The organism is Arsenicibacter rosenii (genome assembly GCF_001870735.1).
GTDB classification, from domain to species: Bacteria; Bacteroidota; Bacteroidia; order Cytophagales; family Spirosomataceae; genus Arsenicibacter; species Arsenicibacter rosenii.
In genome coordinates this window covers 57,672-173,014 of the sequence record NZ_MORL01000003.1, presented here as the reverse complement: position 1 = coordinate 173,014, position 115,343 = coordinate 57,672, and the positions used below count along the sequence as shown (strand labels likewise).

96 protein-coding genes (2 of these 96 cut by a window edge) are annotated in these 115,343 nt (G+C 52.4%); 40 read left to right on the top strand and 56 right to left on the bottom strand.

Annotated elements, in window-relative coordinates; all coding sequences use genetic code 11:
• A protein-coding gene (locus tag BLX24_RS07385) for a fibronectin type III domain-containing protein (RefSeq protein ID WP_083421848.1) crosses the window boundary here: on the bottom strand, window positions 1-6,141 show its 5' portion. It extends 27 nt beyond the left edge of the window; 6,141 of the gene's 6,168 nt are visible here — the first part of the coding sequence; the start codon lies at window positions 6,139-6,141; the stop codon falls past the left edge of the window.
• A gap of 265 nt (window positions 6,142-6,406) precedes the next feature.
• Here BLX24_RS07385 and BLX24_RS07380 point away from each other — a divergent pair, with 265 nt between their 5' ends.
• Window positions 6,407-8,500: a TonB-dependent receptor gene (locus BLX24_RS07380; RefSeq protein ID WP_071502475.1), complete on the top strand. Its 2,094-nt coding sequence runs from the start codon at window positions 6,407-6,409 to the stop codon at window positions 8,498-8,500.
• 146 nt (window positions 8,501-8,646) lie between these two features.
• The gene (locus BLX24_RS07375; protein ID WP_071502474.1) at window positions 8,647-11,373 is read left to right on the top strand and encodes a sialate O-acetylesterase; all 2,727 of its coding nucleotides are present in this window, start codon (window positions 8,647-8,649) and stop codon (window positions 11,371-11,373) included.
• A gap of 59 nt (window positions 11,374-11,432) precedes the next feature.
• Here the strand turns inward: BLX24_RS07375 and BLX24_RS07370 are convergent, their stop codons facing one another.
• The gene (locus BLX24_RS07370; RefSeq protein WP_083421875.1) at window positions 11,433-13,493 is read right to left on the bottom strand and encodes a ComEA family DNA-binding protein; all 2,061 of its coding nucleotides are present in this window, start codon (window positions 13,491-13,493) and stop codon (window positions 11,433-11,435) included.
• Window positions 13,494-13,689: 196 nt separating this feature from the next.
• The gene (locus tag BLX24_RS07365; RefSeq protein WP_071502784.1) at window positions 13,690-14,904 is read right to left on the bottom strand and encodes a DUF8457 domain-containing protein; all 1,215 of its coding nucleotides are present in this window, start codon (window positions 14,902-14,904) and stop codon (window positions 13,690-13,692) included.
• 346 nt (window positions 14,905-15,250) lie between these two features.
• On the opposite strand from BLX24_RS07365, the gene BLX24_RS07360 reads away from it, so the two are divergent.
• Together BLX24_RS07360 and porZ are read left to right on the top strand one after the other, a co-directional pair.
• Window positions 15,251-15,871, top strand: coding sequence for a thymidine kinase (locus BLX24_RS07360; protein ID WP_071502472.1), 621 nt, complete (start codon window positions 15,251-15,253; stop codon window positions 15,869-15,871).
• Window positions 15,855-18,092 carry a type IX secretion system anionic LPS delivery protein PorZ gene (gene porZ, locus BLX24_RS07355; protein WP_071502471.1) on the top strand — a complete coding sequence of 746 codons (2,238 nt, stop codon included), beginning with the start codon at window positions 15,855-15,857 and terminating at the stop codon, window positions 18,090-18,092. The genes BLX24_RS07360 and porZ overlap by 17 nt, the downstream gene beginning before the upstream one ends.
• Window positions 18,093-18,217: 125 nt before the next feature.
• Here porZ and BLX24_RS07350 read toward each other — a convergent pair whose 3' ends face one another.
• The 3 genes from BLX24_RS07350 to BLX24_RS07340 all read right to left on the bottom strand — a co-directional run bounded on the left by BLX24_RS07350 (window position 18,218) and on the right by BLX24_RS07340 (window position 23,162).
• Complete coding sequence (locus BLX24_RS07350; protein WP_071502470.1) at window positions 18,218-19,189, bottom strand: glycosyltransferase family 2 protein; 972 nt, start codon at window positions 19,187-19,189, stop codon at window positions 18,218-18,220.
• Between the two features lie 123 nt (window positions 19,190-19,312).
• Window positions 19,313-20,023 (bottom strand): tRNA1(Val) (adenine(37)-N6)-methyltransferase, encoded by a 711-nt coding sequence (locus BLX24_RS07345; protein WP_262482979.1) that lies wholly within the window; start codon window positions 20,021-20,023, stop codon window positions 19,313-19,315.
• Between the two features lie 166 nt (window positions 20,024-20,189).
• A complete protein-coding gene (locus BLX24_RS07340) occupies window positions 20,190-23,162 on the bottom strand; it encodes a M16 family metallopeptidase (RefSeq protein WP_083421847.1) in 2,973 nt (990 codons plus the stop codon).
• Between the two features lie 194 nt (window positions 23,163-23,356).
• Between BLX24_RS07340 and BLX24_RS07335 the strand changes: the two genes are divergently transcribed.
• The gene (locus BLX24_RS07335; protein ID WP_071502469.1) at window positions 23,357-23,689 is read left to right on the top strand and encodes a YegP family protein; all 333 of its coding nucleotides are present in this window, start codon (window positions 23,357-23,359) and stop codon (window positions 23,687-23,689) included.
• Window positions 23,690-23,741: 52 nt separating this feature from the next.
• On the opposite strand, the gene BLX24_RS07330 is transcribed toward BLX24_RS07335, so the two are convergent.
• Complete coding sequence (locus BLX24_RS07330) at window positions 23,742-26,171, bottom strand: alpha/beta fold hydrolase (RefSeq protein WP_071502468.1); 2,430 nt, start codon at window positions 26,169-26,171, stop codon at window positions 23,742-23,744.
• Window positions 26,172-26,412: 241 nt separating this feature from the next.
• Here BLX24_RS07330 and BLX24_RS07325 point away from each other — a divergent pair, with 241 nt between their 5' ends.
• Genes BLX24_RS07325 through BLX24_RS07310 form a run of 4 tightly spaced genes read left to right on the top strand, consistent with a single transcriptional unit; the run spans window position 26,413 to window position 28,949 of the window.
• Window positions 26,413-26,700 carry a YciI family protein gene (locus BLX24_RS07325; RefSeq protein WP_071502467.1) on the top strand — a complete coding sequence of 96 codons (288 nt, stop codon included), beginning with the start codon at window positions 26,413-26,415 and terminating at the stop codon, window positions 26,698-26,700.
• A 26-nt stretch (window positions 26,701-26,726) separates the two neighbouring features.
• The gene (locus BLX24_RS07320) at window positions 26,727-27,464 is read left to right on the top strand and encodes a hypothetical protein (protein ID WP_071502466.1); all 738 of its coding nucleotides are present in this window, start codon (window positions 26,727-26,729) and stop codon (window positions 27,462-27,464) included.
• 2 nt (window positions 27,465-27,466) lie between these two features.
• The gene (hxpB, locus tag BLX24_RS07315; protein WP_071502465.1) at window positions 27,467-28,141 is read left to right on the top strand and encodes a hexitol phosphatase HxpB; all 675 of its coding nucleotides are present in this window, start codon (window positions 27,467-27,469) and stop codon (window positions 28,139-28,141) included.
• 19 nt (window positions 28,142-28,160) lie between these two features.
• Complete coding sequence (locus BLX24_RS07310) at window positions 28,161-28,949, top strand: PhzF family protein (protein ID WP_071502464.1); 789 nt, start codon at window positions 28,161-28,163, stop codon at window positions 28,947-28,949.
• Between the two features lie 57 nt (window positions 28,950-29,006).
• Here the strand turns inward: BLX24_RS07310 and BLX24_RS07305 are convergent, their stop codons facing one another.
• Window positions 29,007-30,116 carry an N-acetylmuramoyl-L-alanine amidase gene (locus tag BLX24_RS07305; RefSeq protein ID WP_229201730.1) on the bottom strand — a complete coding sequence of 370 codons (1,110 nt, stop codon included), beginning with the start codon at window positions 30,114-30,116 and terminating at the stop codon, window positions 29,007-29,009.
• A 106-nt stretch (window positions 30,117-30,222) separates the two neighbouring features.
• The gene (locus BLX24_RS07300; protein ID WP_071502462.1) at window positions 30,223-30,636 is read right to left on the bottom strand and encodes a DoxX family protein; all 414 of its coding nucleotides are present in this window, start codon (window positions 30,634-30,636) and stop codon (window positions 30,223-30,225) included.
• Window positions 30,637-30,997: 361 nt separating this feature from the next.
• Between BLX24_RS07300 and BLX24_RS07295 the strand changes: the two genes are divergently transcribed.
• Genes BLX24_RS07295 through mtgA form a run of 3 tightly spaced genes read left to right on the top strand, consistent with a single transcriptional unit; the run spans window position 30,998 to window position 33,491 of the window.
• The gene (locus BLX24_RS07295; RefSeq protein ID WP_229201729.1) at window positions 30,998-31,474 is read left to right on the top strand and encodes a GNAT family N-acetyltransferase; all 477 of its coding nucleotides are present in this window, start codon (window positions 30,998-31,000) and stop codon (window positions 31,472-31,474) included.
• Window positions 31,474-32,583, top strand: a complete 1,110-nt coding sequence (hemW, locus tag BLX24_RS07290) for a radical SAM family heme chaperone HemW (RefSeq protein ID WP_071502460.1) — start codon at window positions 31,474-31,476, stop codon at window positions 32,581-32,583. The genes BLX24_RS07295 and hemW overlap by 1 nt, the downstream gene beginning before the upstream one ends.
• Before the next feature lie 29 nt (window positions 32,584-32,612).
• Window positions 32,613-33,491 (top strand): monofunctional biosynthetic peptidoglycan transglycosylase, encoded by an 879-nt coding sequence (gene mtgA / locus BLX24_RS07285; RefSeq protein WP_310590772.1) that lies wholly within the window; start codon window positions 32,613-32,615, stop codon window positions 33,489-33,491.
• Here mtgA and BLX24_RS07280 read toward each other — a convergent pair.
• The 5 genes from BLX24_RS07280 to dtd all read right to left on the bottom strand — a co-directional run bounded on the left by BLX24_RS07280 (window position 33,488) and on the right by dtd (window position 37,928).
• Window positions 33,488-33,862, bottom strand: coding sequence for an MGMT family protein (locus BLX24_RS07280; protein WP_071502459.1), 375 nt, complete (start codon window positions 33,860-33,862; stop codon window positions 33,488-33,490). The two genes, mtgA and BLX24_RS07280, sit on opposite strands and share 4 nt — an antisense overlap.
• On the bottom strand, window positions 33,863-34,429 hold the full coding sequence (locus BLX24_RS07275; RefSeq protein WP_071502458.1) for a DUF3109 family protein: 567 nt from the start codon (window positions 34,427-34,429) through the stop codon (window positions 33,863-33,865). It abuts the gene before it with no gap.
• Entirely contained in the window at window positions 34,426-36,735 is a 2,310-nt protein-coding gene (locus tag BLX24_RS07270) for a lytic transglycosylase domain-containing protein (RefSeq protein WP_071502457.1), read from the bottom strand. The genes BLX24_RS07275 and BLX24_RS07270 overlap by 4 nt, the downstream gene beginning before the upstream one ends.
• A 36-nt stretch (window positions 36,736-36,771) precedes the next feature.
• Window positions 36,772-37,413 carry an O-methyltransferase gene (locus BLX24_RS07265; RefSeq protein WP_071502456.1) on the bottom strand — a complete coding sequence of 214 codons (642 nt, stop codon included), beginning with the start codon at window positions 37,411-37,413 and terminating at the stop codon, window positions 36,772-36,774.
• A 62-nt stretch (window positions 37,414-37,475) separates the two neighbouring features.
• Complete coding sequence (dtd, locus tag BLX24_RS07260; protein ID WP_071502455.1) at window positions 37,476-37,928, bottom strand: D-aminoacyl-tRNA deacylase; 453 nt, start codon at window positions 37,926-37,928, stop codon at window positions 37,476-37,478.
• 123 nt (window positions 37,929-38,051) lie between these two features.
• On the opposite strand from dtd, the gene BLX24_RS33830 reads away from it, so the two are divergent.
• Window positions 38,052-38,177, top strand: a complete 126-nt coding sequence (locus BLX24_RS33830) for a hypothetical protein (protein ID WP_262482978.1) — start codon at window positions 38,052-38,054, stop codon at window positions 38,175-38,177.
• Window positions 38,178-38,221: 44 nt separating this feature from the next.
• Here BLX24_RS33830 and BLX24_RS07255 read toward each other — a convergent pair whose 3' ends face one another.
• The 5 genes from BLX24_RS07255 to prmC all read right to left on the bottom strand — a co-directional run bounded on the left by BLX24_RS07255 (window position 38,222) and on the right by prmC (window position 42,979).
• Window positions 38,222-38,671: a hypothetical protein gene (locus BLX24_RS07255; RefSeq protein ID WP_083421845.1), complete on the bottom strand. Its 450-nt coding sequence runs from the start codon at window positions 38,669-38,671 to the stop codon at window positions 38,222-38,224.
• A 60-nt stretch (window positions 38,672-38,731) separates the two neighbouring features.
• Complete coding sequence (gene mgtE, locus BLX24_RS07250; protein ID WP_071502454.1) at window positions 38,732-40,084, bottom strand: magnesium transporter; 1,353 nt, start codon at window positions 40,082-40,084, stop codon at window positions 38,732-38,734.
• Window positions 40,085-40,163: 79 nt separating this feature from the next.
• Complete coding sequence (gene rsmA / locus BLX24_RS07245; protein WP_071502453.1) at window positions 40,164-40,979, bottom strand: 16S rRNA (adenine(1518)-N(6)/adenine(1519)-N(6))-dimethyltransferase RsmA; 816 nt, start codon at window positions 40,977-40,979, stop codon at window positions 40,164-40,166.
• Window positions 40,980-41,070: 91 nt separating this feature from the next.
• On the bottom strand, window positions 41,071-42,045 hold the full coding sequence (locus BLX24_RS07240) for an AAA family ATPase (protein WP_071502452.1): 975 nt from the start codon (window positions 42,043-42,045) through the stop codon (window positions 41,071-41,073).
• Between the two features lie 67 nt (window positions 42,046-42,112).
• Entirely contained in the window at window positions 42,113-42,979 is an 867-nt protein-coding gene (gene prmC, locus BLX24_RS07235; RefSeq protein ID WP_071502451.1) for a peptide chain release factor N(5)-glutamine methyltransferase, read from the bottom strand.
• A gap of 217 nt (window positions 42,980-43,196) precedes the next feature.
• Between prmC and ggt the strand changes: the two genes are divergently transcribed.
• Complete coding sequence (gene ggt, locus BLX24_RS07230; RefSeq protein ID WP_071502450.1) at window positions 43,197-45,017, top strand: gamma-glutamyltransferase; 1,821 nt, start codon at window positions 43,197-43,199, stop codon at window positions 45,015-45,017.
• 97 nt (window positions 45,018-45,114) lie between these two features.
• Here the strand turns inward: ggt and BLX24_RS07225 are convergent, their stop codons facing one another.
• The 7 genes from BLX24_RS07225 to BLX24_RS07195 all read right to left on the bottom strand — a co-directional run bounded on the left by BLX24_RS07225 (window position 45,115) and on the right by BLX24_RS07195 (window position 51,475).
• A complete protein-coding gene (locus BLX24_RS07225; RefSeq protein ID WP_071502449.1) occupies window positions 45,115-45,477 on the bottom strand; it encodes a DUF1801 domain-containing protein in 363 nt (120 codons plus the stop codon).
• 108 nt (window positions 45,478-45,585) lie between these two features.
• The gene (locus BLX24_RS07220) at window positions 45,586-46,476 is read right to left on the bottom strand and encodes a flavin reductase family protein (RefSeq protein ID WP_071502448.1); all 891 of its coding nucleotides are present in this window, start codon (window positions 46,474-46,476) and stop codon (window positions 45,586-45,588) included.
• Window positions 46,477-46,542: 66 nt separating this feature from the next.
• Complete coding sequence (gene fahA, locus BLX24_RS07215; RefSeq protein ID WP_071502447.1) at window positions 46,543-47,736, bottom strand: fumarylacetoacetase; 1,194 nt, start codon at window positions 47,734-47,736, stop codon at window positions 46,543-46,545.
• Window positions 47,737-47,792: 56 nt separating this feature from the next.
• Window positions 47,793-48,230, bottom strand: a complete 438-nt coding sequence (locus BLX24_RS07210; RefSeq protein WP_071502446.1) for a MarR family winged helix-turn-helix transcriptional regulator — start codon at window positions 48,228-48,230, stop codon at window positions 47,793-47,795.
• 170 nt (window positions 48,231-48,400) lie between these two features.
• Window positions 48,401-49,138 (bottom strand): phenylalanine 4-monooxygenase, encoded by a 738-nt coding sequence (phhA, locus tag BLX24_RS07205; RefSeq protein WP_071502445.1) that lies wholly within the window; start codon window positions 49,136-49,138, stop codon window positions 48,401-48,403.
• A gap of 24 nt (window positions 49,139-49,162) precedes the next feature.
• A complete protein-coding gene (hppD, locus tag BLX24_RS07200) occupies window positions 49,163-50,299 on the bottom strand; it encodes a 4-hydroxyphenylpyruvate dioxygenase (protein WP_071502444.1) in 1,137 nt (378 codons plus the stop codon).
• Between the two features lie 21 nt (window positions 50,300-50,320).
• Entirely contained in the window at window positions 50,321-51,475 is a 1,155-nt protein-coding gene (locus BLX24_RS07195) for a homogentisate 1,2-dioxygenase (RefSeq protein ID WP_071502443.1), read from the bottom strand.
• 246 nt (window positions 51,476-51,721) lie between these two features.
• Between BLX24_RS07195 and BLX24_RS07190 the strand changes: the two genes are divergently transcribed.
• Window positions 51,722-52,618 carry a nucleotidyltransferase family protein gene (locus tag BLX24_RS07190; RefSeq protein ID WP_071502442.1) on the top strand — a complete coding sequence of 299 codons (897 nt, stop codon included), beginning with the start codon at window positions 51,722-51,724 and terminating at the stop codon, window positions 52,616-52,618.
• Between the two features lie 92 nt (window positions 52,619-52,710).
• Here BLX24_RS07190 and BLX24_RS07185 read toward each other — a convergent pair whose 3' ends face one another.
• The 6 genes from BLX24_RS07185 to BLX24_RS07160 all read right to left on the bottom strand — a co-directional run bounded on the left by BLX24_RS07185 (window position 52,711) and on the right by BLX24_RS07160 (window position 59,572).
• A complete protein-coding gene (locus BLX24_RS07185; protein WP_071502441.1) occupies window positions 52,711-52,896 on the bottom strand; it encodes a hypothetical protein in 186 nt (61 codons plus the stop codon).
• A gap of 130 nt (window positions 52,897-53,026) precedes the next feature.
• Window positions 53,027-54,451, bottom strand: coding sequence for a phosphoglucosamine mutase (glmM, locus tag BLX24_RS07180; RefSeq protein ID WP_071502440.1), 1,425 nt, complete (start codon window positions 54,449-54,451; stop codon window positions 53,027-53,029).
• A gap of 110 nt (window positions 54,452-54,561) precedes the next feature.
• Window positions 54,562-55,395, bottom strand: a complete 834-nt coding sequence (locus tag BLX24_RS07175; protein WP_071502439.1) for a transglutaminase family protein — start codon at window positions 55,393-55,395, stop codon at window positions 54,562-54,564.
• The gene (locus BLX24_RS07170) at window positions 55,392-56,135 is read right to left on the bottom strand and encodes a proteasome-type protease (protein ID WP_071502438.1); all 744 of its coding nucleotides are present in this window, start codon (window positions 56,133-56,135) and stop codon (window positions 55,392-55,394) included. Before BLX24_RS07170 ends, BLX24_RS07175 begins: the two co-directional genes overlap by 4 nt.
• Before the next feature lie 102 nt (window positions 56,136-56,237).
• A complete protein-coding gene (locus BLX24_RS07165) occupies window positions 56,238-58,943 on the bottom strand; it encodes a DUF11 domain-containing protein (RefSeq protein ID WP_071502437.1) in 2,706 nt (901 codons plus the stop codon).
• A 170-nt stretch (window positions 58,944-59,113) separates the two neighbouring features.
• Window positions 59,114-59,572 (bottom strand): DUF2721 domain-containing protein, encoded by a 459-nt coding sequence (locus BLX24_RS07160; RefSeq protein WP_071502436.1) that lies wholly within the window; start codon window positions 59,570-59,572, stop codon window positions 59,114-59,116.
• A gap of 67 nt (window positions 59,573-59,639) precedes the next feature.
• Between BLX24_RS07160 and BLX24_RS07155 the strand changes: the two genes are divergently transcribed.
• On the top strand, window positions 59,640-60,128 hold the full coding sequence (locus BLX24_RS07155; RefSeq protein ID WP_071502435.1) for a hypothetical protein: 489 nt from the start codon (window positions 59,640-59,642) through the stop codon (window positions 60,126-60,128).
• Here BLX24_RS07155 and BLX24_RS07150 read toward each other — a convergent pair.
• Both BLX24_RS07150 and BLX24_RS07145 read right to left on the bottom strand, forming a co-directional pair.
• Window positions 60,122-61,213 (bottom strand): glycoside hydrolase family 18 protein, encoded by a 1,092-nt coding sequence (locus BLX24_RS07150; protein ID WP_071502434.1) that lies wholly within the window; start codon window positions 61,211-61,213, stop codon window positions 60,122-60,124. The genes BLX24_RS07155 and BLX24_RS07150 overlap by 7 nt on opposite strands.
• A 148-nt stretch (window positions 61,214-61,361) precedes the next feature.
• Complete coding sequence (locus BLX24_RS07145; protein ID WP_071502433.1) at window positions 61,362-62,117, bottom strand: proline and serine-rich protein 1 family protein; 756 nt, start codon at window positions 62,115-62,117, stop codon at window positions 61,362-61,364.
• Between the two features lie 156 nt (window positions 62,118-62,273).
• Between BLX24_RS07145 and BLX24_RS07140 the strand changes: the two genes are divergently transcribed.
• On the top strand, window positions 62,274-63,122 hold the full coding sequence (locus BLX24_RS07140) for a phosphodiester glycosidase family protein (RefSeq protein WP_071502432.1): 849 nt from the start codon (window positions 62,274-62,276) through the stop codon (window positions 63,120-63,122).
• Window positions 63,123-63,201: 79 nt separating this feature from the next.
• On the opposite strand, the gene BLX24_RS07135 is transcribed toward BLX24_RS07140, so the two are convergent.
• A complete protein-coding gene (locus BLX24_RS07135; RefSeq protein ID WP_071502431.1) occupies window positions 63,202-63,534 on the bottom strand; it encodes an arsenosugar biosynthesis-associated peroxidase-like protein in 333 nt (110 codons plus the stop codon).
• 314 nt (window positions 63,535-63,848) lie between these two features.
• Between BLX24_RS07135 and BLX24_RS07130 the strand changes: the two genes are divergently transcribed.
• Both BLX24_RS07130 and BLX24_RS07125 read left to right on the top strand, forming a co-directional pair.
• Window positions 63,849-64,613, top strand: a complete 765-nt coding sequence (locus BLX24_RS07130; RefSeq protein WP_071502430.1) for an HpcH/HpaI aldolase family protein — start codon at window positions 63,849-63,851, stop codon at window positions 64,611-64,613.
• Window positions 64,614-65,273: 660 nt separating this feature from the next.
• Window positions 65,274-67,232, top strand: a complete 1,959-nt coding sequence (locus BLX24_RS07125; RefSeq protein ID WP_229201728.1) for a hypothetical protein — start codon at window positions 65,274-65,276, stop codon at window positions 67,230-67,232.
• Between the two features lie 193 nt (window positions 67,233-67,425).
• Here BLX24_RS07125 and BLX24_RS07120 read toward each other — a convergent pair whose 3' ends face one another.
• Window positions 67,426-68,442: a transglutaminase domain-containing protein gene (locus BLX24_RS07120; protein WP_071502429.1), complete on the bottom strand. Its 1,017-nt coding sequence runs from the start codon at window positions 68,440-68,442 to the stop codon at window positions 67,426-67,428.
• A 79-nt stretch (window positions 68,443-68,521) separates the two neighbouring features.
• Here BLX24_RS07120 and BLX24_RS07115 point away from each other — a divergent pair, with 79 nt between their 5' ends.
• Entirely contained in the window at window positions 68,522-68,962 is a 441-nt protein-coding gene (locus BLX24_RS07115; protein WP_229201727.1) for a PPC domain-containing DNA-binding protein, read from the top strand.
• Between the two features lie 131 nt (window positions 68,963-69,093).
• Here the strand turns inward: BLX24_RS07115 and BLX24_RS07110 are convergent, their stop codons facing one another.
• Together BLX24_RS07110 and BLX24_RS07105 are read right to left on the bottom strand one after the other, a co-directional pair.
• Complete coding sequence (locus BLX24_RS07110) at window positions 69,094-69,474, bottom strand: DUF779 domain-containing protein (RefSeq protein ID WP_071502428.1); 381 nt, start codon at window positions 69,472-69,474, stop codon at window positions 69,094-69,096.
• A 102-nt stretch (window positions 69,475-69,576) separates the two neighbouring features.
• Entirely contained in the window at window positions 69,577-71,058 is a 1,482-nt protein-coding gene (locus BLX24_RS07105) for an aldehyde dehydrogenase family protein (RefSeq protein WP_374754998.1), read from the bottom strand.
• A 338-nt stretch (window positions 71,059-71,396) separates the two neighbouring features.
• On the opposite strand from BLX24_RS07105, the gene BLX24_RS07100 reads away from it, so the two are divergent.
• Complete coding sequence (locus tag BLX24_RS07100; RefSeq protein ID WP_229201726.1) at window positions 71,397-72,326, top strand: AraC family transcriptional regulator; 930 nt, start codon at window positions 71,397-71,399, stop codon at window positions 72,324-72,326.
• Here BLX24_RS07100 and BLX24_RS07095 read toward each other — a convergent pair.
• Window positions 72,323-73,321, bottom strand: a complete 999-nt coding sequence (locus tag BLX24_RS07095; RefSeq protein WP_143092596.1) for an endonuclease/exonuclease/phosphatase family protein — start codon at window positions 73,319-73,321, stop codon at window positions 72,323-72,325. The two genes, BLX24_RS07100 and BLX24_RS07095, sit on opposite strands and share 4 nt — an antisense overlap.
• Window positions 73,322-73,514: 193 nt before the next feature.
• Between BLX24_RS07095 and BLX24_RS07090 the strand changes: the two genes are divergently transcribed.
• Window positions 73,515-74,810 carry an aminopeptidase P N-terminal domain-containing protein gene (locus BLX24_RS07090; RefSeq protein ID WP_071502424.1) on the top strand — a complete coding sequence of 432 codons (1,296 nt, stop codon included), beginning with the start codon at window positions 73,515-73,517 and terminating at the stop codon, window positions 74,808-74,810.
• 58 nt (window positions 74,811-74,868) lie between these two features.
• Here the strand turns inward: BLX24_RS07090 and BLX24_RS07085 are convergent, their stop codons facing one another.
• Together BLX24_RS07085 and BLX24_RS07080 are read right to left on the bottom strand one after the other, a co-directional pair.
• Window positions 74,869-75,516, bottom strand: coding sequence for a TetR/AcrR family transcriptional regulator (locus tag BLX24_RS07085; protein WP_229201725.1), 648 nt, complete (start codon window positions 75,514-75,516; stop codon window positions 74,869-74,871).
• Between the two features lie 317 nt (window positions 75,517-75,833).
• Window positions 75,834-76,265 (bottom strand): WapI family immunity protein, encoded by a 432-nt coding sequence (locus BLX24_RS07080; RefSeq protein WP_071502422.1) that lies wholly within the window; start codon window positions 76,263-76,265, stop codon window positions 75,834-75,836.
• Between the two features lie 166 nt (window positions 76,266-76,431).
• Between BLX24_RS07080 and BLX24_RS07075 the strand changes: the two genes are divergently transcribed.
• Window positions 76,432-77,640, top strand: coding sequence for a saccharopine dehydrogenase family protein (locus BLX24_RS07075; RefSeq protein WP_071502421.1), 1,209 nt, complete (start codon window positions 76,432-76,434; stop codon window positions 77,638-77,640).
• A gap of 264 nt (window positions 77,641-77,904) precedes the next feature.
• On the opposite strand, the gene BLX24_RS07070 is transcribed toward BLX24_RS07075, so the two are convergent.
• From BLX24_RS07070 to BLX24_RS07040, 7 genes are all read right to left on the bottom strand, one after another.
• The gene (locus BLX24_RS07070; protein ID WP_071502420.1) at window positions 77,905-79,482 is read right to left on the bottom strand and encodes a M20/M25/M40 family metallo-hydrolase; all 1,578 of its coding nucleotides are present in this window, start codon (window positions 79,480-79,482) and stop codon (window positions 77,905-77,907) included.
• Window positions 79,483-79,671: 189 nt separating this feature from the next.
• Window positions 79,672-80,301, bottom strand: coding sequence for an HmuY family protein (locus BLX24_RS07065; protein WP_071502419.1), 630 nt, complete (start codon window positions 80,299-80,301; stop codon window positions 79,672-79,674).
• Between the two features lie 28 nt (window positions 80,302-80,329).
• Window positions 80,330-82,471, bottom strand: a complete 2,142-nt coding sequence (locus BLX24_RS07060) for a TonB-dependent receptor plug domain-containing protein (protein WP_083421842.1) — start codon at window positions 82,469-82,471, stop codon at window positions 80,330-80,332.
• Window positions 82,472-82,475: 4 nt separating this feature from the next.
• Window positions 82,476-83,510 carry a hemin-degrading factor gene (locus BLX24_RS07055; RefSeq protein WP_071502418.1) on the bottom strand — a complete coding sequence of 345 codons (1,035 nt, stop codon included), beginning with the start codon at window positions 83,508-83,510 and terminating at the stop codon, window positions 82,476-82,478.
• 5 nt (window positions 83,511-83,515) lie between these two features.
• Window positions 83,516-84,352 (bottom strand): heme ABC transporter ATP-binding protein, encoded by an 837-nt coding sequence (locus tag BLX24_RS07050; RefSeq protein ID WP_071502417.1) that lies wholly within the window; start codon window positions 84,350-84,352, stop codon window positions 83,516-83,518.
• Complete coding sequence (locus tag BLX24_RS07045; RefSeq protein WP_083421841.1) at window positions 84,349-85,458, bottom strand: FecCD family ABC transporter permease; 1,110 nt, start codon at window positions 85,456-85,458, stop codon at window positions 84,349-84,351. Before BLX24_RS07045 ends, BLX24_RS07050 begins: the two co-directional genes overlap by 4 nt.
• 5 nt (window positions 85,459-85,463) lie before the next feature.
• Window positions 85,464-86,336, bottom strand: a complete 873-nt coding sequence (locus tag BLX24_RS07040; protein WP_071502416.1) for a heme/hemin ABC transporter substrate-binding protein — start codon at window positions 86,334-86,336, stop codon at window positions 85,464-85,466.
• Window positions 86,337-86,381: 45 nt separating this feature from the next.
• Between BLX24_RS07040 and BLX24_RS07035 the strand changes: the two genes are divergently transcribed.
• From BLX24_RS07035 to BLX24_RS06960, 16 genes are all read left to right on the top strand, one after another.
• The gene (locus BLX24_RS07035; protein WP_071502415.1) at window positions 86,382-87,497 is read left to right on the top strand and encodes a helix-turn-helix transcriptional regulator; all 1,116 of its coding nucleotides are present in this window, start codon (window positions 86,382-86,384) and stop codon (window positions 87,495-87,497) included.
• 121 nt (window positions 87,498-87,618) lie between these two features.
• Window positions 87,619-88,503, top strand: a complete 885-nt coding sequence (locus BLX24_RS07030) for a sugar phosphate isomerase/epimerase family protein (protein ID WP_071502414.1) — start codon at window positions 87,619-87,621, stop codon at window positions 88,501-88,503.
• Between the two features lie 22 nt (window positions 88,504-88,525).
• Window positions 88,526-89,692: a mandelate racemase/muconate lactonizing enzyme family protein gene (locus BLX24_RS07025; protein WP_071502413.1), complete on the top strand. Its 1,167-nt coding sequence runs from the start codon at window positions 88,526-88,528 to the stop codon at window positions 89,690-89,692.
• Window positions 89,693-89,725: 33 nt separating this feature from the next.
• On the top strand, window positions 89,726-90,211 hold the full coding sequence (locus tag BLX24_RS07020) for a VOC family protein (RefSeq protein ID WP_071502412.1): 486 nt from the start codon (window positions 89,726-89,728) through the stop codon (window positions 90,209-90,211).
• 2 nt (window positions 90,212-90,213) lie between these two features.
• Window positions 90,214-91,170, top strand: a complete 957-nt coding sequence (locus BLX24_RS07015) for a 2-hydroxyacid dehydrogenase (protein ID WP_071502411.1) — start codon at window positions 90,214-90,216, stop codon at window positions 91,168-91,170.
• A gap of 40 nt (window positions 91,171-91,210) precedes the next feature.
• Window positions 91,211-93,907 (top strand): c-type cytochrome, encoded by a 2,697-nt coding sequence (locus BLX24_RS07010; RefSeq protein ID WP_071502410.1) that lies wholly within the window; start codon window positions 91,211-91,213, stop codon window positions 93,905-93,907.
• A 22-nt stretch (window positions 93,908-93,929) separates the two neighbouring features.
• On the top strand, window positions 93,930-94,817 hold the full coding sequence (locus tag BLX24_RS07005; protein WP_177225795.1) for a hydroxypyruvate isomerase family protein: 888 nt from the start codon (window positions 93,930-93,932) through the stop codon (window positions 94,815-94,817).
• A gap of 253 nt (window positions 94,818-95,070) precedes the next feature.
• Complete coding sequence (nspC, locus tag BLX24_RS07000) at window positions 95,071-96,231, top strand: carboxynorspermidine decarboxylase (protein ID WP_071502409.1); 1,161 nt, start codon at window positions 95,071-95,073, stop codon at window positions 96,229-96,231.
• A gap of 94 nt (window positions 96,232-96,325) precedes the next feature.
• Window positions 96,326-98,206, top strand: coding sequence for a glycoside hydrolase family 127 protein (locus BLX24_RS06995; RefSeq protein ID WP_071502408.1), 1,881 nt, complete (start codon window positions 96,326-96,328; stop codon window positions 98,204-98,206).
• A gap of 67 nt (window positions 98,207-98,273) precedes the next feature.
• The gene (locus BLX24_RS06990; RefSeq protein ID WP_071502407.1) at window positions 98,274-99,848 is read left to right on the top strand and encodes a serine hydrolase; all 1,575 of its coding nucleotides are present in this window, start codon (window positions 98,274-98,276) and stop codon (window positions 99,846-99,848) included.
• Between the two features lie 261 nt (window positions 99,849-100,109).
• Window positions 100,110-101,789: a CTP synthase gene (pyrG, locus tag BLX24_RS06985; RefSeq protein WP_071502406.1), complete on the top strand. Its 1,680-nt coding sequence runs from the start codon at window positions 100,110-100,112 to the stop codon at window positions 101,787-101,789.
• A 233-nt stretch (window positions 101,790-102,022) separates the two neighbouring features.
• Entirely contained in the window at window positions 102,023-103,882 is a 1,860-nt protein-coding gene (yidC, locus tag BLX24_RS06980) for a membrane protein insertase YidC (RefSeq protein WP_071502405.1), read from the top strand.
• A gap of 123 nt (window positions 103,883-104,005) precedes the next feature.
• On the top strand, window positions 104,006-105,814 hold the full coding sequence (locus BLX24_RS06975; RefSeq protein ID WP_071502404.1) for an ABC transporter substrate-binding protein: 1,809 nt from the start codon (window positions 104,006-104,008) through the stop codon (window positions 105,812-105,814).
• A gap of 116 nt (window positions 105,815-105,930) precedes the next feature.
• Window positions 105,931-107,214 carry a glutamate-1-semialdehyde 2,1-aminomutase gene (hemL, locus tag BLX24_RS06970; RefSeq protein WP_071502403.1) on the top strand — a complete coding sequence of 428 codons (1,284 nt, stop codon included), beginning with the start codon at window positions 105,931-105,933 and terminating at the stop codon, window positions 107,212-107,214.
• Window positions 107,215-107,226: 12 nt separating this feature from the next.
• The gene (locus BLX24_RS06965) at window positions 107,227-108,183 is read left to right on the top strand and encodes a glycosyltransferase family 2 protein (protein ID WP_071502402.1); all 957 of its coding nucleotides are present in this window, start codon (window positions 107,227-107,229) and stop codon (window positions 108,181-108,183) included.
• Between the two features lie 129 nt (window positions 108,184-108,312).
• On the top strand, window positions 108,313-108,666 hold the full coding sequence (locus BLX24_RS06960; protein WP_071502401.1) for a hypothetical protein: 354 nt from the start codon (window positions 108,313-108,315) through the stop codon (window positions 108,664-108,666).
• A gap of 135 nt (window positions 108,667-108,801) precedes the next feature.
• Here the strand turns inward: BLX24_RS06960 and BLX24_RS32630 are convergent, their stop codons facing one another.
• Entirely contained in the window at window positions 108,802-108,957 is a 156-nt protein-coding gene (locus tag BLX24_RS32630; protein WP_177225794.1) for a hypothetical protein, read from the bottom strand.
• Between the two features lie 244 nt (window positions 108,958-109,201).
• On the opposite strand from BLX24_RS32630, the gene hisS reads away from it, so the two are divergent.
• Window positions 109,202-110,560 carry a histidine--tRNA ligase gene (gene hisS / locus BLX24_RS06955; protein WP_071502400.1) on the top strand — a complete coding sequence of 453 codons (1,359 nt, stop codon included), beginning with the start codon at window positions 109,202-109,204 and terminating at the stop codon, window positions 110,558-110,560.
• Window positions 110,561-110,610: 50 nt separating this feature from the next.
• On the opposite strand, the gene BLX24_RS06950 is transcribed toward hisS, so the two are convergent.
• The 7 genes from BLX24_RS06950 to thiE form a co-directional block, all read right to left on the bottom strand.
• Window positions 110,611-111,714: a DNA alkylation repair protein gene (locus BLX24_RS06950; RefSeq protein ID WP_071502399.1), complete on the bottom strand. Its 1,104-nt coding sequence runs from the start codon at window positions 111,712-111,714 to the stop codon at window positions 110,611-110,613.
• A gap of 83 nt (window positions 111,715-111,797) precedes the next feature.
• Window positions 111,798-112,184 (bottom strand): VOC family protein, encoded by a 387-nt coding sequence (locus BLX24_RS06945; RefSeq protein ID WP_071502398.1) that lies wholly within the window; start codon window positions 112,182-112,184, stop codon window positions 111,798-111,800.
• 12 nt (window positions 112,185-112,196) lie between these two features.
• Entirely contained in the window at window positions 112,197-112,616 is a 420-nt protein-coding gene (locus BLX24_RS06940; protein WP_071502397.1) for a helix-turn-helix domain-containing protein, read from the bottom strand.
• Window positions 112,613-113,356 (bottom strand): carbon-nitrogen hydrolase family protein, encoded by a 744-nt coding sequence (locus BLX24_RS06935; protein ID WP_071502396.1) that lies wholly within the window; start codon window positions 113,354-113,356, stop codon window positions 112,613-112,615. Before BLX24_RS06935 ends, BLX24_RS06940 begins: the two co-directional genes overlap by 4 nt.
• A 154-nt stretch (window positions 113,357-113,510) precedes the next feature.
• A complete protein-coding gene (gene tenA, locus BLX24_RS06930; protein WP_071502395.1) occupies window positions 113,511-114,161 on the bottom strand; it encodes a thiaminase II in 651 nt (216 codons plus the stop codon).
• Complete coding sequence (thiD, locus tag BLX24_RS06925) at window positions 114,148-114,981, bottom strand: bifunctional hydroxymethylpyrimidine kinase/phosphomethylpyrimidine kinase (RefSeq protein ID WP_071502394.1); 834 nt, start codon at window positions 114,979-114,981, stop codon at window positions 114,148-114,150. The genes tenA and thiD overlap by 14 nt, the downstream gene beginning before the upstream one ends.
• Window positions 114,978-115,343 carry the 3' portion of a thiamine phosphate synthase gene (gene thiE / locus BLX24_RS06920; protein WP_071502393.1) on the bottom strand. Its footprint extends 276 nt past the window's final position, so 366 of the gene's 642 nt are visible here — the last part of the coding sequence; its start codon lies beyond the right edge, outside the window; the stop codon is at window positions 114,978-114,980. The genes thiD and thiE overlap by 4 nt, the downstream gene beginning before the upstream one ends.

The window sequence follows — 115,343 nt, the reverse complement described above, 5'->3', positions numbered from 1 at the left end:
GCTGCCGGTGCTGATCCGGCCCTCGGGCCGGTAGATGATTCGTTTGCCGTAGCCGGTTGTGTTGGCCGGGACGGTCACACTATGCCGGATTTCGAGCACATCGCTGCTGTTTGGTACCCGCCGCTCTGACCACGTATCTGGGTTATCCCAGTTGCCGGAGGTGACGGTGTACATGGTGTAGGTAGCTGGCGGGGTGATGATATAAATATTGGAGCTACCCGCATATCCCGGCAGACAACCGGACGCCGGGATACTGATAGTATAGAACGTATTAGGTTGAAGGTCGTTCAAAGTTAAAACAGAATTGTTACCTATCATTGCCTGTTTATAGAGGCTTTCACTCAGAGGTTTATAATAAAGTTCTGTAAAAACCGTCTGAGGTTTGTCTGATTCATAACTCAACCGTAATGTAATACTCTCCGGTGTTAATTTGCTTACAAGCAAACCAGTATTTATGAAAGTACAACTATTGCTGGTTTGTATGTTAAATGTATACGACCAGGGGGCGGCATCACAAATAAATCTGACCTGAAATTCATACGTTGTGCCTGATAGTAAGTTTGACACCACATAGTGATTAGTCGTCGCTGTTGCATTACCTGCCCAGGTTGTCGTTCCCGACGGACGCCACCGGATTTCGTACTGTGCTCCCTGTGCAGGCCCTCCCCAAACCAGATCTATGGCAGTTGTACCAGTCCATAACTGATTTACAAAGCCGACAGTACCGCATTGCGTTGTGAATACCCGTGATGATGAATAGCCTGAAAGAGTTCCGTCTGAACAAATCACCTGTATTTGCCATTCGTACGCTGCGCCGGTTGTTAACGAAGGCAGGGTGTAAAACATATATCCGTGGATGGATGAGATGGGAGCAGACGATGTTATCCAGGAGGATGTCCCGACTCGTCTCCACCGGAGTTGATATTGTACGCCAACCTGACTATACCAGTATATTTCTGCCTGCGTAGGATTTATGTATGTTTCTCCCCTGGAAATATTACTATTGCAGAATGTAGTAAAGGTATTTATTGGGGAGAAAGGGGCCGTGAAGTCTACACTACAATTATTCTGCACCCGCCATTCGTACGTTGACCCGGAGGAAAGCCCTATAATCTGATATTTGCTTTGGGTAGTCGTAAAGCTTGTCCATTCTGAGATTCCAAGTGGGCGCCATTGTACGGTGTAAAACAAGGAAGTATTACCATAGTACCATTCCAGGACAGCCGATCCGCCCTCAAGACTATATAGAGACATGCTGTTCGAATTCACAGGGGGGCAGGTGCCTGTCGTAAAGCTGTAAACCGATGACCATGGGGATTCGCTGCCGGGGCTACAGAGTGTCCGTACCTGCCATTCATAGCCGGTTTGTTGCGTCAGCCCGGTCAGGCTTGCTGTATTTGACGTCACGGTGAGACTATAAGGCCAGGTACTTGAGCCTTTGGGTCTGTATTGTACCGTATAGGTTATATTTGTCCCCAATGATTCCCAATAGATACCGCCAAATGAATTATTGGTACCGCCATAGGTTGGTGCAGTGCAGGTAATGGTAAATGTTCTTGGAGAAGAAAGAGATGCCGTAATCCCGTCGGGACAAATCGTTTGTACCTGAGCGGTATAAACCTCCCCGTTTGTTAGTCCTGTCAACGAATAGGGAGACCCTGTTAAGCTGCTTATCGTTGTAGACGTTGGTGAGGAGATATTCCGGTAGATAAGCCGGTATTGTGTACCATTTCCATATGTGTTCCAGTACAATGTGGCCCGATTACCAGCGGTTAAGACATTGTATATGTAGGACGACGAACAATAAGTAGTGAAACTATTCGTGACCGAAAAAGGTGAACTGTCCTGTGCGGAGCATATTTTCTGCACCTGCCATTCGTACGTTGTATTGCCTGATAACCCGGTCAGGTTGTAGGAACTTCCGGTAATACCCGTGACAGCTGTCCAGGTACTGCTACCGCGAACCCGGTAGCGGACGCTATAATTGACTCCCGACGGCCCATTCCAGGAAACAGTTATTCCTGTTGATGTACCACTTCCCCAGCTCAGGCCATCAGGAACACCACAGGTAGCTGTAAACTGACGGGGAGCAGTAAAGGCAGATGTGCTGCCGTCGGCGCAGATGGTCTGAATCTGCCATTCATACGTTTGTTCTTTCGTCAGGTTCTGCAGCGTATACGAGCTGCAGCATATATTCGTTAGCGACGTCCAGGTGGTAGCACCAACAGCCCGCCAACGGATATTGTAGGTAAGCGAATTGCCGGCAGGTGTAGAGAGATAACTCCAATAAAGCGTCGCTTTATCAGCGGCTAGTTGTTCAGACTGATTAAATGGTACCGGGCAGACCATGGTAAATGTCCGTTCTGCCGACCATTCGGATAAAGCGCCGTCCGGGCAAACGGAGCGAATCCGCCATTGATAGGTTTTGCCGTTTTGCAGGTTGTTCAGGTAGTAGGATGAACAGCAGTGATTGCCTGACTCGTTCCAGGTGGACGCGCCGGTTTCCCGCCATTGGATCCGGTAATTGTTGCCGGAGACATAGGCCCACCCTAAGTAAATCGATGCATAGGTTTGGTTTGACTCGGTCAGGCTGGCAGGAGTTGTGCAGGGAACAGAAACGGGTAAACTCCCTGCGGTTTCCATGACGCCGCAACGGTTCGTGGCATTACCAATGGTATAGGTCGCTGATTGATACGTTGTCGAGGTAAATGTGTAGGGAGACGTGCTCATCCCTACAAAGGTCCACCAGGAAGAACCATTGCGGTAAACTGTAAAATTCCACGGGGATTGCCCGGTTAAGGAAACCGAAACAGGAAAGGTTTGGCCGGCTGTCAGGCTAAGCGGAGTCGAAGAAATCGTAGCCATTCCACAGTAGGGGGTCCGGAATGTGGCCGGAACCGCCCATTCGGAGGACTGGTTATTCGCACAGTTTGTCTGCACCTGCCACTCATAGGTTTGATTACCGCTCAGGCCGGTAAGTATATACTGCGTGTCGGTTACCGATACCGGGGATGACCAGGCCGAACTCCCCTGAATCCGCCACCGTACCAGAAAACTGTTGACCGTAGCGTCACATTGCCAGGTAAGCTGATACTGGCTACCAACAATAGAATTGGTTGCAGACGTTAAGCCCGTTGGCACCGGACAGCTACACGTCGATTCAATCGTCAGCGGTGTTGCCGGTGTATCGGTCAGCGCCGGACTGGACGAAACAACGCGCAGTTGATAATCAGCACTGGCCGGTATGCTGGCCGGAACCGTAACCGTTAATGACCCGCCACTGGTCCCCGTAACCGAACCTAGATTGGTAGGCGAGGTGAACGAGCCGTTATTGTCAGATAATTGCAGGGAAAAGACATTATCCTGGCTAAATGGAATGGTGGTCGCAAAACTGACCACCAACGGTGCATTATAACAGACCGGCTGCGTGCGTTGGGTAATCTGGACGGTATTGGTGCTGTATACATTCAGCAAAAAATCTTCCGTTTCACTATAAGTATAGTTGCCACACGGATCATAGGGTATTGTGCCAAAAGCGACAACGACGCGCATTGGTAGCGGCCCTGCCGTTGTAGACGCCGGGATAGTCAGGCTGCCGGAAAAAGAGGTAGTTACCGGCGAAGGGGTAGCAAAAACACGTTCGCTGGTTTCATAAATTCCGTTCCGGTTAACGTCCAGCCAGATGCAGATTCCTTCATAGTATGATGAACTGAGCAACGTTCCGCTGAATGAATAAGGGCGTCCGGCTGTAACGGGTACATTGATTCGTGTATTGGTGCGATAGCCGGCAGGCGAACAGCCCTGGCTTTGGGTGATTGCCTGATTATTAAACGTAAAGCTGTTAAGCCCGTCATTATCAGAACAACCATACGTTGTAATGGGGCGGCAGGTCCCTTGTGTATAAAAACTAACCGGACCCACGTACGTCTGGCTTCCGGTAGGTGTACACAGGCTGCGCACCTGCCATACATAACCTATTCCCTCGCGCAGGCCCGTCAATGAATAGGTATTGGTGGTCAGTCCGTCAACCAGATTCCAGGTACCGCTGCTCTCGGGTCGCCACGCCAGATCATACGTACGGCCTTCGCCGGCAGACGACCAGCTCAGCATGGCCGATGATGCCGTAATCTGGCTGGTAGTCAGAGAGGTGGGAGCAGGGCAGACCGTTGCAAAAGCAGAACCGGCATACACCGATGTCCCGTTGGCACAGACTGCCCTGACCTGCCACTGATAACCGGTGCCGGCTGTAAGGTTAGTAAGCTGAAAACGGGTTGCCGATAAACCGGATACGATTGTCCAATCGCTGGCATCCTGTGTTTTCCAGCGGAGTTCATACGAAAACGCTTCTGAGGTCGCATTCCAGCTCAGCTGCGCCGATGATGTCGTAAGACTGGTGGTGTTAAGTCCGGTTATAGTTGGGCAGGCATTCGCCGGAGCGACTTGTATCGTGTAATCTTCGGTCTCGCCGTAGGTGTAGGTATCACAACCGGCAGAAGGGAAATACCCTCTCACGCCGGCAATGCGTATGGCAAGTGGCCCCGCTGCCAGACCGGCCGGTATCGTAAAGCTGGCTGAGAAGTTTCCTGTTCCGCCGGTTCCGACCAGGCGCTCGTTGCTCCCGAACTGTCCGTCGCGGTTCAGATCGAACCAGATCGCTACGCCTGTGAACAACAATCCATTCAAAAATTGCCCGGTAATCGAACAGGTTTGTCCGGGCACCACCGAAACAGAGGTGGTCGGGAACTCCTGATACGCATTGGGCGAACAACCTGATTGAACACTCAACGTAGCCCCGTTAAGCTGGATGCTGTTGAGGCCATCGCCGAGCGCACAGCCAATACCGGGAGTCAGTGTGCAGGCAGGGGCCGCGCTGATAGTGGTAACAGCTACGTTGCTCAGGGCCCCGAGGGTGGTATTCGACGGGCGGACACGGTAGTAATAGGTGCCTGCACGGCCGGTTCGGGCATCGGTGAAGCTGGTCACGTTCGGGGCGGTTCCGCCGATCTGGATAAACGGCCCTTCCGGAGATGAGGCGCGTTCGACAAAAAAGCCCATTTCGTTGGTGCTGTTATCCCGCCAGCTCAGGATAACGTTTCCGGTCATACCTGCGAGAGCGGTCAGCTGATTCGGGGCGGCGACCGGCGACGGCGGAAAGTCGAGCGTATAGGCAGAATGGCTGAGCCGCAAGGCCAACCCTGCTTCCATGCGGTCGTATTGCCCCTGCGTGAAATCATGCGTACAGGAGTTGTAATACGACATGATGTTGGTCATCGACGGAGAATACGTCATGCCTTTCGGATCAGTAGCGGTACCGGTATAAACCAGACAGTCGTTTTGATAACTGATGTTGGAGCCTGAGCGGCCATATGGATCTGCCGGCGTATCGCACAATAAATCACCGGCAGTCGTACAGTTGGCACTATCGCCTCTGGTCACAAGCTCGGGTGTAGAACCGGTGCTGCCCTGAAAGGTATGATACAGGTTAAAATTATGGCCTAACTCGTGCGGAATCAGGAAATTCCCCAGCGTGTTCTCGGTTGTCGGCGTGGCCAGAATAAACGAACGCGTTGTCCCGAGGGTGTTATCCGGAAAATAGGCATACCCCTGCAGGCCACCAGTGGTAAAGGCGTTGACAAAATACATGTTCAGGGCGTTGGTCGCATCCCGCCCGTCGACACCACCTTCGTTGAAGTCGGTAAAGACCTGAAACATGGCATCGTTGTCGATATAATCCGGGGAGGTACCGGCCAGATAGAACTGGATGCCCACACCATTTTTCTGGTAATAGCTGTTTGTCAGGGCAATGGCATTGTTCATCCGGCCGAGGTCGAAACCGCCCTGGCCCGCTGCCGTGCGGAAAATATGCGGCCGGATCGGTACGTAATGAATACCGGTAAACGCTTTATCAGTGGATTTCCTAAGCTGAAAGGCTAGTTTAGCCATTTTGTCAAGCTCCTTTCGCTGAAACTCGCTCAGGTCCGGCGAGGCACAAAATGTACTGTCTTTCGCTTTGGTGATACGAAGCTGGGCAACCCCTGGCGTGATGCACCCAACAAAGAACAACAGACAGCTAAAAACGGAAACAAAAAAAGGAGTAGCACAACGGAAAAACCGTTTGCGCAAACAGGTAGACGTGGGCATGTATAGTGGATGAGTAGAGGTGTATAATCAAATTAACTGAATGGTAACGACTGGTCTGGATAGCTGGAAGTATCTGAACGTCTGATATGATGTAATAAAGTTAAACGGTAGTTGATGGTACCTGCATGGTGTAAAGGGTAGTTCTGGTACATAGTTTACAGGGGGCAATTTCTGAAAAGTAGCGGAATAAATCAACCGGAGGGTAATCCCGATCACAATTTCAGGAGTTATACATAAACTAATCGTTTGCGTCTATTTTTGTCTCATGATCCTAGTCCGTTTTACCTGCTTCCGGAGCTTGCTGTTACCGGCTACCTGCCTGCTGGCGTCATCACTCGCTGCCCAGACCTCTCTTGATTCGACCCGTCAGCTGAATGAGGTGACGGTACGGGGCTACGAATCAAACCGGTCGGTTATGGAAACGGCCGCGTCGGTTGGCCTCCTGACCAGCCGCGAGCTGAATCAACGATTTAACCTGCCGACACTCGTCCCGGCCATGAATACCCTGCCCGGCGTGCGGATGGATGAGCGGTCGCCGGGCAGTTACCGGCTGTCGATCCGGGGGAGTCTGATCCGGTCGCCGTTCGGGGTCCGCAACGTAAAAACCTACTGGAATGAAATCCCGCTGACCGATGCCGGAGGGAATACGCCGCTGAATGCGCTGGATGTCCGCTCGCTGGGGCGTGTCGAAGTCCTGAAAGGTCCGTCGGGTAGCCTGTACGGGGCCAATACCGGCGGAACCGTCCTGTTCAGCGGTCTGTCGGTACCCGCCGGTAAAAATGCGGTGGAGGCTTCCGCGTTCGCAGGGAGTTACGGGGCGCTCGGATATGCCCTGACGGCGCAGACAGGAAAAAATAATGCGGCTATGTCGGTTAGTTATAACCACCAGCAAAGCAACGGTTACCGCGTAAACAGCGGAATGGGCCGGGATAACCTGAGCCTGGTCAGCACGTTTCAGGTGAGTCCGAAACGATCGGTATCGGTGCTGGGGTTTTATTCCGACCTGCATTACCAGACGCCTGGTGGCTTGAACGCGACGCAGTTTAAAGCCGACCCGCGTCAGGCACGTCCTGCTACCCCCACGCTGCCGGGCAGTGTTGAGCAAAAGGCCGCTATCTACCAGAAAACCGGTTTTCTGGGTATTTCACAGCAGTATCGCTTCAATGAAAACTGGCAGAATACAACGGTCCTGTACGGATCACTGACTGACTTTGCCAACCCGTTTATCTCAAACTACGAAAAACGCGCCGATCAGGGAATCGGTGGCCGGACGATAACCCGCTGGCGGCATGGCTCCGATCGGGTCGCTATGAACCTGACCTTTGGCGGCGAATACCAGCAGAACTTTACCGTCGACCGGAACTGGGGCAATAAACGCGGCGTGCCCGATACCTTGCAGACCGATGACGAGCTGCGTGCCCGGCAGTCGGTCCTGTTTGTGCAGGAAGAGATTGCGCTGCCTTCCGGACTGATTATTACCCTGGGCATCAGCCGCAACGATATGCGCTACGGTTTTACCCGCTTTTCGAGCCGCCCGGTTGTGAACCAGAAACGGAACTTTACACCGGTCTGGCTTCCCCGCGTTGCCATCCTGCAAAAGCTGAGCGATCAGTTTTCGGCATTCGGCAGCATCAGCACCGGCTATTCGGCTCCGACCACGCAGGAAGTACGGCCTTCGGAGGCCACGTTTAATACAACGCTCAATCCGGAAAGGGGCATCAGTTACGAAATCGGGCTGAAAGGACGGTTCCTGCAAAACCGCCTTCAGGCGGATGTATCGGCCTATCAGTTCAACCTGCGGGAGACTATAGTCCGGCGCTCGGCAGCCAGCGGGGCAGAGTACTTTGTGAATGCCGGCCGGACAAATCAGCGGGGTATCGAAACGTATCTGGCCTATGACCTGCCGCTTAAGATAGCCGATGTCAGGCTTTATAACAGCCTGACGATGACGAAGTACCGTTACCTTGATTACAAGCAGGGGACCGTTGATGTATCCGGAAAGAAAGTGCCCGGCGTAGCGCCGGTGACTAATGTCAGCGGTGTTGACTTTCAGACGCGGTTCGGGCTGTACCTGAACGCTAATTTCCAGTTTCTGACCCCGTTTGCGCTGGACGATGCCAATGCCGTAAAATCAATGCCTACCCGCATCCTGGCCGGAACGCTGGGGTACCGCAAAACGCTTGGCAAGGAAATTGCGAAGACCAGGCTACTGCTGGATGCTTACCTGAGCGGCGATAATCTACTCAACCAGGCATATAGTCTTGGTTATGATCTGAATGCATTTGGCGGACGGTATTATAATGTTGCGCCGGGCAGGTCAATATTATTTGGTATTAAACTACAAGTGGTAATAAATTAGGCATACTTTTTGATCGTGTTTACCCAATAAAACCGGATAATCCAAACCGGTATACACAATACCTTTTTTAATCGGGACATAGGTAAACAAAGTGGCGAGTGACGTGAGAGGAGAACCTACCTATTCCTACCCATAACGGATGTTATATGAATAGGTTTTTACTCGTCATTGGTTTATTATTTGGTGCGGTATCGTCGTTGTGGGCACAGGTAAGTATTATGTCACCTCAGGCGCGCATGGTGTTTCAGCGCAATCTGCAGAATGAAGCCAGTGTCCCGATTTCGGGCCTTTGCCCCGCTAACGCTACACGGGTAGAGGCCCGTTTTGAGATTATTCCGGGTGGTGGCGGAACGTCAACAAACTGGATTCAGATTGACGGGAACCCGCAAAATGGTACATTCCAGGGAAATCTGACTGCTCGTGGTGGTTGGTACCGGCTGTTTGTCCGGGTGTTGGCCGGGAATGCCAATATCGGGGAAGCCGTGCTGGACCGCGTCGGGGTTGGCGAAGTATTTATCATAGCCGGCCAGTCCAATGCTTCCGGTGGTTTGCAACCTACTCCCGGAGCCTCCGATGACCGCGTGTCTGTTGTTGACTATGCGGATGGTGATCTGACCGAATCAAGATTTCCCCTGGTCTTCAGTAAAGCCGATGCCGGGCGCTCTGTCGGGCCGTTTAATCCGTTGTATATCTGGGGTATGCTGGGCGACCGGCTGGTAAAACGCCTGAATGTTCCGGTGCTTTTTTACGGAGCTGCCTACGGCGGCACCAATAGCGAAGTATGGAAAATCTCGGCAAACGGTCAGAATCCCGGCGGTCAGCCCGGAGAACTCCTGATGCCCTACCGGTGTATCGGGGCGGTGCTGGAGCATTACACCCGCCGGACCGGCGTTCGTGCTGTACTGTGGCATCAGGGCGAATCAGACAACGGCTACCGTGGCGAACAGGCATACTTCGATAATGTAAAAACGGTTATTGATAAAAGCCGTCAGGAAAGTGGCTTCAGCCGGTTGCCGTGGGTGGTCTCCCGCGTGTCGTACATCGGCGGAACAACCGATCAGAATATCATCAACGGCCAGAACAAGCTGATCCGCGAAGTAGATCAGGTCTGGCCAGGACCGGAAACCGATCCGCTGATTGGTCCGGATAACCGCTTCGATGGCCTGCACTTCGGCGGGCAGGGCCTGATCCGGCTGACTGACTTATGGGAAAAATGCCTGACCGAAAACTTCTTTGCTCAGTCGGCACCGGGTACCGTAAGCGGTGCCCCTGCTGTCATTACCACCGGTTATGTTCTGCCCCTGAATCAGCAGCAGGCAGGGCAGGCTATCTCAGTGCCCTATCTGCGGAGCAACATCGGTTTCCGCGATGGTAACCAGTTTAGCGTGCAGTTACTGAAAGACGGTGGTCTGGTGCAGGAACTTGGTACCGGCACCGGCAACCCGCTTAGAGTAAACTTACCCGGCAATATCCAGACAGGTCAGTATCAGGTACGGGTACTGTCTACCAATCCGGCTTACACCGGTTCGGTCAGCCCGCTTTTTTCTGCCAATGGCGTTGCTCCCAATACGGGTGGAGGCGGAAGCACCACTACGGGTCAGATTCAGCAGATAAGCTATAAGTACGACGCGCCAACCCATGGGTTTGACGTATTTGTGCAGGCCGATGGCTCAACTGAAGTTAAACTCGAACGGCTCGACGGAGCCTTCAGCGCTTCGGGCTGGTTCCCGATGGTAAGCGGCAGTTATAGCGGCGGTTTCAACTACACCCGTTTTTATGCACCTGCTGCTGTGGGTGTCGGTGGGGTAGAGTCGGGGCAGTACCGGCTGACGGTACAGCGCACCGGCCAAAGCTCAACGGCGCAGTCCTTTGTGTTTTCACCGGCTAATGGCACCTGGAAACTATACCCGACCACAGATACCGGTACCGGATCAACCGGTGGGTCAACCACGACACCGCCTTCGTCGACTACGACCACGGTACCCAATAATGTAGAGACTGTAGCTATCCGTAAAATCGGCTATAAATACGATGTGCCGACACACGGTTTTCAGTTGCTGGTCGATGCCTCGACGGCCGTTGAAGTCCGTTTAGAGCGCCTCGACGGGACGTTTTCGCCCTCCGATTGGGGAACGGCGCAGAGCTACACGAATGAATCAGGTTATGGATACCAGCGGTTTTATGCGCCGGTAGCACCGGGTGTAGGCGGGGTCGAAGCCGGTCGTTACCGGCTGAGTGCGCGGATTGCCGGTCAGCCATCGACGGCCGTTGGCGTAGAAGTGGTGCTGCAATACGGCATTTTTCCGGTTTATACGTCAGCGGGTTCTTCAGGAACAACCTCGTCTGGCGGGGGCTCAACGACAACACCACCCACGACAACACCACCCACGACAACCACTACCACCCCGCCTACTACCGTAGCCGGTATCCGGAAACTGGGGTATAAATACGATGCACCGACTAACGGTTTGCAGGTATTGGTTGATGCAGATGGAAACGTGCAGATTAAAATTGAGCGCCTCGACGGGACGTTTTCGCCCTCCGATTGGGGAACGGCGCAGAGCTACACCAATGAATCAGGTTATAACCTGCAGCGGTTCTACCCGCCGGTTTCACCGGGTGTAGGGGGAGCTGTGTCGGGGCGTTATCGGTTAAGTGCCCGGTTGGCCGACAATCCATCAACTGAAGTGTCGGTAGAGGTTGCATTGCAGTGGGGCGTCTTCGGGATTTATCCGGTACCGACCGTTGCCAAATCGAACACAATAGACAGTGAAACCATTCAGCGACAGTTTTATATTCCGACTTTTGTGATCCCGGGTAATCAGTTGGGGTGCAGCGGATGTATTCCGCTGGATGTGCAGCGAATCAGATAGGCTAACAAACGTGGGGAGCGGGGTGGTATCTGTGTATATAGATACCACCCTTTTTTTGTTCAGAACCGCCAGCGCATCTGGACTTTAATTTCCGTTTTGTGCGGATGAGGAATCTGGTCGAGGTCTGAGCCAACCGTTGGCTGATTGGTCAGGCCGGTCCGGGCCCACCGGAACCAGACATCCATGTGCCGGTTAACGGTGTATTGTGCCAGCAGATAGTGCCGGATGCCGTTGTAGAAATAAGCCGGAAAGGAAAAGGCTGTCAGCACATCCTGTTCATAGGTGTATAACCGGCTGTCGTAGTCGTCGGTATTAAACAGCGCGAGCCGCCCGCTGAGCTGCCACCGTTTGTGTTGCCAGGATGCATCCTGAGCAAACGATATGCCTTGCGACGGCGGCAAACCAACATACCGGAACCGGCTGCCCTGCACCCTTGACCGGAATGAAAACCGGTTCCGGGTATACTCGGCCTGGACAACCAGCTGATTTGTCCGGGTCCCGACAAGTTCCCTGGGTGTTGTTTTACTGCCTGGCAGATTCTTCTGTTTATGCTCGCGATGGACAATTACGGAGAACGTGGTCTTACGGTTAGGCGTGTAGGTTGCCTGTGTCAGATAATCGACCCCCCCGGATGTTCCGTCGACCAGATAGCGCCACCACGGGAAGCGGAAAAAATCCAGATAGCCGCCTATTTTAAGCCGCCGGTAGAGGCTGTACTTAGCCCCCAGATAAACGCCTGTCTCATTGATAGTCCGTGAATTTTCACTGAATCCGTTGGCATAAAAGCTATGAAAATTACGGTCATAGTGCCGGAAGACGATCCCAACGTCTGTTTTCCGGCTCAGACTGGCCATAACGCCGCCGATCAGGCCGATGCCGCCGCTATAGGTAGCCGAACCACTGCTGCGGGCAAATTCCCCGAAAGCATTCCAGTTCTGCCGGCTATAAGTCCCGTGGCAGCCCAGCACGAGGTTTTGCGTACCGCTAAACTCAAACTGGTTATAGGTGAGTGCCCGTTTTTGTACCGGATGATCAAATATGGTTTTCAATCCTGTTGCACCCAGCTGAAAGTGCTTGCTGAGCTGAAAAAGAATGTGTGCGCCCAGATTGATTTCCGTTACGCTGTAGCGGTCGGCTAATTCGGATTCTGTGCGGTTAAGCCCGGAGGTAATAAAGGATGTAATCACAGATTCACCCGCGGGGGATGCCGCCAGATTGGCCGACCGGCGGTTTCGTGCGCCGAATACCGTCAGATCAATAACAGGTGTCAGGGCATAGGTGGTGGCCAGGCCCCGGAAAAAGCCGGATTCGGTCAGGGAGGTGTAGGCCCGGGCTCCCAGCGTCGGGCGGCGAATGGTTAAGATGGTTTCCGAATTTTTGCCCATCACAAATCCGGCTGAGCAGATAAGGCTTTGCCCGAGCTGGAGCTGATAATCACCGGCAATCAGGTTTTTTAGTTTGCCCTGATTCCGGATCTGAACGTGGAAGGAGACATAATCAGGCCCGTATTGCCGTCTGGCAGGTATCCAGCTGATGCGTTCACCCGGGTCTTTTTCTGCCGTAAAGCCAAAACTGAATGCATTCGGGCGGGAATAGCGGTACCTGATAAACCATTGCTGTGCATTGCCGGTATATCGGTTCGGGAGGTTGCCGTTTTTGTCAGGAACGGCTTCTGAAAAACCTTTCTGTTGTTCCAGCACCTGTTCAAAACGGAGCAGGAAATAATGATCGGTGGGCGTTGGCAATTTGTTTAACGGATCGGCCACCAGCACAAAAGGCAACAACCGCCGGATAGTGGGGGGATCAAACTCCGGTATGGCTTGTAACTCGTAGAGCGACAGCAGCGAACCATACGTCTCCCGGTAACGTAACAGGCTTTCCCGTTGTCGTTCGGAGAGGAGAAACAAGCTGACCAGCTCATCGCGGGAGGCGGTATTGAGATTTAACGGATTTTGCTGAAGCTGCGCCAGATTATCGGCTACCTGCTGCAAATCGACCCCATCCGGCTGGATCGGGAAGATGTCTTTCAGGGCTTCATTCAGGTTGATGGCCGGTCGTTGAGGATGTAGTGCTGTCGTTTGTGCCCGACTCTTGGGTACGGCCAGACAGAGCCAAAGCATCAGTATGTATATCAACCGGCATTTCATAGCCGGTATATGACGGTAAATGAATGGGTGGTGTCACCTGCCGGAAGGTATAAAAAGTAGAGACGCAATATCTTGCGTCTCAGACTGACGTATGATGTCAGCTACCGGCAGACAATAAAAAAGGCAGCACACCCGGTGTGCTGCCTGTGAAGACTATAAGGGATAGTGTTTACGCAAACCGGCGCTTTAAGATTTCAACGAGTTCACCGACTTCATCACTGCTCATGTCCCACATAAACTGGGACGCATAGCGGTACGAAATCAGGTCGAGGGCCTGGCCGTAATTACCTACTTTATCCAGCTCATTAATGGCTTGTTCGTAAGCGCTTGTCTGACCATTAAACAGTTGGTTGATAAACCGGAACTTCTGGTTGAGGGAAATACTTTTGGCAATGCTTTCGATAGGGGACCGGTGAAACGCTTCGGCAACCGACGTTGGCTCTGCCGACTCATTCTTCACGATAGCCGGAACATCGGAAGGATAGCCTGACTCTGACAACGGCGAAGGCTGCATAACCGGCGAGGACGGTTCGACCGGCCGGAACGACAGATCATTATCGCCGTTTAAGAGTGGTTCACTGTCATACGATGGCTGGAAAAGCGACGTCCCCAATGGAATACCGTTATTATATGGCAGCGGAGAAACCGACTCCTTTTCCACCGGCTCATAACTCGATGAAGGCGGAATGTGCGTTTCTTCGGCGGCCTCGAAAAATGACCGCGATGGCTGGCCCAGCAACGGGCTGTCCGGATCGTAGCTCCGGATGAGCGTAGCAAGGTCAACCGGCACTTTTTCGGAGAGCGCGGCAATGTATTTTTCGGGCTTTTCGAGTTCATGACCACGCTGCGCCAGCACCTCATCCAGGTGCATCAGGGCCTGATTGACATAGACAAAGTCTTTGCCGTTCATGCGTTGCTCAAGTGTAGCGGGCACAAACTTATTGATCTGGGTATAGCGTGTCAACTGACGGGCCGCGTCAATGGTAAGCCGGAAATCAGGCTGGCTGCGAAGCAGATCGTCAAAATAGTTACGCGGATCAAAGATCAGTACCAGCGTTTTTTTGACCGCATCGGCCAGCATCGGTTCCAGGTGTTCCCGACGGACCGCAATGTGCTGCGAAACAACATTCATGAAGAGCCGCAGCGCTTCTTCAACTTCAGGATGGCTGAAATCGAAATAAGGACTACGGAATTTTTCGGCATCTGCTTTCCATTTATCGAACAAACTACTTACAACCAATAAGTTTATTTGACTAATTGGGGTCAGATTAAGAATCTGCTTTCCATTAATAACGTTGTGCGCACTATAAAAATCAGCCGAAACACGGCGCGCGTAGGAGCGGCTGTACTCGGTCAGGGCATTTTGGTGGAACTTGTTCGACATTAGTAAAAGTCTTTGCTTGGTAAATATATTGCTTTCAAAATAAAGCTGTTTTTTCCCGCGAAAAAAAAGCGATAAAATTGATGCAATGCGAACGGACTCGGCCGTTTCGCCATGTTCTGTTACTTTAAAATGCTTAGTCGATAAGCCATCCTGGAAGTACATGTTCGGCATATCAGCTACCTTTGTTAGGTGGATACCCAATTGGTTTCAAAAAAATAAGAAAAATCAAGGACCCTTTCAAGGTGTATGATTACTTATTTTTGCCAATTAGCCACATTTTGTTGACATCAATTTTAATCAGGCAGCGTTTTTGTATCGACAACTGCCCAAACAACGTTACAAACCAATGTTTATTGAGCCAACACAAAGGCGTGAATCTCCTCATTTACGAACGGGCTGGATTGAAGTGATCAGTGGGTCTATGTTTTCCGGAAAAACCGAAGAATTAATCCGTCGGCTAAACCGGGCCCGTATTGCCCGTTTAAAAGTCGCTATCTTCAAGCCAGCCATTGATACGCGGTATCACGACCAAAATATTGTCTCTCATAATTCGTTGGCAATTCACTCAACCCCAGTGCAAAAAGCCGGCCAAATTCCGGCACTGGCCGAGGGATTTGATGTGGTAGGGATCGACGAAGCCCAGTTTTTTGATGCTGAAATAGCCGATGTATGCACAAAACTGGCTAATCAGGGGCAACGCGTTATTGTGGCAGGGCTGGATATGGATTTTGCCGGTAAGCCGTTTGGCTGTATGCCGCAACTCATGGCTATTGCTGAATATGTCACCAAAGTTCATGCCATTTGTGTTGTATGCGGCGATATGGCGCATCATTCTTTTCGCCTGCTTCCTTCGCAGGAACGGGTTTTATTAGGCGAAACCGACAACTATGAAGCCCGCTGTCGCCGCTGCTTTGTCTTAGGTAACGATGCCGGCTCAAAAGAATGGGTCTATGTGGACGATAAATAGGAAAATACTCCTCTTTGCCCTTTGCCCGCTGCTCTCTGCCCATAGTCAGCCGGTCGGGACGTGGCAGGCCTATGCCAGTTACCGGTCGGCAGGGGCCGTTGACGTCGTTGGCGGGCAGGTCTATGCGGCAACACGCTATGGTCTCTTTTACTACAATAAAGCTACCGGCGAAACCGCACCGCTCTCGAAAGTTAATGGCCTGAGCGATGTAGGGGTAAGCCGGTTGTTCTACGATACTCCGTCAAAAAAGCTGCTGATTTATTACCGGAGCGGCATGATTGATTTGCTTTCGGTCAATGAACAGGGCGAACCAACGGGTGAAATTCAGCCGGTTGATGCGATCAGAAATGCAACGCAGCTACCGGCCGGCCGGCAGGCCAATCAGGCGTATATCCCGGGTGCCGGCCGGAATGTATACGTGAGTACCAATTTCGGAATTGTGGTTTTTGATCCGGCACAGGCAGGCATCCGGGATACGTACCGGAATATAGCTCCCGGCGGAGCCGACGTAGCGGTACAGGCAACGGCGCTGAGCCAGGATACGTTGTACGCGCTGACGAACCGCGGTCTGCTGGCGGCTCCGTTTTCAGATAAGGTCAATCTGGCCTATTTCGGAAACTGGCGCCCCCTTGCTACACCCGAAGGACAGGCGATAACGGCCCTGGGGAGCGTTGGTGGCCGGCTTCGGGCCGCAGTCGACGGTATCGGGGTGTATGAACGGCAGCAGGGCCGGTGGGTATCCATACTGGCAACGGCTACCACGCCGGTGCGTTTTTTTCCGACGCCGAGAGCGGCTGCTACACCGGCCGACATCAACCAGCTGGTCAGTATCGGTACGCGGCTGACCAATGCTGCCGGTGTGGTTTTTCAGGGTAATTTGCTGGCGAAACCGCAGGATGCCGTTGCCGATGGTGCAGGAGTCTGGGTGGCCGATGCACAAAACGGTCTGCTGCAAGGGCAGAATAGTACGTTTCAGGCCATTGTTCCCGAAGGCCCGCCCTCCGATCAGTTTCCGCGGTTATTTGCCTACAGCCAGCAATTGGTAGCCCTGGGGGGAGATAACCCGGATACGCCAGCAGGGCTGGATGCCGACCGGCAGTCGGGGAAACTGGCAGTAGCGGAGGGACGCTGGCAGGCGTATCCGGCTACCCGCTTTCCATTTAACGCGGCGGCCTATGTGGTAGCCGGTCAGCAACTGTTTCTGGGCAGCTATGGCGGCGGCCTCTGGTCCCAGACAGAAGGCGGCAATCCGGTTGCTATACCGTTGCCGTCAACGATCAGTCCGTATATCACAGCGCTCGCCACAGACTATGATGGCAACCTCTGGATCGCAACGGCCCCTACCGGCACCCAGCCAACGAGCTTACACGTGCGCCGGGCAAACGGGCAGTTTGAATCCTTCCGGACTGTGTCGCAGCAAAACATAGTGCAGATTGTCCCCGACGATAACGGCAATATATGGCTTCGGCTCAGTTACAGCAGCATTCTGGTCGTTAATCCGCAAACCTCCCAAACGCGGTATCTGTATGCGACGGCCAATGAGGGCGGACTGCCGGATAATGTCGTACGTACGCTGGTAAAGGATAAAAACGGCCTGATCTGGGCCGGTACGGATCTCGGTGTTGCTGTCTTCGATGATCCTTACACTGTTTTTACGGGCGCGGTCAATGCAAATATCCCTATTCTGAACCGGCGGCGGCTACTCGCTAATGAGTCGGTAACGGCTATGGCAGTAGATGGCAGTAACCGGAAATGGATTGCTACCAAAAGCGGGTTGTACCGCGTAGCCGCCGACGGTACCGAATTGTTTGAGACCTTTACTACCGCCAACAGCCCTCTGCCATCGGGCCAGATTCTGGATATGGCGGTTGAGCCGGTGAGTGGTAATGTCTTTGTGGCCACCGCAGCGGGTTTGGTATCGTATCGGGGCACGGCGACAGAACCGGCCGGTGCGCTGAGTAAGGTGACGGTCTTTCCCAATCCGGTGCGGCCGGACTTCAGCGGTGTAGTGGCGATAAACGGGCTTATCGATCAGGCGACGGTAAAAATTCTGGATGCGGCCGGTCAGCTGGTCTATGAGACAAAGGCACAGGGGGGCACCGCCACCTGGAACCTGCTTGATTATCGGGGTCGCTCTGCCCGGACAGGGATTTACCTGGTGGTGGTGATTTCGGCAAACGGCGGGGAAGGCGTGGCCGGTAAGCTGGCCGTTGTCCGGTAAAGGAAACACTACAGCAGGAGGTCTTTAAAAAAGACAAAGCGCGTTACGGGTAAAAAACAGGAAGGACCTGAGGGAGACTAACTACGTAGTGCTCCCTCAGGTCCTTTGCTTTTTAATGGGTTATATTAATCGCCGACCCGCTCAGCGATCTGGAAGTCAGTTGTTTTAGGGGCAAACTGCCGGATCAGCAATTCGCCGATAAAGCCGGCCAGAAAGAGCTGCACACCCAGTATAATGGCGACTAAGCCGAAGAAAAACATCGGGTTATCGGTCACATTCCGGTAGCGGACGCCCTGCGAAATCCGGTATAGTTTCTCGCCGATCAGGTAAAGGGCAATCAGGGTACCGACAAAAAAGGAAAGCGTCCCAAAGCCGCCGAAGAAGTGCATCGGCCGTTTGCCGAACTTCTGCATGAACGCAATAACCAGCAAATCGAGGAACCCGTTGATAAACCGGTCGAGGCCGAATTTGGTCGAGCCATATTTGCGGGGACGGTGTTGCACTACCTTTTCCCCGATTTTCGGAAACCCGTTCCATTTGGCCACAATCGGCAAATTCCGGTGCATCTCGCCGTAGAGGTTAAACGTTTTGACCACTTTCCCCCGGTAGGCTTTCAGCCCGCAGTTGAAATCGTGAAGCTTAACGCCGGACACCATCCGTGACACACCGTTAAACAGCTTGGTTGGCAGGGTTTTACTGATCGGGTCATACCGTTTCTTTTTCCAGCCCGATACCAGATCATAGCCGTCTTCAGTGATCATCCGGTAAAGTTCAGGAATCTCATCCGGGCTGTCCTGTAAATCAGCGTCCATCGTGATCACGACATTGCCCCGGCAGGCCTGAAAGCCAACCTGTAAGGCAGCGGTTTTGCCGTAGTTCCGGCCAAACCGGATACCCCGCACGTGCGGATTACGGGCCGACAAGGCCTCAACGACCTCCCAGGAATGATCGGAGCTGCCATCATCGACAAAAAGAATTTCGTAGGAAAACTGGTGCTCTGTCACTACCCGAACAATCCAGTCGTGGAGTTCGGCCAGTGATTCATCCTCGTTAAAAAGAGGAATCAGGACAGAAAGCTGTAATGGAATATGTGTCATTCAGTTGATAATCCGCTATTGCTACGTGGGTACCGATGCCTTACTGCTTAATCGTATCCCCCTGTTTGGGAAACAGTAGCCGCTCCCGAAAAAATTCCGGCTGAGACAAAGGTACGACCTTGGCTAAAATATCAGATAAAAGTCTTGCAATAAGCTGCGGAAGGTGGCTGTATAGGTCCGGCCATCGGTTTCGTAAATGGCCAGGGTGCTGTCTGTCCCTGGCTGACTGGTAAACGAAAATCCGGTGATGTGCCTGAAAAAGGGCTTATTAGCATGGTGCTGCACCTGAAGCCGTTGAAAAGGGGTAAGGCCGAAGCGAACGGCTTGCTGCGTCAGCTGATCCATCTCGTAGGGAGGAAGCAACACCCACCATTGCCCCTGACGGTGTAAAAGACGGTCAACGGCAGTCAGTAAATCGCCGAAAGGCAGGTCATCGGTATGCAGCGCACGGTTGACAGCGGCGTCCGGTGATCGCAGGTGATTGGTGTAAAACGGCGGATTAGTCAGGATACGGTCGTAGGAAGCAGGGGCAGTATTGAATTGCTGAACCGGTGTATGCCAGATCGTTATGCGGTCTGAAAACGGGCTGGCTTCTGCATTTTCCGTAGCCTGTCGGGCGGCATCGGTGTCAATTTCGACTGCGTCGATCCGGGCTGTCGGGTTACGTTGGGCAGCCATTAAAGCCAGAAGACCCGTGCCGGTGCCAATGTCAAGTAGGCGGGGGGCAGCTTGCTGGTTGGCTACGTCGGCGTATGCGCCTAACAGGCAGGCATCGGTACAGACCTTCATCGCGGCCCGTTCCTGCCGCACCGTAAATTGTTTAAAGCGAAACAAAATGAATGTATTATGGTAAAAACCACAGAGTGACACTGAGTTTAATCACACAGCGAATCACTGAGTAAAAAAGAAAACTCTGTGATTCGCTGTGCAAAACTTAGTGTTACTCTGTGGTTAAAAGAACGCTGACTGATATGCTAAAAGAGTCCGGACAAAATCAGACTTAATACCCGAAAATCTCTTCCAGCGACAGTTTTTTCACTGTCCCGTACTTCGCAAGATCTTCCGGCGTCACCCGCTTTTCAGACGCAACGACGCAATACGTATAAGGCTTATTGGCCAGATTTTGTTCCGTAAACGCCTTCAGGTCAGCATACGACAGCTTGTCGAGCGCTTCGTATGTTTTCTGACGGGTGTCGTAATCCAGCCCTTTTTCCTGAGCGTCGAGATAGCTGTAAATGATGCCATCCTGCCGGATACGTTCTGTCTGCATGGTTTTCTTCATGCTGGTCTTTGCCGTTTCGAGCAGTTTCGGCGATTCCGGCAGTACGTTCAGCAGTTCATTCATACCGGCAACCGCTTCGTGGAATTTATCGGCCTGACTGCCGATGTACGCGCTGATCGAATACTGCTCGTCTTTGCGCTCCGGCGTATCATAGTTCGCATACGTCGAATAGGCCAGGGCCTTTGATTCGCGCAGGGTCTGGAACACGACGGAGGCCATATTACCGCCAAAATAGTTGTTGAACAGATTGATCGTTGGCAGGGCCGCCGGGTCGAATGCACCGGTATTCCGTACCCAGAAAATTTCTGACTGTACCATGTCATAATCAGCAAACAGCACCTGATTCTGATTCTGAGCGACCTGCGTAAACGCCTGCCGGTTGGCTACCGGACGGAACTGCGCCGGCATCTGGTGCTGGCTGGCAATCTCCTGACTGAACTCGCCGATTGATTTTGGCCCGTAGTAAATGATCTGCTGCGGGTAATCAAACAGAGAATGGAGCACATCCAGCAACTGAGCCGATGTCAGGGCTTTCAGTTCGTCGTTGGTCAGCTGATTATTGAAGGGGTTTTTCGGGCCATACTGCGCGTAATTGATCAGGCCCTGCATGATGGTACCCTTGTTAAGCTTGTTGTCTGCACGCGACTTCAGCAGGCGTCCTTTGAGCGATTCCAGCGCTTCTTCGTTGGGTTTACAGTTCCGCAGCAGGTGATCGAGGAGTTTTACGCTCTTGTCGAAGTTTTCCTGAAGACCCGACAACCGGACTGTCGTGTAATCGCCTGACGAATAGATGTTATAGGCGCACGCCAGGTCAAAAAAAGCCTTGCTGATTTCCTCGGCTGAATATTTATCCGTGCTCAGGAACTGCAGATACTGCGTAGCAATCGGCAGCACCTTGCTGTGGTAGGTACCCATCGGAATCCGGTAGCCAAGCCGGAACAGGTCATTGTCGGTATTCTGTACATAGAGTACCTCCGCCGCACCGGCTTTACCGCGCTGAATGTCCTTTTTATAGTCCAGCCAAACCGGTTGTACATCGGCCATCGGCATGTTGTTGACCTGTTGCAGGAACGGCGATTGGGCCTCACGGTTTACCTCAACCGGTGTAATGGCAGGCTTGTCTACTTTCTTGATATTTTTGTCTTCGCCTTTCCGTTTGTAAACAACAACGTAGTTGTCTTTCAGGTATTTATTAGCGAAATCAATGACCTGCTGCCTGGTTACCTTTGCCATGTCGTCGATCAGGCGGGACTGATCCGGGTAATTATCCCCACGGGCTAAAACAAAGGTTTCCAGTAGTTTATCGGCACGGCCGTAGTTGTTCTCGTATTCTTCGATCTGCCGTTTCTTGTAGTTGCTGACAATCGACTGAATTACTTTATCATCGAAATTGCCGCGCTTTAGTTTCTCTACTTCGCTCAGCAGCAGGTTTTTCACCTCGTCGAGGCTTTGTCCTTGTTTGGGCCGGCCAAACATCGTCCAGACACCGTAATCTTTCATCCATTCCGGCGAACTGCCGCCACCGAGCACTTTCTGGGCTTTCACCAGATTCAGGTCAATCAGACCGGCGGCTGAGTTCGACATCAGTTCATCCACGATGACGCCAACCGGTTTTTCCTTTGAAACGGCGCTCGGGAACCGGTAGCCGATCCGGACGGATTCAGGCGTCGGGCCGAATACGTCGCGGGTGATCACCGATGTGAGCGGTTTTTCGGGAGCCGGATTGTAGAGCTGCACCGGTTTGGCCTGCATGTAGCCCATTTTCTGGTCAATTTTTTTAATCACTTCATCCGGGTTGAAATCACCGGCCATGATCACGGCCATGTTATTGGGCACGTAATACTTATTGAAGTAATTGCGGATTTCGATCAGCGACGGGTTTTTCAGGTGTTCGACCGTACCGATGGTGGTTTGCTGCCCGTAGTTGTGGGTCGGAAACAGCGCGGCGAGTAAGGTTTCCTGAACCTTCCAGCCGTCGTTGTCAAGGGAGCGGTTTTTCTCTTCGTAAACGGCTTCGAGTTCTGTATGGAAAATCCGCAGCACCGGTTTCCGGAAGCGCTCAGCCTGAACGGCTAAAAAGCGGTCAACGGCATTCGACGGAATATCTTCCATGTATACCGTCTGCTCATACGAGGTAAAGGCGTTGGAGCCCTGTGCCCCCATACCTGCCATCAGTTTGTCGTATTCGTTGGCAATGGCATACTTGGCTGCCTCGCCCGAAACGCGGTCGATTTCCTTGTAAATCGCCTTACGCTGCGCCTCGTCCTTAGTCTTGTTGTACTTTTCGTACAGCGCGTCGATCTGGTCGAGAAGCGGCTTCTCTTTGGCCCAGTTCAGGCTGCCAAACTTGTCGGTGCCTTTGAAGAGCATGTGCTCCAGATAGTGGGCCAGGCCGGTGTTGGTTCGGGGATCGGTGTTTGAGCCTGCCCGGGTCGGGATAAACGTAAAGATCCGTGGCTCTTTTTTGTTTACGCTCAGGATAACCGTCAGGCCGTTTTTCAGGGTGTAAAAGCGTGCCTGCATCGGATCATTAGTGAGATAACGGTATGTAAACCCACCTGATGAAGCTGTTTTCCATTCGTATTTGCCGGGGGCTTCGGCTACATAGTGGCCCGGAATATGGGCTTCTACTACCGAAAGGGCTCCAAGCGCGAGTGTGCCGGCAAGGAGTGCATGTTTGATAAATTGCATAGGGGTGTATAGAAAAAAACGAATTGCCCAATTTACACCACGAATCGTAGAGACGCAACATCTTGCGTCTCAATCGCAGGCATAAGCAGAAAGACAACTACCATTGGTACAAAGAGACGCAAGATATTGCGTCTCTACAAAATACGATTGTATATTGCCAACCGTATTTCTAACCAATAAACCACCACGTACAAATGGGTAAATTTGTTATCAAAACCCGCAAAAACGGGGAATATCAGTTTAATCTGAAAGCCACAAACGGCCAGGTTATTCTGGCAAGTGAAGGCTACACTACCAGGGCTGCCTGCGAAAACGGAATTGAATCCGTAAAGAAAAATGCCCCGGACGACGATCGTTTTGACCGGAAAGAATCGTCAAACGGTAAGTTCTATTTTAATCTGAAGGCAGGCAACGGGCAGGTCATCGGTTCCAGCGAAATGTATGAGACCGTAGCCAGCCGCGACAACGGCATTGAGTCAGTGAAGAAAAACGCACCGGAAGCCACGGTCGTTGATGAAACGGAATAAATAGCGGTTGTAAACAAAAAGGGGCAGCTTTCTGAAAGCTGCCCCTTTTTGTTTACAACCGCTCGTCAAACAGTTTCAGAATCCGCTTGTATTCATCCATCCAGCTGGTTGGCTCCACAAAGCCGTGGTCTTCCATCGGGTAGGCGGCAAGCTCCCAGTTTTCTTTCTTGAGCTCAATCAGCCGCTGTGATAGCCGGACAACGTCCTGAAAATGAACGTTTACGTCGACCATGCCGTGGCAAATCAGCAGGTGTCCTTTCAGGCCATTGGCAAAATAAATCGGCGAGGAACGTTTGTAGGCTACTGAATCGGCCTGTGGCTCGTTCAGAATGTTGTTGGTATACGGGTGATTGTAAGCGGCCCAATCGGTTACAGGGCGCAGGGCTGCTCCGGCGGCGAACGCATCCGGAGTGGTAAACATGGCCATCAGGGTAATAAAACCACCGTAAGACCCCCCATACAAGCCCACCCGCTTCGGATCGACCCCGTGATTTTTTACCAGCCATTCAACGGCATCAACGTGGTCGGTCAGGTCTTTGCCGCCCATATGCCGGTAAATACCCGTACGCCAGTCGCGGCCATAACCTGCACTCCCGCGGTAGTCGATGTCCAGTACTGTATAGCCTTTGTCGGTCAGCAGGTTATGAAACATATACTCGCGGAAATACTGGCTCCACCACTTGTGGGCATTTTGCAGATAGCCGGCACCGTGTACGAATACAACCGTTTTGCCGGATGGCTTTTCCGGCTTATACAGGCGTCCGTAAATGGTTTGCCCGTCGCGGGCAGGGATAGTCACCACCGCCGGATCACGCCACGGGTAGGCCTTAAATTCGTCGGAAAGGGAACTGGTCAGCTTTGTCGCGGCCGGAACATCTTTTGCCGAGGCCAGCAGTAAACCGCCTTTCTTATCGGTTTTCAGCTCAGTCAGGTACAACTCCCACGGCTGGTTGCTGTATGAATAGCGGATAGCCAGTTTGGTCTCATCCGGCGATAGGGCTACATCGTTGGCGCCCGTCATCGTCGTTAATTTTATCCGCTCACCACCGGCCACCGGCATGCGGTAAAAATGCTGCTCGCCGGGATGAACCTCGTTGGTAGTCAGGAAGAAATACTGCTTGTTTTTAGACAGAACCACCTGTTGCACCTCAAACTTACCGCTGGTCAGCTGCTTCTTAACTCCCGTTGCTACATTGATCGTATACAAATGCGAATAGCCGTCGGCCTCCGACTGAAAGTACAGCGTCTGGTTGTCGGCCAGGAAGCCAAGGGTACCGCCCCCAAAGCCCGACCCAATCCCCGGACCGGCAATCCAGGCTTCGTCGCGCTGACGGTCAAGAAGTTTCAGCTGGCGGGTGGCAGGGTCGAGCAGGAGCAGCCAGCGGTCTTTGTTGTCGGCCGCGCGGAGAGTAATAACAGCATACTTGCCGTCTTCCGACCAAACCGGTGCGCCGTACGAGACCGCCCGCAGCGGGCTGGCCTTTGCTTTTCCGGCTTTGCTGGTGTCGGTTGCCGCTTTAGCACCGGCAACTCCTTTTTTGAAGTCCGGCAGATCGGTAATACCCGGTACATCCTTGATCGACACCGACTGAACCGTATCGCGCTGGATGTCATAGACGAAGAACTCAAACGTTGAGCCGGGCGCACCGACTTTGGTCCGTGCCGGAATATCTTCGGTAAAGCCTGATTCGGTAACGTAGTTCGGCACGTTGGCGGTTTTGGCGCCTGCCGCTTGTTTCATCAGCGTAAACGTCACAAAGCGGCCGTCCGGACTAAGGCGCGGGTTCATCACCTGACGTCCGTCGGTATAAAACTGTTTGGGGCGTTTCGGCTGATCGGCTTTTGTGATTTTTTCGCCTTCGTCGCGTTTGGCTTTGCGTTCGCGCAGAATATCAAACAGGCTGAGCTGATCTTTCTTCAGCCAGGTTTCCTGCTCGTTTGGCTTTGGTTCCGTACGCTTAGTTCCGGGATCAAATTGGGTTACCTGTGCCAATTCTCCCGTATTAAGGTGCATAGTATATAGATTACTGTTTCTGGCAAAGACAATACGTTGTTCGTCTCCGCTGAAAACAGGGTTGCTTTCACGGTCAACCGTGTTGGTGAGCTGCCGGACAGCAAACGTTTTGCAATCGAGCAGAAAAAGGTCACCGTTTTTGTCGTATACCTTAAGTGAGTGAGCGCGGTTATACACGCCGCCGTTGTCTGGTGGCAGGGCGCGGCGTTCAACCGGTGATACCTTAACCGGTTTGCGGTCGCCGGCGAGCGAAATTTTGTAAAGGGAGTCGGCTTTGGCTTTGTCCGGATTCCAGTTGAAGTAGATGGTTCTGGCATCTTCTGACCAGAAAACACCGGAAGGCGCGGTGCCGATCCAGGTTTTCGGGTCCTGCATAATTTTTTCGACGGTGAGTGCCGGCCTGGTTTGAGCAACGCCCTTAAAGGCACTCAAACCGGCTAAAAGGAGAAAAGTAAAGGTTTTGTTCATAGAGAAGTGGTTCAAAACAAAACCGTGAAGTTAACGAAAAGAGCATATGCTATATATTAGTTCGCCTATTCTGTATTGGTAAAAAACGACTTTTAAAAAAGAAAGCATCGGGCAATATGGTATTCCCAATAGAATACAGTACACTTTTGGGAAAATAGGTATCTTCGCCCGACTGTAAAAATATCGTTATCCGGGCCGTAAGCACGGTCCGGCCCCTAAAACGTAACAAATACAAACCACTATGTTGTACGTCATTCACGCATACGACTTTACAGATGCCGAAGCCCTGAATCGCCGCATGGCCGTACGGCCGGATCATCTGGAAGGGGTAAAAAAATTAAAAGCCGGTAATAACTACGTCCTTGGCGGGGCACTGCTGAATCCCGAAGGCCAGATGTTCGGCTCGATGATGGTCGTTGATTTTGACACCGAGGAGGCGATGCAGCAATGGCTTCAGAACGATCCTTATGTTACCGGACAGGTCTGGGAAAAAATTGACGTTAAGCCTTTTCGCCAGGCGGTTGTCTAACCAAAGTCTGTTTTACGTAACCTTCCATGAAACAATTGTTTTTAACGGCTTTGATGGCCGGCATCTGTCTGGCTGGTTGCCAGAAAAAAACAGACGGGCAGACGACCGGCAAACCAACAGACACAACGGCCGCTTTTGACCAGGTTCCGGAACATGCGTCGGATCAGCTGTATTCGCCCGACAACTTTGTGATTATTCCGGGCGAACAGGTCGGTAATATCCGGGGGACCTCGACGCAGGCCGAACTGATTGAACGGCTGGGTAAGGAAAATGTAACGGCTGATGATACCATCTACGTTGCCGAAGGCGAAACCGCGATCGGCACGACGCTCTTTAAGGGCACACCCGATGAAGTTCAGATTCTGTGGCTTTATCAAAAAAAGGCGGCGAAACCGGATGCCGTCATACTGCGCCCCGCCTCCGATAAACCCGGAACAGGCGGTATGCAGACACAGTGGGTGACCGACAACGGGCTTAAGATCGGTTCAACGCTCAAAGAAGTTGAAAAACTGAACGGAAAACCGTTTAAACTGTATGGCTTTGGCTGGGACTACGGCGGATCGGCGAGTAGCTGGGAAGGCGGAAAGCTGGAAGGAAAAGGCGGAAAAACGTACCTGAGTATAGTGTTTGGCTACGGAGACCTCTCCGCCGAGCAGGAAAAAATAGTAGACAAAGTGTCGGGCGACGGTGAGTTTATGTCATCGGATCCGGGCATGCAACAACTGAATCCGGTCGTGCAGACGATGACGGTTCGGTTTAAGTAAACATGATCAAAGCAGCTATCCTGGATATGGACGGGCTGCTGGTGGATTCTGAACCCCACTGGCGGCACGTTGAAATAGACGTATTTAAAACTGTCGGTCTGGAACTGACGGAAGAACAATGCCTGAAAACCACCGGTTTACCAATCGGAGTGGTCATTCAATACTGGTTTGAACGCCATCCATGGCAGGGGCGTACCCTAGCCGAACTGGAAGAAGAAATGCTGACAAAGGTGTATGACCGGATTGCCAATGCAGCCGAAGCGATGCCGGGAGCTGTTGAATTGCTGCAGTTTTTTCATAGCCGTAACATTCCGCTGGCCATTGCGTCGGCTTCACCGATGAACCTGATTGAGCTGGTTATCGGCCGGCTCGGGATTCAGCATTACTTTACTACCTGGCACTCTGCCACGCTCGAAGCGCGGAATAAGCCCGCTCCCGATGTATATCTGGGAACGGCACGGAAACTCGGGGTTTTGCCCCATGAATGTATTGCCTTTGAGGATTCGGGCAATGGCCTGAAATCGGCTGTCGCGGCTGGTATGATCGCTGTATCCGTACCGGCAGAGTTTGAATATAATGATGCTAAATTTGACATTGCCACAGTAAAAATTCCGTCTCTGCATCATTTTACAGAAAGCCTTTTTCACGACTTAGAAGCCAGCGTTCCGAAACCATAAACCTATAAAAGCCTGATTCATGCGCCTGTATCAACTAGATGCGTTTACTGACCGTTTGTTTGCCGGAAATCCGGCGGCGGTTATTCCTTTAACAGAATGGCTTCCTGATGAGCAAATGCAGCGTATTGCTGCTGAAAATAACCTGGCCGAAACCGCGTTCTATGTAGCCACCGGCGAACCCGGACACTATCATATCCGCTGGTTTACGCCAACCGTTGAAGTCGACCTGTGTGGCCATGCCACGCTTGCCACAGCTTATGTGGTATTCTATCTGGAGCAAAAGCCGGATGCTGACCGGATTACATTTGATTCGCGCAGCGGCCCGCTCAATGTGTGCCGCGAAGAAGAGGGGTGGCTGGTACTGGACTTCCCGGTCGATACAGTACAGAAAGCAACCTTACTGCCGCCAGCTCTGCTAACGGCTTTTGACGAAAAGCCGGTGGCAATTCTCAAGGGTAAAACCGATTATATGCTGGTCTACGAAACGCAGGAGCAGATCGAACAGCTGACGCCTGATTTCCGCGAACTGGTGACCGTACCGGCCCGCGGGGTGATTGTTACCGCTCCCGGCAAGGACGTTGATTTTGTATCCCGCTTTTTTGGGCCGCAATCCGGTATCGACGAAGATCCGGTGACGGGCTCGGCTCATACGACCCTGATTCCTTACTGGGCCGAAAAGCTTGGTAAAACGTCACTTAAGGCCCAGCAGTTGTCGGCACGCGGAGGCTCGCTGATGTGTAAGCTTTCGGGAGAGCGTGTCGAAATTGCCGGTCAGGTGCAGCTTTACCTGAAAGGCGAAATCCTGTAGAAGACATGAAGGTATAAACACCTGAGCGTGAACCAAACCAGATTCACGCTCAGGATGTTATTGGCTCTTTTTTACCCAGTTTTTCAGGCCTTTCCGGATGGCTTTCGCCATATTTTGCCGGAATCGTTCTTCCAGAATCAGGTTTTCGTCGGCCGGGTTGCTCAGGAAGGGGCCTTCGACTAAGACATTAGGGTAGTCGGTCGGGGCGTTAAAGAAAAAGTTAAAATGGCCGACATTGCCGAACTCATGCGGGTCTACTTTCAGCAATTCCTGCAAGACGGCCTGGCTTAGCGACCGGAAGCCGAGGTGTTTGTAATACGTACTGAAACCACGAACGCTGGCCGTACCCGAGGCGTTGAAGTGAATGCTGACCAACAGGTCGGGCAGTAATTGCCGCATGGCCCTGATCCGGTCGGTCGGGCCGATATTGGTGTCTTTGCTGCGGGTAAGCACCACCAGGGCACCGGACCGTTCGAGCTCTTTTTTGAGTTTCTGCGCCACATCCAGTGTAAACTCCTTTTCCAGTCGTTTTGACTGCTCGCCGCGCGCTCCCGTATTGCTGCCGCCATGTCCTGCATCAACCGCAATAAGTAAACCCTTCAGTTTTCCGGAATCCGGACGGCGGCGAATGCGGGTGATAAGCGCATTGCGCTGATAATAAACAGAATATCCCCAGTGAGTTGATTGATTCAGTTCAATATATACCCGTAGCTGTTCATCGGCAACCTGCTCAAACCAGACGTTTTTAATGCCTTTCGTCGTGCGCATCTGCGTTATCCAGTTGGTGTTGCTGGTAGCTCCGAAGATGTCGAGTACAATGCGGTTCGGGTCTACTTCCTGCCGGCTGCGGTAGGGGAGCCGGGCTGGTAACGCCACCGACAGATAATCAAAACGCCCCGGGATGGGGCCATTGGTGGTATCGCCCCAGGTGCGCCAGGAGCCGGTAAGCGCGTGGGCAGGAAACCGAAGCAGCGTATCGACCTGTACTTGCTCGACCGGCACATAGGCCGATAGCGAAGGAGCCAGCCGCACACGCCAGTATCTGCGGGTCGTATCCAGACCGGAAATCCGGAGGACAATGGCCGAATCCAGGGTTTCCATCCGTGCGCCACCGAGCCGGTCAGTACCTAAGCCGTAATAAAGCGGGGTGAGTTTACTGCGGGTCAAACCGGTGAGGGTTGTATCGGTGACAGACTGACTTTGGGCAAAAAAGGGAAAAAGGAGAAAAAATAAAAGGGAAAAATGTTTCACGTTACGCGTTACTGGTTGATGATCAGATACCTTCGTCAATTGACGGTTTTCCCGGACCATGGATCCCTAAAAACAGGCTTGTGGCCAACAGGATCAGGGCCGGAAATGTATTTGTAAAACTATCACCGATTGCCCAATGTCCGGCTATCACTGCAAGGATAAAGTTTATCACTAATGGTATACAAAACCACCTCGTTTTCCAGCCAAGCAACAGGCTGATGGCGCCCAGAAATTCGGTATAGGCCGAGAGCGTAGCGGCAACGACCGGAAACGGGAAGTGCAGAGTCGAGAGCCAGTCGGCATACCCGGGAATACCTTCAGCCGGATGTAGGGCCGTATGCCCGGCAGCATCATACAGTTTCCAGGCGCAGACAACCCGTAACAGAAAGGGTGCATAATCCTTAAGTCGTTGTAAGTGATCAGGTTTTGGCAGCATGTCTTAAGAATAGGGTTCGGGAAAACAGCGTAGGGGAAAGATACTAAAAAAAGCGGTTGCCGCTTTGATCACAGTAAAAGCGTTGGTAATTGATGATAATTTATTTGGATTAATTATAAATAGATAGTAGGTTTGTAGAAAGAATTCATGAAATGGAGCAGGAAGGAACGTTGGTAGTGAGCATCTCTGAAGGAATTATGCCTCTCAGCATCATGGAAAAACCACGACTGATGGATGAGTGTGTACTGAAAAAATGCTGCAAAAAATACAAGAAGGGCAAGCGTTGTAAAAAGTGCCCTGACTGATAAGCGATAAACGGCATCGGATTTGACCGTACTTTTGCGGGATAAACTGCAATCCTGTGAACAATAGCGTTACACATTATTCTGCAACGATACACTATGAGATGGTAACCGGGTTGCCATCGGCTCCGCTGTTACAATCACTCCTGGATTTACACCTGACGGTGTTTCCGAATCAGTTGCGGGAGGAGGTACTGGCTGAAATGCGCTACTACCAAAACCGGCGGCTGACGGTTTGGCTGGCGCGTTGTCATGATCGTGTCATTGGCTACAAAATGGGCTATGAGCGAAAGGAAGGCCATTTTTACAGCTGGCTGGGTTGTGTCGAGCCAGACTACCGGGGGCATGGTGTGGCTACAAGGCTCATGACTGAGCAGCATGAGTGGTGCCGTCATAATGGCTATCGGGCGGTACGTACCCAGACTTATAACCAGTGGCGTTCGATGCTGCTGCTGAATATCCGGCAAGGCTTCGATATCATCGGTACCCAGCAAGGAACATACGGGCTGGTCATTGTGTTGGAAAAGAAACTGTAATGCATCTTTACCTACACATCCCCTTCTGCAAGCAGGCCTGCCACTATTGCGACTTTCACTTCAGTACCAGCCTGAAGCAGAAACCGGCGATGGTCGATGCCATCTGTCAGGAAATCGGGTTGCAAAATGACTATCTGCCTGCCCGGCCGCTTGAGACCATTTATTTCGGCGGCGGCACCCCTTCTCTGCTTAATCAGGGCGAACTGGAGCAGATTTTCGGGACAATTTATCAGCACTTCTCCGTTATTGCCGATCCGGAAATTACACTGGAAGCGAATCCGGACGATCTTACCGCTGCAAATCTACAACTCTTCCGCCGGTTTGTAAATCGGTTAAGTGTTGGTATCCAGACATTTGACGAAGAAACGCTTCGCTGGATGAACCGGGCCCATACTGCGGCTGAAGCAGAACATTGCGTACAGCTGGCCCGTGATCTTGGTTTTGACAACATCAGCATTGATCTGATTTACGGTATAAAACCGGAGGTATGGGAGCGCGATCTGACCAGTGCGCTTGCCTTACAGGTGCCGCATCTATCTGCCTATGCGCTGACGATTGAGCCGGATACGGCATTCGGGCGGTGGCAGCAGAAAGGGAAATTAACACCCGTTGACGAAGCGCTGGCGGCCGGGCAGTTTGAACAACTTGTTGCGGGGTTGACCGGGGCGGGGTATGTGCATTACGAAATCTCCAACTTTGCACTGCCCGGCCAGTTTGCCCGGCATAATTCGGCTTATTGGAAACGACGCCCTTATCTGGGTATCGGACCGAGTGCGCACTCGTATAATGGCCGCGAACGGCAATGGAATGTAGCCAACAACAGCCGGTATATCCGGGCTTTGGCCGAACACACTATTCCCGCTACAACTGAGGTACTGTCGGTGGCGGATCAGGTCAATGAATACCTGCTGACCGGTTTGCGGACCATCTGGGGCTGCTCCATTCCGGAACTTAACAGGCTGCTCCAGGCAGATTTTATAGCGCTACAACATAAACCGTTGGCTCAATTACAGGCGGCTGGTTGGGTAACTATTCAGGGCGATGTGTTAATATTAACAGAAGCTGGTAAACTTTTCGCCGACCGGGTCGCTTCCGAATTGTTTGCGTAGTTGTATTTTCGCACTGAAGTCAGCCACCTATGCAACCAAATAACCAGAATATTCCGCGTAATACGTTTCGTAACCGCCCCCGGCAAACGGTTGAAAACCGTCCGGCAGATGGCTCTGGCCATAAGTCTGCGGGGAATTATACCCGCCCTGAACCGTCAGAGAAAGAAACACCGGACCTGCTGCGGCAAATCCGGACAGCGATCCGTCAGTATCCGATTCTGAATACGGTCTATCTGTACACCATCCGGATCTTTATCTGGCTGTTTCTTGGATCCATTGGTTGGGTAATTGTCCTGAAGTACATTCCGGTTTGGGTAACGCCGCTGGTGGTGAGTCGTAAGCTGGACGCCATGGGCGACGATAAATCGGCTAAGGTTTACAAAAAATGGCGTTCGCTGGATGAAATCAGCAGGGAGGCAGCTCTGGCGGTTGTGGCGTCGGAAGACCAGCAGTTTCCGGTTCACTGGGGATTTGATTTTGATGAGATCCAGGATGCTATCAAAGAAAATAAAACCCGGAAACGCCCGCGCGGTGCCAGTACGATCTCTCAGCAGGTGGCTAAAAACGTTTTTCTCTGGAACGGGCGGAGCTATATCCGCAAAGGGCTGGAGGTCTATTTTACGGTGCTGATCGAACTGATCTGGGGCAAAAAGCGCATCCTCGAAGTATATCTGAACGTGGCCGAAACCGGTCCGCTGACTTTTGGCGTGGAAGCCGCCTCTCAGCGCTACTACGGGCATACTGCTAAGCTGCTGTCGCGCGATGAAGCGGCCCGTATTGCGGCGGTATTACCAAATCCGATTAAGTTTTCTATCCAGAATCCGTCAGCTTATATTCTCAGACGAACCCGTCAGATCTCGCGGCAGATGCGGGCACTGGGCGGGCAGAAGTACCTTAAAAATCTTTAGACGGTCAGCTCTGACGCCGGATCCCAGAGTACGCTGGTAAAATCAACGATCTGATCATTTTCAACGCGGATGCCTTCGGCTTCCAGGCGTTCCTGCATGGCTGTAGGGGAGCCAAAAAAGTGTTTGCCTGACAGTATGCCCAGCCGGTTGACAACACGGTGAGCCGGTATATCGGGTTGGGTATGCGAGCCGTTCATGGCCCAGCCCACCATACGGGCCCCCGCCCGCAGGCTCAGATAGCGGGCAATCGCTCCGTACGTAGTGACCCTGCCTGCCGGAATCTGCCGGACTACATCATACACATCCTGAAAATAATCACGCATGGGCTTAACGGGCAAAAGCCCCTTCCGGAGCTTTTGCGTTGTTGACATCTATTCTTTGGTCTCGATCGCGGCGACCAGTTTGTCGTACCATTCCTGTCCGTAGGCGCGGACGAGCGCTTCACGAACAAACTTGTAGACCGGCACCTGTAACTGTTCGCCAAAACTACAGGCCGGACTACAGATCGGCCAGCGGTCGTAGTTAAGGGCATGGTAAGCCTCATATTTGGTTACGCGGATCGGGTACAAGTGGCAGGAAACCGGTTTTTTCCAGTCGACCACGCCGTCGTTATATGCCTCTTCGATGCCGCACTTCAAGATACCTCTGTCGTCATAAATAGCATACACGCATTCGCGGCCGCCAACGGTCGTCGTTACATAGTCGCCATCTACATCCTGCTCGTAAAGGCCTTGTTCTTCAATGGCTTTTATACCGGCAGGAGAGAGGTATGATTTGATTTTCGGATAAATCTTCTTCAGCATTTCAGGCTCGCCGGCTTCCAGAGGGGCGCCCATATCGCCTTCTACGCAGCAGGCACCTTTGCATTTGTCCAGATTACAGACAAAAAACTTGTCGGCAACGTCGTCGCTGATGCAGGTGTTGTCGATTAATATCATAGTTGCTTGATGATCTTTATTTTCTGACCTTCTTTCACCGCTACATCCGACAGCGCGTTCCATTGCTGGATTTGCTCCACGCTAACGTTGTATTGTTTCGAAATCCGGAACATCGTTTCGCCTTTTTGTACGGTATGATAAACAACATCTTCTTTAGGCTGACTGCTTGCCGTTGACGGCCGTACTTCCTGTCCGACGGGGAACCCTGCCGGTACATTCCGGATGTTAAGCTGCTGACCTACAGAAAGTCTGTCTTCCAGCGTCAGGCTATTCCAAGCCAGCAGATCGTCGATCGAGACGCCGTAGATTTTTGAAATGCTGTAGTAGGTTTGTCCGCCCTGCACGGTATGGGTCATTGCGCGCCCGCCTTTCGACGCCGTTGCCGCTGCCGGTGTTTTGGCCGGTGGCGTTACCGGTTCGGTTTTGGGCGCACTGCTGGCCGATGGCGTAAACGGTTTGGCTTTGGTACCAGTTGCACGCCCCGCGCCCGAAGGGTTGCCGGTTACCTCAAAACCGCCGTTGCCGGATGGTTTGGTTGGTACATTAATCGGTGGTTTGTCGTCGGTCGGAATACTGCTTTCGTCAATACCCGCCGGTTGGCGTGTCGGATTTGACGGAGTGCCGACCGGTGTTGTGGTGGTTGAGGTTCCGCTTCCGTCCCGGACAATGACCACACGCTGCGTACCTGCCGGATTATCCGCTGACCGCGATGGCGCCGGTGCGGTACGGGTCGGGGTATTTACCGGTGCCGGATTGGCAGGAATCGGGGCCGGCGTTGTGGGTGCCGGTTTGGTAGCGGGCTCGTCGACCGGTGTACCGGCCAGTTTCGGTGTGTATACCTTGCGGTCGGCGGCCGTTTTCGGGTAGTCATTACTGCGTGTCGGGTTACCATCGGCCGGCTGCTCAGAAGGCGTTGAGGCAATGGCCCGGTTTACACCCGGCTGGTTCGACGGGATCGACGGCGTACGGTCATATACCGGCGGTGTCGGTGCGTTTATCACTTCAACAGGGCGGTCTCTTGGCCGTTTTTCACGCAGCCACATCACCCGGCCAACCTGTAGTTTCTGGACGCGGTCGAGCCGGTTGTAGCGCATGATAAACTTAGTCCGGATGCCATAGCGGTGTGCAATGCTCCGGATCGTTTCGTCTTCCCGGACCGTATGATACGGTACCAGCGCTTTCTTCCGCTTTTTGGCCAGGTAATACACTTCGCCCGGCACAATCGGGTCCAGTTCGCCTAGCTCGTTATACCGAAGGAAACTCGACAGGCTAACACGTGCTTTACGGGCCAGCGAACCGGCATTATCGCCTGCCTGGGCCTGAATGCCGGGCAGCCCGTTAATTTCATACAGAATCGGATCGTTTTTGCTCTGAACGCCTGTCGTGATTTTACGAAGCACCGGGAAACCAATATCGTTCTGACTAAAATCGGCGGTTGGCCGGTCGGTTGCCTGCCCGATTTTTTGCCGTACATCGTTAATCTGGTTGTTCGGCGTCGGAATCATGAGCGAATACGCCTTGTCATTCGGGATATTTTCGGCTAATACCCAGCGGTTGTATTTGCGGAGTTCCGTTGGTTCTACCCCCGTTTCTTCGGCCACCTGGTTCAGGGTTTTACCGCTTGCTTTGGGATACTCAACCAGGGCAATGGTATTGGCGGTCTGGTGGCTGGCAATCGCGCTCTCAATCGCAATTTTGTGGGCGAAGAAACGGAGCATATACCGGTCGGCCTGCCCGTCCAGGTAAATTTCCTTTGCATAGGCCCAGTCCGGAGAAATCAGTTTGCTGATGCCGCCGGTGCCGAGGTAGTAGGAGTAAAGGGCCGATACCCAGTTGTTGTAAATGCCATTGCTGCGTTTGAGGTATTTAGCCGCCCCGTGTGTTGAGGCCGTGATGCTCCGGCGCTCGTCAACCTCACCGTCGACCCGCATGCCGTGATCGATGGCTGTCCCTTCTTTAAACTGCCAGAATCCAACCGCCTGCGACGACGAAACCGCGTCGGGAAGGAGCGAACTCTCCTGGACGGCCAGGTATTTAAAATCGGTCGGGACCTCTTCGTCGGTCAGGATGGCTTCAATCGTCGGGAAGTAAAGTACAACGCGGTCGAGCTTGGCCTGCCAGAACTGGCGGTTCGACAGTAACGCCCTGACATCCTGTTGAATGATGCTACGGGCACCATCATCAAAATTCACAGAGATGCCGGCAAAATTGACCTGAGCCGGAATGGGTGGAGTTGGTACAGGCTGGGCCAGTGTCAACCAGCTGATGAGCAGGAAGAGGCAGGTCAGGGTGTACGGTCTATTCATGGGTTATTCGTTAACAGTGTTAGTCAATACAGGAAATCACTTCTTGCGCATCATCATCAACCCGTCACGGATCGGCAGTAATATATTCTCAACGCGCGGATCGGCATTTATTTTATCATTAAAGGCTAAAACCGCGTGTGTATCCTTATCCGACGCTTTAACCGGCCCCACCACCTTACCGCTCCACAGCACGTTATCGGCCAGAATGATGCCACCCGGCCGTACTTTATCAATCACCAGATCAAAGTACGTTCCGTTATTGCGTTTATCGGCATCGATGAAAACAAGGTCAAATTCCTCTTCCAGGCTGTTGATAATCTGAGCCGCATCGCCCAGCCGGAAATCAATTTTACCGGCATAGGGAGTTTGCTGCCAATAGGAGCGGGCAAAATCTTCCAGCTCTTCGTTGTTGTCGATTGTAATCAGCAGCCCGTCGTCAGCCAGCCCTTCGGCCAGGCATAAAGCGGAATAACCGGTATAGGTACCCAGTTCGAGAATGCGCCGTGGACGAAGCATGTGCGACAGCATAGACAGCAAACGTCCCTGTAAATGCCCTGACAGCATGCGCGGGCGAAGGACGTGAGCGTGTGTATTGCGGTTAAGCCGTTCTAAAACGTCACTTTCGGGCGACGTGTGGCTTTCAACGTAATCAGTTAATTCGGCCGGAAAAAAATCCATTCAGTTTACAGCCTGCGTGCTAATGAGCAGGGGGAGTCTGGTAAAATTAACGTAAAAGAGAGTTAAATACGATTTTTGGTATCAATAATTATCGTTACCGGCCCGTCGTTAAGCAGCGAAACATGCATGTCGGCCCCGAACTCCCCGGTCTGGACAGGGTGGCCCAGATCTGCCGAAAGCTGCGAAATCATTTGTTCGTAAAGCGGAATGGCGATGTCTGGTTTGGCCGCTTCGAGGAAGCTGGGACGGTTGCCTTTTTTCGTGGAAGCATGGAGCGTAAACTGACTGATGAGCAGGATGCTGCCGCCAACCGCTTTCAGATCGAGGTTCATTTTTCCTTCGTCATCGTTGAAGATGCGCATGCCCACGATCTTTTTGCTGAGCCAGTCAATATCTTCTTTGGTATCGGCATGGGTAATCCCGAGCAGGATCATAAACCCGGTACCGATTTCTCCTTTTACTTGTCCGCTGATGGTCACGGAGGCTTGCGAAACACGCTGAATTACGGCGATCATAAAGTCTCTTTAGGCAAATGAGGGCCAAAAATACCCAAAACTTACCAGATGCCGAGAGGGAGGGAGAAGAGCAGCGTATATTTAACGCTTGTGTAAATTGTAGCTTAACGTTTAAATCACGCTATGACAACTATTGAGAAGCAAGCGGAGATAAAAGCAAAAGGGTTGTTCGGTCTGGCAAAAACGCATGAAAGCGTACTGGTTTATAAAAAGAAAAAAGCCAGATCTGTTAACCCTCAGAGGCAATAAAATTGTCCGCATAAAAATGCAGGGCGTTCCTGGTTTTCAAGGTCCTACCTGCACGACTCTTTTTTCAGCCGGATGCCTTCGGTGAAACTGATGGTAGCCTTGTCGGTAAACACAAATTTACCGTTCTGATCCTCCATATCGCTATACCCCTCAACCAGTTCATCTCCTTGCCGCAGAAAGGCTACCTCCCGGATTGACTGGGTACCTTCTGACTGAAAGGTATAATTGGCCAGCAGCGTGTCACCGTGGAATGTGCCGGTGAAGGTACCCTGGTTGCGGTCTTTCTCATAAAAATTATAGGTAAGCGCCCCTTCGGCGTCACTGCCTTTGGTGGTCAACTGCATGGATACGGTATCCTGACCGGTCACCAGCCGGTAGCAGGTGGTTGCCGGTTTCTGAGTATCTGCTGTATCGGTCTGCTGTTTTTTATCGGCTTGCTGGCAGCCATAGGAAAAAACAAGTACCGGTAAAAGAAGCGTTGCGTATCGGATCATAACGGTGTAAGTAGCTGGTAAAATGTGTGCTAATGTAACGAAAGTAGCGCAAAAAAGCACTTATACCTCCGCAAGGAGCAGTTCGGCAATGGTAAAATATACCCCGATACCGATCAGATCATTAGCGGTGGTGATAAAAGGCCCTGAGGCCACTGCCGGATTGATGCCGATGCGGTTGAGCAGCAGCGGAGTGATTGTCCCCATAAACGACGCCAGCATCACGACCGCCAGCAACGATAGTCCCACAACCCAGAACAGACGGGGTTCGCCAATCAGAAAGGTGTAGGTACCGGCCATCAGCCCGACTACCAGGCCGTTGATAATCGCCACCAGAAAGGCGCGTAACAACCGTTGCGACAAGGTTGTACTTAGTCCCGATGTGTCGGCCAGGCTCTGTACAATCAGCGAGGCGGTCTGAATGCCGACATTGCCGCCCGTAGAGCCAATAATCGGAATGAAGGCCGCCAGTGCGGCAATTTTGCTCAGCTGGCTTTGAAAACCGTTGATGACTGTGGCCGCCAGCAAACTACCCACTGCCCCGGCAACCAGCCACGGGAGCTGCACCCGCGAGCGGGCCCAGATATTATCATCTTCTTCGACCTCACCCGACAGACCCGAGATCGCCTGAATATCTTCATCGGCCTGTTCGGTAATGACGTCGACCACGTCGTCGATGGTGATTTGTCCCAGCAGACGTCCCTGCACATTTACGACCGGAATGGCATCAAGGTCATAGCGCTGCATGATCTCGGCCACTTCCTCAACCGGCCGGTAGGTCTCCACAAACAGAATGTCCCGGGTGTAAATGTCGGCGATTTTGGCATTCCGGCGGGCAAGTACAATCCGCTTCAGGGATACCAGCCCCAGCAGCACATCCGCATCGTCAACGACATAGACGGAGTAAACCTTCTCAACATCTTCGGTCTGATCACGGATTTCCTCGATACAGGCGTTTACGGTCAGGTTTACGTTGATCTTCACTAACTCCTTCTGCATCAGCCCGCCCGCCACATCCTCGTCGTAATGGAGCAGGTCGAGGATAAAGCGGGCTTGTTCGCGGTCTTCGAGCAACGCAATGACTTCTTCACGAATGCGGATAGGCTGTTCGTTCAGAATGTCAACGGCGTCGTCGGAGTCCATTTCGTTAATGAGCGGAGCGAGCTCAGCCGACGAAAAGGTTTCGAGCAGGTCTAACCGGACGGCAGGGTCAAGGTTAGCCAGAATGTCGGCACCCACCTGCTGGTCGAGTAAGTTAAGCAGGTAATGGGCCCGGTCGGGTTCGAGTTCATACAGGATACTTGAAATATCGGCCGGATACAGTTCCGCCATATCAGCTCTGAGCGTCGTTTCGTCGCGCTCTTCAATTGCCAGCTGAATATGTTCAAGGTATTCTTTGGTAAGCTCGAAAGTCATTAGTCAGTACAGTACGATTGCTATGCAGGTAGAACGGTTGGCCACGTCTGTTTGTTAGACGGGTCGTTACGTCTGCGGTTTATTCAGTGGCCGGAGCCTTGCCGGATTTGTCGCTCATCAGCAGTGTAAGCTCGATAAATTCGGCGACACTCAACTGCTCGGCGCGTTTGTCCATGAAGTGGCTGGCGGCGGCGGCTTCGGTAATGCCAAGCGGTTTGAGCGCATTCCGGAGTGTTTTGCGGCGCTGGTTAAAGCCTGCTTTGACAACCTGCGTAAATTTCCGTTCGTCGCAACCCAGTTCCGTTACCTTATTGCGTTTCAGCCGGATAACACCCGAATGCACTTTCGGCGGCGGGATAAAAACGTCCGGATCTACCGTAAACTCATACGTAATGTCGTACCAGGCCTGCAGGAACACACTCAGCAAACCGTAATCTTTCTTGCCGGCCGGCGCTGCCAGCCGCTGGGCTACCTCCCGCTGCAGCATACAGACCACTTCCGGTACGCGGTCTTTGATTTCCAGAATCTTAAAGAAAATCTGCGACGAAATATTGTACGGAAAGTTGCCGATAACGGCAAACGGAGGTTCACTTCCTTCCTGCCCGAAGGTAAACACAGCGGGATCCATCGTCAGAAAATCGCCTTCGAAGATACGGCCCTTGAGTGGCAGAAAGTATTTTTTCAGATACGTAACCGACTCCGTGTCAATTTCAACTACATAAGTCTCGTATTCTGATTTTGGCAGCAGGTATTGAGTCAGGACGCCGGTTCCGGGGCCAATTTCGAGTACATACCTGTACCCGTCATGCCCCGTCAGCAGATCGGCTATCTTCTGGGCAATGCGCTGATCATCAAGGAAATGCTGCCCGAGGTGTTTCTTTGGTTTTACGTACATAAGCTGGCAATGCGTGATTGGGTGAGTGAGCGATTGAGTGAATTCTGCGTTAATTCACTCAATCGCTCACTCACCCAATCACGCAATAAATTTATCGTCCAATCGCGACTTTGCGGAGGATGGAGTCGATGACCTGCAGGGTATTGACCCCGTCGGCCTCGGCTTCGTAGTTAAGCATAATCCGGTGATTGAACACGTCCGGCATTACCTCTTTGATGTCTTCCGGCAACACATAGTCGCGCTGGTCGAAGTAGGCAATGGCTTTGGCGGCCAGATTCAGGTTGATACTGGCCCGTGGCGACACCCCGAACTGAATATAACGGGCTTCATCGCGCAGGTTATATTCCAGCGGACGGCGGGTTGCAAACACCAGCTCAATGATGTACTGCTCCAGCGACTCGGATATATTTACGTTGTTGATCTCATTCCGGATGGCCGTAATGTCGTCGGTTTCCAGAATTGGCTGCACTTCGTAGTTGAAGTTCATATTCGACATCCGCCGCATTACCTGTAGTTCGTCTTCCTTACTCAGGTAATCGACGAACACCTTCATCATGAACCGGTCCACCTGGGCTTCCGGCAACGGATAGGTACCTTCCTGTTCGACAGGGTTTTGCGTAGCCAGAACAAGAAAAGGCGGATTGAGAATAAACGTCTCTTCGCCGATGGTCACCTGCTTTTCCTGCATGGCTTCCAGCAGGGCAGACTGCACCTTTGCCGGAGAGCGGTTAATCTCGTCGGCCAGAATCAGGTTGGCAAAAATCGGACCTTGCTTAACCTCAAAATCCCCCGTTTTCTGATTATAGATCATCGTCCCGATCAGATCGGCGGGGAGCAGGTCAGGCGTAAACTGAATGCGCTGAAAATCAAGCTGAAGTACTTTAGCCAGCGTATTGATCGTCAGGGTCTTTGCCAGACCGGGAACGCCTTCCAGCAGAATATGCCCGCCGGTAAACAGCCCGACCAGCAGCCGGTCTATGAGGCGGTCCTGCCCGACAACGATCTTGCCGATTTCAGACGTAACTTCTTTTATTTTAGCGTGATAGGTAAACGACGTTGCTTGCATAATGGTTGATGAGGGCTTGTGGTTAGTGACAGCCGAACCAGCCCTGTTCACTAACCCTTAGCGGCCGTTAAAACGTAGCCCGGATACTGCGGTCTTTACCATGAATGTCTCTGTAGACCTGAATCTGGCGGAAGCCACGCTCTTCGAACACCTGACGGGTGGCTTCTCCAAACCGCTCGTTGATTTCGACGTAGCAGGCACCGTCGGCATTGAGGTGCGCCTTGCTGTAATCGGCTACGGCCTTGTAAAAAATAAGCGGATCGCTGTCTTCGACAAAAAGCGCCACATCCGGCTCGTAATCAAGCACATTCCGGTCCATCTGAGCCGCTTCTGAGCGCGTAACATACGGCGGATTGCTCACGATACAGTCGAATTTGCGGGTGTCGGTCGCCGGAATACTGAGCAAATCCTGATTTTCAAAAGTAACCTCTGCATGCAGATTTTCGGCATTGCGCCGGGCCATCGACAGGGCTTTTTCCGACACGTCCCAGGCCGTTACGATCGACGTTGGCAGAAAACGGGCCAGCGTAACGGCCAGACAGCCGCTGCCGGTGCCCATATCCAGCACCTGAACCGGACCGGCCTCTATCGGGTCGGCACGGTCGGCAAAGTCGTGCATGATCAGCCGGACAAGGTCTTCCGTTTCCGGACGGGGGATCAGCACATCCGGTGATACTTCAAACTCCAGTCCGCAAAAAATCGTCGTACCGATCACGTGCTGAATCGGTTCCTGATTGTTCAGCCGGCTGATGATCTGATTCCAGTCCGGCTCAGTACGGTTGGCGGGCAGGGATTTATCAGACAAGACATCGGCCTTCCGCAGGCCAAAGTAATGGTCAAGTAACATAAAGGCCATCTCCCGGGCTTCTTCGGGAGCATAGGCGGTAATTTGCTGAGAGAGGTGTTTATATAGAGGCTTTGCTGTCATTGCCATATGTTAGTAAGTCAAAACGGGCCATTGTGTGATTTCCCGTACCGGAAATCGGCAAGCGGAGCAGGCCGGATTCTATTTTTCTGTAAAACTGGCAAAAATGGGGGAGAAATAGAAACCTTTAAAGCAGGAAGCTCCGTGTTTGTTTACCGGGTGCGGTTACCGAATCCGGGTTTTATTTGTAGATTAGTGGATTCAACAACTACCTGCCTCCTGAATCATGCTGAAAAAAGTTCTACACGCGAATGCGTATGCGCTGCTTTTTGCATTGGCATTTGCGGCCTGCAAAACCAGCAAACCTGTATCATCTACCACGCAGCAACAACCCGGCCTTGCCAAAAGCCAGGGTGTCTATCAGTATTCCAATGAAGACCCGACGGTCAAACCATTTTACTCCGACCGGCAGGGGGTTATTGCACGGAATGGGGTGGTGGCGTCGGCACATCCGGATGCTAGCCGTGTCGGCACAGAGATTATGAAGGCCGGTGGTAATGCGGTAGACGCGGCAGTGGCAGTGCAGTTTGCCTTAGCGGTGGTCTATCCGGCAGCAGGCAACATCGGCGGCGGGGGCTTTATGGTGTTCCGCGATGCAAAGGGCAATGCCTATACGCTCGATTTCCGCGAAAAAGCACCGGGCAAGGCCCATCAGAATATGTACCTCGATGCGTCGGGTAATGTGATGCAGGGGCTGAGTATCAGCGGGCACCTGGCGAGTGGCGTACCCGGGTCGGTTGATGGTATGGTTGAAGCACACAAACGGTTCGGAAAGCTGAGCTGGGCACAGGTCCTTCAGCCGGCAATCGATCTGGCCGAAAAGGGAGTGGTGCTGACGGAGCGCGAAGCCAACGGACTGAACCGTGTGAAAAAAGACCTGATGCGGATCAACCCCGGAAAAAGCTATTTCATGAAAGCCAGCCAGACCCCCGGCGATACGACGGCCTGGGCCAAAGGCGATGTACTGATTCAGAAAGATCTCGCGGCCGTGCTGCGCCGGATTCAGGATAAAGGACGTGCCGGATTTTATGAGGGCGAGACGGCCCGGTTGCTGGTGTCTGAAATGGAGCAGGGCAACGGGCTGATTTCGGCCGAAGATCTGAAAAACTACCACTCGGTCTGGCGTGATCCGATTAAGGCGTCGTACAAGGAATTTTCGATCATTACCATGCCCCCAACGTCGAGCGGTGGGGTAGCCTTGCTGCAGCTGCTGCGTTTTGTGGAGCCTTATCCGCTGCGCCGCTGGGGCTGGAACCGTGACTCAACGGTGCAGGTGATGATTGAAGCCGAACGCCGCGTGTATGCCGACCGTGCTAAATTTCTGGGTGATCCGGACTTCGTAAAAGTCCCTGTCGGGCAGCTTATTGATCGTGCCTATCTGAAACACCGCTGGACTGATTTCTCATTTGCGAAAGCGACCGACAGTAAAGCCGTTAAGGGCGGGACAATCCCGGGCTACGAAAGCCTTGAAACAACGCACTTTTCGATTGTCGACAGGGAGGGCAATGCTGTTTCAATCACGACAACGCTGAATGGTGGCTACGGTAGCCGTGTCGTAATCGGTGGCGGCGGGTTCTTTATGAACAACGAAATGGATGACTTCAGCATTAAGCCGGGTGTACCGAACATGTTCGGGCTGATCGGCAATCAGGCCAACGCCATTGCGCCGGGCAAACGGATGCTCTCGTCGATGACGCCAACCATTATCGAAAAAGACGGTAAGCTATTTATGGTCGTCGGTACGCCGGGTGGCTCAACCATTATTACATCGGTATTTCAGACGATTCTGAACGTAATTGAGCATGGCATGACCATGCAGCAGTCAGTAAATGCCCTGAAGTTCCACCACCAGTGGCTACCCGACAAAACAACCTTCGAAAACGGGGCATTTACGGATCAAACCATCAGGGCTTTACAAGGCCGGGGATATATTCTGGAGCAATTGACCAATACACTCGGCCGGATGGATTGTGTTCTGGTACGGCCGGATGGCTCTTACGAGGGTGCCTCCGACCCGAGAGCGGATAATACAGCAATTGGGTTTTAAAAATGAATAATTGTTAATGAGTAATGTACAATGAATAATGTGAAGTAGCAGGCTTGTGACTCATTATCTATTATTCATTGTACATTATCCATTTATATTAAAAGTTTCCGTGGGTTTTGGCGGCGGTCAGGATAGCACGGATAGCAGGGGTATCTACTTCTGTTTCACCTTCAAACTTGATATGCCGCATCAGTTTTCCCGTTCCTTTCAGTAATCCTTCCGGATCCGGTAACTTTGTTCCATAGGGGAAACCAAGATTTACACTGGTCGTTAAAGGAGCTATGTAGCAGATTTCATCAGACATGTGTGGACCTGCTCCATAGATAATGGTCTTATAGGCCGGATTGACCGTTTCACTGGTATCATGTAAGACATCGCGGACGACATCGCGTATGCGTAAGGCTAAATCCCGGACTTCAGGTTTGTACGATTCTAAAAAGGCTTCAGTAGAAAGGGTCATGGTAAGTCTGTGGTTTTGGAACTGGGCGAATATAGTAATTCCATTGATTATTCACATAATACCAAGCGTATGTACAAAAAAAGTACCGAAAAAATGTGAATTCCTGGTTTAGGTGAGGCTCGTTTGTAACAGAACCAGCCAGGCTTCGTTTACCTGGCTGGCCTGAAGCAGGTGTTTGGCACGGCTGTGCAGCAAATCAGGCAGGTAAGCGCAGCCTGCCTCTGCTTCTTCGAACAATGCCGTTACCTTTCCCGATTGCCGGTAGGCCAGTACCTCTTCTGCCGCCGGTAATTCCAGTACGGCGGCCAGTTTACCCAGGTCATTTCCGGAGAGAATGCGGCTTTCCCGCACACTGAGCGGAAGCTGATCGAAACCGATGCCCCGTTGTGGGCGGGCTACTTCAAACAAAGCCTCCCCGTTGGCCCGTGCATACCAGTTGCCGCCCATCCGGCCGATGAGGTCAATTTTAGCCGGGTCGATGGTGCCGTGTTCATCCAGAATCTCCTCCTTAACGTGGGCCAGCACAATTTCGGCCACAATCAGATGACTGCTGCCTGCCCCCTCCCCAATCGGGATAAGTTGCGTAACGCGGCACTCAAACGCCACCGGCGATTCGGCAACGCGGGGCGGAAGCACCAGGGTAGAGGCTACCGGCGTAAATCCGGCCTTCTCAAACTCACTGACACCGCGCTCAAATTCGGCGCTTGAGAGCGACATCTGCTCTACCATCGCGTAGTTAACAATGTTAATGACCACTTCCGGTACGGCTTCGATATTCAGCAACGTATGTTTTTTCTGGAGATGCCGGTTGATGGTTGTTGCAAAAACGACGGTTGGCGGTTTAGAGCCCATCATGTTGAAAAAACTGAACGGACTCAGGTTAACGGCTCCCGAACCATCGATGGTGCTGGCAAAGGCAATCGGCCGGGGGCCAATGGCTCCGATCATAAGCCGGTGAAAGTCGGGATGAGGAATGTCGGCAGGTTTAATGGTTTTCATAAAGTAGCAATTACAGTACACCGGAATAACAAAAGTTGTCCGGATAAAGGTCAGTAAAATGTATCGTTAGCCAACGATCTGCCCGCGTGCTTCTCCCAGTTCAAGCCGGCCGGTGGCGGTTTCTATCCAGCCGCGCAGCGTAATGGTATCGCCGTCATGCAGATAGGTTCGGGTGCTGCCATCCGGAAGCGTAACGGGTTTTTGACCACCCCACGACAATTCAAGCAAAGAGCCAAAGGTGCCTGTACCAGCCGGACTGTTTTCTGCGGCGGGGGCCGAAATGGTGCCGGATGCCAGTACATCGCCGATGTTGAGGTTACAGCCATTTATGGTATGGTGGGCAATCATCTGGGCAAAATTCCAGTACAGATGCCGTGCATTGGACTGGCTGAGCAGGACTTCATCGCCGTTGGCAGGCTGTAAAAATACCTCCAGATGAATATCAAAATGACCGGGCTGACGGGTTTGCAGATAAGGCAGCGGAGTGGGTTCCTGTGCCGGCCCTGCGATTCTGGCCGCTTCCAGCTGGTAAAAGGGCAGTACCCATGCCGACATGGTGGAGGCAAAGTTTTTGGCCAGAAACGGGCCGAGCGGCTGATATTCCCACCGCTGAATGTCGCGGGCCGACCAGTCGTTGAAAAGCACAACGCCAAAGATGCAGTCTTCTGCTTCGTCGGTCGGTACGGGTGTTCCCTGCGGGGTTTTCCTGCCGATAATCAGCCCCAGCTCCAGTTCAAAATCAAGTGCTTCTGTCGGGCCGAAAACGGGCTGGTCATGGCGCAGAAACTGACCGTCAGGGCGTTTGACCGGTGTGCCGGAAACCACAATGGACGAGGCACGGCCATGATACGCAACCGGCAGATGGCGGTAATTCGGGAGCAGCGGATCGCCGTTGGGGCGGAACATCAGGCCGACATTCCGGGCATGCTCTATACCGGCATAAAAATCGGTGTAGTCGCCGATCTGAACGGGCAGGTGCATTGTCACTCCGGACAGATCAATAAACACCTGATCGTGGATAGAAGCCAGAGGCTGTTCAGGATCGTTGAGGAGGGATTGGATCCGATCCTGAACAGCCACCCAGGCAGTGTTGCCAAGGGCAATAAAATTGTTTAAGGCAGGTTGAGCAAATACGGCCGGATCGACGGACAGGTCGCGGAAAAAACCGAGCAGGCCGACCACTTCGAGGTCTAAAACGTAGTCACCTGTTTTGTAGCCAACCCGTGGGCTGGCAATGCCGTAGCTGAAAATACCAAACATAGCTGGAGAAAGTTGTCCGGCCTGCGTTAACCAGACACACCAACCTGTCTGGCCAATCAGTCGTTAAAGTTATTGTAGATAGAATCCATAATTCTGACGAAGTGATGGTAATCGTCTTCGTTCAGGTTTCCCCATCCTTTCCGGCGGATTGCCGCCACGGTAGGTAACATTTCGCTGTATTTCTGTTGCCCGTTTTTAGTCGGATAAATCAGAAACTTCCGGCGATCATCTTCCGCCATCCGGCGCTCAACGAGGCTTTTTTTGGCGAGAAGGTCGATAATCCGGGTCACCGTCGGGGCGTCCTTGGCCGTCAGGTCGGCCAGGAGATTCTGACTGATGCCCGGATTTCTGGCAATGTGGTCGAGTACCACCCATTGATCAACCGTCAGGTCAAACCCTGCATCATTAAACTGCTTCTGGAGGGCATTCCTGATTTTTTTAATGGTTGTGTCAATTTTGAAAAAGTAAGCACGCGAATCAGAAGGATGCGTCATGTTGTAAAGATCAGATAACGGAAATTGGTTAATAGCAATTATTAAAATTATTACAAATGTAATTAAATACGCTATTTGGGCACTTTCTGTTACGGAGTATATTGTTGTTTTGCAGAACTTGTTAATAATATTCTGCTAGCAATCAATATAATTCAATTTTGTTCTGATCTCTACAGATGTACGGAATTTGTCAGCAGCAACTCCAGATTACGGGCAATAGCCGGTACCGAATGGTACAGTTCTTCGTACGAACGGATCACGAAATACCGGTCCTGGTAGCGGTCGATGATATAGGGTGTCATCAGCAGGGTAGACACCTCATACGGCAACCGGTGCGGTGTCGGGTCATACAGGCTATAGGTAGTTTCACCAGGCGACGATAAAATACCGCCTCCGTAAATGCGAAGCCCCTCCGGTTCCTGAATTAATCCAAATTCGACCGTATACCAGTAAAGCCGCGAAATCATGTCGATGGCTTCTTCGCTCTGAATATGGTCAAGGGCGAGCTGACTGAGCGATGCCAGAAAATTACAAAACGCCTGATTCGACAGCAATGGAACATGCCCGAACGTATCGTGGAACATATCCGGCTCCTGCAGGTAGTCGAGCTGATCGGCGCGGCGCAGCCAGGTCGTTGCCGGAAACTGCCGGTTCGCCATGAGCGTAAAAAACGTCCGGTTGTCAATCAGCCCGGGGACCGCTACAACCTGCCAGCCGGTCAGGGCGAGCAGCCGGGGGTTAATCTCCCGGTCAAAGTCAGGAATATGGTCCGCAACAAAACCGGTCGTTGCGATTCCATCCAAATAGGCCTTACTGGCCTTGCCGGGAAGCTGGGCTATCTGCCGTTCGTACAGCCGTCTCCAGACGGCCTGCTCCGACGCTGTATATTGGTCATATCGCTGGTGCATGGTCTCTGATCGTCAGGGTTTTCGCTAGAGTGTGCCGCGCAGTTCCTGTTCGCGTTCAATGGCTTCGAACAGCGCCTTAAAGTTTCCTTTTCCGAATGATCGGGCCCCTTTCCGCTGAATGATTTCAAAAAACAAGGTCGGGCGCGGGCATACCGGTTTGGTGAAAATCTGCAGCAGATAGCCCTCATCGTCGCGGTCAACCAGAATACCGAGCTCACGGAGCTGCTCAATCTCTTCGTCAATCTCGCCGATCCGCAGTTTCAGCTCTTCATAATAGGTGTCCGGCACGCGCAGAAACTCAACGCCCCGGTCGCGGAGGGCCGTCACGGTATCGATGATATGGTCGGTCGCAACAGCAATGTGTTGTACGCCGGGCCCGCCGTAAAAATCGAGGTATTCCTCCACCTGTGATTTTTTCTTACCTTCTGCCGGTTCGTTGATCGGAAATTTAATCCGGCCGTTCCCGTTACTCATGACCTTACTCATCAGGGCCGTGTAATCGGTCGAAATATCTTTATCGTCGAATGAGACCAGCTGCGCAAACCCCATCACGTTTGCGTAAAAATTAACCCACGTATTCATCTCGTTCCAGCCTACATTACCTACCATGTGGTCAACATATCGGAGGCCGACCGGAGTTGGCTGGTAATGGGGTTGCCAGGGTTTGAATCCCGGCAGGAAAACGCCGTGGTAGTCGTTGCGCTCTACGAAAATATGCACGGTATCGCCGTATGACCGGATACCCGACCGGACTACATAGCCTGCATCATCCTGCTCATGAGTAGGTTCCAGAGCCAGAACTGCTCCCCGGCGGGTTGTTTCGGTAAAGGCGCTGGTGGCATCATCCACCCAGAGGGCAACCACGCGGACACCGTCGCCATGCCGGTTGATATGCTGACTGATTTCGCCGCCTTCATGGAGCGGTGAGGTCAGAACCAGCCGGATTTTATCCTGGACAACTACGTATGACTCACGGTCTTTCAAACCCGTTTCAAGTCCGGCATAAGCCAGTGGCTGAAAACCGAACGCTGTCTGAAAGTAGTGGGCTGCCTGCCGTGCATTGCCGACATAAAGTTCCAGGTAGTCAGTACCGTTAAGCGGCAGAAAATCGCCGGTATGCGTATTCGACGGCATGGCCGTCAGGTTGTCTGTTCGTTTCATAGTTTGTTGAAGATGAAGTGTTTATAGCCATGACCGGAAGTATTTCCCGTCATCGAGCTGCATAGCCTGTTCGGTCAGCGTCAGCGGCTGAAAGGTATCGACCATTACGGCATATTCCCGGGTTTCGGTTTTGCCGATACTGCGTTCCATGGCGCCGGGATGCGGACCGTGAGGAATGCCGCCCGGGTGTAGTGTCAGGTGGCCGGCAGCAATGTCGTTGCGGCTCATAAAATCACCGTCGACGTAGTAGATAACTTCGTCGGAGTCGATATTCGAGTGGTTATAAGGAGCCGGAATTGCCTTGGGGTGGTAGTCGTAGAGACGCGGGCAGAACGAACAGACAACAAACGCGTCGGTCTGAAACGTCTGGTGGACGGGTGGTGGCTGATGGATGCGGCCGGTGATGGGCTCAAAATTAAAAATGCTGAAGGCATACGGGAAATTATAGCCATCCCAGCCAATAACATCAAACGGGTGGGTTGCATAGACCAGCGCATGGAGCGTACCCTGTTTTTTGATCTTAATGATGAAATCGCCTGTCTCGTCATGTGTCTCCAGCTCCTGCGGCCGGCGGATATCGCGTTCGCAGAAGGGGGCGTGTTCCTGCAACTGACCAAAAAAATTCCGGTAGCGCTTAGGGGTATAGATCGGCGAACCTGACTCTACATAGAGTATGCGGTTCTGAGCGCTGTCAAACTCAATCTGGTAAATCATGCCGCGCGGAATGACGAGGTAGTCGCCATAGCCAAACGGAATCGTACCGAGCAGTGTCCGGAGCCGGCCGCTGCCCTGATGGATGAACAGCAGCTCGTCGGCATCGGCATTTTTGTAGAAATAACCGGTCATTGATTGCCGGGGGGCTGCCAACCCGATAATCGTTTGATGGTTAACCATGAGCGGTGTGCGGCTGTCGAGGTAGTCATCGGCCGGAGGCAGATCAAAGCCGATGAGTTTTCGGGACAGGATGTTGCGGTTAATACTGATTTTCGGCGTCATGTCAACGCTGCCCAGATCGGCTTTGACCATGGTTGGACGTTGCAGATGGTAGAGCAGCGAAGACATGCCGTCGAAGCCGATGGTGCCAAATAACTGCTCATAGTAGAACCCGCCGTCTGGTTTTTCAAACTGCGTGTGCCGTTTCGGCGGAATCGTTCCGAGTGCGTGGTAAAAAGGCATACCGGCTGCGTTAAAGTTGATGAAGTGTAATTTGTTGCTTAGGCAACTATTGTTAAGCGCAAAGTTAAAAGAACAAATTTAATTTATAACAATTAAGAGAAAGAATTTCCTCATTTCGTGATTGAATGGATTTGCATGGGATAATCCGCATTTGCTGACCTGCGTATCAGGTTTTCTGTAAATTTGCGCGGCAAAACATGTAATCGTCATTCTTTCCTAAGCCGGAATGACTAAACTAAGTAGATAATGCAACCAACCTTGTTGATTTTGGCGGCCGGAATGGGGAGCCGCTATGGTGGGATTAAGCAGCTTGATCAGTTCGGGCCTAACGGTGAAACAATCATCGACTACTCCCTTTTTGACGCTATCCGGGCAGGATTCGGCAAAGTCGTGTTTATCATCCGTGAAGAATTACGGGCTGATTTTGAGGAGATATTTTTGCCAAAACTGGCCGGTAAAATGGAAGTAGATTTTGCCATTCAGGCCTTAGGATCGTACGTGCCGGCCGACCTTGGAGCCGTAACACGCTCAAAACCATGGGGCACGGGCCATGCCATGTTGTGTGCCCGGGAGCAGACGGATACGGCCTTTGCCGTAATCAATGCCGATGATTTTTATGGTCCGGAAGCGTTTCAGATTCTGGCCGATTTCCTGAAAAACGATACCAACGATGAGCTGCATGCGCTGGTCGGATACGAAGTAAAAAATACCCTCTCAGAATTCGGTTCTGTTTCGCGGGGTGTCTGTACACCGGATGCCAGTGGGAATCTGGTATCGGTTATTGAGCGGACAAAGATTTACGAAAAAGACGGCGAAATCGTTTTTGAGGAAGGGGATACCCTGACGCCGCTCGCGCCGGAAACCCCGGTTTCGATGAACTTCTGGGGCTTCAAAAACGCCGTTTTTCCATACGTTCAGGCGCAGTTTGAAGCGTATGCCCGCGCCAACTTTGATGCGCCAAAGGCCGAATTTTATATCCCGACCGTAATGACCAACCTGATCGAACAGCATCAGGGGCAGTGCAAGGTTTTCAGAAGCCAGTCTGCCTGGTTTGGGGTTACCTATCCGGAAGACAAGCCGATGGTACAAGCTTCGTTGAAGCAGTTACACGATGAAGGAAAATACCCCGAAAAACTCTGGTAGTTATTAATGGATAATGAACAATGGGGCTGACGGGCGTTTTCAGGAGGCTGGTGTAAGCTCATTATCCATTGTTCATTATCCTTTTATCTCATTCACACCACTTTGTCTCTTGTGTTCTGCAGTAGTTTGATGCCGGCAAAAAAGAAAATTACACCCAGAAGCAGGTAAACAAACGAGGCACGGGCTACGCCGCCCGATGACAGATCCATGCCGCCGTATATCAAACCGGCCATACCGGCCAGAGTCAGCACAATACCGAATATTTTTTTAGCGCTCATATCGTTGAGTCATGTATGATTGTACCATACAAACTCCAGACGACTTCCGGCGTTTAAAACCCTATCCAGCGGCAATAACAAGGGCAGCCTTGCCTGAACAAAGCTGCCCTTCGGGTTCGCAGAAGTACGTTTACTGACGCTCCGTGATTACTTCCTTAATGTCAGAAATAATCTTTTTGGCCAGGTGATCGGCTGTCGACAGGGTATCCGACTCCGAATAAATCCGGATAATCGGCTCGGTGTTTGATTTCCGCAGGTGTACCCACTCTTTACCGAATTCGATCTTAACGCCGTCGATGGTATTTATCGGATGCTTGGCATATTTAGCCGTAATGCGATCAAGTACATTATCAACGTCGATGGTTGGTGTCAGTTCAATTTTGTTTTTCGAGATGTAGTAGCTCGGGTATGTCCGGCGCAGTACGGATGCTGATTTGCCAAACTTTGCCAGATGGCTCAGAAACAGGGCAACGCCTGCAAGTGCGTCGCGGCCATAGTGCAGTTCCGGATAGATAATGCCGCCATTGCCTTCGCCGCCGATGACTGCATTGGTTTCTTTCATCAGCTCAACCACGTTTACCTCGCCAACGGCTGACGCAAAATGCTGACCCTGTGCCTTTTCGGTAACATCGCGCAAGGCAATGGTCGAAGACAGGTTCGACACCGTATTTTTTACGTAACCGTTGCCCGGCTCGTGTTTGAGCACATAATCCGATACGGCCACCAGCGTATATTCTTCGCCGAAAGGGGTACCGTCTTCACAGATCAGCGCCAGGCGGTCGACATCCGGGTCAACGACGATCCCTAAGTCGTAACTACCTTTTTCGAGCTCCTTGATGATATCGCCGAGGTTTTCGGGCAGCGGTTCCGGGTTATGGGCAAAATGGCCGGTTGGTTCGCCGTGCAGCGATTTAATCTGCTCAACGCCAAGGGCTTCCAGTAGAAGCGGCAGAGCAAGGCCACCTGTCGAGTTGACGGAATCAATAACCACTCGGAATTTTTTATGCGCAATGGCTTCCCGGTCTACCAGCGGCAGGGCCAGGATCTGGTCGATATGCCGGCGGAGCCAGGTATCGTCTGTACGATACGTGCCCAGCTTCTTTACTTCGGCAAACTCAAATGTTTCTGCTTCGGCAATGGCCAATAGTTCGGCACCATCCCGGGCAGAGATAAACTCACCTTTTTCGTTGAGAAGCTTCAGTGCATTCCACTGAATCGGATTATGACTGGCAGTCAGAATAATTCCACCGTCAGCCTGCTCGCCGGGAACGGCGACTTCTACCGTTGGGGTAGTTGATAAGCCCAGATCAATGACGTTGACACCCATGCCCTGCAAGGTAGCGGCCACCAGGCGGGATACCATATCGCCCGATAGCCGGGCATCGCGCCCGATGACTACTGTAGCCGGAGCGGTATTGCCGGCGGCCTGCCGGCGCTGGCGTAACCATTGCGCATAGGCAGCTGCAAACTTGACTACATCTAAAGGGGTCAGCCCTTCTCCACTGCGCCCCCCAATCGTTCCGCGAATACCGGAGATAGACTTAATTAATGCCACGTTAATGGTGATAAAGATTAATTAATAGACAAAGATAGTGCCTTAAACGGGTATTGGTTAAACAACGATGAATCAGACAAAAAAATGAGGGGTAAACCAGGAATATTTTGTCAGTAAATCTCCATTTCGGCCCGGAAGGTTGATTTCGCCGTCCCTCTGTATGATCCTGAGATTGGCGCTGCCAGCTCGGGCCGGGCTGTTGAGGTCAGAAAGATATGATGATTGCTGACCACTGAGCCTTCGGTCGGGTCGAACCCACGCCAGCCTGCACCCGGTAAATACACCTCTGCCCAGGCATGCAGCTCGTGCTCCTGTTGCGGATTGCCAAAGAGGTATCCGCTCACAAACCGTGCGGCCAGTCCCAGACTCCGGCAGGCGGCCATAAACAGGGTGGTATAATCCCGGCAGGAGCCTTTGCGGTCGCTGAGTGTCTGGGCAGGTGACAGGGGCGGGCCATATTCTCTGATCTCGTAAGAAAACTGCCGGATTGTCTGGTTCAGCGTGGTCAGGAAAGGCACGGTTTCCCAGTTGGCACTCGCCGCAATACGGCGTGCCCACAGCTCCACGTCTGCCGTAACGCCGACCCGTTCCAGGTAGGGGTGCAACATGCTTTCCACAGCTGCGGGATATTTGAACCCCGCCAGGTGTTTGGTCTCAAACGGAAACAGAACAAAGTCAAACGAATTAAAGCTGTCTGACTTCAATTCAATATTCACCGATACCTGAAGCCGGTTTGTTGATCCTGTAAAATAGACTACCTGCTGCACATTTCCCTCAACGTCGACATTGCGGACAACCTTCGACGGCGTCGGCTCTATCGTCAGATCATACCCCAGCAAACGCTGATACGGGTACATGCGCGGATACAGGTAGAGTATGTGTGGAGAGAGGGTGACTATATCGTCGTAGTCATAGTACGACGAATGCCGTACATGAATGATCATATCGACGGTGGTGATACGTTAGTTTTTTCGAAAATAGGATCCATCCAGTACGATGGCAGTTTACGGACTGAATTATTCAGCAAGGCACTCCACTGATGCGAAATTTCTTCCATATCTTCTTTCTCTAACCGGTGTTCTATCATATGGAAAGTGTTTTCCCTGTAAATAACCACATCAAGCGGATAGTCTACATCATTGGCGCTGACCCGTGTGGCATCAAACGCCAGAAAACCGATTTTCAGGGCTTCCTGCAGACTCGTTTCGTAGGTCAGATTCCTGAACAGCAGCGGTTTACCGTAACCGGAATTGCCGATGATTTTAAACAGAGAGCCACTATCGACTTCGACCCAGTTGCCTTCCGGATAAATCATAAACAGCTTATGCTCTTTGTCATCTTCCAGCTGGCCGCCTACAATCGCATTCAGGTTAAAATTCAGACCACTGGCTGCCAGTGATTCTTTATCTTCCGTTGCTACCCGTTTTACCATCTGGCCAAACGCATTGGCCGCTTTATAGAGCTTGTTGAAAGAGCGGTCCCGCTCATCAATGACCTCCTGAAAGTAGGTTATCGCTTTGTCCCGAACCGACCGCAGGCCGGAGGTCATAATGAATAAGGAATGATTTTCGACTTCGTGAACAGTGATTTTACGGTTACGGGAAACTTCAGTTCCTGAAGTCAGGCGGGTATCGGCAATGGCAACCAAACCAGAGCGAACCTTAATGCCCAGACAGTACGTCATGCTTTCAGTGGGTCAGGTTATGGGAGCAAATATAGTGTTTTTAAGTTTGTAGAATGCTGACAAAGGCATTTAGAACGTTACTAAATCTTCATACATGCCTTATTAAATGCTCCTTATATCAATATTAGCCGTATCATCTTCGCCGTTCTGTGAGCCGTTGTTTGGTGTGCTGTCGGGGTCAGGCTGGCTGCATCCCGTTACTTGTGCCCGCTGAATCAACTGCCCTGTGGATGTGACCGTTGCCGTAAACGAAAACCACGTACTTTGCCCGGCAGGTAGTTGGCTGATGTTGGCGGTAAGCAACCCGTTCTGGAAGGTCATGAGGTTGGGGGAAGCTAAAAACTGCAAACCGGCCGGAAATTCGTTGCCGATGGCAATGTTTGTTGCCGTCAGCCCCCCGTCATTAGATACAATGATCGTAAATGAAACCGTTTGGCCCACTGAAACGGTCCGGGTGCCGGAGACCATCCGCAGGCTTAAATCAGCTCCTGTTGAACTGCTCGCCGGTTGGTTGGATTGTACAGGGGGCAGCGAAACCTGATTGGGGTTCGGGGAAGCGTAAACGGCGTCGGCTACCGGTAAGCGGGTGCGTAAGTCGGCGGTTGCAGCATCGTCCTGACCATCGCCGGTACCTGAGCCGGGCTGGCTGTTGGGGTCGGGGTTGGTAGACCCCATGATTTCGGCTGCATTCTGATAGCTGCCTGCTGCGGTGACACGGGCCTGGAAACTGTGAGATGCCGTACTGCCAGCCGCCAGGTTAGAAAGTAAACCGCTCACGGTTCCGTTGGCAAAACTGAGTGTCGGTGAGGAGACAAAGTTGAGGTTAGCCGGTAACCGGTCTTCAAAACTAACGGTAGTGGCGCTGCCGGGGCCTGAATTCCTGATACTAATGGTATAGGTGACCACATCATTAACTTGCGGTGTCCGGTTGTTTACAGTCATAAGCAACGATAGGTCGGCTGCGAGAACTGTGTTGCTGGTAGGTACATAAATAGTGACCGATGTGGTGGCAACGCAGGTGCTTGTGCTCCAGCAGCTCAGCGAATAGGTGGTCGTAACGGTTGGATTGACGATGATAAAGCTGGCGGTCGCTCCGGTAGACCATCGCTGCTGAGCGCCCGTACACCCCGATGCCGTCAGCGTTGTATTCTGGCCGCTGCTCAGCGTAGAGCTTGACGGCGAAATTACGGGTGTAAACGCCGCGCCAGCCGTAACGGTTGCCGTAGCTGGTGCCGACAGGCACCCGTAAACCGGATTGACGGCCTGAACGCTATACTGACCGGCCCCGCTGACAACGATGCTTTGGCTGGTCGCTCCCGTGCTCCACAGGTTTTTCACCGCATTGCCCGATGTCAGGGTAAGGCTTTGCACATCGCAAAGGGTTGCGCTTGAGGGCATGACTACGGGTGTGGCTACAGTAACATTAGCCGGTACGACCACGGCCGGCGGGAAGTAATACTGGTTCTGCGTGTTCCGGATACGGGCACTATAGGTACCCTGACCGGCCGTAATGGCTTGAGTTGTCGGGCCATTATCCCACAGGTAGCGATTGTAGTTTGCGGGCTGACTGATCGTCAGCTGATTGCCGGTTGCGCAGTTGATCGACGTAACCGGTTGTAATTGACCGGTGTAAGGGGTAGTGACGGCGAAAAAGTTGGTTGTCAGCAGCGCATTAGCCCAGGCAACGCCTACCTTTTGCTGACCAGTAGAAGAGAAGTGAATCTGATCGGGCCGGTCGGTATCTGAATTGATCTGGCTTAAATCCGGCCCCTGATAAACGTTGTAGTTGGCTGTGTTGATAACGTTTTGCTGAGCTGTTTTCACATTAGCCCAGTCGGCTCCGGCAGCATAGGATGAAATAGCCATGCTCCAGGCGAGGTTAGGCATGCTGAACTCAGTGCGTACCTTATCAATCACCCCGACGTTATACATCTGAATTGAAGCAGCATCCAGTGAGCGGTCATTTTCACCATGTTGCAGCAACACCCCACGGATACCGGTTGTCGGTATATACAGGTTCATGATGTTGCGCATGTTAACGTAAGGCATACGCAGATCATACCGGATAAAGCCATGTTCAAACGGGATGTCATAGGCTGATTTATAGGTATGCTCCATGTTTGAACCGCCAAAACCGGCGTTATAGAACAGGACCGGAACGCCTAGCTGCTGTACCAGCAAATCACCTACATACCCCCAGAACCAGGCAAACCGGGCAAACGGGGCTTCTCCCACATACGTGTCCAGTTTGGCAAAGCGGGCAGAACCAGGCAAATAGGCGGGATCTGCGGTATTTTCGTAAATGCTGAAATTCGGGGAAGAAAAATTGGCGGTATTGTTATCGTTCAACTGAACACAGGTTACCCGGTCGTCGGAAGCTCCGCTGATGGTTGGACACAGGTTACACTCATAATTGCACGACGCCACACTACACGTTGAGCCCTGGGCGTTGGAGTGCCCCATAATCGCCAGTACTTCGCCGACGCCGACCCGCTGAATGGTGTCGGTTGCCACAACTGCGTTATTGACGATCCCTTTCACAACGACTTTCCACCAGCCGCCGGTTAAGATAACGGCCCCGTTAAACTGCCCGCCGCTCAGGTTGGTCTGTAACGTAACGTTACTCATCGCCGTTGCGCCCGAAATCCGGTTAATTACATCTACTGAGATACGATCAAAGGCCTGGCTATAACTGCCGGCAATCTGCACGGTGGCCTGATTATTGTTACTGCGCTGAAAAACCATCCGTTCCTGCGGGAAGGTGGCATCAATTTGTGCGGTTACCCAAAGGGGTAACGCGAAAATCATTGAAAAACAGAGTATTAGAAGGCGTACCAATCTCCCCGAAGAATAAAAAAATCTCATAACCACAGCCCTAACCGAAGCACCTACGATAATTGGCTGCCAAAGTACGGATTATTTGCGAGAAGGGGAAGTAAATCAGTTTTGTAATATGTAGAAATGTTTATACGATTGTGTCACTTTTGCTTCTTGTTCCGGCGTGAAAAAAAACGTTCACGCGTAGCTTCAAGCGAAGGGTAGGTGAGCTCATGCTCTATGTCGCTAAGCTCAATCTTCAGGGCATTAATCGAGATAGAAATCTCTACTACCGAGATACCAAGCGCTACAATCTGAAGGAGAAGCGCCGACACAAAAAGCCAGCGGGCCGCTGGCTGACTACCCTGAAAAATCACCAGCATACAGATGGCGCTCAATAACAAGCTCAGGATACTGATAATCTGCATGTTCCGGATCAGAAATAACCGGCGGTGCAGATTCTGAATCTGAGCAACATACACTGAGTCGGGATTGGTACGGAACTTTTCGTGCAGATCGCGGATCAGGCTGGCGATGGCTAAAAAGCGGTTAGTAAAGGCAATCATCAACAACGACACCGTTGAGAACAGGATAGCAGGCGTACTGACGGTTAGTTCCATTTTTATGTGTAAGGATTTGTTTTTGGCAAACGATTGTGTTCATTTGCTATAAAAATAGCCATACTGTATGCGGTTTGATGATGATGATGACGAGCCATTTGACTGGGACGACTTCGAGGAAAATTATGACCCCGAGGCGGCTCAGCGTGAGCTGGAAGCTGAAAACCGGCGTATCGAAAGCCTTCCCGTACTGAAAAAAGCACAGGAAGTGCTGGATATTACTCAGGCCATTGCCGATACGATCGACAAAGATGCGGATATTCTGATGATGCACGAACAAATGATCGCCAATGCCATGATGCTGGCGCCGAAAATCGTGGGTGCAGAAGGAGGCGATCTGTATACGATCCGGATGGAGAACGCGGTGTTGATCAAAATCCACGCCCGCGAACTCCTGACTCAGACCAATTATCTGCGCGCCGAACGCTTGTGCGATCCTGCTTACATTAAACTCCTCCGTGAAGAAATTGAGCAGTTCAGAGTGCTGTTTGTTGAATGGGTAAAAAGCTTTGACCGCACCAACGATATTCAGGATAACTGGGGACTGTTTTATTGATGCTTCACCCGGTCGATAACGTCCAGCAAGCCACCTTTTGGCTGATCACCGTTTAAGTCCCAGAACATAATTCCACCCAGTTTCTGATCAATGGCGTATTTGGTCTTGGCTTCAATCGACCGAGGGTCGTCAAAGGTAAAATACAGTTTTTCTGCCGCGTTATAGAGATAGGGGGCTTTGGCCGTATCATCCCAGTAATAAGTAAACCCTTTTTCAGGAGCCATCACGTTGTTGCGGTCGCGGTAGTTGGTGCCGGATTTAAACTTGCCCGACTGGTAGCGGCCATTGTTAACATTGGCAACATTCTCCCACATACGTCCGTAGAAGGCCGCGCCGATCACCAGCTTTTTGCGGGGAATACCCTGTTTAATCAGCCACTGTACGGCATTGTCCGTCGATTCTTTCTGCTCAGGTGTCGAATACAGGGGGGTATGATGGCCGGTTACGGTCGAATACCCGTGTACAAGGTCATACGTCATCAGATTAACCTGATCAACAACCGCCATAACCGGTTTCCAATCAATGGATTCATCCAGGAAGCGCTGAAAGCCACCGGCCGCAAACGTAATCTTGTATTTCGGGCCTAATTCTTTCCGGAGTTGCTGAACCAGGCGGGTGAAATTCGGCTTGTCTTCCGGAACCCACCGGTGGCCGGGGTGGCCGGGAATCGCCGGATATTCCCAGTCAAGATCAATACCGTCGGCACCAAAGTAAAGCAGGTTTTCCTTGACCGATTTCGCGAATACCTGCCGGTTTTCTTCCGTCGAAAAGATTTCGGAACAGGGAGCACAGCCACCCCAGCCGCCAAGCGACACATGGACTTTCAGTGCAGGATTTTGTTTTTTGAGGGCAACGAGTTTTTTGAGTGTCAGCGAATCTTTGGCGTTATCGATCGCGAACCGGTTGCCTTTGAGGTGACCGAAACTATAAATAATGTCGGTCATTTTTTGGGGATTGATGTCTGCCACCTGCTCCGGCCCGGCCGAATAATAGGCAATGACCTCAATAGGTGCCGGTTTTGGGGCCAAAACAAAAGCCGTTGATGAAATGAGGAGCGTTAAAAGCGTCAATACGTTTGTTTTCATTCCTGTTGGTAGTTGAGATAAGCTGCGATTTTAATGATTTTGGCGCGGATTGATAACAACGGATCGGAAAATAGACACAGAATCCACGAACTTCCCCGAAAAACAAAAAGGCGGTTGCCCGCCCTTTTCTATACGATTAACGGAGTGATTACCGCCAGTTAATAAACTGTTTCAGATCACGCTTCGAGCTTTCGAAACTGAACGTGTCAAAGACAATATAATAGTTCGGACGATCCGTGACGGATTCCCAGGCGACCTTGGCCGTTTCGAGCCGGTATTTATCAAATGAGAACTGGCGCAGCAGGTCTGATAACTGAGCGGATGAAAGCGGACGGCCCGGCAGTACATTACGGAGTAGTTCGAATTTGCGTTCGTCGAAGCTTTCGCGGTTGACGCGGCTTTTCAACTGTTCAAACTCAAATCGGCTCATCGCCGCAGTATTCGTGTTCGGCGGGTAGCTGCCATTGCCCGGACGGTCCCGATCCGGCCATGTATTACCATTGGGGCGGTCGGGGTTGCCGTTAGGCCATCCCGGGCCGTTGTTGGCGTATCCCTGATCCCAGTCGGGTCCGCAATAGCGGCCGTTGATGTATAACGGATAAACCGACAGGGTGCGGATACCGCGGCGGGGCATAAATTCGGCGACCGTCCGGCTATCGTTGCGGAGGTCGATCCAGTCTTCAAAAACCTGCATATTGTTACGCAGAATGGCAATACGCTGACGCCCGGCCGGCAGGTCAAAAAAGCGGAAACGACCACGTGACACCGTTATGGTCTGGTCATCGATAGAGACCGTGTAGCGACCCTCGTCACTGATGCGCAGAAAGAATTCGGCATCGGCCCGTGCCTGCGTAAAGGCAAGTGTCAGAAAAGAAAATATGGCAAGGATCAGTTTCGCTTTCATGCTGGTAAAGAGTGAAAAGGTTGTCTTTATGTCGGTAAGATAGCAAGAAGCAGGCAGGGTTTAATCCCGTCCCGAAAAATAGCTTAATGTGAAATATTTGTTACTAAACCGGCCTTGAAGCTCAACAACCCGGTCGTCTCTTTTACTTTTGCCGTTATGAGATTCATCTGCTTTCTGCTCTGTCTGGCGGTTTGCCCCGCTTTTGCCCAACCACCGTCTGATTCACTCCGGTTTGCCCGTCAGACCTGGAAACAAACGAAAGTTAAAAGGCGTATTGTCTGGCGTGAAGCGCATGTTGACACACTTTTTCAGGCACCGCAAAATATAAACATCCTGATGTTTCCGAATGGCAGACGGAAGCCTTCCATTCGGTTTGGGTCGGCAGGTCAGCAGTTAAAGCCAACGAGCTGGTTCGGCAACCGGGATAGGGCATTGGCCGCTGTAAACGGAACCTTTTTTGATGTAAAAAACGGCGGATCGGTAGATATGATTACGGTAGGCGGGCAGTTGATGGACACAACCCGCTACACCCCCGGCAAGGCATTGCCGGAACACCAGCAGGCAGCTATTCTGATTGAGAAGAATAAGGTGAAGATCGTTTTGGGCGGCAACCAGGCAGGCTGGGAGCGATCCCTGACCGCACCGGATGTGATGGTAACCGGCCCGCTACTGATCCTGGATGGCAACCGGCATCCGTTGCTGAAAAATGCGTTCAACGATAATCGTCACCCAAGGACTTGCGCCTGCGTCACAACCGACAATAAGGTTCTGCTGCTGACGGCTGATGGCCGGAACGCTAAGGCTGCCGGCCTGAATCTGCACGAGCTGGCATCGGTCATGAAATGGCTGGGTTGCCGTGATGCCATAAACTTAGACGGCGGAGGGTCAACAACGATGTGGGTTCAGGGTCAGCCCGAAAACGGGGTTGTCAATTATCCGTCTGATAGTAAACAGTGGATTCATACCGGCGAGCGGCCGGTAAGCAATGTGTTGTATGTGAAATAAGTAAGGGCAGCCCTTGGGCTGCCCTTACTTATTTCAGGTGGTTGCGCCTTCGTAGCCAAACCTGGCCGTATAGAGGCCTTTACATGGATAGCTCTTTGGCTTTATTCATCATCTGGACTCCATGTACGAGCGAAGCACCGCCACGGATTGCGGCAGCTACGTGTACGGCCTCCATCATTTCCTGCTCCGAACAGCCTTTTTCGAGCGTATCGCTGGTATATGCATCAATGCAGTACGGGCATTGTACCGTATGGGCAACAGCGAGAGCAATCAGCGATTTTTCGCGGGCAGTCAGCGCGCCTTCGGCGAAAACAGCACCATAATAGCTGAAAAACTTATCGGCCAGCTCTTTCTGAAATTCACCGATCTGGCCAAATTTTTTGAGGTCTTCAGGTTTGTAATAGGTTTCCATAATGATTGTCTTAATGGTTTAATGTACGTTCGGGAGCGTCAGAAAAAAAGTGATAGCTGTTGTCTATAGAGCTTATGAAGCCTTGAATGTACAGGTTATTCCGAATAAACGCCATTCGTCAGCAAGAAGTATCTGCCTGACTAAGAAACCGGGAAAACAGGTGCCGGGTTAGACTCCTGCACAAAAAAAGTTGGATAGCTGGCAACGAAAAGGCCAAAATCACGGTCTAGGGTAGTAAACAGAAGCTACGACAGGCTACAGGCTGGTTATCAAGTCACATTTATGCTACCTTGCCGGTACGAATATGTAGACGTATGAAAGAAAACGCAGTAAAAACAAAACTAAAGAATAAACAACCTGTATTTGGTGTGCTGTCGAACTCACCGGATCCGACAATTGCTGAAATGTGCGGCGTTTTCGGTCTTGATTATTACATGATTGACAGTGAGCATAGCCCGATTTCGCCGGGTCAGGCACTTGATATAGTACGGGCCTGTGAATTGGGTGGTATTACGCCGCTGGCGCGGATTCGCAGCAATGATCCGAAGCTAATTCTGCAGTTTATTGACGCGGGTGTTATGGGTATCATGATGCCGGGCATCAAAACCGCAGAAGATTTGCAGGCGCTTGTGCGAGCCGTGAAGTATCCGCCGGCAGGCGACAGAGGGCTCGGATTTGTCCGGATGGCATCTTACCTGCAAGGGCCGTTTGATCAGAAAGAATACATTGAGTTTGCTAACGAGCAGATGTTAGTACTGCCACAAATCGAAACAAAGGAGGCGGTAGATAACCTGGACGAGCTGCTGACAGTACCGGGTATTGACGGGTTTGTAGTGGGCCCGCGTGACCTGGCATTGTCGCTTGGCTATATTGAAGGGCCGGGACATGAAGATGTCAAACGAACCATTGCCCGAGTCGTAGAAAAAATTAATCAGGCGGGCCTGGTTGCCGGTACAACAGCAGCAAGCGGCGATCAGGCAAAAGCACTGATTGATCGTGGCGTCTTGTTTTGTCTGAATTCCATTGCCGGTTTACTGAAAACATCGATTACGGAGTTTACAAAAAAACGCGTAATCTGAAGCAGGTATCCATTTATTAGGTCAAATCAGCCTCAAAACCACATGGTTTACATAAACAATTTGATTGTCAATGGGGTAAGGACTGAGGCTTAAGTTACTGACATATATGAAAGTGAATAGAAGGAAATACCGTTTACTAACTTACTTAAGTTTCTAGTATGTGGTTTACAGACATTATCTATTTTTATAGCGCTGGTTATGATGTTTTTAGCCATAACTGGCAATAACGTAAGCTTGAGCGAGGCTATATTTTTGATTTGCTCAAACAATTGTCTTTTCTGTAAGTTTGCGTTTGTAAGTTACCATTCTCTGGTATGAACATTAATGCTGAGAGGTGATTTTCGGGCTTAGGCTGTTACTTCAGTCAGATGACACGTATTAATAAAAAGAATCCGGAAACGGCTGCTTACGTGTCCCGTACATAGTTCAGTAGATCAGGACCGGAGAATAAACTTTAAAGTACATTTTTAAATAGTAACGTTAAGAGTATCGAAAGTATGTAATTGTAAACTTCCAGGAATTGCATCGTTATGCGACTTGCTGACACAAATCAGGCAATTGGATAAAAAAAATGGATTTTTAGCAGTCCTGACCGTATTTTTTTGGAATAGTGACAGACAATTACAAGTTTCGTCTCAAAATAGTAAAATGTCGTTTATCATGACCAGAATTATCCGACAACTCCTCTTTGAACGGGCAAAATGGCGTCAATTTGTAACTTATGCGGCTGCGGGGTCGCTGGTTACGGGTTTGTTTTTTTCGTCGCCGGAAGCCTACGCTCAACAAGCAGACACCGTCCGCCGAACTACCCAGGGAGACCGTTGTACTCCCCGTGAAAATTTATTTAAGCTGGGGATTCGCCCTTACAGCGATACGCTGAAGCGGGCTGATTTCAAAGCGCAGTACGGAAGTACAGCCGAACTGACCGACTGCGATACAACGTTGCAGACGTTTGTGCTGGTTCGTCGTCCGTCACCATGGAAAGTAGGTCTGTTCGCAGGCCCTAACTTTGCTTATTGCGGTACATGGGAAAATACATTCGGCCCCAACCCACGTGATAAATCACTGTACAACGGTACAGGATTTAACATTACTGGTAACGCCGATTACTATTTCTCACGTCCTGAACGTCGTCTGAAATTTGGGGTGGGGGCTGCTTTAGGCTACCAGAATTATTTCACCCGTTCGTCTTACCGTGATTATCTGGTGCAGTTAGGCGTAAGCCGTGGTATCCCTGCCGGTCAGGTTTCGGTAATTCACCGCTCGTCAGAAGATATGTACCTGACAATCGGTCCGGCATTGCAGTGGATTTTTGCCCGTAGCCGCCGGAATCCGACCTGTACATCGTTCCTGGAGCTTGCCATTCGTGGAGGTCTGTTCCGCACAGAAGCTGCTACGATTGCTGCATTCGTACCAGCCCAGAACGACCGTCTTGTTCGTTCGGTTAATCCGAGTGATAAACTATACCACCCGGGTGGTATAATGTCACTGGGCGTATTCTTCCCGCTGCGTAATAACTGGCATCTGGGCGTTCAGGCACAAGGTTTTTACACAAAACTGAATTATCTGATCGTTGACAATGGCGGTGATATGGCCGGTCAGCTGATGGAGTTTGAACGTAAGCACGGTGGTTTCAGTGCCGGTCTGGCCGTTCGGAAAGGCTTTAACCAGAAACGCCTGATTCCAAAAGCACCGACAACCTGCCCTACCTGCGATTCAATCCCGACAGTTGCTGTTCGTTTCAACAACATGCGTATCAACGGTCAGACCGTGGCTTATCGTGACAGCCTGACCCAAACGATGACGGCTCCGGTTGTTAGCTGGAAGAGCACAACGCTTAACGCACGCAACGAAACGTTCACCGCTCGTCTGTACTACCGTCCGGACACAGTTGTTACCTCAACCGGTGATCAGGTAATTGCTCAGAAAATCAACACGACCGATACGACACTGTCGCTGCCGGCAGAATTCCTGAACAACGGCCAGCCTCGTCGTGGTTTCTACTATGTGACGGTACACAACCGTCAGGATGCAAAATGTGGTTCTTGTATGAGCGAAGTGGCTACTACAAGCTTCGCCTTCCTGAATCCGGCACAACCTGTTCTGGCCAGCGCACCATGTAAGTATACACACAAACTGGAGCGTCTGGAAGTTAACTACCGTACGCCTTACACACGTGAAGTGGCTAACGTATGTTACTGTAATGGTACCGTTACGTCAGTTGGTGATACAGTTACCCGTCTGCGCTACCGTAGTCTGAACCGTCGTCTGGCTGGTGAGTACTCGTTCGAAAACGAACAACTGGTACTGAACCTGAAAGATCTGCCCGGCGATCTGGCTCAACTGTTGCAGACAGAGAAGTCACGTATCGAAAGTGGTTCGGTTACACGCTACAAAGGTCGTCGTGTTCGTCCGCAAGTACAGAACTTCCGTGCGGTATTCACCGTTACGCAGCCTCCTTGCAACGGCCAGCCTGAATCAACAATCGGTTCATTCAGCGTAGTGATCAGCGACAATACATACTCGATCACCAGCCTGCGTCCATTGTCAGATGCTGAATATCAGAAACTGACTGCACCTGCTCCGGCACCTACACGCCGATCACGCAGCCGCCGTTAATAAATATAAAACGGTTATAAAAGGGACGGGCCCGGAGGAAAATCCTCCGGGCCCGTCCCTTTTATGCTATCAGGTACTTAAGATATTGGGTGCTTAAGATGCCGGATCGAAAGAGTTATTGGGATTTGGCTAAAATCCGGTTTGCCTCCAAACGTCCTTTATTTGTTATTCAGTATCCAATCCATCCGGCCAATTAATTATTCACGACCAGAAAGGTGGCAATGCCTTCGTAGGATTTAATGCGCTCATAGCCGTTTTTAGGCTTCGCAAACACATAGACGGTGTAGGTACCGCTAGTAGGTAAATCAAGGGCTAACTGGTAGGTTGATCCCTGTTTTCTGACGGCCACATCCGATTGCGAAGTCATAATCCCTTTAGGTCTGCCTACCGAACAGGTAAATTCAACGGCCTGATGGGGGTTATCAAACGTCAGAACAATTTGTCCGTTGGCGCGCAACAATCCGCGTTTCGGAAAAGCCGGATTAAATCCCAGCCGGAAATACGCATCATGAATTTTCGGATAACGGTCAAACTCCCCTTTGCTGACCGGTCGGCTCAAGAGTTGCCATTTTGGGTCATTGGGGTAATGCTGGGCAATAAACTGTTCCGGATCGGTCAGGAAATAGTGGTCATTAAACCGCCCGTCTTTGGCCGTTGTGGCAGCCCAGGTAAGGTCAACCAGATACCAGTCACCGTCCAGCCGGACTGCATTCCACTCGTGATCGAGCCTTGGAATTGGCATACCCGCCTGCGAATCGCTCACGCGGGAATACCCTTTGACATTTTCAACCTGTACACCTGCCTGTTTCAGCAATTGTTTGTAAAGAAGCGCGAAGCCTGTGCAGACAGCCCGCCGGCTATTCAGGACCTTCGTTGCATAATCCACTTCCGAGTAATACACCTGACCGCTGTAAATAGAACCATCATAGCGGATGTGACTCAGTATCCAGGCATAAATTGAACGAGCCTTGGCCGTTTCGCTGTGTGCGGGAGCCGTCAGGTAAGTTGCTAAGCTTTTCAGGTTACGGGCATAGGCTTCCGGTGTCCGGATGGCATACGAATCAATCACCTGATATTCATTGGCTTCCCACGCGGCATTCAGGTGAGTATATGCCGTTTTTTCAGGTACAACAGGGTGAACATCAGGGGTAAAGGCAGAACTGATAAATAAAAAAGTAGCTGGAAAGAGCCGGGTAATGTAGTTTCGCATACGGTCAGATCAATCTCACATCAATCTAACTAATATGCTTCGGTTTTTATTGTTCAATGTATGTTTCTATTTTTATAGTATGATGGATCTCAGTGCCCAGCCTGTGGCTTCGCGTCTGGAGACGTTTTCCTTTCGCCTGAAACCAGGACAGGACTTAAAACAACAAATCGATCTGGTTGTCAAAGAAAAACGAATTGAGGCAGGAGCCCTGCTGACCTGCGTCGGGAGCCTGACCGATGTGCAGCTCCGGTTGGCTAATCAGGAAAAAGCTACCCACTGGCAAGGGCATTTCGAAATTGTATCGCTGGTTGGTACGCTCTCTGCCAACGGGAGTCATCTCCATTTGTCGGTCTCCGATTCAACCGGACGTACCATTGGCGGCCATCTGTGGGAGGGATGTAAAATTTATACGACGGCCGAGATCGTGATCGGGGTTATGACCGATGTGGTCTTTGTCCGCGAACCCGATCCGACATTTGGTTATAAAGAACTGGTTGTGAAAGCAAAGCGGAGAAAATGAGAATGGGGTAGTTTATGATGCCGGATAACCGGCTGCGGTTGTGTGATGGTGGCTATCTGAAAAAAAGGTGTCGGGTGAATTGCCCGACACCTTCATGCTTGTCGCCAAAAGAGACTCGCTTGATACAGCTGTTACGTAGCTCCGTTTACCGGCGTTTCCAGATCCGTTAGCTCAGCATCCGTTAACAGGCGGGAGCGAATCAGGAAGCGGAGGCCCATCGGGATTTCCAGCGAGAAACTGGCGCCCCGGCCCGGTGTTACATCGACCGTTAAATGGGTATGTTTCCAGTACTCATACTGATCTTCGGACATCCAGAACGGGCACCCGTGAATGTGGCCCAATAAAACATCGGACGTTCCAACCCGAAAGTCGCCAAGCTGGAAGCACATCGGTGCTGAGCCGTCGCAGCAGCCGCCACTCTGGTGAAACATCAGATCGCCGTATTCGGCCTGTAATTGCTCAATAACCCGGACAGCCGCATCCGTTACCGATACACGCGAGATAGATGTCATAAGTTAAAGGGTGAAAGAGCGAAAGAGATAAAGAGTGACCCGTTACAGCGAGTGAAGAGCGGATAACCTACTCTTTCGCTCTTTCATTCTCTCGCTCTTTGATCAAAAGAATCCTAATTTCGATTTGCTGTAGGAGATCAGCAGGTTTTTGGTCTGGCGGTAATGATTCAGCATCATCAGGTGCGTTTCGCGGCCAAAACCGGATTTCTTATAGCCACCAAATGGCGCGTGAGCCGGATAATGGTGATAGCAGTTTACCCACACCCGACCCGCCTGGATAGCCCTCGGGAGCTGGTATAGCTCATGAGCATCGCGGGTCCAGAGACCGGCACCAAGACCATAAAGGGTATCGTTGGCAATTTCCAGCGCCTCTTCGGCCGTCCTGAATGTGGTAACAGACGTAACAGGACCAAAGATTTCTTCCTGGAATACCCGCATTTTGTTGTGGCCTTTCAGGATCGTTGGCTGGATGTAATAGCCTTTGCCCAGATCACCGCCGAGGTTGGCCGCCCCGCCACCGGTCAGCACTTCAGCGCCTTCCTCCTTGCCGATGTTGATGTATGACAGGATTTTTTCGTACTGATCATTTGACGCCTGAGCGCCCATCATCACTGTCGGATCGAGGGGGTGGCCCATTTTGATCGCCTCAGTACGGGCAATAACGCGTTCCATAAAGCGGTCGTATACGCTTTCATGTACCAGCATCCGCGACGGACAGGTACAGACTTCGCCCTGGTTGAGGGCAAACATTACGGCACCTTCCACGCATTTATCAAAGAACTCGTCGTCGGCCTCGGCAATGGAAGGCATAAAGATGTTTGGTGATTTACCACCCAGCTCCATCGTTACCGGAATCAGGTTTTCCGACGCATACTGCATGATCAGGCGACCGGTGGTTGTCTCACCCGTGAAGGCAACTTTGGCCACCCGCTTCGATTGGGCCAGCGGTTTACCGGCTTCGATACCAAATCCGTTGACTACGTTAACGACGCCCGGCGGAATAATGCCTTCCAGGAGTTCCATCAGTACGCAGATCGACGTTGGTGTCTGTTCGGCTGGTTTAATGATTGTACAGCAACCTGCAGCCAGCGCAGGGGCCATTTTCCACGTGGCCATCAGCAGCGGGAAGTTCCACGGAATGATTTGTGCCACCACACCGATCGGTTCCTTAATAATCACGGAGACCGTCGTGGCATCGAGTTCGGTCGAATACCCTTCTTCGGCGCGGATCACACCGGCAAAGTAGCGGAAGTGGTCAACAACCAGCGGAAGGTCAGCCGCCAGCGTTTCGCGGACCGCTTTGCCGTTATCCATGGTTTCGACGCGCGCCAGATAATCCAGATTCTGCTCAATCACATCGGCAACACGGAGCAGCATGTTACTGCGTTCTGTTACGGATGTACGCGACCAGGCCGGAAATGCCTTATGGGCTGCATCCAGTGCCAATTCAATATCTGCTGCTTTGGAGCGCGGCATCCGTGCAATCAGACTGCCGTCAACCGGAGAGAAATTCTCAAAATACTCACCACTTGTAGGAGCTATCCACTGACCACCAATGTAGTTTTCGTATTGTGCCTTGAACATTGGCCGTGCCAACGTATTGCTGCTGGTTTGAATCGTTTCCATGTACTCTGGTCTGTTAGGAGATTAAAATCGCATTGTTTCTGTCACAAATTTTGCCGATAGAGTACAAAAAGAGTTCGCTTATCGTATCAAGAAGTTGAACGATACTCTCAAAATGGACTTAGACGTAACCAGATTGGATAATTATGCGTTAATTGGTAAAGTATGATAAAGAACATAGCGCAGATTGTTGAAAAAATTGCAATTTGAGCCGCGTTAATGCTAGCCTTTACCGAAATAGTACTAATCAAGTTGATGTCACTTTGTTCCATTGAGCTTATTGTATGCATATGAATCCCATGTCAGCAACGTTTGATTTAACCAGGCACCTGCAAACCCGGAAACTGGAGCAGGTGGTAGAAAATCGCACGGCCTATACCATCGACACTGCGGAATTAAATATATACGAGACGCATCACTTTGCGGAAAAAGTAGAATTGACCTTCAACACCCCGGTATTGGCCAGTATGATCCGGGGGAAAAAGGTGATGCATCTGCCCAATACGCCGTCGTTTGAGTTTTTGCCCGGTGAATCGGTAATTATGCCGGCCAACGAAACAATGTGCATCGACTTTCCGGAAGCCCGGATGCAGAATCCGACGCAGTGTCTGGCGCTGGCAATGGCACCCGATAAGGTCAAACAACTGACGGACTACCTGAATGACAAAGCACCGCTGATTGATCAGAAAAAAGGCTGGCAGTTTGATGAATCTAATTTTTACCTGACCAATGATTCCACCATCAATCAACTGATTGCCCGCCTGATTCAGATTTTTACGGAGAATAATACGGCGAAAGACGTCTTCGCCAATCTGGTGATGCAGGAGCTCGTGATCCGGCTGATGCAGACGAAAGCGCGGCAAATGCTGCTGATGAATTACCACCCATATGTAAACACCAACCGGTTAGCACACGTGGGAAAGTACATTCAGGATCGGCTACATGAGCAGATGACCGTTAAGGAGCTTGCTGATCAGGCATGTATGAGTGAACCGAATTTTTTCCGGTGTTTTAAGCAGCAGTTTGGGCTGACCCCGATTGAGTATATCAATAATCAGCGGATCCAGCAGGCGATGCGTTTACTGAAAACAACCAATCAGTGCCTGGCCGATGTTTGCTTTGTCTGCGGGTTCAACAATGTCACGTACTTCCTGAAGCTCTTCAAAAAAACAACCGGTATTACACCGGCCCAATTCCGGAAAACATACCGTCAGCTCCAGTTAGGCTAGTTCTGTTTTGTAAACGCCAGATCAACGACTACCGCTTTATGGTCGGAGCCGGGTTGCGGGAGCGTACGGAAATTAACGGTCCGGAAACCGCTGTTGACAAAGGCCTGGTCGATGGGCAGCATCAGCGGCAGCAGGTAACGCGGCCATGTTGGCTGGATACCAAAGCCTTTGCGACAGGCAGTGAGTCCCGGCCGGTCATCGAAATACTGCGCGTAAACCGGTGAGAAGATGCTGACGTTGAAATCACCCATCAAAACCGCCGGCTGCGGTACTTCCTGAATACGTTCGCTGACAAATGCCAGCTGCTCATTCCGTTCGTCAAACCACGACGGCAGGATAGGCGTGCGGGTATGCACCGTGATAAACGAAAGATCATGGTCGCGGATGTTGGTCATCAGGTGAAACACCAGCTTATCACGCCTCGCCTGATGGTCGGTCAGAAACGAGGTCCGGCTGGCAACCAGTAAGTAACACGGGTCTTTGGCCATCAGCGTATCGGTGTAGGGATACGTATCGGCCAGGGCTTTGGTGACCTGCTTAATGCTTTCAGGTGTCATTTCCTGCAACACAAACAAGTCTGGTTTTTCGCGTCGGATCAGGTCAATCGTTGTCTGCATCTCGTCACGGGTATAAAGCACGTTGGCATGCAGAATCCGCACACCGGCTTTTGCATCAGAGACAGACGGCGGCGAAGCCAGCAGCCATGGCAATACCAGATAGCTATGCCATGCCAGACACAGGGCTGCAATACCCGTCAGCAGCCACCGGCGGCGAATGGTCCAGACCACCGTCAGGCCTGCGGCAATAACCGCGAACTGAACGGAAAAATGGCTGCATAGCTCAAACAGAAAAAAGAAGCGGCCTAAGCGGCCCAGGATGGTAGCCAGCGCCAGAAGGCCGGTAGCCACGGCGATGCCGGTATAGATCCACTCCGGCTTCATGGAGAATTTTTGCTTACCCGAAGAAACGGACGGTGTAGTGTCGATTGCCTGCACAGATGCCTGATACAATGGTTAACGCCGCAAAGATACGGCGCTTTGTCTTATAACGCTGTTAAAGAATCCGGCCAAACGCTTTTCCTCCTGCCCGTAAGCTGTTTTCTTTGCGAACGGAATAGCCGATCGCTTTCTGTCAACAAACAATCTGCGTCTAAACTGGCCGGACCCAACCCGGTACTTTTATTCAGGTATGCGTTATTTACCAATTGATAATCAACTATTTGTCCGGAACCGGCAGCGTCTGGTACAACAACTGAAACCGAAGTCGCTGGCGATTTTACACGCCAACGATATTATGCCTACCAACGCCGACGGGACGATGACCTTCCGGCAGAACAACGATCTGTTTTACCTGACCGGTGTTGATCAGGAAGAATCGATCCTGGTACTGTGTCCGGATCATCCCGATGAGCGCTTCCGCGAAGTGCTGTTTCTGCGCGAGACCAGCGAACTGATTGAAATTTGGGAGGGCCACAAGCTCACGAAGCAGGAAGCGGAAGAAACTTCAGGTATTTCCCGCAAGAATGTTTACTGGACCCACCAGTTTGAGGCGATCTTTATTCAGATCGTATTTGAAGCGGAGCAGGTTTATCTCAATACCAACGAACATACGCGCAACGGGTCTGAAGTAGAAACCCGTGATATGCGTTTTATCAAACAGTTTAAGGAGCGCTATCCGCTGCACCGGCTGGAGCGCCTGGCACCGGTGATGCACTACCTGCGGGCAATTAAGCTGCCGCAGGAGGTGGAATTGCTCGGACGGGCCATCGATATTACGGATACCATGTTCCGGCGGCTGCTGAAGTTCGTGAAACCCGGTGTCTGGGAGTACGAAATTGAGGCCGAAATGATGCATGCGTTCCTGATGAACCGCTCACGCGGTGCGGCCTATACGCCGATTATTGCCTCCGGAAAAAATGCCTGTGTGCTGCATTACATTGACAACAGTGCCCAATGCCAGGCCGGTGATGTATTGTTGCTCGACATCGGTGCCGAATATGCGAATTATAATGCCGATATGACGCGCTCAATTCCGGTCAGCGGCCGGTTTACGCCCCGTCAGCGCGCCGTATATGACGCTGTGCTGCGGGTCATGAAAGCGGCTACGGATATGCTGCGTCCCGGCAATCTGTGGGACGAATACCATAAGGAAGTCGGCAAAATTATGGAAGCCGAGCTGATCGGTCTCGGGCTGCTCGATGCGCAGGCCGTGGCTAAACAGGATCCGGACGCCCCGCTGTATAAGAAGTATTTTATGCACGGAACGTCCCACTTCCTGGGCCTCGATGTACACGATGTCGGAAACAAATACCGCCGTTTTGAGCCCGGTATGGTCTTTACCTGCGAGCCGGGCATCTACATTCGTGAAGAGGGACTGGGCATTCGCCTCGAAAATAATATCCTTATTACCGAAGACGGCAACCTCGATCTGATGGGCCGGATTCCGGTAGAGGCCGACGAAATTGAAACCTTAATGAATGAATAAACGAAAGCCCCCGGTTCATGGAACCGGGGGCTTTTTTTATAGGTAAAACGGCTTCCGGCTATTTGGTGGCCGCTTCTTCTTCTTTCTCAATCAACGAGCGGTTCAGGCTGCGGTGAATACGCTCAACCCCTTTCTCGATGCGGTCCCATCCGGCGTCGCTTTGCAGGTCAATGCCGATAAACGGATTCCCCTGGTCCGACAGCAGGGTCAGGTAGGTGATCCCGGCCAGGATAATTGCCGTTATGCTGGTCGGATCATAGTCCGGATACGGAGCCAGTTTCTGAATCATTTTAGCATACGCTTCGCTGCGGAACTGGGCAATACGCCGTGCCAGTTCTGTTTCGCCGTGGGTCATTTCCCAGCGAACCAGGTCCTGCGACGACTTACGGGAGCGGAATTCACGTGTCAGGCCAAGGATGTATTCCGACCAGACTTTATCGCGGTCGGCAGGCGGAATGTTGGCCGGTAACGTGTCGGTGTATTTGTCATTAAACATCGACAGGAAAAAGCCGCGTTGTACATACGCTTCCAGTAGTCCGTTCCAGCCGCCAAAATACCGGTAGATCAGTACTTTGTTGACCTGTGCCTTTTCGGCTACTGAATTGATGCCTGCTTTTTCTGTTCCCCGTTCTGCGATAACTTCTCCGGTTGCCCGCAGAATCCGCTCCATTGTCATAGCACGATTACGTCTCTTTACAACTTTCATAGGTAAAATTGCATTTAGGCAGTTTGTGTAAGATTAGCCAGGTTAGTTTAGGGTTTTGATTATATCTTTTTACGATATACGTTACAAAAATGTAAAAAATACCCTATGTTACCAAGTGGTAACGCGTAATTATGTTGATTTCACAAAGAAAAGTATTGGTTTTGTACTATAAAGCAGAAAAAAGTTGTTTTTGCCAGCATAGCTGAAACGGTTTGGGGAGCAAAGAACCGTTTGAGACTACAATTATGGCAAAAACAACTTAAAGTATAAAGAGTATCTTAAAAGATATTTTTTATTTACTCAATCTGATTAAAGCATTAACGTTCAGGAAAGGCAGTCAATTGCCGGCTCAGTTGATTAACCATTTCTTCAAGCTGGGCACGGGTCAGAATCATGTTCATTTCGACCGGAAAATCAGGGTAAGTATTCCATGACGGAGTCAGATCGTGATCAAGCTGAATCTGGCATGAATAGGTCTGATTCGGTAAAACGGAAATATCGACGCTAAGGCCCGGTTCCGAAAAATTAGTTGAAATACGGTTGATTTTGCGGTAAAGCAATGCCTGCAGATCCGTCAGCAAACGGGCTAATTCATACGTCTGTAGCGGAGCGGTCTGTGTATCGGTATTTTTCTGCCATAAGGTTGATACCCGGCAATTCAGGTTGTTGCGGTCACGCCAGTTGGTGCCTTGCTGGCTGTAACCTAATATAGATAGTTCAAAAGAGCCGAGTGACGATGCCAGTTTCATAACGTTTGAGCGATTTTAATAAAGAGAATTAATCTACTAAACGAATATACAATAATTTTGTTTCAGTAACAAACTTCTTTGTCATTATTTATCACTGCTTTATCCGGCAAATAAGGACTATCTTTGCGCCCAAATCAATACAACGACAACAAACCATTCGATTAACATGGCAAAAGTGCTCATTATTGGTGCAGGAGGGGTTGGTAGCGTGGTGGCACATAAGTGCGCCATGAACGCTGACGTCTTTACTGACATCATGCTGGCCAGCCGTACAAAGGCAAAATGTGACCGGATTGCAGCCGAAATTCAGGAAATGCACGGCGTAACCATTCAGACTGCGCAGGTGGATGCCGATGTAGTGCCTGAACTGGTGGCGCTGATTAAGCAGTTCCAGCCGGTATTGGTCATCAACGTTGCACTTCCTTACCAGGATCTCCCAATCATGGATGCCTGTCTGGAAACAGGTGTCAATTATCTGGATACGGCCAACTACGAGCCAAAAGATGTAGCAAAATTTGAATACAGCTGGCAGTGGGCCTACAAAGAGCGCTTCGAACAGGCCGGTATCATGGCCCTGCTGGGCTGCGGTTTCGACCCGGGCGCGACCCAGGTATTTACCGCTTATGCTGCCAAACATCACTTCGACGAGATGCATTACCTCGATATCGTCGATTGCAATGCCGGTAACCACGGCAAGGCGTTTGCTACCAACTTCAACCCCGAAATCAACATCCGCGAAATCACGCAGCCAGGCCGCTACTGGGAAAACGGCGAGTGGGTTGAGATTCCGGCCATGTCGATTCATAAGCCAATTGAATATCCTGAAATCGGCCCGCGTGAGTCCTATGTTCTCTACCACGAAGAACTGGAATCGCTGGTGAAAAACTTCCCGACCCTGAAGCGTGCCCGTTTCTGGATGACCTTCGGCCAGGCCTATCTGACACACCTTGACGTGTTGCAGAACGTGGGCATGACCAGCATCCGGCCGATTAAGTTCCAGGGCGTTGATATTGTTCCGCTTGAATTCCTGAAAGCCGTATTACCGGCGCCGGATTCGCTCGGCGAAAACTATACCGGTCAGACGTCTATCGGTTGCCAGATCAAGGGCATTAAAGACGGTCAGGAGAAAACGTATTTTATCTGGAACAACTGCGACCACGCGGAAACCTATAAAGAGGTGCGCGGGCAGGCCGTTAGCTACACCACCGGTGTACCGGCAATGATCGGTGCCATGCTGATGCTGAAAGGCGTCTGGAATAAGCCGGGGGTATGGAACTGCGAAGAAATGGATCCGGATCCGTTCATCGAGCAAATGAATAGCCAGGGCTTACCGGTACAGGACCGCGTTAACATTACGTTGCCCCACGACTATTAAGCCTCAAAAAGCACGCAAACAAAAAACCACTCCTTCATCGAGGGAGTGGTTTTTACATTTTCTTAACCTAAACAATCTAAACTTTTTATGTGAAAACGGTAAATCCTTTACCGAATGTTCAGCAAAATGAGCGAATAGCATGTTTGATGAGTGTAAATCCGTTACGTGGTCTTACGCACTAAGGCGTATACAGGTATATAAGGGTATTCAACATCGTACATACTGTTACTTCTTTGTTTTTTTTGTAAACGGCCTCAAAAAAGTTTACCGCGCCGATTGCATCGCCGTCACCGGGGCTTTCATCGGTAGTTTCTGATCACGCATGGCCGCATTGTAAATAAACGCGGCTACAATGGTTGCCGCCTGCTTCAGGTCGTCCGGCTGCAGGTGGTCGTAGGTATCCATGTTGGTGTGGTGCGTACGGGTATCGTATTCGATCCGATCCTGAATAAAGCCAAAACCTGACAGACCGGCACGGTCAAACGATACGTGGTCGGTACCGCCACTGCTGCGCCGGGCCACGGTAGTGGCGCCCAGATCGTGGAACGGCTTCAGCCATTGAGCAAAAACCGGCTCTGCTTCCGTATTGTTCTGGGAATAAATACCGCGGATTTTACCGGTTCCGTTATCGACGTTGAAATACCCCGCCAGATTCTCGCCTTCTTTCGTCAGTTTATTGTTGGCATCGACCAGGTGTTTGGTCACGTAATTTTTTGACCCGTGCAGGCCTTGTTCTTCACCGCTCCAGAGCGCCAGCCGGATCGTCCGGCGTGGTTTTACGCCCAGTGCTTTCAGAATACGGACGGCTTCCATCATAACGGCCGAACCGGCAGCATTGTCGGTGGCGCCGGTGGCTGCATGCCAGGAGTCGAGGTGAGCGCCGAGCATCACCACTTCGTCTTTCAGTTTAGGGTCCGTACCCGGGAGGTCGGCCAGCACGTTGTAGCCTTTGGTATCAGCCGTATGGAATTTCGTTTTTACATCCAGTTCCAGTTTCACCGGCACATTAGCCTTCATGAGCCGGCACAGGGTCATGTAGTCTTCCATCGAAATCGACAGATCGGCCAGATCGTCCTGGGTTGAGCCGAGGGCGGCGTTGGCATAGTCGCCGCTTACGAAGAGCGTACCGTCCTTACTGGTCTGGGTCGTATTCAGGATACCGAGTGCGCCTTCCTGCTTGGCCAGTTTCCGCATTTTCTGGTTAAAGGAGTTGCGTGTCCGCATGGCCTGAATCATGTTCCGATAGGTTGAATCGGCACCGTTTCGGCCGCCGCGCCCGCCACCTGCCGGACTTTCGGCCGCCATTTTGGCCAGGTCTTCGTCGGTAAACCGGTCGGCATCGGCTTTGAACGATGGCTTGCCCGTAAACGACTGATCAATCAGAATGACTTTATTTTTCAGTTTGCTGCGGTACGATTCAAGGGCCGTTGTATCGGAGTCGCTGATATAAAGAATCTCAGCCTGTTGCAGTTTGTTGGTACTGCCGCTCCATGCACGTGGCACGGCAATCATTGCTTTGTAATACGGCGCCGTCATGGCGATGTAGCACCGCTCCACCTCCCAGCCTTTACCCCATTCGCCCCACGATTCGAGGCGGGCGTTCTGAAGACCCCATTCCGCAAGCTTGTTTTTGGTCCAGTTGGCGGCTTTCATAAAGCCCGGACCTTGCAGACGGGGGCCATTCACATCGGTCAGGTAAAAGGCCGTTTCCATAACTTTCGACCGTTGAAGGCCCTCTTCGCGGATTTTCTGCATCATCTGCTGGTCAATTTTTTCATCCTGGCCGAATGCGCAGAGTGAAGCAGTGGCCAATAGCCCCGACAGTAGTAATTGTTTTTGCATAAAACTGTGTTTGTTAACGAATTAATCAGGCAATACGATTGCGGACCAATTTAACACAAAAACAGAATATTATGGGTCAGAAGTAACACTAAAGCCAAATATGTCGCCTAAATAAGAAGGCCGTACACCAAAGGCGTACGGCCTTGCTGACAATCCGTTTGCTATGAGATAGAGGCCGGTACCGGCGGTCTAGTTCAGTTTTTTGCTGCCGTCAGGCTGGTAAACGTATCGGAAAGTGAAGTAGCGGCTTTCGCTGGTAGCGGTCGGGGTGGCCGGCGCATCCTTATAATAGCTCAGGATTTCCAGTTTGGCATACTTGCCGTCGCCGGTTTTCAGAATCAGGACTTTGCCGGGAATCGGCGAAACAATAGTGTTGGCGTAGTTATACCAGCCTTTGCCCGAACCGGTCGTAATGGCCAGTTGCGAGCTGCTCTGATCAGTGGCGAACGTAACACTTTCCGGAACGCTGGTCAGTTCTTCGAACGTGCCGGTATGGATATACGCACCGCCCTGTCCCGACCGGATGGCCCCGCCGTTAACGATAAGGGTTGTGCCCCTGAAACCAATGTCCCACTTGTTGGATGCCGAATCACTGTTGGCAATCTGCTTGCCGTCTTTCAGGCTGAACAAAGTATACTTGCCGGTTCCGGCGCCCGGCTGACCCGTTTGTGGATCAATCGTTACGGGGTCGGCGGCGAGGTTTTTGATCGTCTGCGATTGTACCGGCTGAACGGTGGGTGTGTTGTCGTCGTTGGAGCAGCTGAAAAAAATGATGGCACTGAAAAGGCTGACAGCCAGTGAAAGAGGGATGCGTTTCATAGAAATACTGGAAAATTAAGGTTGTTAACTAGTTTTTAGCGGGCGCCGCAACACTCCAGCGCAGGCTGGTATACCAAAGGCGGCCCGCCAGATTGGGAATGTATTGTGGGTTGGTCTGGCCGAACAGATTGTCGATACCAGCCTGAACCGTGACGTTTTTGATGGTTTTGCCGGCCGAGAGGTTCCAGAGCATGTAGCCCGGCACATATTCCGGCGCGGCGTCGAGAATGACGTTGCCATTGCGGTCCGAAAATCCGTAGCGGCCGCGGTAAATACCCCGCAGGTTAACCGTCAGCCCCTGCTTCGGTAGTTCATAAAACAGTTTGACATTGGCCATGTGTTTTGAGCGGTTGTACAGCCCGCCGTAATCGGCCGGTTTCACGCGTTGAGTAGCCAGGGTTTCCGGATCGCGCCGGTAGACTTCGCCCCGTTTGATCTGCCCGACCACCGTTTTGTCGCCCGTCAGCAGAAACTGATACCCGGCGCTGATCCGCAGCATCCCGCTGCCCGCGCTGATCCGGTAGCTGCCGTCGAATTCGGCTCCCTGGGTAAAGACACGGTTGAGGTTGACGTAACTGAACACACTTTGGCCGTTGGTTTTCAGGGCCACCGCCCGGGTTTCAATCAGGTCGCGGATGTCGTTCCGGAATAGATTGACGCTGAACGTAACCGGCAATTTGTACGCCGCAGATAAATCAGCCGTCAGGCCGAGGTTATAGGCAACGGAGCTTTCTGCACGTATGTCGCTGAACTGAGCCGGATCGGTGAGTACCTCCGCAATCTGGCCCAGCTGCTGCAACCGGGCCAGGCTGTTGACCAGCTCATGAGTCCCGAAAACGCTGTAGCCGACCACCGAATTATCGAAGTTGAGATACAGCTGCCGGAAGTCCGGGGCTTTGAACCCGACGCCGGTGCTACCCCGCAAGGCAATGGTTGGGGAGAGTTCAAACCGTGCCGATGCTTTCGGGCTGAACTGACTGGCATACTGCGAATGATTGTCGAACCGCCCGCCAACAATAATGTCCCACCGCCGGTTGGGTAGCCACTCATACTGCGCATACGCGTACCGGTTACTAAATCGCTGCCGGTCGGTATAGCGGGTCGCCACCACACTTTCGGCGTTATAGCCTACACCCAGCGTCAGCACATGTTTCCGGTTAAGGTAATGATCAATCTGTATTTCGGGCCGGTTAAAGCGTTGTTCAAAATAGCTCTGATCATACGCCTTGCCGTCGTTCTGGTAGCGGAGGTCGGTTTCGGTCCGGTAATAACTGCCATAAAACCGGGCGGTGAGTTTCCAGTGCTGATTCGGCCGGAACGTAAGAACGGGATTCAGGTTGCGGTCGGCGATCATGCCCGGCCCGACCACAACTGAACCCGCCGTGGCTTCGTAACGATTTTCCTGTTTCTCACTAAATGATCGTCCCGAGACACTAAGCGTTAGCCGGCTGCTGATATCGGCCGTTACGCGGCCGCTGAACGTATAATTGGCGAACGGTGATACGGTATTACCTGCTGTTTCGGGCGAGAGATCATACCCCGCCGAGCCATAGCGGTTGGCAAAGGCATACACCCCGATTTTGCCACGGCGCAGGCCCAGGTCGGCAGCCAGATCGCTGGTGCGGTTGGCCCCGTAGCGGGCTGATACCGAAGCATTGGCTTGCTTTTGGCCTGAACCGCCCGCATTGTCCGTAATGATATTGATGACACCGGCCAGCGCTTCTGAGCCGTACAGACTCGACGACGGGCCTTTGACAATTTCAATCTGTCTGATGTTGCCGACTGCCAGCCGGTTGAGTTCCAGCGTACCGGCCGTCCGGCCGATCAGCGGCTCGCCGTCGAGCAGAATCAGGGTGTATTCGGGCGCAAATCCCTGAATCTGTACCCCCTGCCCATGGTCGGTAACGATGGCCAGCCCGGTTTGTTCCTGCAATACATCGTTGAGCCGCAGCGATCCCATTTGCCGGATTTGCTGCTTCCCGATCACGGTTACCGGCATCGGCAGGGCACCCATCGGGCGCTCGGTGCGGGTAGCCGTCACAACAACTTCATCCAGCTTCCGGGTCTTTAAGGAATCCGTGCGGGGCTGGGGGCGATCCGGTTGTAGCGGACCGGACAGACCCCCGGCCTGTAGCACAGCGAAAAGAAACGCGTTCAGTAACGTTGGCATGGCATTAACACATTGTCAGGGCCAGGTCGGCAACGACTTGCTGCCACTCCGGTTGTTCCGGTTGGCCGGGTTTACGTTTGCCGAAGATCTGGGCAATCTGAGTCCCGGTCGTGTCGAAGAGTTCAAGACTGGTCACAATGCCATCGACTGTTGTTTTTTTGACCACCCAGGCCGACGCCACGTGATCTTCGCGCAGGTGAAGGTTGAACGCCGGATCAAGCACATTGAACCACGGCCCCATCGTGACCAGCTTTTTCACCGGCCCGGTATGAATCTGGATACAACCCCGGTTACCGACAAAAACCATAATCGGCTGGCCGGTTTCGGAAACCCGCCCGAACACCGCGCGGACAGCTTCCATAGACGTTTGGGTGGCCAGGCCTTCGGGCGCGAGCCGCATCGCCTGGAGACGGGCTACCTTAAACTGCCGCAACAGGCCGAAAAAGTCGTGGGTGTCCCGCAGGTTGCGCCACGCATCCTGAAAATCAGCCACGGCAATGTCGCTGTCGGGCGTTTCGGGCGAAAGGCCGGGTTTAGGGACAGTGGCTAAAACAGTAGACTGATCCGGTGCCCGGAACGCCTCGACAAGCTGGTGATACGCCGCGTGGTTGCTGTGTTCAGTGAGGTAAATTTTATGCACGGCCTCGCCGTCGGCGGTGAAGAACTGCAGGCTCCGGCGGTCGTTTTCGTTGACGGCAAACCCGAATGCCCAACTGCTCATGAACAGCCGCAGGTCAATGTCGTCACCTAAAACGAGGCCCATCTGTCCGGTAAACGAAACCTTTGCGTACACGCCTTTGCGCTCGTGGACCACGCTGTTGTTGCGGGTCAGGGCCATGACATGGCCAAGCGCTGTCACTTGTTTCAGTAATTCGCGGAAATCACCTGCCAGCCGGATGGCGGTTTCACCCACGCCGGTGGCTACGAGTTCGGCTTCGCTCACATGGAGTTGGGCTGCGGCTTCGCGGATGCGGCTTTTCGGGTTTTCCAGTTTGTAGGCTGTGTATTGCGCTTTGAGATCAGCGGTGTTGGTTACCATATGTCTTATGCGTTTAATGGTTGATAATGAGGTTGTCGGGTAATCGGAATAACAATCGGATAGTCGAGTGCAGGCTGCTCAATGATCTGTACATCGAGGCCGAATGCTTGCCGGATGGTATAAGGGGTAAGGGCGGTGGCCGGTGGCCCGAACGCCAGAGACTGACCCTGATGGAGGAGAAGTACCTGATCGGCATATTGCATGACCAGGTTGAGGTCGTGCAGGATAGCGACCACACCGTATCCTCTCCGTGTCAGTTGCCGCGCCTGTTGCAGCAATGCATGCTGGTAATACAGGTCCAGGCCGGTTGTTGGCTCATCGAGCAACAAAAACTTCGGCATCAGACTATCGCTTTCAGGGTGCGTAAGCTCATGGTAATCAATAAGCTGTGCCATAACTCTGGCCAGAAAGACGCGTTGTTGCTCGCCTCCCGACAGGCTCAGGACCGACCGGTGGGTCATGTGGGCCAGGTCGGTCTGGTGGAGCACATAGTCGACTACCGCCAGATCCTGTCCGGTCGGCTGGTGATCGAAATGCGGGTAACGCCCCATCATCACCAGTTCATAGATACTGAACGGGAAGGAGAGCGTATTTTGCTGCGTCAGCACCGCGCGGCATTTAGCCAGATCACGCGCCGGATAGGCACTAAGTGCCTGCCGGTTCAGCTGAATGGTTCCCGAAGTCGGGGCCAGATCGCGGCTGAGTAATTTCAGCAACGTTGATTTACCTGCTCCGTTGGCCCCCGCAACGGCGACCAGTTCGCCGGGCCGCACGCAGATCGTCTGAGGTTGTAGCAGGGTACGGCCGCCAAGGCTGTATGAAAGATGTTGGGCGTGTATCATGCGTGTGATTGTGAACGGTTTTTAAGCAGAATAGACAGAAACACAGGAGCTCCAGCCATCCCGGTAATGATCCCGATCGGAAGTTCGGCCGGAGCCACAAGGGTACGGGCCAGCAGGTCCGCCAGGGTCAGGATGATGGCTCCCAGTAACCCCGAGGCCGGTAACACAAGGCGGTTGTCGGCACCGGCCATTTGCCGGATCAGGTGCGGAACCACCAGCCCCACGAACCCGATCATACCCGACACCGAAACGGCGACGCCAACGCCCAGTGTGGTAAGCAGAATAACCGAACCCTTTAGCCGGCCGACATGGACACCGAGGTGCCCCGCCTGACTCTCGCCGAGCGTAAAGGCATTCAGCGACCGGCCGAGCCGAGGCAGCAGCAGAAGGGGGATCAGTAGGAAGGGACCCGCCACGCTGAGAATCTCCCGGGTAGCCCCGCCCAGGCTGCCGAGGCTCCAGAACGAAATCGCTCTTAACTGGGTATCATCGGCCAGGTAGACCAACAACCCCCGGCATGCTTCGCAGAGTACGTTAACGGCGATACCCACCAGCAGCATGGTCGATACGACGGTGCGGCCGCCCTGACGGGATAAAAAATAAACCAGTAGCGTTGCGCCGGTAGCGCCGGTAAACGCGGCCAGCGACAAGGCATAGAGGCCGGAAAGCGCCGACAGACCGGTAAACAGGTTGATCTGTAGCACGATCATGACGACGGCCATTAGCGAAGCCCCCGACGAAATCCCGATCAGGCCCGGATCGGCCAGCGGATTGCGGAACAACCCCTGAATGCTGGCCCCGGCCATACTCAGGACCGCGCCAACCAGCACCCCCAGCAGGATTCTCGGCAGACGGATCACCAGCAGAATCGTTTCCTGCTGCGCATCAACAGCCCCTGTTGCAATACCCAGCTGTTTCATCAGGATCGCTACTACGCCGGAAACCGGAATGGGGAGGGCACCGACTCCCACGGAGCAGAGGATAGTTACGACCAGCCCGGCGGCCAGTCCTCCGAGCAGCCACCGGCCTTTAGCCGCAGGAGTTGCGTGTACCCGTGGCGGGAGAGGTGCCTGAGCAGGGCGTTCTGTCGTTGCGTTTGCCAGCATACGGATTAATGGACTGTAAGCACTGAATCGTTGAGTTTCCGGCTAAGCTCCTGAACCGCAAGGCCAAGCCGCGGACTGAAGCCGGTCATAAGTTGTCCGTCCATTTCGATGACGGCTTTGTTGCGCCCGGCATTGGTCTGGGCTACCCCCGGCACGTTCAGCAGACCCGACATGCCCCCGAGACTTTCTAATCCGCTGCTAAACAGCAGAATCACATCCGGGTTGGCACTGACGAGCGCTTCGGCCGTAAGCGGTTTGAAACTATCAAAACCGCTTACGGCATTTTGTCCGCCGGCAAGGGTAATCAGTTGGTCGACAGGGGTATGCTCGCCGGCCACCATCATGTTTCCGGCGCCGCGGGCGTAGATGAACAGGACTTTTTTGGCCTTCGCCGGTTTCTGCACACGGGCCAGATCGGCGTCGAGTTTACGCACGAGCGCCGCAGCGGGCCCCGGTTTACGAAAGGCCGCACCCACGTCCTGAATCAGTTTTTTCGCGCCCGCCACGCTGTGTGTCTGTTCAAAAAACAGCGTCTTAACACCCGCCTGCTGAAACTGCCGGATCAGTTCGGGTTTGATGTCCATGCCGGTTGCGCTTTTCGTACCGACAATCAGCGTTGGTTGCAGCGCCAGTACGGCTTCGGCACCAATGTTCCGGTTGTGGCCGACTTTGGCGACCTTTTCCATCGCTGCCGGATAGGTGCTCGTGACATCAACGCCCACAATTTGTGTTTGCAGGCCAAGGCCGCAAAGGATTTCGGTTACCGTTCCGTTGAGGGAAACAATCCGGTCCGGTTTGGCCTGTGCCCATGCCTGTTGGCACCAGATTGTTAAAGCCGTAATGACTACCAATAGGTTAGCTGTCTGTCTGTTGATCATCCGCTTTTTATACTTACTTATTGTTATTTAGATTAATTTTAAATAATGTTGCAAAGTAATCGCGGAATCGTTTTCCGTGACTTACGCAAAGCGGATTATTACCTACGAAATCGGGAGCGCCGGTTTCCGGCCCTGAACACAACACCGGGGCGGGAGCGCCGGATTAATCAGACCATTATGCCTTTTACACGTACTCAACGCGACGGAATACAGCAGCTCATTATCCATGATCATTCCCTTGACCGGATTAGTCTGCCGGAGGTAAGGTGGGCCGAGGTTGACAACGAGCAGGGCAGGGCGCTGCATGAAGTACTCATCCCCGGAAAACTTTGTATCCGATGGGCACGGGTTGTCTGTGCTGAACCGGTGCAGGTGCGGTTTACGAACGGTGCCGGCCATCTGGATATGTTTTTTGCCTTATCGGGGGAGTTGCGTTCAGTCAAGCCTGATCAAACGCCCTGCATCGTCTGTGGATCGGGGCAGCATACCCTGTTTCATGAACCATCGGGGGAGTTATCGATGGAGGTGCCGGCGGATAGTCTGCTTCAGTTTGTCAGTGTACGCTGGCATCAGGATCTGCTCCTTTCCCTGGCAGAAACATACGGAGATCCGCTGGTGACGCTGGCACAGCACGTTACGGAAAAGCAGCCGATGCAGTTGATTCCGAACGGCTTACCGGTCCTGGCGGCGCTGCACACTGTTCTGATGCAACTAGTTGACGTATCGCTTTCGGGCTGTCTGTTGAAGCTGTTTCTGGAAGCCAAGGTGATGGAACTACTGGCGCTGCAACTAAAACAGTTTCAGGAACTGGACACGTTCGGCAGCCGCACTCCTGCCACCGTAACCGACCTGGATAAACTGGAAGAGGTACGCCGGATTCTGCAGCGCGAGTTTACCCGGCCACCTACCTTATCGGCCCTGAGCCGGCTGGTCGGGCTGAACGAATTTAAACTAAAGAAAGGCTTTCGGGAGGCCTACGGGACGAGTGTATACGACTGGGTGCTGAATTACCGGCTTGATGTCGGATACCGGTTACTGATGCAGCAACAACTCTCTGTGAGTGAAGTGGCTTATCAGATCGGCTACCAGCATCCCGCCCATTTTACCACGGCCTTCCGCAAAAAATACGGCATCCCGCCCAGCCAGATCAGGGCCGTTTAGGTAAAAAATAGCGTTTGTGCGTTAAAAATGGTATCTCTCTGTCTTATGGGAGTATATGCTTTGAGACCCACAGGTCGGTATCGGCTGAATACCCTAAAACTTACAAACGATTTTCGCACTTATGGAGCTTTCCATTCACAACTGGATGCGGGCCGAACCCGTTGAAAAAACCATCCGCCGTATTGCACAGCTTGGCTATACAAAACTTGAAATTCAGGGAGAACCATCCCTTTATGATACAAAAAAAATTGGTGCACTGCTGAAAGAAGTGGGCATGACCTGCTGGGGTTCGGTAACGCTGATGCTTGAAGACCGTAACCTGCTGGCCAAAGACCCTGCCCAGCGCGCCAAATCGGTGCAGTATATCAAGGATGTTGTAACGATGGTGAAAGAACTGGACGGACATATGGTGTCGGTCGTGCCGGGCACGGTCGGTAAAATTGTGCCGGATGGTCGCCCGGACGATGAATGGAAGTGGGCCGTCGATGGTATGAAGCAGATCTACGAATACGCCGAATCGGTGGATATTCTGCTGGGTATTGAGCCGATCAACCGCTTTGAGACCTATTTTGTCAACCGGGGCGATCAGGCGCTGGCGCTGGCGAAAGAGGTAGGGCCGCGCTGCGGGGTTTGCCTCGATACCTTCCATATGAATATCGAAGAAGACGATATGTTTGCCGCCATCCGCCGGGCGAAGGGGCGGTTGGTTGGCTTCCACGTGGCCGACAGCAACCGCATGGCGCCGGGCATGGGCACGCTGAACTGGCCGAAAATCATCGGTACACTCCAGGAAATCGGTTACGACGACGTGCTTTCCGTGGAGTTCTGCGCACCGCTCGACCGTACACCCGCCAACCCGTATCCAAATTCAATCGACGAAAATCCGGAAGACCTGAGTGCGGAGCAAAAGAAATTCCTCGAAGACCACGGCAGCTCCTCGGTGACCGAAGAGTTTTACACCATGCTCACCCGTAAGTCGGCCGAAACACTACTGCCTTTAATTTAATCATCTCATTGCCAGTTTATAAATGAAAATTACAAACGTTGAAGCCTTCTGGCTGCGGTGCCCGATCCCGAAAGAAAAACAGCACGCGTCGGATTACGGCCTGCTGACGAACTTCGATATGACGCTGGTGGTCGTTACGACCGATTCCGGTTTACAAGGGTTCGGCGAGGCCAAGGCAGCGGTAGGTTCGTCGGGCGTGTGTGCGTCGATTGTCAGCTGCATCGAAAACGAAATCAGGCCGCTGCTGATCGGTCAGGATGCGCGCCATATTTCCCGCATCTGGGAGATTGTCTATAACGGCACCCGCGACCATTATGCCCTGAAACGCGGCCGCGGATTTCCGGTACTAGGTCGGCGCGGAATAACCATTTCGGCTCTCAGCGGTGTGGATACGGCACTATGGGATATTAAAGGCAAGGCGCTGGGTGTACCGGTGGTCGATTTGCTGGGCGGTGCCTGCCGCGATCAGATGCCGGCCTATGCCAGCGGTGGCTGGGCCGGTGTGGAGAAGATCGGCGAGCAGCTCAACGGCTATGTTTCTAAAGGCTTTAAAGGCGTGAAAATGCGGGTTGGCGTGATGGACGAAACCGTTCAGGCCAGCATTGACCGCGTCCGGGCGGCCCGCGAAGCACTGGGCGATGGCATTAAACTGATGGCCGATGCGCACGGCACATACAGTGTGCCGGAAGCTAAACAGTTTTGCCGTGGCGTGGAAGACTGTAACCTTTACTGGTTTGAAGAGCCGATCAGCCCTGACAACCGCCACGGAACGGCCGAGGTACGGGCATCGACATCGATTCCGATTGCAGCGGGCGAAAGTGAGTATACTTGTTTTGACATCCGTGACCTGATCGAAGTACGGGCGCTGGATGTGGTGCAGCCCGATTCGGCCATTATCGGTGGTATTTCTGAAGCCATGCGGGTTGCTCATCTGGCCCGGACGCACCAGCTCGAACTGGCGCCGCACTGCTGGGGTTCCGCATTCTCGTTTATGGCGGGTGTCCACATGGCGTTTGCTGCACCGGCCGCCACTATTGTCGAGTTCTCGCTGGGCGGCAACCCGATGATGTATGAGCTGGTGAAAGAACAGATTACCGTAACGGACGGCCAACTTGAGGCACCAACGGCCCCCGGCCTCGGTGTTACCCCGAACTGGGAATTTGTGAAAGAATTCAGCCAGAAGATTTGAGTAAACCCTAAACAACCAAAACCTCTTTCAATCATGGCAAGAGCCATTCGCATCAATCACGTAACGCTGATCGTGGACAACCTCGAGAAAGCCGGCGAGTTTTACGCCAACGAACTGGGTCTGGAAATTCTTCCGGCGTTTAAGTTCGATTACCCGGTTATGTTCTTCAAATTCAACGAGACGCAGCAACTGCATATCTCGGAATGGGAAGATACAACGTCGTTCCGGGGCCATATCTGTGTGCAGGTCGATGACTTTAACCCGATTTTCTGGCGCATGAAAGAACTGGGTGTGGTCGATATTACGCCCTGGGGCAAGGTACGCCGGTTGCCGGACGGTGCCATGCAGATGTTCGTCCGCGACCCGTCTGGTAACCTCGTCGAAATTTCGTCGAGCCCGACCTACGAGCCCGATCCGGCGATTTTTGACGATGAACTGTATGCCGATGGTCTCTATGTGTCGAACCGGAATGACTTCCGGGGCGAACGTTCCGAAAACGCGACGCTGTATCACGAGTAACCATGCTGAAAACTGTTTTGCTGCTCGAAACCGTAGCCGAAGACGCCGATGCCCTGCTGCATGACAATGTGCGGGTGCTGACGGCGTATGGCGAACGGCCATTGGCAGATATAGTACAACAGGAGACGATTCACGCGGTTATCACGCGGGGTAAAGGGCAGGTAAACCAGGCATTGCTGGATGCCTGCCCCGCGCTCGAAGTGGTAGCCCGCTGCGGAGTCGGACTCGACAATGTGGATGTACAGGCGGCAACAGCGCGTGGTATCCGGGTGATTAATGCACCCGGTGCCAACGCCGCCACGATTGCCGAACATGCGATGTCGCTGATGCTGATGCTGGTCCGGAATATGTACAACTCTGTATCGCAGGTGCGGGCCGGTAACTGGAACGGACGGAACCAGTACAGCGGTGACGAGCTGACGGGCAAAACGCTGGGTATTCTGGGATTGGGCAACATTGGCCGGCGCGTAGCCCGGCTGGCCGAAGCCTTTGGCATGCAGGTCGTTTACTGGGATCTGAACCCCAATCCGTCGGTGAGTTATCAGGCGTTGCCGCTGGAAGAGCTGCTGGCGAAGGCCGATGTGATCAGTCTGCATCTGCCTTTGACGCCCGAAACCGATCAACTGCTGAATGCTGACCGGCTGGCACTGCTGAAGCCAGGTGCTTTCCTGATAAACACCGCCCGGGGCGGATTAATCGATGAGCAGGCGTTGCTGAACGCACTGAATCAGGGTAACCTGGCAGGCTTCGGGGCCGACGTGCTGTCCGAAGAACCGCCTGCCGCCGACGATCTGCTCTCCCGGCACCCGAAAACCATGATTACGGCACACGTGGGTAGCCTGACCGCGACTACCTATCGTACTATGTGTATGTACACCGTGCAAAACGTACTGACATTCCTGGCCGGTGAAGCTCCCGCGCCGGAAAGTGTGTTCAACCGCGTAGCGCTCGGTCTGTAAGGCGTTAGCTTCTCCTAAACCTTTTATTTAACCTTGTTTTATGTTTTCAACGTTCAAGCTGAGCAAGTTAGTGCTTGCGCTGTCGGGCTGTGTATTGTTCGGGACAGCCTGGGTACGTATGCAGGATGCCGGTACAACGCAGCCGCCGGCACCCAATCCGAAAATCGACAAACTAAAATTACTGCCGGGCTTCAAAGCCGAGCACCTCTACAGCCCATCCGAAAACAAACAAGGGTCCTGGGTATCGATGACCTTCGATGCTAAGGGCCGGATGATCGCCTCCGATCAGTATGGCCGCTTATACCGGCTGGCGATACCGCCTATTGGTGGGGGGCAGGCCAGGGTCGAGCCGCTCAATATCAAACCTCAGCCCGGCGATACCACAAAAGCTAAAATCGGCCTCGGCTACGCGCAGGGGCTGTTATGGGCCTTCAACAGCCTGTATGTCATGGTCAATCACCGGAGCGATAAGACGTTTCCGACGGGTAGCGGCCTGTACCGGCTCCAGGATACCGACGGCGATGATCAGTTTGACAAAATTACCCTCCTGAAAGCCTTAAAAGGCGAGGGCGAACATGGCCCGCACAGCGTGGTGCTGGCGCCCGACAAAAAATCCATCTATGTGATTTGCGGGAACCACACCGATGTGCCGGAAATGGATAGCTACCGGCTACCGAAAGTATGGAAAGAAGACAACCTGTTCCCGCAGATTAAAGACCCGCGCGGCCACGCAAACGACCGGATGGCGCCTGGTGGCTGGATCGCCAACATTGATTCCCTCGGCAAAAAGTGGGAACTGGTCAGCGCCGGTTTCCGGAACCCGTTCGATATTGCCTTCAACGAAGCGGGGGATATGTTTACCTACGACTCTGACATGGAGTGGGATTTCGGCCTTCCCTGGTACCGGCCGACGCGCATCTGCCACGCTACAAGCGGCAGTGAGTTTGGCTGGCGTACCGGTAACGGCAAATGGACACCGGCTTTCCCGGATAACCTGCCGCCGGTGGTGAATATCGGGCAGGGCTCGCCAACCAACCTGATGTCGGGCCGGAATGCGCGCTTCCCGCAACGCTACCGGCAGTCGTTGTTTGCGTTTGACTGGAGCTTCGGGATTATCTATGCCATCAGCATGAAGCCGCAGGGTGCATCGTATGTTGGTGAGCGCGAAGAATTTATTTCCGGCTCGCCGCTGCCGCTGACCGACGGCGCCATCGGCCCCGACGGCGCCATGTATTTCCTGACCGGTGGCCGGGGGCTGGAGTCGGACTTATACCGGGTGTATTACGAGGGCAGTGAATCAACCGCCGCAGCGGTCGCTTCGGCCCCGACGCCGGAGCATCAGTTACGGACAAAGCTGGAGAAATACCATGGTGAGCCGAATCCGGCTGCGCTCACCGAGGCATGGCCGAACCTGAGTCATCCAGACCGGTTTGTGCGGTATGCTGCCCGTGTGGCGGTAGAGCACCAGCCGGTAGCGACATGGCAAGACAAGGCCCTGGCCGAAAAAGATCCGCAGCGATTAATTCAGGGCATGATTGCGCTGGCGCACCACGGCGCTCCGGCGCAGCGCGATGCGATGCTGAAAGCCCTGACCGGTGTGAATGCAAAAGCGCTCACCGAGTCGCAGCAGATTGATTTGTGGCGCGCCTTTGAGCTGACGTTTCTGCGGATGGGTATTCCGGACGGAGCTGTGCGTAATGAGGTAATTGGGTACCTGAATCCGTATTTCCCCGGAAAGAATGCCTTGCCGAACCGCAGCCTGAGCAAGCTCCTGATTGCGCTGGAAGCGCCGGGTATCGCGGCTAAAACGCTGACACAACTAGCGCTGAAAGACGAGCCGGGCGGCGGTAATGTCAACGGCGAAATGACGAATAATTCTTCGGACCTGATTCTTCGGAACCCGCAATACGGACTGGACATTGCAAATATGCTGGCGAAAGTGCCACCCGCCCAGCAGACGTATTATGCCACCATGCTGAGCCGCTTGAAAACCGGCTGGACACCAGAACTGCGCGAGACGTATTTCAAGTGGTTTGCCAATGCGTTCAGGTATCAGGGTGGTAATAGCTACATCGGTTTCGTAGATCGCGCCCGGAAACTGGCGCTGGCCAATGTGCCGAAAGAGCAGCAGGCACAATATGCCAAACTTTCCGGCGAAGACCTGCTGACCTCGTCGGGGAATGATCTGGCAGGCAATTATACGCCGAAAGGCCCGGGGCGTGGCTGGAAAGTTGAAAACGCACTGGCCATGCTGGACACTAGTATGCGGAATCCGGATTTTAACCGGGGTAAGCAGATTTTCGGCGCTGTCGTCTGTAATCGTTGTCATACGATTCGGGGCGAAGGCCGTGATATAGGCCCTGATCTGACACAGCTGGGTACCCGTTTCTCGAAAAAAGATATTCTGGAAGCTATTATTGAACCCAATAAAGCCATTTCGGATCAGTATGCTTCGACCATTTTTTACTTAAAGAATGGACAGTCGGTGCTCGGGCGGTTGATCAGCCAGGATAATACCAGCTATTCGATTTCGCAGAACCCGTTTGCCGCCGACTATCTGCGGAAGATTCCGAAGAAAGATGTAGTCAATACCAAATATTCTACCGTATCAATTATGTTGCCAGGGCTGATTAACAGCCTGAATCCGGGCGAACTGAGCGATTTGATGGCGTATTTGATGTCGGGTGGCAACGAAAAACATTCGTTGTACATGGCGACCAAATCAGAGAAGAAATAACCAACAACCCCTGTTAACCTATATGTCGTCAATCACCTCACGCCGTTCTGCGCTCAAAAACATGGTCGCGGGCTCGGCTATTCTGTCGGGCACGGCCGCCCTTACCGACGCCTTTGCCGAAGCGCAGCAGTCGCTCGGTGCCGAGCTGAACGGAAAAATTAACCATTCGGTGGCCCGCTGGTGCTACAGCAAAATTCCGCTCGATGACCTCTGCAAAGCGGCCAAAGACATGGGCATTAAATCGGTGGAGCTGCAAGGCCCTGCTGAGTGGCCGACCATTAAAAAATATGGCCTGACGTGTGCGTTGCCGTGGGGGGCCGGACTGGGCATCGAAAAGGGGTTCAACAACCCTGAGCTACACGATGAGCTGGTGAAAAGCTACGAAGAGCATTTTCCGAAGCTGGTTGCGGCCGGCTATGATAAAGTAATCTGTTTTTCGGGCAACCGTAAGGGCATGTCTGACGAACAAGGTATGGAAAATGCGGTAAAAGGGCTGAAACGCCTGATGCCCGCCGCCGAAAAACACGGCATCACGATGGTGATGGAGCTGTTGAACAGCAAGGTAAACCACAAGGATTACCAGTGCGATCATACGGTCTGGGGCGTGGAGTTGTGCAAGCAGGTCGGTTCAGAGAAAATGAAGCTGCTGTACGACATCTATCATATGCAGATCATGGAAGGCGACGTGATTGCCACCATCAAGAAATATCACCCGTATTTTGCGCACTACCATACCGGCGGCGTGCCGGGCCGCGCCGAAATCGACGATACGCAGGAGCTGAATTATCCGGCCATCATGCGGGCCATTGTCGATACCGGCTATAAAGGATTTGTCGGTCAGGAATTTGTGCCGAAGCGCGATCCGCTGGCCTCGCTGAAGCAAAGTATCCAGATTTGCGACGTTGCCTGAGGCTATTTACCCCACCCCAACCCCTCCCCTTACTTCAAGGGGAGGGGCTTTACGCACCCTTTCTCCTGTTTTTCAGGCCGGGCCGACGATTCGGGAAGGGGCAGGGGGTGAGGTATAATTACCTCTAAAACCTCATCCCAACCCTTCCCCTGATTTCAGGGGAAGGGCTTTTTTTTGCTGTAGGGGCATTAGGCAATTCGCTGTACCTTTGCGGCCTGAACAAAAACGGTAAACCTACCGTTGGTACAGTGCTATGGCAATTGACTTTCAACAAATCCCATCACCCTGCTACGTGCTGGAGGAGGCAAAACTCCGCCGGAATCTGGAGTTGATTAACTCGGTTCAGCAGCGTGCAGGCATACAGATTATTGTGGCCCTGAAGGGCTTTTCGATGTTTAGTGCGTTTCCGCTGGTGCGGGAATACCTGCCGGGAGCAACGGCCAGTTCACTGAACGAAATTAAACTCATTAACGAGTACATGGGCATTCCGGCCCATACGTACATGCCTGCCTATCAGTCGCATGAGTTTGAAGAAGTGCTGTCGCGGAGCAGCCATCTGACGTTCAATTCCATGAACCAGTGGGAGAAATACAAGGAACGGTTGGCCGCGTATAATGCGTCGGTTGATTCCGAAAACCAGGTGAGCTGCGGCATCCGGGTCAATCCGCAATATTCGGAGGTGGCCACGGATATGTATAACCCCTGCGTACCGGGTTCGCGGCTGGGCGTGACACGCGACAAACTACCGGCGTCGCTGCCCGAAGGCCTGGAAGGCATTCATTTTCATACCCTCTGCGAAAATGACTCGTACACCCTCGAACGCACCCTCGAAGCGCTGGAAGCCCGGTTCGGCGAACTGCTGCATCAGGCGAAATGGGTGAATATGGGCGGAGGGCACCTCATGACCCGCGAAGGATACAACACCGACCACCTGGTGGACCTGCTGATTCGTTTCCGCGAAAAATACAATGTAGAGGTGATTCTGGAACCGGGTTCGGCCATTGGCTGGCAAACCGGTGTACTGGTGTCGTCGGTGCTGGATGTGCTCGACAGCCAGGGCATTCCGGTGGCGATACTCGATACGTCGTTTGCGGCCCATATGCCCGACACGCTCGAAATGCCTTATAAACCACGGATTATTGGGGCCTATCACGAGCCGGTGGCCGGTAAGCCAACCTACCGCCTTGGCGGTATGACCTGTCTGGCCGGTGATTTCATGGGCGACTATAGCTTTGACGAACCGCTTACGGAAGGCGATCTGGTGGTGTTCGATGATATGATTCACTACACCATGGTGAAAACAACCACCTTTAATGGAGTAAATCTGCCGTCAATCGGCATTTGGAAAGAAGATAACACCTTCCGGCTTGTGCGGTCGTATGGCTACGAAAGTTTTAAAGACCGGCTGAGTTAAGCCGCCACCGAAACTGTTCCGGGCCCGTGACGTACGCCGTTGCCGGATGGGTGTTTAGTACGCTTAGCGTTATAAACCCGTTACTCCATCCATCATGCGTAGTTGTTCATGGGCCCGGACGTTTGTTCTGGCCGTTGTCATGTTGCCGGCCTTTGGCCAGAAAATGGTTAAACCGGTCGAAAACGACCGCTTGCTGCCCCTCGAAACCGTCAGGGTGGAGGGCTATATCGGTGAACGGCTGAACGCTTCATACGAGCACCGGATCATGGCCCAGGATGTAGAGCATCTGGTTGCCCCCTTCCGGACCCGCACCGAATCAACCCGCTGGCAAAGCGAATTCTGGGGAAAATGGTTTACCTCCGCCGTTCAGGCCTATCACTACCGCCCCGAACCACGCCTGAAAGCGGTGCTGAATAACGCCGTGGCCGGTTTGCTGGCAACACAAACCCCCGACGGCTACATCGGCAATTATGCCGAAGACAAACACCTCCAGCAGTGGGATATCTGGGGGCGTAAATACTGCATGCTGGGTCTGCTGGCGTATTACGACCTGACCGGCGATAAAAAAGTCCTCGACGCCACCCGCCGCCTGGCCGACCACCTTATCAACGAACTGACCACCCGCAATACACTGATTGTCAGAACGGGCAATTACCGGGGCATGGCCTCCAGCTCGGTACTGGAGCCGATGACGCAGTTGTATGTCCGCACCAGTGATAAACGCTACCTTGATTTTGCCGAAGAAATTGTCCGTGAGTGGGAAACCCCCGACGGTCCGCAGCTGATGGCGAAGGCCACGCAGGATGTATCGAAGCGGTTTCCGCGTCCTAAACAGCACTATGGCTACGAACAGGGGCAGAAAGCCTATGAGATGATGTCGTGTTACGAAGGGCTGCTGGAACTCTACCGGCTGACCGGCAAACCGGCGTATAAGACGGCTGTTGAGCAAACATGGGCCAACATCCGGGATACAGAAATCAACATTGCCGGTTCGGGCGCAAGCATGGAAATGTGGTTCGGCGGGAAGGCCCTGCAAACTCTGCCGGTCCGGCATTATCAGGAAACCTGTGTAACAGTGACCTGGATCAAGCTCAGCCAGCAGCTGCTGCGCCTGACCGGCGAGGCGAAGTATGCCGATGCCATTGAGCAAAGTTATTACAACGCCTTACTGGCATCCATGCAGCCGGATGGTGCCGACTGGGCCAAATATTCGCCGTTGTCGGGGCAGCGGTTAGAGGGCGAAGGGCAGTGCGGCATGGACCTGAACTGCTGTGTGGCCAGCGGGCCGCGCGGGTTGTTTACCCTACCCGCCACCATTGTGATGGGCGGCCAGGCGGGGGCAACGGTAAACTTCTTTGTACCGGGACAGTATACGTTCAGGACGCCCAAAGGGCAGACCGCGCAGCTGATCCAGCAGACGACCTATCCCGATGCCGGTACCGTCAGCCTGAAACTGGCCTTGCCGAAAGCCGAAGAGCTGACGCTGCAAATCCGGATACCGGGCTGGAGTGCGCAGACAACGTTGCTGGTCAATGGACAGCCGGTCGATGGGGTGAAAAACGGGCAGTATGCGGCCATCCGCCGAACATGGCAACCCAATGACGAGGTGATGCTAACCCTGGATATGCGCGGGCGGCTTGTACGCATGGGAAATCTGTCGGAATACGTCGCCGTTCTGCGCGGACCGCTGGTACTGGCCCGCGACAGCCGGCTCGATAAGGTTAGTGTTGACGAGCCACTAAATCCGGTTACTGATAAGGAGGGCTTTGTCGTGCTGGAGCCGGTTACGCCCAAAAATCCGGCAGTCTGGGTGGCGTTTAAGGCAAAATTTGCGCTGGAATCGCATCTCGAACGGGGTGTGCCGCCGGTTACCCTCACCCTCTGCGACGCGGCGTCGGCCGGCAATACCTACAACGACCAGTCCCGTTTCCGGGTATGGCTGCCCCAGTTGGTTGATACCGGAAAACTACCGTGAGGGATGGGTTGATTTCGCGCCGTAAAATGCGCTACTTGCCGGCGTAATAACCAACGCTGCCAGAAAAATGAATCAACCTCTTACCTCAGGAAGCCGGCTGCTGCTGTGGCTGCTGTTCTGCCTTGTTCCGCAACTGAAAGCACAGGTCATCACTGCCCCGCAGATTGACGAGCTGGCCGAACGCACACGGACAACTTTTTCGGTGCCGGGGATCGCCGTGGCCGTTATTAAAGACGGTAAAGTCGTGCATGCCAAAGGCTACGGTGTCCGGTCACTGCGGACGAAAGAGAAGGTAGACGAGAACACGATGTTCGGCATTGCTTCCAACAGCAAGGCGTTTACGGCGGCAGCGCTGGGTATCCTGATGGACGAAGGCAAGCTAACCTGGGATTCGAAGGTGATTGATTTTATTCCGGAGTTCCGGATGTACAATGCCTACGTAACCGAAGAATTTACGATCCGCGATTTGCTGACCCACCGGAGCGGCCTGGGCCTTGGTGCCGGAGACCTGATGTTCTGGCCCGATTCAAGCAATTTTACGCTGAAAGATGTGATTTATAACCTGCGGTACCTGAAACCGGTATCGGGTTTCCGGACTAAATATGACTATGATAACCTGCTCTACATGGTGGCCGGCGAGGTCATTCAGCGGGTCAGCGGTAAGACTTGGGAGGCCTTTGTGGAAGAGCGTATTATGAGGCCTTTGCAGATGAACGGCAGCGCCGGCTCATTCGAACGGCTGCCGGATAAGGTAAATGTGATTGACGCGCACGCCGCAGTAAACGGCACGGTACAGGTGATCAGCCGGGATAAATTCCGGTTCGGGCATTCGGCCGGCGGGATTAATTCCAGCGTTTCGGACATGGCTAAATGGGTAATTATGCAACTGAATCGCGGCAAATACGGTGATGGCAAGCGGCTGTTCAGCGAATCGGTGCATAACGAGATGTGGGCCCCGCAGACCATCACGCCGGTTAGCCCCGTGCCGGTCCCGCCCTATAACACGCATTTTTCGGCCTATGGGCTGGGTTGGGGTTTGTCCGATGTGAAAGGCTACAAGCAGGTAACCCACACCGGTGGTCTGGCCGGTATGGTGACGCAGGTAACGCTCATCCCGGAGCTGCAGCTGGGTATTATTGTGTTTACGAATCAGCAGGTGGGAGCCGCGTTCAGCGCTGTAACGAACACGATCAAAGACAGTTATCTGGGCCTGCCGCCAACGGACTGGGTGAAACTATTTGGCGACCGTGTACAGAAAGGACAGGCGGAGGCCGATGCCATGACAAAATCGGTTTGGGAAACCATCACGAAAGCGCAGCAGAGTACCACCACCAAACCCGCCATCGAGCCTTACCTCGGCACCTACCGCGACAACTGGTTCGGCGATGTGGTGATCAGCCGGAAAGATAACCGCTACTGGTTTACCTCGGTGCGGTCGCCGAAACTGACCGGTGAGCTGTTTTATTACAAAAACAACACGTTTATCGTCAAGTGGAACAACCGCAGCCTCGATGCCGACGCGTATGTCATGTTTCAGGTCGATGAAGACATGAAACCGTCGCGGATCACGATGAAACCGGTTTCGCCCCTGACCGATTTTAGTTTCGACTTTCAGGATCTGGAGCTGAAGCGGGTAAAGTGAGCTAAGCAATAATAGTGGAATAGTGGTGGCACGACTCAAAGTCGTGCCACCACTTAACTCAAACGTGCCACCACTGAATACTAATTGCCGGTTATATAGACGATTTTTCATAAAACAAAGGCTGACAGGCAAAATACTTTTTTTGAGGAAGCGGTCCGCTGATTGCCAGTTAATTATCGGTATGTACCCTAAATTCCGTTTCCTAATCCCGGTAATTTTCGTAATTTTACATCCCGTAACGACGAAAACAGGTTTTCAGACATGGCGTCTACGGGCTCAAAATCCGCAAAATACATCTTTGTTACAGGCGGTGTAACATCTTCTCTTGGCAAGGGCATTATTGCTTCATCGCTTGCTAAATTGCTTCAATCACGAGGTTTATCGGTAACCATCCAGAAGTTCGATCCCTACATCAACGTTGATCCGGGCACACTGAATCCATATGAACATGGAGAGTGCTACGTCACCGATGACGGGGCCGAAACAGACCTCGATCTTGGTCACTACGAACGTTTCCTTAACCGGCCAACGTCGCAGGCCAACAACATTACTACGGGGCGGATTTACTACAACGTAATCAACCGTGAACGCCGTGGGGACTTCCTTGGGAAAACTGTACAGGTTGTACCGCATATTACCGACGAAATCAAGCGTAACATCCGGTTGCTGGGCGATACGGGTGAATACGATATCATCATCACTGAAATCGGCGGCTGCGTGGGCGATATCGAGTCTCTTCCATTTGTGGAGGCGGTCCGGCAGCTGAAGTTTGAACTGGGCGAAAAAGATACGCTGGTTATTCACCTGACCCTGATCCCGTATCTGCAATCGGCCGGTGAGCTGAAAACCAAGCCAACACAGCACTCGGTGCGTATGTTGCTGGAAAACGGTGTACAGCCGGATATCATCGTTTGCCGTACCGAGCACCCGCTGCCGGTAGAAATCCGGCGGAAAATTGCCTTGTTCTGTAACGTACAGGTTAATTCGGTGATCGAGGCAATCGACGCAGAAACCATTTATGACGTACCGCTCCTGATGAAAAAGGAAAAGCTTGACCAGCGCACGCTGTATATGCTCGACCTGTACAACGATCAGGATGCCGATCTGGATGCCTGGAAAGATTTCCTTGGCCGGTTGAAAAACCCGTCGGATACCGTCCGGATCGGTCTGGTCGGTAAATATGTGGAGCTGCACGACGCGTACAAATCCATCGCTGAGTCATTTATCCATGCCGGTGCCGAGAACGAGTGCAAGGTGAAAATCGAGTGGATCCAGTCAGAAACGCTGGTCGACGAGCATCATTGTGCTACGGTACTGCGCGAGCTGGACGGGGTGCTGGTGGCTCCCGGCTTCGGCGAACGGGGTATCGACGGGAAGATCAATGCGGTACGCTTCGCCCGCGAAAACGGGATTCCGTTCCTGGGTATTTGTCTGGGCATGCAGATGGCCGTAATTGAGTACGCACGGAATGTACTGGGTCTGGAAGAAGCTCATTCGACGGAGATGAATCCTGAAACACAGGTGGCCGTTATCGGGCTGATGGAAGATCAGAAAAACGTGACCGAAAAAGGCGGTACAATGCGGGTAGGCGCGTACCCATGCAAAATCAAGCGGGATTCAATGGCGCACAGAATTTATGGCAAAACAACCATCAGCGAGCGTCACCGCCACCGGTACGAGTTCAACAACGAATTCCTGACGAAGTTTGAAAAAGCAGGGATGAAGGCAACCGGTATCAACCCCGAAAGCGGCCTGGTGGAGATTGTAGAAGTGCCGAACCATCCATGGTTTGTTGGTGTGCAGTTTCACCCTGAACTGAAAAGTACGGTCATGGCACCGCATCCGTTGTTTGTTCATTTTGTGAAGGCCGCGCTGGCGTATTCCCAAAAAAAACAGAATTATCAGTCTGAACCAGTGGTCGATACCGCCGTATTGTCATAAGGTGTAAGGCATGCATACACCGCACAGCCCACTTCTGTTTCGCTCCGGACAGGGTGGGCTGTGTGCTTATCGGTAGTAAACCCGGATGAATGGTATGACTTCACCGTTGGTTAACCCGGCATTTCCCCGTAATTTTGCACTTATTCAAGCAGTTTTCAGTTTTCAGGTTACCGGTTACCGTTAATAGACAACAAAACCATAAGCTGAGTGCTGTATACTGAAATCAATTACAAATGGATCGTAATCAACTCGTTGGAATTGCCCTGATTTTAGCGCTGCTCGTCGGGTATCAGGTATTGATGCCCAAGCCGGAGCCGAAACCAGCTCAAACACAAACACAACAACAGGCCAAGGCCTCTTCAAAAGCTGCCACCACGCAGAAAACCACCACGCAAACGCTTGATTCTACCGCAGCCCGCTCGCTTTACGGCGATTTCGCCGTCGCTGCCAATGGCGAAGCCCGCGATATCGTGGTTGAAAATAAGGATGTAAAAATTACTTTTTCGACAAAAGGTGGCCGCGTAAAGCAGGTGCAGCTCAAAAACTATGAGACCTACACCAAAAAACCGCTTTTCCTGATCGACGAAAAATCGAGCAAGACCTTACTGGAAGTACAGACCAAACGGGGGAAAGTCGATCTGCACAGCCTTTATTTCCAGACAGCGGCGCAGAATACGACCGTCAGCGGACAGCCACAGCGGATTACCTTCCAGCTGGAGGTTGCGCCAGGTCAGACTGTTGAGCAGTCCTATACCATTCCGGCCGAGGGGTATACGGTGGAGTATGATCTGAAAATGAATGGCCTTGATAATCTGGTCGGTAACGAAAATGTCCGGTTTTTCTGGCAGGATCGTATGCCTCAGTTCGAAAACGACCTGAAAGAAAACCGGCAGAAGGCGGTGATTAACTACCTGCTTCAGGACGAAACGTTCGACGGATTACCGGAAGGGCAGGACAGCCACGAGAAAGCGGTTGAAGAACCGGTTCAGTGGTTTACGATCAAGCACAAGTATTTCCTGGCCGGCTTTGTTGCCAGAAACGCACCGTTGCAGAATGCTACGTTCAAAACGCTGGTCGATCCGGCGGATAGTTCGGTGGTGAAAACAGCCGTAGCGATTGTGAATCTGCCCATGGGCGACATCAAAACCGGCAAAGGCAACTACCGCTTCTATTATGGCCCGAACGATTACCAGTTGCTGGGCGATGTGGCAACGGAATTTGACCGGAACGTGTATCTGGGTTATGCTGTCCTGAAACCACTCAACAAATACTTCTTTGTGCCGGTATTCAGCATGTTCGAAAAAGTGTTCTCAAACTACGGTTTGCTGATTGTGGCGCTGGTGGTATTCGTGAAACTGCTGCTGACACCGCTGACGTACAAGTCGTATGTGAGCATGGCTAAGATGCGGGTGCTGCAACCGGAAATCAACGAAATTAAAGAGCGCGTTGGCGACGACATGACGAAAGTGCAGTCGGAGCAAATGAAGCTGTATCAGCAGGTAGGCGTTAGCCCGCTGAGCGGCTGTGTGCCGGTACTGGCGACCATGCCGATTCTGATGGCCTTGTTCTTCCTGTTCCCGAACCTGATCGAACTGCGTCAGAAGTCGTTTTTATGGTCAAGTGATTTGTCGACCTATGACGCATTCCTGAAATTCCCGGTAAGCATTCCGTTCCTCGGCGATCACCTGAGCTTGTTTACGGTGATGATGACGATCTCGTCGATTGCCTATGCCTGGTATAACAACCAGAATACACCGGCCCAGCCTGGTCCGGTCAACATGAAGGCGATGAGCTACATCTTCCCGGTCATGTTTATGTTCGTCCTGAACTCGTTCCCCGCCGGTCTGACCTGGTATTACTTTGTATCCAACGTCGTAACCATTACCCAGCAGCAGATCATCCGTCGGTTTGTGGATGAAAACAAAATCAAAGCGGTGCTGGACGAAAACCGGAAGAAGTTTGCTACCGGAGGCGGGGCTAAGAAATCGAAGTTCCAGGATATGCTGCAACGCACGCTCCAGCAGGCCGAAGATGCCCGTAAAGATGCTGAAGAAGCCAAGCGTCGTGCTGAGCAGCGTCCGAAGAAGAAATAGTCACTGGATAAAAAGCTAATGATGCTCATACATTATCAGCTGTCATTCGTTTTTATTTGTTATGTAAAGCAACGCTTTCGGGCGTTGCTTTTGTCTGTTTAGTGCGCTAACTAACTTTATCCGATGGAACATAGATGCTTTCGGCTTTACCTGCTGGTGATGGTTGTATTACTGACAGGAAACCCGTTGTTAAGCTGGAGTCAGATTTCACCCGAAGCCGAGCGTCGCTACAAAGCGGCAGTTAAGCTGGTTCAACTGGGTGATTATGAACGGGCCAAAGTTGAATTATCGCCCATGACGCAGCGCGTCAACGGGCTGGCACCGTATGCACACTATTATTATGCCGTGGCGTCGTTCCGGCAGCGGAACTTTACGCAGGCACGGGCGATGCTCAACCAGCTCACGGAGCGCTTCCCTGACTGGAAAAAAATGGATGATGCCCACTATCTGTATGCGGCCGCATCGCTGGAAGCCGGTCAGTGGGAGGATGGCATTGTGGCCCTGCAACGCATCACTGATGCCGAGCTGAAGCAGGAAGCCGTTAAAATGGAACGTTCTTTTCTGCCAAAGGTGAAGGATCTTGCCCTTGTAAAAAAACTGCAGCGCGATTATCCTGAAGATAAATATCTGGCCTGGACGCTTATCGGGCGTATCCAGCAATCATCTACGGATAAGGCGGATCTGATCCTGTCGGACCAGCTGACAAACCGCTACGGCGATCCGTCGCAGCTGGCTTTTGAAACGGCTCCGCGCGGTACCCGCCCTGTGCAGCAACCCGCTACACCGCCTCCGGCAACCCAGACCCAACCGGCGTCTGCGCGTAAACCCACTGTCAACCGCCAGAAAGGCTACTACAATGTTGCCGTTCTTTTTCCGTTCCGCCTGCCGGAAACTGATACCGAACGGCCGGCCCGCAATACGCAGTTTGTCTACGACCTGTATGGCGGGATGAAGCTGGCGAAGGCCAAACTGCAGGCAGAAGGCATTACCGTAAACCTGTTCGCCTACGATCTCGACAACGACGACGACAAAACGCTGGAATTGATCAATAACCCATCGTTTGCTCAGTCGGCCGATATGATTTTCGGACCGATGTATGCCGAGCCCAACCGGCTCGTGACATCGTATGCCATGCAGAGTGAAGTGCCGCTGATTAACCCGATTGCCACAAGCCGTGATCTGGTCGACGGGCAGCCGCTGGCGTATCTGGCCCAGCCGTCGCTGAATCAGCAGGCCGAAAAGGCGATGGCGTTTGCCCACTCACTGGCGCAGGCCCGGCGGGCCGCCGTCTACTACGGCAGTACGAAAAAAGACTCTGCACTGGCGGCTTTGTATCAGGCAGAATTAAAACGGCGTGGCTACCAGATTCTGGAATGTAAAAAAGTGTCGGGGTCGGCGGAGACCATTGCCGCATCGATGAAAATCGGGGGCGTGAGTACCGCTGTCGGGCAACCGGCAATCGGCTCAACGAATTCTATGCTGATGCCGGGGCACGTATTTATCGCCAGCAGCAACGAAGCCGATGGACCCCGCATGATCGAAGCGCTCAACAAGCGGCGGGTCGCGGCTCCCGTGATCGCGACGTCTTCGGCCTTTGATTTTTACCAGAATCCGGTATCGACCTTTACGAAACGGGAATTGTACCTGCTCTATCCGGATTTCCTGGATCGGGGTCGTCCGGTGGTCGATGAGTTTGAAAAAGCCTATCTGAACATGCAGAATATTATCCCGTCGGTATATGCCGCGCAGGGCTATGACATGCTGCTGTTCTTCGGGCGTCAGATTGCCCGCAATAGTTTTCCGGTAAAAAACTCGTCGCTCGCGCAGGCCGACGATTACCTGCTGTCGGGCTTCGACTACGCCAAAGGAAACGAAAATCAGGTAGTGCCCATTGTCAGGTATGAAGACGGGCGGTTTACGAAAATTAACTGATTAAATGAAAAATGTGTAATGTATAATGAATGATGAGGGCTTACGCTCTTTGTGTAGGTTGTCTTCAGACCACATTATCCATTGTTCAGTCTACATTATTCATTAAAAGAGTAGTTATGACAACGAGCGAACAACTTTTTGAGAAAGCAAAAACGCTGATTCCGGGCGGGGTAAATTCTCCGGTACGGGCGTTTCGGGCGGTAGGCGGATCGCCGGTATTTATCAAGTCGGCAAAAGGGCCGTTTTTATACGACGAAGACGGAAAACGATATATTGAATTAATTAACTCGTGGGGTCCGATGGTATTAGGGCACGCGTTTGAACCGGTAGAAGAAGCTGTCCGCGAAGCGATTCAGCACTCATTCTCCTTCGGGGCACCCACGCGGAAAGAGGTCGAAATGGCCGAACTGATTGTGAGCATCGTGCCATCAGTCGAAAAAGTGCGGATGGTGAACTCCGGTACTGAAGCAACCATGGCGGCCATCCGGCTGGCCCGTGGTTTTACCGGACGTGATAAAATCATCAAGTTTGAAGGGTGCTACCATGGCCACGGTGATTCATTTCTGATCGCTGCCGGTAGCGGCGCCCTGACGATGGGCACGCCCGACAGTCCGGGCGTGACAAAGGCGACGGCCCTGGATACGCTGACAGCGCCATACAACGACCTGCAGGCCGTTGAAACGCTGATCGATAATAACCCGAATCAGATCGCCGCCCTCATTCTGGAGCCGGTTGTCGGAAACATGGGTTGTGTACTCCCTGAGCCGGGTTTCCTGGAAGGCTTGCGCGACCTGTGTACACGCCACGGAGTGCTGCTGATTTTCGACGAGGTCATGACCGGATTCCGGCTGGCCAAAGGCGGTGCGCAGGAGCGTTTCGGCGTGACCCCCGACCTGACAACGATGGGTAAAATCATCGGTGGCGGTATGCCGGTGGGGGCGTATGGCGGTCGTGCCGACATCATGAACTTTGTTTCTCCGGCAGGACCGGTTTATCAGGCCGGCACCTTGTCGGGCAACCCGATTGCCATGTCGGCGGGTCTGGCTATGCTGCGCCACCTGAATGAGCATCCGGAAGTATATACCCGTCTGGAAGAAACCGGCAGCAAACTCGCAGCAGGTTTCAAAAACGGCCTCGACAAGGTCGGTTTGCCGTATACCATCAACCAGATCGGGTCGATGTTTACAATGTTCATGACTGATCAGCCGGTTACGGACTTTGCCTCCGCAAAAACCTGTGATCTGCCGCTGTTCGGCCGGTATTTCCAGGCCATGCTGAAGCGTGGGGTATACCTGGCACCTTCGCAGTTTGAAAGCTTGTTTATATCGACGGCACTGACCGACGAGTTAATCGATGAGGTAATTTCGGCCAACGAAGACGCCTTACGGGAAGCCTTGTAACGCACTGCCCGCATGAGGTTTTCGATTGTCATTCCGGTTTATAACCGCCCCGATGAACTGGCCGAACTGCTCGGCAGCCTGACCCGGCAAACCTATACCGATTTTGAGGTAATTGTGGTAGAAGACGGGTCGACGCGTAGGGCTGACTACGTAGCCGAACAGTATGCCGGTCAGTTGCCGTTAACCTATTATTACAAGGAGAATACGGGTCAGGGTTTTTCCCGCAATTTCGGATTTAAGCGGGCGAAGGGAGATTACTTCATCGTATTCGACTCTGATGCCATTGTCCCGCCGGCTTACCTGGCAACGGTAGACCGGCATTTGAAAACCAGCTGGCTGGATGCCTATGGCGGACCCGACGCTGCCGATCCTGACTTTACGCCTCTGCAACGGGCAATCAGTTACTCGATGACATCGGTATTTACGACCGGCGGAATCCGGGGCAGCAAAAAGAACCTGGGCGGGCAGTTTCATCCGCGTAGTTTCAACATGGGCCTCTCGCGGAAAGTATTTCAGGAGACGGGCGGTTTTGCGAAGCGGGACATGGGCGAAGACATGGAACTGAGTACGCGGCTGATGCGGCAGGGATATACCGTAGGCCTCATTCCCGAAGCGTATGTCTATCATAAACGGCGGGGGACATTCGGGGCTTTTTTTAAGCAGGTATTCAGCTTCGGCCGTACGCGGATTCAGCTCAAACGGAACTATGGTATTCCGGTAAAACCGGTGCATACGTTGCCGGTGTGGTTTACGGTCGGTTTGTTGAGCCTTCCGGTACTGGCGTTGTTATACTGGCCGTTGTTTGGCCTTGGTCTTTCGCTGTTAAGCCTTTTTCTGCTTTTACTGGGTCTGGATGCGGCATGGCGCGAAAAAAGCCTGTATGTCGGCGGACTGAGTATGATTGCCGCGCTGGTTCAGCTGACGGGCTACGGGCTGGGCTTTCTGAAAGAATGGATTCGGCCGTCGTAAAAGAAAAATCAACGGAATGGGTGCGTAGTTGCCCGTTCTGTTGTACTTTAAACCATAAAACATCAATATGAAAAGCGTGTTATCTCCTTAGAAATACGCAAACCGATCATCAAGAACCCAGAATGCCCTATGCCTAATCCTGCGAAGCCCCCCGGACGACGCCTGCTGAAGCGGATGAGTACCCGCACTAAATGGTTGATTTTATCACCTGTAAGCCTGATTTTATTGGGTGCAGGTCTGTGTATTTTCAGTGAGGCGGCCAATCTGAAACATACCGGTGCGCCTTTCCGGCAATGGTTTCTGATCGGGACATACAGTCTGATCATGATCAACGGCGGATTATCTTTGTTCGGGCAGGCAGTGCGGTTGCGGGTAGCTTTAGATTACCGGCGGTTTGTACGGCGGCAGCTGAAGAAGGAGCTTAAAGACCGTCTGGCCCGGCGAAAGGCAGCGGCAGGCAATAAAGGCGGCGGGCAAAGCTAGTTTTCCGGCAAGCCATAAAAGAAAAAACCACATAGTATCATAGTATCTGTAGCCGTTGGTCTACGCACTATGCCGCTATGTGGTTTTTGTATAATTACAGATCTGGTGAGGGAGTAACCCCCGGAAATCTGATAATTAAGCCGCTTTTTTCTCCGCGAAAGAAGCTTTAATGGCCTCAACGTCAACGTTGCGGATTTCTGGTTTGCGCAACAATTGTTTGATTTTGCTAACTGCGTTATTGGCACGCGCTTTGTTTTTGCGGTCTTTCCGCTTGAGTGCTGAAACTCCCATTGTGTATAGTTATTTTTCGTATCTTCTGAAAATGAACCGCAAAATTACGCTTTTTTATGTATAGACGCAACATCTTGCGTCTCAATTGCGTGGTTTACTTGCCTTGTCCGGGGAGGTGGATGCGTTTGACGGAGATTGGAGACGCAAGATCTTGCGTCTCTATGTGTAATGGATATTGGCTGTCTCAGCAGACTGAGACGCAAAATATTGCGTCTCTACGGAATCAAATGCCTAATTTTGCGGCATGCAAAAACCAAGCTTACCAAAAGGAACCCGCGATTTTGGGCCGGAGCAAATGGGCAAACGGCTCTTTATATTTGATACGATTCGTCAAACATTCCGGCGATTCGGTTTTCAGCCGCTTGAAACGCCTGCGATGGAAAACCTGTCGGTTCTGATGGGTAAATATGGTGACGAAGGCGATCAGTTACTGTTTAAGGTCCTGAATTCCGGTGATTTTCTCGATAAGGTAACCGAGGCAGACATTGCCGCCGGAGCCAAAAAACTAACGACCAAAATTTCAGAAAAAGGCCTTCGCTACGACCTTACCGTGCCCTTTGCACGCTATGTGGTGATGAACCGCCATGCGCTGGCGTTGCCGTTTAAGCGGTATCAGATGCAGCCGGTGTGGCGGGCCGACCGGCCACAGAAAGGCCGTTACCGGGAGTTTTACCAGTGTGATGCCGATGTGGTAGGAACCGACTCGCTCTTGTGCGAAGCCGAAATCGTAATGATGGTCCACGAAGTATTCCGGAACCTGGGTATCGAAAACTTTACCCTTAAGATCAATAACCGGAAAATTCTGGCCGGCATTGCCGAGGCCATCGGCGCCCCCGGCCAGGAAGGTCCGCTGGCAGTCGCTATTGATAAGCTCGACAAAATAGGCCGCGAAAAAGTGCTCGACGAACTGCGTGAGCGTGGTTTCTCCGAAGAGTCGATTGACCGGCTGGAGCCGATGTTTGCCCCGACGGGTGATTCCCGCGAAACGCTGACCGAGCTCAAAGTGTGGCTGGCCGACTCGGCACTGGCCCAAAAAGGCATTGCCGAACTGGAGGAAGTATGGCAGACTGCCGAAGCGCTCGGCCTGTCAGACTCGCGGCTTGAACTGGATGTGACGCTGGCCCGTGGCCTGTCGTATTACACCGGAGCTATTTTCGAAGTGAAAGCCAACAACGTGTCTATCGGCAGTATCAGTGGCGGTGGCCGGTACGACAACCTGACGGGGGCATTCGGGCAACCCGGTTTGTCGGGCGTAGGTATCTCGTTCGGCGTCGACCGGATTTACGACGTAATGGACGAACTACAACTGTTTCCGGCTACAGCACAGCAGAGCACCCAGGTGTTGATCGTTTGCTTTGATGCCGAAGGCCGGAGCGTAGCGTATCCGTTACTGAGTCAGTTGCGCACCGCCGGTGTTGCCGCTGAGGCGTATCCTGATCTGGCAAAGGTGAAAAAACAGCTCGACTATGCCAATGCCAAACAGATTCCGTATGTAGTGCTGATTGGTTCAGAAGAAATACAGACCGGTAAGCTGACTGTTAAAAATATGGTAACCGGCGAGCAACAGAAATTAACGACGACTGAAATTGCCGCGTTGTTTTAACGGATAAAGTATGCCATAAAAAATGCCCCGGCACTGTGTCGGGGCATTTTTTATGGCTGAAGCAGTACAAACGGCAGCGGGTCCGCTTCTTTGCCGTTAACAATCAGGGCAATACGGTGCTCGCCGGTATAGAACCGACGGGTGGTGATCGGGGTGAATTTTTGCCGCCGGATGATCGTAGCCTGTTCGTCGGGAGCAAACAGCCGTTCGCTGATTTTGAACACCTTCCGTGATAGTTGCCCGTTTTGCAGGCGGTAATAAACGGCGTATTCAAGCCGGACGATCAGGGGTTGTGATGATGTATTCCCGACCGAAAAGGTAAAGCTCAGGCTGTCTCCGATGCGGACGGCAGAATTCAGAAGCCGGAACTGCCCGACTTGTATATTTGTGCTGTCGAGTGCATAAAAAGCCAGGATTGATTCGTGGCCTTTTTTTAGGAGCGTCCGGCAGCCATGCTTGATCAGGGCGTTGGTTTCGGGGCTGAGATCTTTCCAGGCGCGTGCGATGGCCAGTACGGTTTCCGGGTGTTCTTTCGAGATGTCGTTAAGGTTGTTGGCAACGCTCCGGCGCACATACTCCGACGGATCGTTTTTCAGCGTTTCCAGAATCGGCAGAATGGGTGACGGATCTTGTTTCAGCGCCGGGACGGCCATGCCCCATGGCAGACGCGGACGGCTTCCTTCGCTGGCCAGCCGCCGGACATGGTGGTTCGGGTGATGGGCCCAGGCCTGCATTTGTGCCATCATCGGCTCAAAATACAGACGCAGAAAGGGCCGGACCGCAAATTCACAGCTGATAAACTGCGTCACCAGCTCAATAGCTGGTATGGCTTTTTCGACGTCCTCCAGCCCATAGGTCTCGATGTAATCAGGCAGGAACAGGAAAAGAAAGCTGTTTTCGCCGAGCTTATCCTGCCGGAGGCAGGTGATAAGTGCCGAAATGACATCGACAGCTTCGCCAAAACCGGCAGGCATAAACTGATGAAGTACGCGGGTCGTATGCCGCATCCGGTCTTTAAGCTCTTTGCCGGCAAACGTATCGTCAAAAATAAGGGTCTGAAATCGTGACTGATCAAAACCAGGGCGTACCTGCGCCATGACGCGGGCAAAATCCCGATAGAAAGCAGGCGAATAAAGGTCTTTCAATGCGCTCATAGCACAAAGAAAGACAGTTTGGGTGACAGCCCTATGGCAGGAGCGAAAACAAAAGATGATGACTGACTTTCGTCCCGGTTGGCTTACATGATTTGATAAATCTGAATATTATTGCCACAGGTATCGTCAAAGACCGCCAGTTTGGTCGGGCCCATCATGGTTGGTGTCATGCTGAAGGTCACCCCGGCGACCAGCAACCGGTCATACTCCTTGTCAAGGTTATCGACTTCAAATGCCGTAAACGGAATACCGGCCTCAAACAGCGCTTGCTGAAAGGTTTGGGCAGGAGGGAAGGCAGTCGGCTCAAGAACAAGCTCAACACCATCGGGTTCGTCCCTGGTCACAACAGTCAACCACCGGTGTTCGCCCATGGGAATCTCGGTTTTCTTTACAAATCCCAGGATGTCGGTGTAAAACCGCAGGGCCTTTTCCTGGTCATTAACCAGCAGACTTTTCAGGCGTATTTTCATCGTATTATGCGTTTAAGAACGCAAATAAGTCATGAACCCACTGGCAGACTTATCGGAAATTGCTTTTTTCTGAAAAGCAGAAGGTGTCTGACCGGTATGCTTTCTGAACAGAGCCGAGAAGGAGGTTACGCTGGAGAAACCCAGCATAAAGCAAGCATCGGTCATAGAATACCCGGTCTGAAGCAGCCGCCTGGCTTCGCGGATCCGTACGGTGGTCAGGTATTGGTGCGGCGTACGTCCATAGCATTGCCTGAAAAGGCGGATAAAGCGGAAGGTAGACATATGCGCTTCCCGGGCCATGGTTTCCAGCTTCAGGCCTTCTGTAAAATGGCTGTCGATGAGCTGTTTGGCTTTAATTAACCGGTTAATGAGGGTTTGCCCCGGAAAGCACTGAAGCCGCAAATGCTGCACTTGTTTCTGGTAATAGGTCATGCCGTTTTAAGTATAAGCGGGATTGAAAGCGCGGTTTCGGTTCGGGTATCGACGATAAGTAGCCCTTCTTCGTCGGCCGGCAGCTGGCCCATTAACGTGCCTTTTGCCGTCCAGGCGGCCGATTGACCGGCATTGACAAAGGTATCCGCAGGGCCGATTGCGTTGACAAGTAAGGCGGGAACCTGATACGTACGGGCAATATCGGCCATCCGCAGGGTTGCCTGTTGCATACCGATAGCCGTTTTGGCCACACTCGCCAGGTAGACTGTCGTTTCCGGCTGAATAACCTGACGGGTGTGTTCATCAACCGACAGTTCGTAGCAGATCGCCAGGGCCACGCGGTCGAACGGGAAATCAAGCATGGGCACGTGCCGGCCGGCCGTAAAAAAAGGCACTTCGTCGGCGTGCAGGAAATGCTTGGTATACAGTTGTTGCGGCTGGTTTGGCTGACAGATAACGAGGCCGATACAGAGCCCTTCGGGCGTTCGGATCGGCAGGCCGGCGGCAATCACCATCCGGTACCGGTCGCTCAATGATTGTAGCGGAGCCAGTACCGGGTCGTCGGGGGTAGTTGCCAGGCTGGCGGCCAGGGTGGGTTCGTACCCCGTTAAGGACAGTTCCGGAAAAATAATCAGGTTGGTTTGGTAATCAGCGGCAGTACGGATAGCCCGGCAATGCCGGTCAAGGTTAGCCGCCAGATCGCCGTTTGCCGATTGGAGCTGGGCCAGACAGATACGCATAAAATCAGAGCAGAGTTACGGAATAAAGGTACGGCAGATGTGGGGTAACTACAACCGTAAGCGGCTTCTGAAGAGGGAGCGCTTCAGCACCATGATCCTTGATAACTGTATTTCCGGAAATGGTAGCCTGTGTCAGCGGTTTCCTCTGTTCAGCTTATGGCCATGTCCGGAGTGTATAAGCAGCGTCCCAGAAATCGTATTCAAGCCGCGAGGCCGTAACGAAAGCATGGGTCATCGCCTGCCGGATGGCGTCGGTTGTCTGAGCAGCCATGCGGTCGCATATGCTGATGGCCTGTTGAACCGCAAGGCCGAAATCTTCCCCGCCATAGGTGTCAATCCAGCGCTGGTAGGGGTTAGCGGCGACGTGGGGTTGTTGCAGGATGTAGTCGCCGACGGCTTTGTAGATCCAGAAGCAGGGCAGTACGGCCGCCATGGCTACCTCAACGGCCTCCAAAGCGGCGGTGCTTTTCAGAAAGTGTACGTAATGATGGCAGGCCGGTTGCAGGGGGCCTTTCTGCGTTACCCCGAAATCAACAAAATAGGATTCGTGCAGGCTGTTCTCAACCAGAATGGCATTTTCGGCGAAACGCATGAACGTGAGTGCATCGCCGATGTGGGTAGCCCGGGCGCCGATCAGGGCGAGGGCACGGCCAAAATGGTCCAGATACCCTGAGTCCTGCATCATGTAGAACCGGAACTTCTCCCTCTCCAGCGTCCCGTTTGTCAGTCCGGTAATAAATGGCATTGACAGGATAGACTGGTAAACCGGGGTTATTTGCTGCCATGCCTGCTCAGACCACTTCATATTTGATTAGTTTTTGTGGGTTAAAGAAATGGTTCAGCGGCCCGTTGCCGTTGCCGGTACGTACGTCGGCGCCGTTCCGGATGGCCTGATGCACATAATCCTGCCCGAGAGCAACGGCTTCGGGCAGTGATTTACCTTGTGCGATGTAGCCGGCGATGGCTGAGGAGAGTGTACAACCGGAGCCGTGGCTGTTCCGTGTATCAAACTTCTGATACTCAAATGGCTGAATGTTTCCGGAGCCATCGAAATACAGAGAGGTGAGCAGGGGAGTCGCCAGATGGCCGCCTTTCAGGAGTACCGATTGACAGCCAAGTGTAAGGATTTTTTCACCTGCCACATACATGTCATCAAGGGTTTTTATTGGCATACCGGCCAGAATAGCGGCTTCATCCATGTTGGGCGTAATTACACTGGCAATCGGAAACAGCTTGTCGATCAGGGTGGAAATGGTTTTTTCTTCAATCAGCCGGTGACCGCTCGTGGCGACCATGACCGGGTCAAAGACAATCGGTATCGCTGGGTATTGTCCGAGCGTACCGACAATCGTTTCGACCAGTTCGCTGGTGTGGACCATACCGATTTTGATCGCATCCGGAACAATATCATCCAGAATGCAGCCGATCTGCGCGCGGACGGCCTCCATCGGAATCGGATAGATTGCCCGGACACCGGTTGTATTCTGCACGGGCAGGGCGGTAAGAACCGAAGTGGCATAACAGCCAAGCGCCGAAATAGCTTTCATATCGGCCTGAATACCTGCGCCGCCGCTGCCGTCGAAACCGGCAATGGTCAGTACCGAGGGATAACGATATTGAGTCATATTGCTTTCAGAATTGCGTTTTTGAGAGTATACGCAGCTTGATGCGGGCTGTCGGCCGCACAAATAGCCGAGACAACGGCAATGCTGTTGGCTCCTGCCCGGATGACGGAGGCTGCGTTTTGTGCATGCATGTTGCCGATGGCAATCAGCGGTTTGTTGGTCAGAGACCGGATTTGACCAAGACCGTCGAGCCCCCATTCGGTGACTGTGTCGGTCTTGGTCGGTGTACTGAACACAGGACTGATCCCCAGAGCGTCGGCCGCGTCGGCTTCTGCGGTAGCGAGCTGACTGAGGTATTCGACGGAATAGCCAATGTGCCCGCCATCCGGCCATTGCCTGCGGACTTCTGACGGCGGTATGTC

Excerpts from the sequence above, each read along its gene's own strand:
- BLX24_RS06965 (WP_071502402.1), top strand. The coding sequence starts at position 107,227 with ATGAGGTTTTCGATTGTCATTCCGGTTTATAACCGCCCCGATGAACTG.
- BLX24_RS07075 (WP_071502421.1), top strand. The coding sequence starts at position 76,432 with ATGGCAAAAGTGCTCATTATTGGTGCAGGAGGGGTTGGTAGCGTGGTG.
- BLX24_RS07320 (WP_071502466.1), top strand. The coding sequence starts at position 26,727 with ATGAAACAATTGTTTTTAACGGCTTTGATGGCCGGCATCTGTCTGGCT.
- BLX24_RS07060 (WP_083421842.1), bottom strand. The coding sequence starts at position 82,471 with ATGCCAACGTTACTGAACGCGTTTCTTTTCGCTGTGCTACAGGCCGGG.
- prmC (WP_071502451.1), bottom strand. The coding sequence starts at position 42,979 with ATGGCAATGACAGCAAAGCCTCTATATAAACACCTCTCTCAGCAAATT.
- pyrG (WP_071502406.1), top strand. The coding sequence starts at position 100,110 with ATGGCGTCTACGGGCTCAAAATCCGCAAAATACATCTTTGTTACAGGC.
- BLX24_RS07340 (WP_083421847.1), bottom strand. The coding sequence starts at position 23,162 with ATGCAATTTATCAAACATGCACTCCTTGCCGGCACACTCGCGCTTGGA.
- BLX24_RS07165 (WP_071502437.1), bottom strand. The coding sequence starts at position 58,943 with ATGATTTTCGCGTTACCCCTTTGGGTAACCGCACAAATTGATGCCACC.
- BLX24_RS07380 (WP_071502475.1), top strand. The coding sequence starts at position 6,407 with ATGATCCTAGTCCGTTTTACCTGCTTCCGGAGCTTGCTGTTACCGGCT.
- ggt (WP_071502450.1), top strand. The coding sequence starts at position 43,197 with ATGCTGAAAAAAGTTCTACACGCGAATGCGTATGCGCTGCTTTTTGCA.
- fahA (WP_071502447.1), bottom strand. The coding sequence starts at position 47,736 with ATGTTTGGTATTTTCAGCTACGGCATTGCCAGCCCACGGGTTGGCTAC.
- mtgA (WP_310590772.1), top strand. The coding sequence starts at position 32,613 with ATGCAACCAAATAACCAGAATATTCCGCGTAATACGTTTCGTAACCGC.
- BLX24_RS07115 (WP_229201727.1), top strand. The coding sequence starts at position 68,522 with ATGATGGATCTCAGTGCCCAGCCTGTGGCTTCGCGTCTGGAGACGTTT.
- BLX24_RS07350 (WP_071502470.1), bottom strand. The coding sequence starts at position 19,189 with ATGACACATATTCCATTACAGCTTTCTGTCCTGATTCCTCTTTTTAAC.
- BLX24_RS06995 (WP_071502408.1), top strand. The coding sequence starts at position 96,326 with ATGCGTAGTTGTTCATGGGCCCGGACGTTTGTTCTGGCCGTTGTCATG.
- nspC (WP_071502409.1), top strand. The coding sequence starts at position 95,071 with ATGGCAATTGACTTTCAACAAATCCCATCACCCTGCTACGTGCTGGAG.
- BLX24_RS07005 (WP_177225795.1), top strand. The coding sequence starts at position 93,930 with ATGTCGTCAATCACCTCACGCCGTTCTGCGCTCAAAAACATGGTCGCG.
- BLX24_RS07330 (WP_071502468.1), bottom strand. The coding sequence starts at position 26,171 with ATGAACAAAACCTTTACTTTTCTCCTTTTAGCCGGTTTGAGTGCCTTT.
- BLX24_RS07365 (WP_071502784.1), bottom strand. The coding sequence starts at position 14,904 with ATGTCGAACAAGTTCCACCAAAATGCCCTGACCGAGTACAGCCGCTCC.
- BLX24_RS07025 (WP_071502413.1), top strand. The coding sequence starts at position 88,526 with ATGAAAATTACAAACGTTGAAGCCTTCTGGCTGCGGTGCCCGATCCCG.
- BLX24_RS07065 (WP_071502419.1), bottom strand. The coding sequence starts at position 80,301 with ATGAAACGCATCCCTCTTTCACTGGCTGTCAGCCTTTTCAGTGCCATC.
- BLX24_RS07240 (WP_071502452.1), bottom strand. The coding sequence starts at position 42,045 with ATGCAAGCAACGTCGTTTACCTATCACGCTAAAATAAAAGAAGTTACG.
- BLX24_RS07360 (WP_071502472.1), top strand. The coding sequence starts at position 15,251 with ATGTTTATTGAGCCAACACAAAGGCGTGAATCTCCTCATTTACGAACG.
- BLX24_RS07090 (WP_071502424.1), top strand. The coding sequence starts at position 73,515 with ATGCGTTATTTACCAATTGATAATCAACTATTTGTCCGGAACCGGCAG.
- BLX24_RS07030 (WP_071502414.1), top strand. The coding sequence starts at position 87,619 with ATGGAGCTTTCCATTCACAACTGGATGCGGGCCGAACCCGTTGAAAAA.
- BLX24_RS32630 (WP_177225794.1), bottom strand. The coding sequence starts at position 108,957 with ATGGGAGTTTCAGCACTCAAGCGGAAAGACCGCAAAAACAAAGCGCGT.
- hppD (WP_071502444.1), bottom strand. The coding sequence starts at position 50,299 with ATGAAACGAACAGACAACCTGACGGCCATGCCGTCGAATACGCATACC.
- BLX24_RS07100 (WP_229201726.1), top strand. The coding sequence starts at position 71,397 with ATGTCAGCAACGTTTGATTTAACCAGGCACCTGCAAACCCGGAAACTG.
- BLX24_RS07265 (WP_071502456.1), bottom strand. The coding sequence starts at position 37,413 with ATGGATTTTTTTCCGGCCGAATTAACTGATTACGTTGAAAGCCACACG.
- BLX24_RS07130 (WP_071502430.1), top strand. The coding sequence starts at position 63,849 with ATGAAAGAAAACGCAGTAAAAACAAAACTAAAGAATAAACAACCTGTA.
- rsmA (WP_071502453.1), bottom strand. The coding sequence starts at position 40,979 with ATGTACGTAAAACCAAAGAAACACCTCGGGCAGCATTTCCTTGATGAT.
- BLX24_RS07280 (WP_071502459.1), bottom strand. The coding sequence starts at position 33,862 with ATGTCAACAACGCAAAAGCTCCGGAAGGGGCTTTTGCCCGTTAAGCCC.
- porZ (WP_071502471.1), top strand. The coding sequence starts at position 15,855 with ATGTGGACGATAAATAGGAAAATACTCCTCTTTGCCCTTTGCCCGCTG.
- BLX24_RS06960 (WP_071502401.1), top strand. The coding sequence starts at position 108,313 with ATGCCTAATCCTGCGAAGCCCCCCGGACGACGCCTGCTGAAGCGGATG.
- BLX24_RS07220 (WP_071502448.1), bottom strand. The coding sequence starts at position 46,476 with ATGAAAACCATTAAACCTGCCGACATTCCTCATCCCGACTTTCACCGG.
- mgtE (WP_071502454.1), bottom strand. The coding sequence starts at position 40,084 with ATGACTTTCGAGCTTACCAAAGAATACCTTGAACATATTCAGCTGGCA.
- dtd (WP_071502455.1), bottom strand. The coding sequence starts at position 37,928 with ATGATCGCCGTAATTCAGCGTGTTTCGCAAGCCTCCGTGACCATCAGC.
- BLX24_RS07140 (WP_071502432.1), top strand. The coding sequence starts at position 62,274 with ATGAGATTCATCTGCTTTCTGCTCTGTCTGGCGGTTTGCCCCGCTTTT.
- BLX24_RS07370 (WP_083421875.1), bottom strand. The coding sequence starts at position 13,493 with ATGCTTTGGCTCTGTCTGGCCGTACCCAAGAGTCGGGCACAAACGACA.
- BLX24_RS07120 (WP_071502429.1), bottom strand. The coding sequence starts at position 68,442 with ATGCGAAACTACATTACCCGGCTCTTTCCAGCTACTTTTTTATTTATC.
- BLX24_RS06990 (WP_071502407.1), top strand. The coding sequence starts at position 98,274 with ATGAATCAACCTCTTACCTCAGGAAGCCGGCTGCTGCTGTGGCTGCTG.
- BLX24_RS07070 (WP_071502420.1), bottom strand. The coding sequence starts at position 79,482 with ATGCAAAAACAATTACTACTGTCGGGGCTATTGGCCACTGCTTCACTC.
- BLX24_RS07175 (WP_071502439.1), bottom strand. The coding sequence starts at position 55,395 with ATGATCATTCATGTACGGCATTCGTCGTACTATGACTACGACGATATA.
- BLX24_RS07040 (WP_071502416.1), bottom strand. The coding sequence starts at position 86,336 with ATGATCAACAGACAGACAGCTAACCTATTGGTAGTCATTACGGCTTTA.
- hisS (WP_071502400.1), top strand. The coding sequence starts at position 109,202 with ATGCAAAAACCAAGCTTACCAAAAGGAACCCGCGATTTTGGGCCGGAG.
- BLX24_RS07050 (WP_071502417.1), bottom strand. The coding sequence starts at position 84,352 with ATGATACACGCCCAACATCTTTCATACAGCCTTGGCGGCCGTACCCTG.
- BLX24_RS06935 (WP_071502396.1), bottom strand. The coding sequence starts at position 113,356 with ATGCGTATCTGTCTGGCCCAGCTCCAATCGGCAAACGGCGATCTGGCG.
- BLX24_RS07010 (WP_071502410.1), top strand. The coding sequence starts at position 91,211 with ATGTTTTCAACGTTCAAGCTGAGCAAGTTAGTGCTTGCGCTGTCGGGC.
- BLX24_RS07135 (WP_071502431.1), bottom strand. The coding sequence starts at position 63,534 with ATGGAAACCTATTACAAACCTGAAGACCTCAAAAAATTTGGCCAGATC.
- BLX24_RS06950 (WP_071502399.1), bottom strand. The coding sequence starts at position 111,714 with ATGAGCGCATTGAAAGACCTTTATTCGCCTGCTTTCTATCGGGATTTT.
- BLX24_RS07190 (WP_071502442.1), top strand. The coding sequence starts at position 51,722 with ATGCAACCAACCTTGTTGATTTTGGCGGCCGGAATGGGGAGCCGCTAT.
- BLX24_RS07150 (WP_071502434.1), bottom strand. The coding sequence starts at position 61,213 with ATGAAAACAAACGTATTGACGCTTTTAACGCTCCTCATTTCATCAACG.
- hxpB (WP_071502465.1), top strand. The coding sequence starts at position 27,467 with ATGATCAAAGCAGCTATCCTGGATATGGACGGGCTGCTGGTGGATTCT.
- BLX24_RS07145 (WP_071502433.1), bottom strand. The coding sequence starts at position 62,117 with ATGAAAGCGAAACTGATCCTTGCCATATTTTCTTTTCTGACACTTGCC.
- BLX24_RS07310 (WP_071502464.1), top strand. The coding sequence starts at position 28,161 with ATGCGCCTGTATCAACTAGATGCGTTTACTGACCGTTTGTTTGCCGGA.
- BLX24_RS06945 (WP_071502398.1), bottom strand. The coding sequence starts at position 112,184 with ATGAAAATACGCCTGAAAAGTCTGCTGGTTAATGACCAGGAAAAGGCC.
- BLX24_RS07185 (WP_071502441.1), bottom strand. The coding sequence starts at position 52,896 with ATGAGCGCTAAAAAAATATTCGGTATTGTGCTGACTCTGGCCGGTATG.
- BLX24_RS07035 (WP_071502415.1), top strand. The coding sequence starts at position 86,382 with ATGTTGCAAAGTAATCGCGGAATCGTTTTCCGTGACTTACGCAAAGCG.
- yidC (WP_071502405.1), top strand. The coding sequence starts at position 102,023 with ATGGATCGTAATCAACTCGTTGGAATTGCCCTGATTTTAGCGCTGCTC.
- phhA (WP_071502445.1), bottom strand. The coding sequence starts at position 49,138 with ATGCACCAGCGATATGACCAATATACAGCGTCGGAGCAGGCCGTCTGG.
- hemW (WP_071502460.1), top strand. The coding sequence starts at position 31,474 with ATGCATCTTTACCTACACATCCCCTTCTGCAAGCAGGCCTGCCACTAT.
- BLX24_RS07195 (WP_071502443.1), bottom strand. The coding sequence starts at position 51,475 with ATGCCTTTTTACCACGCACTCGGAACGATTCCGCCGAAACGGCACACG.
- BLX24_RS07110 (WP_071502428.1), bottom strand. The coding sequence starts at position 69,474 with ATGACATCTATCTCGCGTGTATCGGTAACGGATGCGGCTGTCCGGGTT.
- BLX24_RS07210 (WP_071502446.1), bottom strand. The coding sequence starts at position 48,230 with ATGACGCATCCTTCTGATTCGCGTGCTTACTTTTTCAAAATTGACACA.
- BLX24_RS07300 (WP_071502462.1), bottom strand. The coding sequence starts at position 30,636 with ATGCTGCCAAAACCTGATCACTTACAACGACTTAAGGATTATGCACCC.
- BLX24_RS07170 (WP_071502438.1), bottom strand. The coding sequence starts at position 56,135 with ATGACGTACTGTCTGGGCATTAAGGTTCGCTCTGGTTTGGTTGCCATT.
- BLX24_RS07255 (WP_083421845.1), bottom strand. The coding sequence starts at position 38,671 with ATGATCCGATACGCAACGCTTCTTTTACCGGTACTTGTTTTTTCCTAT.
- BLX24_RS07085 (WP_229201725.1), bottom strand. The coding sequence starts at position 75,516 with ATGAAAGTTGTAAAGAGACGTAATCGTGCTATGACAATGGAGCGGATT.
- hemL (WP_071502403.1), top strand. The coding sequence starts at position 105,931 with ATGACAACGAGCGAACAACTTTTTGAGAAAGCAAAAACGCTGATTCCG.
- BLX24_RS07375 (WP_071502474.1), top strand. The coding sequence starts at position 8,647 with ATGAATAGGTTTTTACTCGTCATTGGTTTATTATTTGGTGCGGTATCG.
- BLX24_RS07335 (WP_071502469.1), top strand. The coding sequence starts at position 23,357 with ATGGGTAAATTTGTTATCAAAACCCGCAAAAACGGGGAATATCAGTTT.
- BLX24_RS07325 (WP_071502467.1), top strand. The coding sequence starts at position 26,413 with ATGTTGTACGTCATTCACGCATACGACTTTACAGATGCCGAAGCCCTG.
- BLX24_RS07155 (WP_071502435.1), top strand. The coding sequence starts at position 59,640 with ATGCGGTTTGATGATGATGATGACGAGCCATTTGACTGGGACGACTTC.
- BLX24_RS07125 (WP_229201728.1), top strand. The coding sequence starts at position 65,274 with ATGACCAGAATTATCCGACAACTCCTCTTTGAACGGGCAAAATGGCGT.
- BLX24_RS07055 (WP_071502418.1), bottom strand. The coding sequence starts at position 83,510 with ATGGTAACCAACACCGCTGATCTCAAAGCGCAATACACAGCCTACAAA.
- BLX24_RS07015 (WP_071502411.1), top strand. The coding sequence starts at position 90,214 with ATGCTGAAAACTGTTTTGCTGCTCGAAACCGTAGCCGAAGACGCCGAT.
- BLX24_RS07270 (WP_071502457.1), bottom strand. The coding sequence starts at position 36,735 with ATGAATAGACCGTACACCCTGACCTGCCTCTTCCTGCTCATCAGCTGG.
- BLX24_RS07225 (WP_071502449.1), bottom strand. The coding sequence starts at position 45,477 with ATGACCCTTTCTACTGAAGCCTTTTTAGAATCGTACAAACCTGAAGTC.
- BLX24_RS07020 (WP_071502412.1), top strand. The coding sequence starts at position 89,726 with ATGGCAAGAGCCATTCGCATCAATCACGTAACGCTGATCGTGGACAAC.
- BLX24_RS06940 (WP_071502397.1), bottom strand. The coding sequence starts at position 112,616 with ATGACCTATTACCAGAAACAAGTGCAGCATTTGCGGCTTCAGTGCTTT.
- BLX24_RS07105 (WP_374754998.1), bottom strand. The coding sequence starts at position 71,058 with ATGTTCAAGGCACAATACGAAAACTACATTGGTGGTCAGTGGATAGCT.
- tenA (WP_071502395.1), bottom strand. The coding sequence starts at position 114,161 with ATGAAGTGGTCTGAGCAGGCATGGCAGCAAATAACCCCGGTTTACCAG.
- BLX24_RS07080 (WP_071502422.1), bottom strand. The coding sequence starts at position 76,265 with ATGAAACTGGCATCGTCACTCGGCTCTTTTGAACTATCTATATTAGGT.
- BLX24_RS33830 (WP_262482978.1), top strand. The coding sequence starts at position 38,052 with ATGACAACTATTGAGAAGCAAGCGGAGATAAAAGCAAAAGGGTTGTTC.
- BLX24_RS06975 (WP_071502404.1), top strand. The coding sequence starts at position 104,006 with ATGGAACATAGATGCTTTCGGCTTTACCTGCTGGTGATGGTTGTATTA.
- thiD (WP_071502394.1), bottom strand. The coding sequence starts at position 114,981 with ATGACTCAATATCGTTATCCCTCGGTACTGACCATTGCCGGTTTCGAC.
- BLX24_RS07045 (WP_083421841.1), bottom strand. The coding sequence starts at position 85,458 with ATGCTGGCAAACGCAACGACAGAACGCCCTGCTCAGGCACCTCTCCCG.
- BLX24_RS07160 (WP_071502436.1), bottom strand. The coding sequence starts at position 59,572 with ATGGAACTAACCGTCAGTACGCCTGCTATCCTGTTCTCAACGGTGTCG.
- BLX24_RS07275 (WP_071502458.1), bottom strand. The coding sequence starts at position 34,429 with ATGATATTAATCGACAACACCTGCATCAGCGACGACGTTGCCGACAAG.